Origin of the sequence: Halosegnis sp., assembly GCF_042216475.1 — an archaeon.
In the GTDB taxonomy this organism is placed as follows: domain Archaea; phylum Halobacteriota; class Halobacteria; order Halobacteriales; family Haloarculaceae; genus Halosegnis.
The window spans coordinates 1-112685 of the sequence record NZ_JBDGTV010000004.1 but is presented as its reverse complement, the minus strand read 5'-3'; the positions used below and the strand labels follow the sequence as shown (position 1 = coordinate 112685).

The window sequence follows — 112685 nt, the reverse complement described above, 5'->3', positions numbered from 1 at the left end:
GATACTGCCGAGCGTGCAGCGCTCCGAGAGACGCTCGCAGACCTGTTCGCCGAGCGCTCAGCGACCGAGTGGGAACGGCTGTGCGGTGACACCGGGATGCTTGCGCGGGTCCAGACGCCCCGCGAGGCGGTAAGCGACGAGACGTTCCGTGAGCGGGGCGTCGTCCACGACGGCCGCGTCGGCTTCCCGGCCCAGGTCAACGGCTCAGTGCCAAGCGGCGGCGAAGCCGTCCCCGCCCGTGGCGAGCACACCGAGGAACTCCTTCAAGAGGTCAACTTCGACCCGGACCGGCTTTAGAACCGCTCGCGGAGGTACGGTGTGGTTTCGGGGAATAGTCTATCGAGCATCCGGACAGTTTCGGAGTCGGCCGCGAGTGCGTCCGTCTGCGCGAGCGTTGGGGCCGCCCGGACGCCGACTGCCAGCTGTGCGAGCGCACCGACGCCCAGTTGTGCGTCCGCGCCTGCTGGGTCGTCTCCCCGTCGCTCGACCGTCGCCGCCCCGTTGGCGACCGACAGTTCGTATCGGCCAGTGACGGAATCGAGTAGCGGGTCGTCGACGCCGAGCACAAGGGTCGCCTCGGCGTCGATCGGGAACGTGAGTGGCTCGAGAGCACCCGCGACATCAACGACGCGGGCCAATGGTCCGACCGAGAGTTCAGAGGTTAGTTCGTCGGGATTCTCGACGAGTGCGTGCAGCGGGCTGTCGACGGCGGTGTCGAACGTCGCCTCCGTCACCTGCGAATCGTGGTTGGCGAGGAAGCCCAGAACATGACGGAACGCGTCAAGATCACGCGCGGCGTGGTCTGCCACGCGCAGCCGTTGGCCATCGTCGGCTGTCTCCACGGTATAGCACACGTACGCGCCGGAATCACCATCGTCGTCTGTCCACAGAGAGACGTATGGGTCGGTCTCCCAGCCGCGGAGGGTACGCTCACGCCACCACGCCTCGGTGCGGTCGAGTGCGAGTGGTCGGCCTTCGGTTGCGGCCTCGTAGACGGCGTCAAGCCGGCGCCACGCGTCGGCGTTGACACGCTCCCAGTCCCCATCGAAGGCGGCTGCGGAACGGAGCGTCGATGGCGCCGCGGTCCACGAAAGACGGCGGCTACAGGTCGCCCAGCCGAACGCCGCGTAGAAGGTGTGTTTGAACGCCCACAACGCCGCCATCGGGGTGTCAGTCGCCCGGTAGTTGCGGCAAAGTTCTCGTAACATCGTCTCGACGTGGCCTCGCCGCCGATGCTCGGGCGGCGTCGCGACAGCCGAGACACCACCGATAGGGAGCGTCGTCCCGCGAAGATGCGCCTGGAGGTCGTAAGATGCACAGACACTGACCGGCTCGGGGTCGTTGCCGTAGAGCCCATACGCCTGTGCGGGCGGGTCGGGGCGGTCCTCGTCGAGGGTGACCTCGGGGCCATCCTCGGGGGAGAAGGCGTACTCGACGTAGCGGGCGAACAGCTCTTCGCCCGCCTCATCGTCGGGGATTGGGCGGAGGTCCATACGGTCGGCGTCGGCGGCGGGGGGTAAATCCGCACCGGCTGCGTGTGAGCCGGTGGCAAACGGCGGATTCACGTGGGGCGACCGCATAGCGCGGGTATGGAAACGACCGAGCTCCCGGGGTGGGCGAAGGCGCTGGCAGTCATCGCGACGGGGGTCGTGCTTGCGGGCGTGAGCGACTTCCTGCTGTCGCAGGCCGGCTACACCGGCCTGGGAGCGCTCGTGTGGGCAGCCGGCTATGGTGGGGCCGTCCTCGTCGTGTGGGCCGTCTGGTTCCGTGGCCAGGAGTTCGACCCCGAGTGAAAACGCTCTTTCCGGCCGGCGGCGTGTATCGACCGTGCAGTCAGACGATCCGAGCGTCGTCCGTCGGCTCGTCGTCCACGCCGACGATGTGGTGACGGCGCTGGAGGCGAACGCTCGCCGCGACGCGGGGGCGGTCCTGCGTGTTACCCCGCCGTTCGCCGGGCGGATGCGGGCGCGCCTCCACCTCGCTGGCCGTGAAGCCGACTACGGTGACCCACGGCCGCTCCACGTTGACCCTGCGGCGCTGGTCGCCGATCCGCCGGCGTTCCCGACGCCAGACGACACCGCGGAACGGCTCGCCGACGACGTCTCTGTCGAGGAGCACCACGCTGCCCACGAGCAGGCTGTCGAGGAGTGGCGCGAGCAGGTCCGCGAGCACATCCGTGAGCAGGCGACCATCGAGACGCCAGCCGGCGACCACGAGGTTGAGATTGCACAGTTGGGCTGAGTTCAGGTCAATTCGGCCCGAATCGCGTCGCGTTTCACCAGCAGAAACCCAACGAGAATGACGAGAAAGCCGGCGACGGCAGCGAGATCGACCACCTCTCCGAGCAGGAGAAAGCCGACAACGGCTGCGACCGGTGGCGCGGCATATGAGACGAGGTTTATCTCGACAGGGCCGAGCCGCGCCAACAGGTCGAAGTAGACGAGAAACCCGAGCGCGGAGGCGACGACGGCGAGGTACGCGAGCGCCGCGAGCGAGCGAGGTGTCAGCTCGACGGCGCTGACGGGCTCGCCGACAGCGATGCTCGCAGCGTGCATCACAAGCGCACCAACCAGCATCGCCCACGCCTCCAGCGTCTCTATCGGCATGTCGGCGTCGATGCGGCGGTTGAGCACCGAGCCGCCGGCGAACGATAGCGTCGCGAGGAAAACGAGCACGATCCCCGGTGCGACGGAGATTCCGGACGGGGACGGCTCCGCTAGCAGGACGACGCCCGCGAACCCCAAGAGGAGTCCGAAGACACCGAGCGGCGCCAGCCGTTCGCTCGGCAGCCATAGGCGCGAGAACCCCGCCGTCAGCACAGGCGACAACGAGACAACGACCGCGGCGGCGGCACTCGACACCGCGGGGTCCGTCTCACCGACGAACAGGAAGGCGTGATAGGCCGCGATCATGAACACGGCCGCAACGAGCGTGCTCGCCCACTCTGTCCGCCCCGACGGCACGGGGTGGTTGGTTGCGTACGCCGCGTAGGCGAGCATCAGCACACCGGCAATATCGTAGCGGAGTGCGGCGAACAGAATCGGTGTCTCGAAGAAGCCCGCCGGAGCAGCAGGTGTCCCAAGCCCTGCCTTGATGGCGACGAACGCTGACCCCCACGCCAGCGAGAGGGCAAGAAACAGCAGGAGATTCCGGTGTCGCACGCCGGGAGTCGGACGCTTCCCCGGGTGAACCTTTCGGAACCGGCCGCGACGGACGAGACCACCACAGAGTTGAAGCCGCGAGGGAGCAAATGGGTTGTATGGCCGCATACGGCCGGCCGGCGCTGAGAGAGTTGTTCGACGACAGCCCAACGCCGCACATCGCGCATCCGCCGCGCACTCACCATCGCGACTTCTACGTGGCAACCGATGGCTCCTTCCACGACCGAGGAGGTGGTGGGCTGGGCGTTGTCATCGAGACGCGCGACGGCGAGACGGTCAGTCGGCTGTCAGTCCCCGACTCGCCGCCTGACAACAACGTGGCGGAGTATCGCGCGCTCCACCTCGGGCTGGACGTGCTCGCAGCGCGGGTGCCCGATTCTGCCCGTGTCGGGGTCATCGTTGACCATGACGACCTCGCGGCAAACGTCAACCGGGCCGCACTCGCGCTATCGGCCCCAGAGGCACGACCCCCGCACCCGTTCCAGGTCCCCGCCGCGTCGGGCCACCACTGGCGCGGCATCCGCGCGCGTATCGGCGGCTTTGACGAACTCCGGGCCGCCCGGCTGGACTCACGCGAGAACCCCGCCCACCCGCTCGCCAACGACCCGGCGAGCTACGCTCATCTGAACGGCGAACCGGATCGGTGTGTGCGCCCGCCCGGCGCCGAGCGCGGCGACGAGCAGATTCCACCGCCAAGCCGGGCCAACCGACCCGGTGACTGAGCTCATTTGTGTATCCCGCTGACATGCTATGCACGCCTGATTAGAGTCAAAGGGGCGCGCGTGCGCCACCGATAGCCTGCAGGTGCGTCTCGAGCACGCAGATATTTGCTCAATGTGTACAAGGATGAAGCGCCCGCAGACCGAGATGAAACGGAAGCGTCAGACTCCGCGGCCCTGGAGCTTCTCTTCCTCTGGCATTGTTTCGTTGGCGGTGCCTTCCATCCCTTTGCCGGGTTCTTTGGCGATTTCCTTGAGCCGCTCGGGATCGTCGTAGTTGTTGACGGCAGCGACGATGGATTCACCCATCGCCTGTGGGTTCTCTGCGCCGAAGATGCCGCTACCGACGAAGATGCCGTCGCAGCCGAGTTGCATCATCAGCGCAGCGTCGGCAGGTGTCGCGATACCACCCGCAGCGAAGTTGACGACCGGGAGGCGGCCCATATCGGCCGTCTCGTGGACCAGTTCGCGGGGCGCCTCGTGCTCGCGGGCCCACTCATCGCGTTCCTCGTAGGTCATCCCTTTCAGCTTTCGAATCGCCCGCTGGATGTTGCGCTGGTGGGTTACCGCCTGGTTCACGTCACCGGTGCCCGCCTCCCCCTTCGTCCGAATCATCGCCGCGCCCTCGTCGATACGCCGGAGCGCCTCCCCGAGGTTGCGCGCACCACAGACGAACGGCGCGGTGAACTCCCGCTTGTCAATGTGGTACCGCTCGTCGGCCTGTGTCAGCACTTCCGACTCGTCGATCATGTCCGCGCCCGTTGCCTCAAGAATCTGCGCCTCGGCTGTGTGGCCGATGCGGGCCTTTCCCATAACGGGCACCGACACCTCGTCGATGATTTCCTCAAGCATCCCCGGGTCGGCCATCCGGGCGACACCCCCACGCTTGCGGATGTCGGCGGGGACCGCCTCCAGCGACATCACCGCAACGGCGCCGGCGTCCTCCGCAATGCGGGCCTGCTCGCGCGTGACGACGTCCATGATGACGCCGCCCTTCTGCATCTTGGCGAAGCCCCGCTTCACGAGGTCGGTCCCGCGTCGGAGCTGTTCAAGATTCGTCTCTGACATACTCTCCGGTTGGGCTGGGACACACTTAACGCGTGTCCTTCCGGGGGGTCCGGGGCGCTTTTGAACCCCCAACACCTCCCGACGAGCATGCTTGAGTGGCTCGGCCGCCGGCTGAACGCACTCGCGCGACATATTCCCGGTGGTGACGCGTCACTCCCCGCCGCCGAGCCACTTCCCGCGTACCTTGCTCCGTTGCCTGACTGGCTCGAAGAGTTCGCTCTCCGACTGGTGTGGCCTATCGTGGCGGTTAACCTCGCCGGGACGGCATTCGGCGTCTGGTACTACCGGTTCCAACTCGCGAATACGCCGGTCGTCGCTTGGCCGCTCGTCCCCGACTCACCGCTGGCCACTCTCTTTATTGCTGCATCGCTCGCAGCCTGGCGGCTCAACTACGAGACTCCATGGCTCCACGCGCTGGCGTTCTTCGGTTGTATTAAACTCGGCGCGTGGACGCCGTTCGTCCAGGTGGTCGTGAACGGCCAAGGAACGACGCCGACGTGGCTCTACCAGTTTCTTATCTGGAGTCACGCCGCGATGGTGGTACAGGCGTTCGTCGTTCAGCGGTACGCTGACTTCCCCGTGTGGGCGGTAGCTGTCGCTGTCGTGTGGTATGGACTCAACGACCTTGTTGACTATTTCGTCGCAGTCGCGGGCGGGCCACATCACACCCTGCTGCGCGCGGAGTTCGTCGACGGCACGGCCAATCACGCACTCGCGGCCCATGACCTCGCAGCGGGAGCGGCGGTGTCGCTCACGCTGGTGTGCACGTTCCTCGCGCTGTCGACGCGCGTCTGGAAACTTCGGACGACTACCGGACGATGACGACGGCGTTGTCCGTCTCGACGAAGTCGCCTTCTCCCGCGTAGGTGCGCGTCTCCTCAAGCTCGAACTCCTCAGGCTCGAGTACCTCGTTAGCGACGTGCAGCCGGCCGTCGGAGACGGCGAACTCGCCGGCGGCGATAGCCGCCTCGATGTCGCCGACAGCCTCGCCATACTTGGGGCCGACCGTCGCGTAGTCGAGGTCCACGCCGGTCACCTCCGTCGACAGCACAGGCGCTTCCTCGAGTCGCTCAAGCCGCTCGACATGCATCGCCCCCGCGATGGCGTCCTCGAAGCCGTCGATGTCGCCGTAGACGGCCACCTCCTCGAGTGGCTCGTTGAGCGCGAGTCCATTGTCCGTCTTATAGCCGCGCAGTGCCCCGACCACCTCAAGCGCCGTCTCGCCAGCCGCGCGGTCGGCTTCGTAGCCGGCGGGCGTGGGCCAGTCAGTCCGGTGAATCGAGTCATCGCTGTAGAGCCGGCGGTGAATCTCCTCGGTGATGTGTGGGAGGAACGGCGCGAACAGCCGCAGGAACCGCTTGTGGGCCACCCGAAGCGCGTACGGCGTTGAGGTCGCGTCGGACTGCTTCGCGATTTCGAGGTAATCGTCACAGAACGTGTGCCAAAAGAACGCCCGCAGTTCGTCGCGTGCCTTGGCGAACTCGTAGGCCTCGAAGTGATCGGTCACCTGTTGGGTGAGATCGTCCAACCGGGCCAACAGCCACTCGTCGATCGCCGCGAACTCGTCGGGCTCTGTGGGGGAGGCGGGAGCCAGCGAGTCGACCAGCTTGGAGGCGTTCCAGAGCTTCTGGAGTAACTTCTCGCCCTGCTTCATCGCGTTATGCTTGAACGGGAAGTCGTCGCCGACCGACGAGGAGGCTGCCCAGTAACGGAGCGCGTCGATGGGGTACTCGTCCATCACCGCCGACGGCTCCACGACGTTCCCCTTCGACTTCGACATCTTCTCGCGGTTCTCGTCGAGGACGTGGCCGTTGATTAGCACCGAATCGAACGGCACCTCCCCTGTGTGCTCGTAGCACTTGACAACAGTGTGGAACAGCCAGAAGGAGATGATATCGTGGCCCTGTGGCCGGAGGTCGAACTGGTAGAGTTCAGGGCGGTCGAAGGTGTACTCGCCGGTCGACTCGTCCCAGTCCCAGCCGGCGTTGATAAGCGGCGTAATGCTGGAGGTGGCCCACGTGTCGAAGACGTCCTCCTCCGGTTCGAACTCATCGTGGCCACAGGTGGGACAGGTCGCAATGGGTGGGTCGTCCGAGAGCGGGTCGACTGGCAGGTCCGCCTTCTCCGCCAACACCGTCTCTCCGCAGTCGCCGCAATACCACACCGGGAACGGGATACCCGAGTCACGCTGCCGGGAGATACACCAGTCCCACTCGAGTCCCTCGACCCAGTGCTCGTAGCGGGTGAACATCTTCTCTGGGTACCAGTCCATCTCCCGCCCGGCCGCGAGGTACTCGTCGGTCTTGTCGAGCAGTTCGACGTACCACTGCTCGGTGACGCGAAACTCGATGTCCGTCTCGCAGCGCTCGTGGACCTGTACATCGTGGCTGAGCGGCTCGCGAGCCTCGACGTGACCCGCCTCCGCAAGATCCGCGACGATGGCCTCGCGGGCCTCGTGAGTCGACAGGCCGGCGTAGTCGCCGGCTTCGTCGGTCAGTGTCCCCGACTCGTCGATGGCGACCCGGAGCGGCAGGTCGTGGGCCTGGTACCACTCGATGTCAGTCTGATCGCCGAACGTACAGCACATGACGACGCCGGTCCCCTTCTCCATGTCGACCCGTTCGTCCTCGTAGACAGGCACCTCGTGGCCGAACAGAGGGACGCGGGCGGTCGACCCCGGAAGGTCGTCCGTTCGTTCGTCATCGGGGTGGACGAACATTGCAACACACGCCGGCAGCAGTTCCGGACGCGTGGTGGAGATAGTGACCGACTCGCGTGGCCCCTCGGCGAGGTCGAAGCGGATGTCAACGAACTCTGTATCTCGCTCGGCATCTTCGGTCTCGACCTGCGAGATGGCCGTCTTGCAGTCAGGACACCAGATGGCCGGCGCCCGCTCGCGGTACTCCCGGCCCTGCTCGTAGAGGTCGATAAACGACAGCTGGGAGAGCCGCTGGACTCGCGGCTCGATGGTCTTGTACGTGTTCGACCAGTCGACGGAGACGCCGAGCGAGCGCATCTCCTCCGTGAAGTCGGCTTCGTACTCGCGGCACACCTCGCGACACAGCTCTTGGAATTCCCGGCGTTCGTAGTCACCGTGGCGAATCCCCAGCTCGCGTTCGGTGAGTCGCTCGCTGGCGATACCGTTGTCGTCGTAGCCAAACGGAAAGAACGCCTCGCCGTCGGCCATCCGATGGTAACGGGCCGCGAAGTCTTGGAGCGTATGGCCGTACAGGTGGCCCATGTGGAGGCTCCCGCTCACCGTCGGCGGCGGTGTATCGATACTGTAGACAGTATTTGGGTCGGCCTGCTCGCCCCGGTAGGCGTACGTCTCCTCGTCAAGCCAGCGCTGTTGCCACTTTGGCTCGACGGCCTCCGGGTCGTAGCTCCCCTCGATACCCCTGTCGGCTCGGTCGTGGTCGTCCTCTGGCTCCTGTGTGCTCATACTGGTGGCAATCTCGTCGGTCGTTTATACTGTTCGTTGTCGGCGGCGAGGAACGGCGTAGATGATGTGTGGGGCCCCTACTGGGGGCCTACACGATGTACACGACGACGAACCGCGGCCACGGGACGATTGCGACGACCCAGTCCGGCGTGTGAACGCATCACCAGACAGTGGACGAGCAGGCCGTTTAGGCGTTTCGTCGCACCCTCTCGAACGACTCATTACGCCGCCGACCGAGGCCCGCGTATGGCAAAGCAGCCGCACCTGCTCGTCGAGGAGGGTGACGTGACCGACATCGCGCTTGTGCCAGGTGACCCCGGCCGGGTCGATCGCATCGCTGCCCACTGCGAGGCCGTCGAGGAGGTAGCAGCCAACCGCGAGTACAAAGTCGTGAACGCCCGCTACGCGGGGCGCGAACTGACGATCTGCTCGACAGGGATCGGCTGTCCGTCGGCGGCTATCGCCGTCGAGGAGCTCGCGCGGGTCGGTGTCGAGACGTTTCTCCGCGTCGGTACCACCGGCGCGCTCCAGCGAGATGTCGAGATTGGCGACACAGTCGTCGCGACGGGCGCGGCCAAAGAGGAGGGGACCTCCAAGCGGTACGAGTCGGCCGTTTACCCCGCCGTGCCCGACTACGAGGTGCTGTCGACGCTCGTCGACGCCGCCGAGGCCCGCGAGGCGCCCGTCCACGTCGGTCCGATTGTCTCCGACGACGCCTTCTACAACGAGTCGGAGGCATACGTCGACGACTGGAACGAGGCGGGATTGCTTGCCGTCGAGATGGAGGCGGCGACGCTGTTTGCGCTGGCGCGCCGGCGCGGGCTCGCGGCGGGCGCGCTCTGTACCGTCGACGGCAACCTCGTGAAGGGAACCCAGAAGGGGGCCGACTCAGACTCCGAACTGCCCCCGAAGGCCCGAGACAACGTCGAGCGGACCATCGAGATTGCCCTCGAGGCGGTCCAGGACTTGTAGCTGTCAGTCGGCGTGCATCGCGGCGAGCACGTCAACCCGCTCGATGGTTGGTTCGTCCGCGAGCAGGTCGTCCTCGTCGGCTAGCAGCGCCTGTGCAATCTCACCCTCGAGGTGAGCCTGCCGGCCGGTCTGGTCGGGGAATGTGTCGAAAATACCGAACGACGACTCGTCGAACCGGAGCGCGAACCACGTTGTCATCCCAGGCTCCTCCCGGGCCGCCTCCAGTGAGGCCGTCAGGAAGTCTGCGAGCGCCGCTTCCTCGCCAGCGGCCGCTTCGAATCGTGCCAACAGCGCGTACTCGGATTTGGATTCGCTCATCCGCATCCACCAACGGGCGACCAGAGTATCAATCCCGGCCGCCTGTGTGTCTCCCGCGGGACGGCCCGGTTGCGGACGCCGCTGGCGGTGTCGGTCTAAAGAAATGGGCGGAGCTGCGAAGGCAGCTACTGGAACCCGATTTTTCCGGAGTCAGTACGGCGGTCGAGCCCTGAAGAGCCGCTCTTGAACTGCTCCTCGACGCCCTCGTAGTACTCGCGGATGTCGTCGGTGATGGTGGGTCGGACGCTCTCGAGGGCCGACCGGAAGTGGCGCATCTCGGCTACCTCTGCGTCGTCATCCTCGCGGAGTGCCTCGATGGCCGCCTCGCGGGCGATGGTCTCGAGGTCCGAGCCGACGTAGCCGTCGGTTATCTCGGCAACCTCTCGCAGGCTCACGTCCGGGGACAGCGGCATATCCTCCGTGTGAATGCGGAGAATCTGCTCACGGCCCTCAAGCCCAGGCTCACCGATCATCACGAGCCGGTCGAACCGGCCCGAGCGGATGAGCGCGGGGTCGATCATGTCTGGGCGGTTAGTCGCGCCAATGACCATGACGTCCCCCATCTCCTCGAGACCATCGAGTTCGGTCAGCAGCTGGTTGACGACTCGCTCGCTCACGTTAGAGCCAACCTCGCCGCCTCGGCCAGGCGCCAGCGAGTCGAGCTCGTCGAAGAAGATGACAGTCGGCGACACCTGCCGCGCCTTGCGGAATGTCTGTCGGATGGCCTTCTCCGACTCGCCGACCCACTTCGAAAGCAGTTGTGGCCCTCGCACGGAGATGAAGTTCGCGTTCGTCTCGTTGGCGACGGCTTTCGCCATCAGCGTCTTGCCGGTGCCGGGTGGGCCGTACAGCAGGACACCCGCGGGCGGGTCGATGCCGAACCGCTCGAACTTCTCGGGCGAAGAGAGCGGCCACTCGACGGCTTCCTGGACCTGGCCCTTCGCCTCGGGAAGCCCGCCGACATCGTCCCAGGAGGTTTTCGGCAACTCGACGAGGACCTCCCGCATCGCTGAGGGAGATACCTCATTGAGCGCCCCTTTGAAGTCCTCCCGCTTGATTATCATCCGGTCGATGAGGCTCGGCGGAATGTCCTCCTCATCAAGGTCAATCTCCGGGAGGTAGCGCCGGAGCGCCTTCATCGCGGCCTCCTTGGTCAGGCTCTCGATGTCAGCACCGACAAACCCGTGGGTCTCGTCGGCCATCTTGTTGAGCGAGACATCGTCCGACAGCGGCATCCCCCGGGTGTGGATCTGCATGATCTCCTTGCGGCCGGACTCGTCGGGGACGCCGATCTCGATCTCGCGGTCGAACCGGCCTGGCCGTCGGAGCGCGGGATCAACGCTGTCGACGCGGTTAGTTGCGCCGATGACGATGACCTGTCCTCGCGACTCCAACCCGTCCATCATCGTCAACAGTTGGGCGACGACCCGCCGCTCCACCTCACCGGTGACGTCCTCGCGTTTGGGCGCGATGGAGTCGAGTTCGTCGATGAAAATGATGGACGGCGACTCCTCGGTGGCGTCCTCGAATATCTCACGGAGCTGCTGTTCGGACTCGCCGTAGTATTTCGAGATGATTTCCGGCCCCGCGATGGAGAAGAAACTCGCGGATGTCTCGTTGGCGACGGCCTTCGCCAGCAGCGTCTTGCCGGTGCCGGGTGGGCCGTGCAGAAGGACACCCTGCGGCGGCTCGATGCCTAGCTTCTTGAATATCTGCGGGTGTTTCATCGGGAGTTCGACCATCTCCCGGACCCGCTGTATCTCGTCGCTTAGGCCGCCGATATCCTCGTAAGTGATGCCGCCACCAGTCTTCTCGAAGCCGGAGATAGGCTCCTCGCGCAGCTCCACCTCTGTGTCCTCGGTGATGAGCGCGACGCCATCCGGCTCTGTCTCAACGGCAATGAGCGGGATGGCCTGGCCTGGCGACCGCATGAACGGGTGGTTCGTCGAGGACATCACGGGGACGATGTCGCGTTCGACGACCGGTCGCTTCAGTATTTGCCGCTTCACCATTCCCGCAGCATCCGAGCCAAACTGAACGGACGCCTCCTCCGGCGGCGCGAGCACCAGCCGGTCGGCCTTCGTTGCCTCGGCCTTGCGGATAGTCACCCGCTCGCCGATACCGATATCGGCGTTCTGTCTGGTGAAACCGTCGATGCGAACCGTGTCCGTGTTCCAGTCCTGCCGGTCAGCGCGCCACACCTTCGCCGCGGTGGTGTCAGCGCCCTCAATTTCGATGATGTCGCCCGGAGAGAGCTTCAGATGCAGCAGCGTGTCCGGGTCGAGACGCGCGATACCGCGTCCCGAGTCGTTCGGGTACGCCTTCGCCACCTCCAGTTGAACCTCGTTCATGAGCGTGGTATCCAATCACATTCTGGCCGCGCCGGAGATATGTCTTATGCTCGGACGGGTTGTGCTACCGGCAACGCGCCGCCGCGACCGGCGGGGGTTTTAGGCGGGGGCTGTCACCCGCAGGTATGCCAGGACTCTTCGACGAACTCACCCTGCGCGAGGAGACGCTCCGCAACCGGGTGGCCGTCTCCCCAATGTGTCAGTACTCCTGTGAAGCGCGCGACGGACTAGCGACCGATTGGCACCACGTCCACCTCGGCTCGCGAGCCGTCGGCGGCGCCGGCATCGTCATCTCCGAGGCCGCCGCGGTCGAGCCGCGGGGGCGCATCTCTCCCCAAGACCTCGGTATTTGGTCCCGCGAGCACGCAGACGCCCTCACGGACACGGTCGCCTTCATGAAAGACCACGGCGCGACGACGGCCGTCCAACTTGCGCACGCCGGCCGGAAGGCCTCAACCCGGCGCCCAAGCGACGGTGGCGACCCCATCCACGGCGACGGGGGCTGGACGCCCGTCGGCCCAACGGAGACGCCGTACCCCCACGAGGAGCCGCTGGACGTCGAGCGACTCGACAAGGTGGGCATCGCGGACGTGAAGCGGTCGTTCCGGGAGGCCGCTGAACACGCGCTGGCGGCCGGTTTCGACGTTGCCGAGGTCCACGGCGCACACGGCTACTTGCTCCATGAGTTCTACTCGCCGGTCGCCAACGACCGAACCGACGAGTACGGCGGCGACTTCGAGGGCCGGACCCGGCTCATCCGAGAGGTGACCCACGAGGTGCGAGACGTGTGGCCCGACGACAAGCCTGTCTTCGTCCGTGTGTCTGCAACCGACTGGATGGGCGAGGACGCCTGGACCGTCGCGGACACCGCGCGGCTCGCACCGCTGCTCGCTGAGGCGGGCGCAGACCTCATCGACGTCTCCGCGGGCGGAATCCACCGCGACCAGGAGGTGCCGCACACCGGCCCCCATTACCAGACGCCGTACGCGGAGCGGGTGCGTGAGGCGCTCTCCGAGCACGACTGTGCGGTTGGCGCCGTCGGCGGCATCACCACCCCTGAGGGGGCAGAGGAGGTGGTGCGTAACGGACGCGCGGACCTCGCCATCCTCGCGCGCGAGCATCTGCGCGACCCGTACTTCGCACTTCACGCCGCCGACGCGCTCGGGGAGGAACCGCCGGTTCCCCGCCAGTACACGCGGGGGTTCTAACCGGACGCGTCGGCCTCGACACCGCGTCGCTCGGCCGCGGCCGCCAGCGCCGAGGCAGCCCGCTCATCGTCCAGGTCCTCGAGCAGGCAGGTCAGGAACCCGGACAGCAGGTTCGGTTGCACTCGGAGGTCGACGTATTCGACCCGACCGTCGAGCACGACGGCGTCGACCTCCCATTCGCCAGCCTCGGGGTCGGTCATCCGCACGTCAATCCACTCGTCGCTCGGGTCATCGGGGTCAATGAAGCTGTCGGTCATACCGGTTCTGCTACGTGGAGCGACCGTATAAACCCGTAACGAGCCGTGCTATCGACCGTCAGAGTAGCGACAGCTCGCCGGTCACCCGGTCGACGAGATTCTCAGAGGCAGGACCGACAGCGACCGCGGTGACGGTACCCGGCTCCAGTTGGGTGTGGCCGGCGTCGCTGATGACCGCGTGGGGAAGCCCCTCGCGGCGCGCCTGGTCGGCGAGGTCGTGTATCTGCGCCTCCCCCGAAGCCTGGAGGACGACCTTCTTCTGGCCGTCAGCCTTCCACTCGCGCTGGCTGTCGGGGCCGGCCTGCTCGTAGGCCTGTAGCGAGGCGTGGGCGACCTGTGCGGCGAGCTTGCCGTCGCCCATCCCAAGATCGGTCCGCGCGACGATGGCCTGCTTGCTGGTCACACGCTCAGTCGGACGGGCGCAGAGAAAAGCCCGCCGCTCGGACGAGGCGAGGGTCGGTAACCGGGAGATTTACCGCGCGGCGGGCGCGTGACCCGGTATGATACTCTCGGATGCGGACATCCTGCGGCGGCTAGAGGCAGGCGACCTCGTCGTGGAGCCGCTTGACGACCCGGAAATACAGATACAGCCGGCGAGCGTCGACCTGCGGCTCGGCGAGGAGTTCCTCGAGTTCCAGCACGCCAATATCTCGTGTATCCACCCCGACAGCGAGGAGGAGGTGGCCAAGTATATCGAGGAAACGACCGTCCCAAACGGTGACGACTACGTGCTCCACCCCGGCGACTTCGTGCTCGGGACAACCGTCGAACGCGTCGAGATACCGCCAGATCTTATCGCCCACGTCGAGGGCCGCTCGTCGCTGGGGCGACTCGCGATCGTGGTCCACGCCACAGCCGGGCTGTGTGATCCTGGCTACGAGGGGCAAATAACCCTCGAGCTCTCCAACCTGGGGCGCGCGCCGGTGGCACTTACCCCAGGGATGCGCATCTCGCAACTCACGTTTACAGAGCTGAAATCCCCGGCCGACCGCCCGTACGGCAGCGAGCGCGGCTCGAAGTACCAGGGCCAGTCGGGGCCGCAGGCCTCGCGGATACAGGGAGATCGCGAGTTCGGTGGCGAGCAATGAGGTTCATCGAGGAGGTAGTCGTCGACGAGTTCCTGCCGACGTTCCGGGCGCTCCTGGCGGCGGACCTGCGCGACCGTGGGCTGACACAGAGCGAGGTGGCCGACCTGCTGGGTATCTCACAGAGCGCCGTCTCGAAGTACGTCCACGGCGAGGTGGCGACGAACGACCGGCTGGCCAGCGATGACCGGGTGGCCGAGCTAGTCGCGCGGCTCGGGGAGGGGCTGTCAGCCGGCGACGTCACGCCAGTACAGGCGCTTGTGGAAACGGAGGTGCTTATCCGTCAGCTAGAGCGGGGAGACCTGCTCGCGCGGCTCCATGAGGAGGCGTTTCCGCCGCTTTCGGAGTACGACGGCGACTTCGCGGTCCACGACGCCGACTCCCCGGTGCGGACCGCAGAGCGGGTGCTCGCGTCCGTCCGCCGCGGGCTCAGCCGGCTGGAGAACACCAGCGGCTTCGCCGGGCTTATCCCCGCCGTCGGCTCGAACCTCGTTGAGGCGCTGCCTGACGCCGACGGCATCGACGATGTGGCCGCCGTACCGGGCCGCATTCTCGATGTGAAGGGACGGGCGACGGTGCCTGGCGAGCCCGAGTTCGGCGTCTCCGAGCACGTCGCAAGCCTGCTGCTTGCGGCCCGGGCGGGTGGCAGCGACGCCCGCGCCGCCCTCAACGTCTGGTGTGACGAGTCGATGGTCGAGGCGTTCACCGACGTTGGCCTGACGGCCGTCGAGTTCGACGCCGAGGCGTCCGTGACGACCGCCGTCCGCACGGCTATCGAGGAGCAGCCCGACGCAGATGTGGTGTACCAGACAGGCGGGTTCGGCATCGAGCCGGCCGCGTACCTGCTCGCAGCCGACGCGGTGGCTGCCGTCGAGACGGCTCGACAGCTCGTCTGACACGGCAGTTTCATGGCTCGCAGAAGCGATAGTTTCTCATTAACGGCCGTGATAACAAAGCAGTAGTGACCGAGGGGTGGGACGCGGAGACGGTGTTCGACCTGTTTGGGGAGCCGACGACGCGCCGGGTACTCGCGCTCGCCAGCGACGGCCCCGTCGACGCCGACGGCATCGTTGAGTCGCTCAACGTCTCCCGGCCGACAGTGTATCGGGACCTCGACGAACTCGTCGAGTACGACTTACTGGCGGAACGAGAACACGTCGACGAGGTCGGTAACCGCTACCAGACGTATGTGGCGACGCTCCAGTCGGTGACATTCAGCGTTGACGACGGCCAGATTCACGTCGATCTGGAACTCGCCCGCGAGCCGGGCAACGGGGCGGGCTGAACCCGGCGTCGACGGGGCCAGCTTCACGCCGGGCAGATTCCCATCCGCCTTTTCACCCACGCGCCCCAACAATACGATGTCGTCGGCCGACGGCAGCCGACGGCCAGCGTCCCCCCACCCCGTCATATCCCTGCTGCCGTCCGTCTACCCCCGCGGACGGCCACCGTTCTGGTCCTCTAACCTCCCTGCTGGTCGGTCTTCTGGACAGCCATCCCTGGGTCGGCGATTTGTCCGTGCTCGCGGGTCGCTCCCGCCCGTCGGCCAGGACGGCCGTTCGGCAGTCGCCCCAATCAGTCGTCTGCGGGCGTCGGGCCGGTCACATCGACCGCAGGGGCACTGACGCCGAGTTCCTCGATTGCAGCCTGCGCGACTCGCTTGCCGGAGACGAGCATCGCGCCGAACGTCGGCCCCATTCGCGGGAGACCGTGGACCGTCGCGGCGGCCATCCCCGATGCGAGCAGGCCGTCGTGCACCTTTCCGGTGTGCTCGACGACGGCGTCCTCGCTCTCGGCGACCCACATCGAGTCGTGACCCGGCGAATCGTGGCCAGGCGCGCCGTAGCTCCCCTCGTCGGTGGTATCCATTCCGGTGTTGTGCTCCTCGGCGTGGGCGATACCCTCCGCCTCGAGGACGCCCCGCTCCTGGAGCTTCGAGGCGACTACCGCCTCGTGGCCCGTTGCATCGATGACCAGCTCCGACTCGACAGCCACTGGGTCGACGCAGGTCAGCTCGCGGGGCAGCGAGTGGACCGGTGTCCAGTTCATCACGATCCCGCCGACTCGGTGGCCGTCTCGCACCACCACGTCGGTGAATTCCGTCATATTCTGGATACGAGCGCCAGCGTCACACGCGGCCTTGATGAGGCCCGAACACGCCTCGGGCCCGCTGGCGACGTAGAGCCCGTCGGCCTCGTCGGTCGGCTCGTACTCGACATCCAGTTCGTCGAGTACCCCTTGTGCCGGCTCGCGGACTGTCACCTTGTTCATCAGGAAGCCGCCGAGCCAGAAGCCGCCACCGAGATAGTTGTTCTTCTCGACGACAGTGACATCGACGCCGCGGTCGGCCAGTTCCTTGGCCGCCGTCAGCCCGGACGGCCCGCCGCCGACGACGATAACGTCCGTCTCCGTCGCGCCGATGAACTCCTCACTCCAGTCGGTCGCAATCGCGCGTGTCACCTCTGCCTCGTCTACGGGCGCGAACCCCTCGAACTCCTGTGCATCGGACATACAACTCGGTAATATCGTCTCGTGGTGATAAAGGGCGGGGAAGCTTCAAGCCGGCGGCGCCGGACGCGATGGTGTGCACCCGACCGACCGCGTCCGCGCCTGCGACCGCTCCAGTATCCGCGTGCTCTTCGACCTCGCGGAGGAGGTTGGCGGCGACCTTGTGCGACTGGAGGTGGGGGAACCGGACTTCGAGACGCCCGCACACGTCACCGAAGCCGCCGTCGCGGCCGCCGAACGGGGCGACACCGGCTATACCTCCAACGCCGGCCTCCCGACGCTACGGGCGGCCGTCGCCGACACGCTCACTGGCGAGTATGAGGACGACGACATACTCGTGACGACCGGCGGGATGGAGGCGCTTCACCTCGCAGCGCTGTGCGTCCTCGCGCCCGGAGACGAATTACTGGTGCCGACGCCCACCTGGCCCAACTACCGAACGCAGGCCCGACTCGCAGACGCCGAGCCAGTCGAGGTTCCGATGCCGTACCCCTATGATCTTGAGGCCGACCGGCTCATCGAACGGATGGGCCCCGATACCGGCGCCGTCGTGCTCTGTACACCATCGAATCCAACGGGACGTGTCTTCGATGAGACAGCCGTCCGGGCCGTCGTCGAGGCGGCCCGTGACCACGACGCATATGTTATCGCCGACGAGGTGTATGCCTCGCTCACATACGACCACGACCACACAGCGACTGCGGCGCTCGTCGATGAGAGCGAGCACGTGCTCACTGTCGGGTCCTGCTCGAAGACGTACGCAATGACCGGGTGGCGGGTCGGCTGGCTCGCCGGCGAGTCCACTGTCGTCGACGAGGCAACCAAGGTGCGAGAGTCGACGACGGCGTGTGCGCCGACGCTTGCCCAGCACGCCGCTATCGCCGCGCTGACGGGACCCCAGGAGCCGGCCGAAAAGATGCAGGCGGCATTCCGTGAGCGGCGCGACTACGTCGCCGATCGACTCGAGCAGATGGACGGTGTCACCGCCCCATGCCCCGAGGGAGCCTTCTATGCCTTCCTGGATCCCGCAGGCTACGAGGATAGCATGCAGTTGGCAAAACGGCTCGTCCGTGAAGCTGGCGTCGTGCTGGCGCCCGGGAGTGGCTTCGGCGCCGCCGGCGAGGGGAAGCTGCGGCTCTCGTTTGCTAACTCGCGTGATCGCATCGAAGCAGGCCTCGACCGGCTGGAACGAGCGTTGTGACTCACTCAGCAGAGTCGCCGGGGCGCTCGCGGTCGACGGTCGCACCCTCCCAGTCGCGGTCGGTGTGGTACCCCTCGCGGCGCTGTGCGCTCGGGGCAACGCGGATGAACTCCGCCCGCTTGCGCGCCTCCGAGATGGTGTGACCGCCACAGTAGGAGAGCCCAGAGGCAACGCCGGCGGCAAACTCTTCGACGACATCCGCTACCGGCCCTTTGTACGGCGTCAGCGCTTCGACTCCCTCGTCGGCCCGTACCTCTCTCTGCTTGTCCTCACGGGCCTCGCCCGCAGCCGTAGTTGCCATCCCCCGCGACCGCTTGTACCGGGTGCCGTCCACCTCGACGATAGGGCCCGGCGCCTCTGCAGTGCCTGCCAGCAGACTACCGCACATTACCGTGTCTGCGCCCGCCATCAGCGCCTTCACCGCGTCGCCGGACGAGCGGATACCCCCGTCCGCACAGACGGTCACCCCGTGGGCGGCCGCGGCGTCCGCGCAGTCGTCGACAGCCGTCAACTGTGGGACGCCCGCCCCCGCAACTTTCCGAGTCGTGCAGTGCGAGCCAGGGCCCAAACCCACCTTCACGCAGTCGGCCCCCGCGCTCGCGAGGTCGGCCACCCCCTCGGGGGTCGCGACATTGCCCGCGACCAGCGGCATGTCCGGGAACTCGTCGGCCATGTCCGCGACGGCCGCCAGCACCCGCTCGAGGTGGCCGTGGGCGACGTCGACCACGAGCGCGGTTGCCCCTGCCTCGACGAGCCGCTCACACCGGTCGAGATACGCCTCGTCGACGCCGACGGCCGCAGCGACCCGCTCACCGTCCGCGCGGACAGCCGCGACCTGCTCGGCTTGATTCGCGGGCGCAAGGAATCGGTGAATGACGCCGAGACCGCCCGCCTCAGAGAGCGCGCGCGCCAGTTCTGCCTCCGTTACCGTATCCATCGCCGCGGAGACGAGCGGCGTCGACAGATCGACCTCCGGCGTCAGCGACGTCGTGAGGTCGACATCACGCCGACTGTCGACGGGTGACCGTTTGGGGACCAGTAGTGCGTCGCCATAGCTCAGTCCGGTACGCAGGTCGTCCATGCCCCGAGTGAGTTGCCGTCTCAGCCGCATAATCCCAACGGCGAAACGCCGGCACGCGACCGTCAGGGGAGGGACCGCCGCATGACAGTCGCGCTCGACGGACAGATATCGGCGAACTGCCGCGTCTCGCGGACTGAGGCGGGCACCGTCTCGCGGTTGACGGTCTCGAATCCCCGTCGCGCGAAGAACGCGTTTGCGGTTGTCGTTAGCAGATAGCAGGTCTCGAACCGGTCGGCCGCCTGGTCGAGTAGACCGGTCACCATCGCCGTCCCGTAACCGTTGCCGCGCTCGGGAGCGGGGACGGCGACGGATCGGAGCAGACACGCCTCGCCGCAGGGCTCCAATCCGCCGACTGCGACGACCCGGTCGTCCGCCCGGCCAAGATAGAACGTCACCGAGCCGCCCGCCTCAACGTCGGCTGTCGGCAAATCGGCCCTGTCTAGCAGTCGGGCGACTATCTCGATGTCGGCCGGGGTGGCCTGCTTGAGGGTGAGACTCACCGCATCAGTTCGCCGCCGTTGACGTTGAGCGTCTCGCCGGTGACGAAGCCGGCGTCCCGCAGGTACGCCACAGCGTCGGCGATATCCTCTGGTCGACCGTAGCGGCCCCGCGGAATGGCCGCCAGTTCCTCGCGCTTCTCGGCCTCGCTCCGGTCGCTCGTCATGTCCGTCTCGACGTGGCCCGGCGCGACCGCGTTTACCCGGATCTCCGGCGCGAAGTCGCGGGCGTGGCTCTTCGTCAGTGACAGCAGTGCCCCCTTCGAGGCCGCATAGTGACACTCGACAGCCGCGCCGGTGTACGCGAGGATGGAGGAGACGTTCGTCACCGACGGGGCCGCACCCGCCTCTGCTGCCGCGTGGAGGTGCGGGAGCGCGGCTTTCGTGCATGCGAACGCCGAGTTGACGTTCACGTCTGTCACCCGGTCGAAGTCCGCCGGCGACAGGTCGGCGGTGTAGACGTGCTGGTCGATACCGGCGTTGTTGACGAGGTGGGCGACCCCACCCAGTTCGTCGGCCGCCCGCTCGAGCAGGTGGGCCGCCGCGTCGGGGTCGGAAACATCCGCACCGACGACGACTGCCTCGACGCCCTCTTCGCGGGCGGCGTCGGCCACTTCGTGGGCGGCTGACTCACTCGTGTGGTAGTTCACCGCGACATCGTAGCCGTCGCGGGCAAAGCGGAGCGCAACCGCGCGGCCGATGCCGCGCGAAGAACCGGTGATGACTGCACTCGACATACCCGGCCGTGGGCGGCAACTGTCTTCTAACGTCCGGTCCGGATGGCCTCCTCGGCGGCTGCCAACGCCGCCTCGGAATCGAACGATTCGACGACCGTCCGCAGAGTCGTCTCGTCGCTCCCCTGCAGGTCGCGGGCGTGGGCAGTGACGTTCGGCACCGCCCGGATGATGTTGTCGATGATAGGAATCGCGGCGGTCTGTGCCGACCGTGACAGCGGGTTCAGATCGACGACGATCTCTGTCTTCCCCATATCGGCAAGCGCCTCAGCACGGTCACCGTCCTCCAGCGGCACGAGTACGACATCAGCACGCTCGATACCGTCGGCATCGACCGTCGCGCGGGCGTGGTCGAGGCCGGGGATCTCGCCGTCGGCCGCGAGTCCCTTCACCGACTCGGCGCCATGCTCGCGGAAGTGGGCGGCGATGCGTTCCATCCGCTCGCGGGTCCGGTTGAACAGGTTCACCTCGATGTCGGCGCCGACGACCGCCGCGAGTTCGACCACCTCGCCGGGCACCAGTGCCGCAACATTGCCGTTCACCGAGACGACGGGATGGTCCGCGAGGAGGAACTGTGCTGCGGCGGCGCGGGCGGCCTCGTCGGCGCTTGGGAGCGTCCGCTCGCCGAGCAGGTAGTCGTATGCCTCGCCGCGCCCCTGGGCGATGAGCCCCTGGCGGGAGGTGATACCCTTCTCGAGGCCGGCCTCGATGCGGTGGCGTGTCAGCAGCGACTCGTAGCGCGGGTGCGACTCCGGAATCTCCGTCTCGTCGTCCGGGTCCGCGGGCACCTGCGGCTCCTCGCTCATACCGGCTCTCGGAGACGGGTCTACATAACGGCCGGGTTACGTCGACACGTCAATCAGCCGCGCGCCCGTGGCAGCGATCTCACAGACAGACGGGTCGTAGCCCGCCGCCGAGAGCCCCGTCCCGAGACAGAACGCCGTCTCGCCGAGCATCGCCATCGAGGCGGTTCCGCCGGCCTCGTCGACGGCCGTCAGCACTGACCGCAAGTCGTCGGTGAGCAGGTCAACCGACTCCGCAAACTGCCGTGAGGCGGCCACGAATGCCGCCGGTGTCGGTGTCTCTCTGACGGTCGACAGTGCCCGGTCGCCCGCCGTCGCCAGCGCGTCCGTTTCGCCGGCGAGCGTGTCGGCCGTCGATAGTTCGCCTAGCGAGAGGTACTCCACACGCGACCGGGCGGGGATTCCGTCAAGCGACCCGTGGCCGGGTGCGCCCGCATCGGTCCGGAGTGGGAGGCCTCCCCGCGCCTGCGCGACCACGTCACCCAGCCCCGTCCCCGACTCCACCTCCGCGCGGTGGGCGAGGCCTACGAGGTCGTTCTCCGAGCGCTCGAGGCCGAAGGCGGCCGTCGCTGCCAGCGCCGTCCCCAGCGTTACGGCGCCACTGACGCCGAACCCGGCCCCGAGCGGGAGGGGTGTTTCACAGGAGATGCGCGCCTCGACGCCCAGCGCTGTGAGCACGCGCTCGACCGGCTCGATACGCGTCGGGGCGCCGCCAAGCGTAAGCCCACTGCCCGGCTCGACGGTGACGGTGACGCCGTCCGAGAGGGCAACACCGCCGCCCCGCGAGCCGGCCCTCGCGGGGTCTTCGTCCGGTGCCGGCGCAAAGAAGCCGGTGACGTGGCCGGGGACGAACGCCGTCGCCGCGGGCATCTAAGGGCTGAGCCGCTGACGGTCCCGAGGGAACAGCACCGCCTCGCGGATGTTGTCCAGCTCGAGCATCGTCATCACGAGCCGCTCGCCGCCGAGTCCCCAGCCGGCGTGGGGCGGCATCCCGTAGCGGAACATCTTGGTGTAGTACTCGAACTGCTCGGGGTCGAGCCCCTGCTGTTCGAAGCCCTCAATGAGCTGGTCGTGACGGTGTTCGCGCTGGCCACCCGACACGAGCTCCATCCGCGGGTGCATCATGTCGAACCCCGTCGAGAGGGTCTCGTCGTCGTCGTGGTCCTTGATATAGAACGGCTTGATATCGGCCGGCCAGTCTGTGATGAAATAGTGCCGACCGACGTCCTGCCCGAGGGCGTGTTCCCCTTCTGTCGGCAGGTCGTCGCCCCACACCAACTGCTCGTCGAGCGCGCCGGTGGCGTTGATCCGTTCGATGGCCTCCTCGTAACTGAGACGGGGGAACGAGCCCTCTGGGACCGTGAAGGAGTCGGCAAGCCCGAGCGTCTCCAGCTGGTCGGTGCAGTTGTCGGCGACCGCTTCGTAGGCTGCGGTGACGACCCGCTCACAGGCGTCCATCGCCTCGTGGTGGTCGTAGAACGCCGACTCGAAGTCGATGGACGTCGCCTCGTTGAGGTGGCGCGGCGTGTTGTGTTCTTCGGCGCGGAAGATGGGACCGACCTCGAACACCCGTTCCAGCCCGGAGCCGACCATCAGCTGCTTGAATAGCTGTGGCGACTGGTTCATGAACGCCTCCTCGCCGAAGTAGGTGATTGGGAACAGCTCCGTCCCGCCCTCGGTGCCGGTGGCGACAATCTTCGGTGTGTTAATCTCCGTAGCCTCCAGCGCGCGGAAGGCATCGCGCACCCCACGAAGCACCTCTGCGCGAATCTCGAAGATAGCCTGTGCCTCCTCGCGTCGCAGGTCAAGCGTGCGGTTGTCGAGCCGCGTTGGGAGCTCCGCGCCCACCTTCCCGGAGGGGTCCAGTGGCAGCTGTGTGTCCGCAGAGGCCACCACCTCAACAGAAGATGGGACGACCTCGACGCCGGTCGGAGCCCGTGGCTCCTCCTTCACCTCGCCGTCGACACGGACCACCGACTCACGGTTAGCGTCGAGTGCCGTCTCCACCATCTCGGCGTCCATCTCATCTTTCTCAAGTTTCACCTGTATCTTGCCGGCCGTGTCCCGAACAATGAGGAAGGCGATGCCGCCGAGATCGCGCAGCTCGTGGACCCAGCCTGCGACCGTGACGGTCGTCCCCGGCTCCGCGTCGCTCGTGTACGTGCGGTTTTCCATACGACTGCTTCTCGCGTAGCCGACTTAAGCCCGGTCTTTCCCCGATGGCAGCGAACAGAAGTGCGAACGCCGCATCGGAACACTCGGTGTCCAACCGGCGCCAGCCAGCGGTCTCTTGACGAGCTACGCCCCGGGAACGCCGAACGCCTGGATACCAAGCTGGAACACAGCATTCAGTACAAACAGCATGATGAGCGCGGATAGCCAGGCGCCCGCACCGACGACGAGAGCCCGCAGCCAGCCGCCAGGGTATCGCCAGTTGATCACCCCGACCCAGACGACTAGCGCGACGATCGACCCGACGAGCGGAATCCACGACACGAGCGCCCACGCGATGGCGCCAAGCAGGGCAGTGACGACCGCACGGGAGTAGTCGTCCACGCCGGCGATGAGACTGGCACTGGCGTGAATTGCGAGCCCGCCAACGAGCAGCGCGACGAGAAAGGTGACTATCGATTCGACGAACGGGACAGGCACGTGTACCCTTCCAAGTTCGACGACGTAAGACTGCTGGCTCGGCAAGCGCGCCGGTGGGTCACTCCTGCTCGTCGGACCGCGATGCGGCGTTCTGTGTGCGACGCGCGTCCTTCGCGCCCCTGACTGTCTCGCGGACGGCGTCAGCGCCGGCGTCGTGAATCAGGTCGCCGACGATGACCGTGTCGGCATGCCGGCCCATCTCGTAGGCGGCATCGTAGTCGCCGACGCCGCCGCCATAGAAAACAGCCGTCTCTTCGACCGCGTCACTCGCGGCTGCAACCACCGCTGGATCGCCCAGCATCCCAGAGTACTCGATGTAGAGAATCCGCTGACCGAACATCCGCTCTGCCACCTCTGCGTAGGCGGCGACATCGCTCGCATCGAGCGCGCAGTCAGCCTCCGTGTACTCCGCGACCGAAGAGTCCGGGTTGAGAACGACGTACGCTTCGGTGAACGTCCGCGACCAGTCGATGTCGGCGTCTTCCTTCACCCAGTGGCGGTGAGCACCCGTCGTCCAGAATGGGTCTCTGGCATTCAGCACGATGGGCACCAGATACCCGTCTAACCCGTCGGCATGGACCACCGCGCCGGCGTGGGACGGCTCGATGTAGCAGTCGACCCCGTGGTCGGCACACGCCTCCAGACACGGCTCGACAAACCGCTCCATCTTCGCTTCCGTCATCCCCGTCGTCCCGCCGATTTCGACCGCGTCCGTGCCAGTCGCGCAGACATCGTCGAACGTCTCGTCCCCGTACAGATCCTTGTCGGGGTCGAGTTTGACAATGTGGTCCCAGTCTGCCCACGGTGCCGTCATACCTGCGGGAACCGCACGCGCCGGCAAAACCCCTTCGGATGGACCGACCGACGGCGGCCGAACCATCACGGCTTTCATGACGGCGCGTGAGCCCTCATCTATGGGCGACGAGCCAACGGTCCCGGTCCGCTGTGAGGAATGTGGGACGGAGACGCGCGTCCCGCTCACCGACGTCGCCGACGCCATCGAGCGTCACAACACTAATCGCCATGACGGTGAACAGGTTGCGGGTGTCGATGAGGCGGTCCGCGAGCACATTGCCGACCTTGCGGCCAATGATCTCGGATTGACCGACTGAGCCCCCCACAATTTTCGCCGCGGACCCGTAGGTTCAGTATGGCCACGCGTCGTCATGGCGACGACCCCCTGGCACGGACCCGCGAACGGATGCCCGTTGTTGAGTCGCTCCGGGCGGAGTTCGCGGAGACAGAGCCGCTCTCCGGACTAATGGTCGGTGTCGCCTCCCACCTCGAACCGAAAACCGGCGTCTACCTCGAGGCGGTCCGGGACGCTGGCGCACGCGTTCTCTTTACAGCCTCGAACCACGAGAGTACCCATGCAGATGTCGTCGACCATCTCGCTGCCCAGTCTGGCTTGGAGCCGTTCGTCGAGGCTGAGATGGACCAGACCGAACTCGACGCGGCCCGGCGGGATCTGTTGGCTCGCGAACCTGAGCTGCTGCTCACGGACGGAGCGCAGCTGCTCGCGCTAGCGTACGCAAGCGACGTCCCGACCGACCAACTGCGGGGCGTCGCCGAGCAGACCACCTCCGGCGTCCATCGCATCGAGGCGATGGCAGACGACGGGACACTCACTGTCCCCGCGCTCGCAGTGAACCATACCCCTGTCAAACACCGGTTCGACAACGTCCACGGCACCGGCGAGAGCGCACTCGCGAATCTGATGGTGACGACAAACCGTGTGACAGCTGGCAGTACCATCGTCGTCGCGGGTTACGGTTACGTCGGCCGAGGCATCGCCCGCAAGGCTCGAGCGCTGGGCGCCGAGACGCTCGTGACGGAGGTGGAACCACGGGCGGCGCTCCGGGCCCACATGGACGGCCACGACGTTGTCCCGATGGCTGAGGCCGCCCCTCGCGGTGACGTGTTCATCACCGCGACGGGGAGCTGTCGCGTCCTCACTCCAGATCACTACCGCGCGATGGCCGACCGCGCACTCGTCTGTAACGCTGGCCACCGCGCGGTCGAACTCGGTGTCGACAAGCTGCGCGAGTTGGCAGTCGCGACTGAGGCCGTTGGGGAGGGCATCACCCGGTTTGAACTTCCGGACGGTGACCATGTCGACCTGTTTGCGGACGGCGAGCTCGCGAATCTCGCCGGCCCGTACGCGCAGGGGCACCCTGCGGCAGTGATGGACACCACCTTCGGAGCGCTACTGCTCGCGGCCCGCAGTCTCGTCGAGACGGATCGGACGCCCGGCGTCTACGAGCTACCCGACGAACTCGATCGTGAGGTGGCCGAGCGGAAGCTGGCAGCCCACGGCGTCGACATCGACGAACGGACGTCGCTCCAGTCAGCCTACGAGAACGCGTGGCGCCGCGAGCGACTGCTCGCCAACCACGAGGAGTGAGAGTGAAGCCGTCGGGGGCCGAGGGCTGACCGTGCGCAGCCTCACGACCGATTATGACCCACTCGACCGCCTCCTCGCGGCTACCGACGCTGACGCGTTTATCCACGTCGGTGACCGATCTGATCCTATCCAACTGTATTTGACACGCTTCCACGGGCCCGACCGACCGTACGCGTTCGTCTACGACGGAACTGCGCGGCTGTGTGCTCCGGCGCTGTTCGCCGAGCAGGCGCGCCGCGAGTTCGACGGCCAGGTCGTCTCTGCCAGCACGCAGACCGAGCGCGACCCCGCACTCCGGGCGGCGACACTCTGCCCGGCGGAAGCGACCATCGCCGTCCTGCCGTCGCTTGCCGTCGAACACATCAAGCGACTCGAGGATGCCGGAGGTGTCGTCGAGACGGTCGATCCGGCGCCGCTAGCCGCTGCCCGCCGGCGGAAGCGACCGGCCGAGCGGGAGCGACTCCGGCGCGTCCAGCGGGCGACGCAGGCTGGGATGGCCCGCGCTGAGCGGGTGCTCGCGGCTGCAACACCCGACGGCGACGACCTTCGCTGGGAGGGCGCACCGCTCACGACCGAGCGCCTCCGTCGGCAGGTGAACGCGGCACTCGCTGAGCGAGGGGTGACTGATGCCGTCAATACCGTCATCGGCGCGGGACCGACCTGCGCCGACCTTCACTTCGTCGGTGAGGATGCCATCCACCCAGGCGAGACGGTGCTACTCGATGTCAGCCCTCGCGGCCCGGATGGCTACCACGGCGACTTCAGCCGGACGTTCGTCGCCGGCGATCCTGGCGAGTGGGAGCAGGCGGCACACACGGCCGTCGATGCCGCACTCAAGGCGGCACTCGAGGCGCTCAGCGACGGCGCTGGCACCGAGGGCGCGGCAGTCCGGGCGGCCGTCGACGAAGCGCTGGCTCTCCATGATATCGACGAGGCAGAGATGACCCACGGGCCGGGCCACGGCGTCGGCCTTGCGCTACACGAATCGCCGGGCTACGACGGTCGGTTTCACGAAGGCGACATCATCACCGTCGAGCCCGGTCTCTACGACCCAGCGCGCGGTGGCGTCCGCCTTGAGGAGTTGGTCATCGTCCGGGCAGACGACATTGAGCGGGTCGGCGACTACCCGAGGACGCTCGCGCCGCGGCCAGACGCAGCCGATTGACATCCTCCTCCGCGTGAACGCGGAGGAATCCCGACCGCAGTTGGGATAATAAGCGCTGAGTGACAGGCCGTCGTCAGTCGGCGAACTTCCCGGGGGCCTGCGTCCAGTCCCACGACTGGTAGCGCACCGACGGGTCGGCACCCTCGGGGATGATTCCGTAACGGGCCAGTAGTCCGACCGGGTCGGCGAAGTCACCATGATACCAGAGGAACAGCCGGGGGAGCCGAACCTCACCGGCATCTGGGTCGTAGTCGACGGTCGACGCCAGGTACGTCTCGCTGGCGCGGTCCAACTGTGCGTCTACCTCGTCGGGGTCGTAGTAACGGACCGCCGGACAGGAGGCGGCCCCGCAGTTGAGCGCGAAGTGGACCCGTGGGTCCAACGCGAGCCGATAGCGGTCGATGAACGGTCCGTCAGCGAGTCGGGGCAGGTACCCAAGGCCGTACTTCGAGCGGGAGCCGCGCAGGATGCCGTGCTCGATATCGTCAAGGCTGAGGGGAGTGCCAGCGACGGTAATGGCTTCGGCTCGGAAGAACCGTACCATCCGGAGTGGACTCTCGTAGAGGCCAGGACGCTCAGCGAGTAGTCGCTGTGTAGCCGCGTTGTAGCAGTTGAGCCAGAAGGCGAGTGCCGCCGGTCGTTCCTCGCGGACTGGCTGGAGTGTCGCCTCCTCAAGAGTTGCGACAGCTGCAAACGCTTCCTCAACGCCCTCATCTTGACGGACAGCGTCGAGCAGTCGCCGCGAGTGGGCGACCGGATTGATCGGACGCTCACCGGCCGCCACTTCGGTCATACTGTCGATGGGAAGCCGCGAGACAAAGCCGTTGTGCGTCTGGGCGGGTCGGTCGCAAGCGTGTGTCCTCTGTGTCCAACCCCCACAGAACTAATTTACACTCGTCCTTGAACCGACCATGAGCGGCGACGCGCTGGCGACGACGACGAGCCTCTGTCCGACCTGCTTGGAGCGGTGCCCAGGCCACTACGAGCGCCGATCGGGGAGCGTCTACCTCACGCGGGAGTGTCCCGACCACGGCACGGCCAGTCGGAAGGTGTGGGGGTCGGTCGAGCACTGGAACTGGGCAGGGGAGCTCGGTCCGGAGTTCACCTCCGAGATTGGCGCCGACGAACCACTCTCGGTCGACAACGACCATGCCTGTCTCGCCGTCGTCGAGGTGACGACAGACTGTAACCTCTCGTGTTCATTCTGTTTCGCCTCGTCGGGGCCGGGTGGCGACCACCTCCCGCGCGAGGCGGTCCGTGATCGACTGAGGACTGTGAAAGCTGGCGGCGGGCCCCGACCGGTCCAGTTCTCCGGCGGTGAGCCGACCGTCCGCGATGACCTGCCAGAACTTGTTGCGGATGCCCGCGAGATGGGGTTCGACCACGTGCAGGTGAACACGAACGGAATTCGGCTCGCCGAGGAGGATGACTACGCACAGACGCTCGCCGACGCAGGGGTCACGGCCATCTACCTCCAGTTCGACGGGCTCAGTGCCGACACCCACGAGGCCATCCGCGAGGTAGACCTCACGGGGACGAAGACAGCTGCGCTGGAAGCCTGCCGGGACGCCGGGTTGTCGGTCGTGCTCGTCCCGACAGTGGTGCCGGACGTGAACGACGACGAGATGGATGAAATCGTCGAGTTCGCGCTCGAACACGTCGATGTCATCGAATCTGTCAACTTCCAGCCGGTCGCCCACATGGGCCGCTACGAGGAACACGACGGCCGGTACGCGCTCGACGACGCTGCTCGCGCGCTCGCGTCGCAGGTGGACGCGCTTGCGCCCCGTGATCTTCTGCCCATCCCCTGCTGTTCGTCCTACTGCCAGATGGCGACGGTTCTTCAACCGGCTGACGGGGACGACAGCGACCCGCTTCCACTCACAGGCCTCATCGACGACGAGGCGTTTGCGTCGCTGTCGGGCGTCGTCGATGAGGCTGACTGGATGGAACTGCTGGCGAACACGAAGACGGGCGGCTCGCGGGCCTGCTCGGCCGCAGGCTGCTGTGGGCTCGACCTGCCGGACGGCAGTGAGGCGCTGCTTGACTCTGTGCTTCCGATCTCGCTCACCGGGTTCATGGACGCCGACGCAGCCGACGTCGAACGGCTCGACAATTGCTGTATCTCCGTCCCGACGGCCGACGGCGATCTCGTCCCGTTCTGCGCGTACAACATGACGACCGACGACGGCGACTACGCGCTCAGAAACCGCAACGACTGGGGCGGGCGAACCGCCGTCGACGCACCGCTGCCGGAGCCGCCGGATGCAAGCGAGCAGGCGAGGGAACCTCCAGCGGAGACGGACGGCGGCCGCGAAGGCAGTGCGAGCGAGTGTGGCCCAGACTGTTGTGGGGGAGAGGGTCGGTGAACCTGCTCGGAGCCGCCATCGAAAACCCATGGGCGACGCTCCAGCGGCTGCTCGACGGCCCGCTCCACCCGGGGGGCCGCGAGGCGACCGGGCGGCTGCTCGACCGCGCGGGCGTCGACCCCGGGACACAACTCCTCGACGTTGGGTGTGGTGCCGGCGACGCGGTCAACCTCGCCCGTGAGCGGGGTGCCGCAGCTGTCGGCCTCGACGCCGACCCGACCAGCGCGCCAACCGACGCTGTCGTCCGTGGCGACCTCGGCCGACTTCCGGTCCGGACGGAGAGCGTCGACGTCGTCCTCGCGGAGTGTGTGCTCTGTCTGGCTGCCGACCTCGACGGAGCGCTCGCAGAGGCCAAGCGGGTGCTTGTCCCGGGGGGTCGGCTGGCACTGTCGGACATCGTCGTTCGTGGCACCCCACCGAACCTCCCAGATGCCCTCGCCGAGCCACTGTGTCTGACCGGCGACCGCCACCCTGACCAGCTTGTCGAGTCCGTCGAGCAAGCTGGACTGTCCATCGTTGACAGTCGCGACCACCCAGAGGACCTGCTCGCGATGCGCGATCGCGTGCGCTCGCGGGTCGATTACGAGCGGCTATTAGGGGCAATGGGCGAGCGCGGACAACGGATGCTGGAGGGCATCGAGCGGCTGGAGGCAGCCGTCGAGTCGGAGCAGGTGGGCTATATTTCTGTTGTTGCCGAGCGTTAACCCTTCCGGCCACGAGCGATGACAATGCTGCCGGCATTGTGCGTCTCAACAGTGCTGTCGGCGAACGTCTCTCGGACAGTTGCAGCCAGATCAACTTCTGGGACCCAGTCGGTGAGCCGCCGTGAGACGGGAATAGCGACGGCATTGAGCGCTCGCGCGGGCCACCGCTGGAACGGCTGGGCGTCAAGCAAGACGAACCGACCACCCGATCGGAGGGCATCGTGGGCCGCGCGGACGACAGCCGCCGGCGCAGGGGTCGCGCTCGTTGACATTGCGGCATAGACAGCATCGACAGCCCCGTCTGAGACTGGCAGTCGGCAGGCGTCACCCCGGACAACGTGGACGTTTCCCCACGTGCTCGCCTTTTCTCGTGCAGTCTTAACCATCCCCGCACTGGCGTCAACGCCGACAACGGCGCCCGCGTCGCCAACCCGCTCGCGCAGTGGCGAGAGGCTGTTACCCGGGCCGCAGCCGAGTTCAAGCACCCGCTCGCCAGCCGTCGGCGCCAGCACCGCCAGCGACCGTTCGCGCAGACGCCGCTCGCGGCCGAGAAACGCCGCCGCATACAGGGCGTCGAGCGCCCGTGGATGACGGCTCCACCAGTCGTAGACGGCACTCATCCGTCGTCGGGCGCCATCCCCTTGGCCGCCAGTTCCGCCAGCGCAGCGTCTGTCTTCGCGAGATCGAGCCCCATCCCTTCGAGCACCGCGTCGGTCTTCGAGAACTGGACCTCGGCGTACTCGACGACCTGTATCCGGTTCCCCCAGGGGTCGTGGAAGTCGAGTCCATTCGTCTCCAGTCGCTCGACGCCCGTCTCCTCAAGGCGGCGCTCGACGGCGTCGCGATCGTCGACCACCAACCCAATGTGACGCGTCTCGTCGGCAGCGGTTTCGCCGGCCGCCAGCGCGATGAACTGGTCGCCCATGTCGATGAACGCGGCGTGATCGGTGCGGCCACGCAGGTCGACTGCGAACAGCGAGCCGTAGAAGTCGACGGCCTGCTCGACATCTTCCACCGGAAGCGCAACATGGTTGATGCCGACAGCCCGAGGGAGCTCCTCGTCGGTGTTGCTCATGCCGACCGTGGTGCCGCCACTGTGGAATGGCTGTCGGCTCAGGCCGGCCTGATGCGAACAAGGACATCGTCACGGGCCAGCGGAAACCGGCCGTTAGCACGGCCATCCCGGTTTGATGTAACTGCGTACAGCGCGCCATCGGGCCCCTGCTCAAGATGGCGGACCCGTCCAAGCGCGTCCGGCAGCAGGTCGTGGCTCGTCACGGTGTAGGTGTCGTCGAGCCAGTCAGCGTCGTGGCGGCTGCCCGTCTCGCCCAGCGGCGGGAGGTCACCGCCGGCTGGTGTCAGGGTGAATGCCTTGACGCGCTGGCTGGCGAGACAGCCAACGAGCAGTCGCCCTGAGAGGGATTCGACCGACCCCGTGTAGAAGACGCTCCCGGACGGCGCCCATGTCGTCGACTCGATAAGCGAACTCGCGGCCGGTCGGCGATACTCTGTCTCTGCATACTCGGCCGGCTTGCGGGCAGCCGGCCAGCCGTAGTTGCCGCCCGCGACGAGCCGGTTCACCTCATCCGGGCCGGGCCCGTGTTCGTCGATGACGGGTGTCGCATCGGGGAGCCACCCGATGCCCTGCGGATTCCGGTGGCCCATCGTGTACACCTCCGGCGCAGCGAAGCCGGGGTTGTCAGGCGCCGGCTCGCCTTCGGGTGTTACCCGTAGCACTTTCCCCGCCAGCGACCCCGGGTCTGCCGCCAACTGTTTCTCGCCGGTGTCGCCCGTCGTCACCCACAGGTAATTCGCGGGGCCAAACGTGATGCGCCCGCCATTGTGGATGTTGCTGGCAGGCATCTCCAGCAGCGTCTTCGTCGCTGCGCCGGGGTCGGCGGCGCTCGCGTCGAAGTACGCCAGTCGGTTGCGCCGCTCGCCATCAACGACGACAGTGTAGTAGACGTAGACGAGTGGTGGCTCTGGATACGACGGATGGACGGCCACGCCGAGCGTGCCGCCCTCGCCGCCTTTCACGAACCACGACCGCTCATCGCTACCCGGCGGGACGGACCCGGCATCGATGGCGCCACGCGGCTCCGTCGCGTCGACCACCTCACCGGCCTGCAGCCGGAGCACCCGTCCGGTCCGCTCGGTGAGAAACGTCTCGCCGTTGCCGGCGAAGGAGATGTCCCACGGTATCTCAAGATTCTCTACGAGCACGTCCACCTCGTAGTCGCCCTCTGGGCTGGTCGCGGGCGCAGTCCAGTCTGGATTGTAGCCGTCCCATGCCGTCGGGTCGTGTGGGAGGCTCGTGTCGTAATCAGGGGTCGTCGCTGTCGACGTCGCGGTGTCGGTCGCGGCCGATGTCTCGCGTGCCGATGTCGAAGCCGAGTCTTCAGTACCGCTGCACCCTGCCAGCCCCGCCGCCGCGAGCGCCAGCGCTGCCCGCTGCGTCAGCCGTGTCATTAGCCGCTTCTGGAGTGGACGCGATAAGTCTCTTCGGCTCAGGAATCGCGAGATGTCGCCCGACGACCGGTCGCCTCCTCGATGGTCAGCTCGTAGCCGGTTACCGGGAGCCGGCGGTCGCCCATCTCCGAGAGGTCGGGCGTCCAGGCGTTGTCGCTGATGGACGCGCCCACCTTGTCCCATGACTCAGGGGGAACCTCGGTCAGCGGACCGGCAGCGAGGACACTCCGCCAATCAGTGCGGCCAGCCACCTCGTAGACGACCAAGCAGGCGCGGTCGGTCGCGGCCGCGTACGACTCCTTGCGACTCGTCTCGCCAAACATGTAGAAACCAAACAGCGCGCGACCGGTCTCGTAGCCGAACGAGACGGGGACGGCGTAGGCGTCGTCGCCGTCAGCGAGCGACAGCACGCCGGTCCCCTGCTCGCGGAGAAAGCGGTCAATCTCGGCGTCGCTCATCGGCGTGGCCGCGCGCTCATCGGACATGTTCGGGGTTACACCGGCCAGCCGAATAAGCGCGGCTGTACCACCCCCGGGGCTTTTCGCCGGGCGGCCCGGACCATCATGTATGCTCACGGTCAGCGAGGACATCGAGATTGAGGCACCGGTCGCCGAGGTGTTCGACTATATGGACAACCCCCACAACCAAACGGAGATTAGCCCCTCGGTCACGGACATCCGCGATGTCGAGCAGGACGAGTCGGGAAAGTCGCTCGCGTTCACCTACGAGATGGCAGGGGTTCCGCTGAACGGTCGGCTGGAGACCCGCGTCTACGAGCCCGAAGAGCGCATCGTCTTCGACATGGAGGGGGCATTGTCAGGCACGATCACGTGGGAGTTCGAGCCGAGCGACGCAGGGACCCGCGTCACCTACGGCGCAGAGTATGATCTTCCCTCATCAGTGTTGGAGCGGGTCGTCCGCCCGTTCGCCGAGCGCTATAACGAGCGAGAACTCCGCACAACCTTAGAGAACCTGAAGACCCGCGTCGAGACGGCCGGCTGACCGGCGGTCGAAAGCGAAACGACGGAGTAGGATGACGACAAAGGGGGGGTATGGCAGAGCGCGCCGGCCCACGCACGGAGGGCCCCGAGGAGTGGCTCGCGACCCTCGACGAACTGCTCGACGAGGGGGTCGAGCGCGAGGAGCATCTCCACGTCAGCGCCGAGGACCTCTCGGTGGAAGTGCCGGTCGCCTTTGGCGAAGAGACGCCGCGTGCGGAGTGGCGCTTCGACGGCGATCTCACCGTCCAGATAGACGGTGTCCGCGGCTCGCTTGCCGAATGGTTCCGGCTATACGGAGAGACGCCGCCGCGAGACGCGACGACCGACGAGTAACTCCGGACCGACTATATATGTCTTTCACAGGTACCGATAGCTCGCCGTGCAGATCGAGTGACGCGGCCGGCACCAGTCCTCTGTAATCCCGTATCGGCCGACAGCGCGCTCGAAACGACCACTGCGTCGGGATCCTGTCTGTCTATATAGCTATACCCGTGTGAACAGTTTACTGGCCGAGACCGCTGAGCGACCAATAGTGCTATTACAAATCTCTTTATTCGGAACCGGGGAGATACGCGTGATGGCAGACAACGAGAGCGGTGGGACGTCACGGCGCAGTTTCCTCACGACCGCGGGCGCACTTGGCGCGGCTGGACTGGCCGGCTGTACGGCTCAGAACGGTGGAAACAGCGGCGGCGGAAACAGCGGTGGCAGCTCAAATACCCTGTCGGGGTCTATCAGCATCACCGGCTCTTCGACGGTGTTCCCGCTCGCGACGGCGATGGCCGAGGAGTTCCGCAAGGAGCACCCCGAAGTAGAGATTGATCTCAAGTCGACCGGCTCGGGTGGCGGGTTCGAGAACTTCTTCTGTCCCGGCGAATCGGACCTCAACAACGCCTCCCGCCCGATGAAGGAGTCGGAGATGGAGAAATGTGCCGAGAACGGCATCGAAGCACACGAAATCAAGGTGGCGACAGACGCACTGACGGTCGTCATCAACAACGAGAATGACTGGGCGACGGAACTCACCGTCGACCAGCTCGCGCAAATCTGGGGGCCCGAGGCCGAAGCTGGCCAGACGTGGGCCGACATCGACTCGTCATGGCCTGACGAGGAAATCGAGCGGTTCGGCGCCGCCGAGACGTCCGGCACGTTCGACTACTTCACCGAGGTTATCAACGGCGAGGAGGGCGCCCACACCTCTGACTACGAGGCGACGGAGAACGACCGCTCTATCGTCCAAGGCGTAAAGGGGAGCAAGTACGCCATCGGCTACTTCGGCTTCGCCTACTACTTCCAGAACCCCGACCAGGTGACCGCCGTCGCGGTCGACGACGGCGACGGGCCAGTGAAGCCCTCGCTGGAAGCAGCCGCATCTGGAGAGTACACCCCACTCTCGCGGCCACTCTTTACCTACCCGAAGAAATCCGCGCTCGCCGAGGAGCACATCGCGGCATTCTGTCGGTTCTTTGTTGAGTCGTCCACCAGCGAGGAGATTGTCGCCCAGCGTGTCGGCTACGTCCCGAACACGGAGGAGACGGCCCAGACGGAACTCGAGGAATTGAATGCCGCCATCGAGGAGGCGTCCGGGTGAGTCGTCGGTCGCGCGGCGCGTCCGTCCGGTTTAAGACCACCCCGACGTAGACGCCAAACAGATGAGCAACGACAGACGCGGCGTCGACCTCCGCGGAGATCGGGGGTCACAAGACCTCCGGGAGCGGGTGTACCACGCCGTCTTCTTCGCCTGTGCGGCTGTCTCCGTGCTCACGACGGTCGGGATCATCCTCTCGCTTGCGGTGCCCGCTGCCGGCTTCTTCGCGGAGGTATCGCCCGCCGAATTCCTCCTCGGTACGCAGTTCAGCCCCAAGATCGACGGCGTGTTCGGCGTGCTTCCGCTGGTGTTCGGAACGCTACTCATCACGGTCGGTGCCGCGGCCGTTGCGCTTCCGTTCGGACTGCTGACGGCCATCTACCTCAGCGAGTACGCCCTGACGCGCCGACGGGCCGTGCTGAAACCCCTGCTCGAGGTGCTTGCGGGTGTCCCAACGGTCGTATACGGCTACTTCGCACTCGTCTACCTGACGCCGATTCTCGACGCGATTCCCGGGCTCGAGTTGGGAACGTTCAACGCGCTGTCGGCCTCCATCATCATGGGTATCATGATCATCCCGATGGTCTCATCGATCAGCGAGGATGCCATGAGCGCGGTGCCTGACTCGCTGCGAGAAGCCTCCTACGGGCTTGGATCGACGAAGTTCGACGTGTCGACGAGTGTCGTCGTTCCGTCGGCTGCGTCCGGCATTGCATCCTCGTTCATCCTCGCCATCTCGCGGGCGGTCGGCGAGACGATGATTGTCGTCGTCGCCGCGGGCCAGACCCCACGGCTCCCGGACTCGCTGCCAGACCTACTGACAGCCTTCTTCCAGTCCACACAGACGATGACGAGCGCCATCGTCCAGCTCGGACTCAGTGACCTCTCGGGAGGGACGACCGGCTACCGGGCGCTGTTCGCCATCGGGCTCACACTGTTCGTACTCACACTCGGGTTGAACGTATTGAGTGACGTAATCGTGCGGCGGTTCGAGGAGGACTACGACTGATGGCAACGGGAACTGAGACTGACGACAGTCCGGTCTTCGGCCGCGTCAGTCGCGCGCGGGGCGTCGTCTTCGAGTATGTCACCTTCGTCGCCTCAGTGTTTGGCATCGCGTCGCTGGCGGTCTTGCTCGGCTACGTCGTCTGGGATGCGTTCGGACTCGAGAACGCGGCGCCGGCGTGGTACGGTATCTTCCTGCTTGTCGTCGTCGGACCTGTTGTCGGCTTCCTCCTGTACGCACGCCGTGACCCGCTCGCCAGCGAGGTGGCACTTGAGGTGACCGCTACCGCACTGGGCGGGCTGCTCGCGGGCACCGCGCTCGTCATTGTGCTCGACATCATCGCCGGCCCGGGAGTATGGTTCGCCTATTTCCTGACGGTTATCCTTCCGGTCGCCGGTCTCGGGCTTTATGCCCGTCAGAGCGAGGCCGGCTGGGTCGGACTGGCGATACTCGCGGCACTTGTCGTCGGCCCCGTGGTCGGCACGCTCGCACTTGGCCCGCTCTCGGGACTGGCATTCATGCTTGGCCCACCCGGTGTCTACTTTCTCTCGCTGGTCGTTCCTGGTGCGCTTGCGGTCCGGTACGTCGTCGATGAGTGGTTCACAGTCGGCAACGGGACCTACGCCGCCGGGGCGATGCTCGTGGTTGCCGTCGCAGCGGTGCCGGCCGTCGACACTGTGGCAGCCGTCAGCCGGTCGGTGTGGCTCATCCTCCTCACGACGCTGGTCGCGCCGCTGACCGCCGTTGTGGGGCGGAACGCCGCACTTCCTGAGCGCCGGGCGGGCCTCGCCGGACCGCTCGCGTTCGTCGTCGGCGTTGGCCTGCTCGCGATTGTCCCCGACCTGCTCGGCATCGCCGGGCCGACACCGTGGTTCGACTACCAGTACGTCACCTCGGCACCTTCGCAGACAGCCGAGCAGGCGGGACTCTACCCGGCTATCGTCGGCTCCGTGTTTATTATCGTCCTAGTAGCGCTGCTGACGCTACTGCTCGGGGTCGGGGCCGCACTCTACCTCGAGGAGTATGCCCCCTCCGGCGGCCGCCTTGGGACGGTGACCCGGCTCATCCGCATCAATATCTCGAACCTCGCGGGCGTCCCCTCTGTCGTCTACGGCCTCCTCGGGCTGGCGGTATTCGCCAACACGCTTCAGTTCGGCTTCGGGACCGTCGTCACGGCGGCATTCACCCTCTCCCTGCTTATTCTCCCAATCGTCATCATCTCGGCGCGGGAGGCGATTCGGTCGGTCCCCGACTCGCTGCGGGATGCCTCCTACGGGATGGGAGCGACCCGCTGGCAGACGGTCAAGAAGGTCATTCTGCCGCGAGCGGTGCCAGGCATCCTCACCGGTACCATCCTCGCGCTGGGACGAGCCATCGGCGAGACGGCCCCGCTCATCATGATTGGCGTCGCGACGACGAAGTTTACGCCGCCGAGCGGTCCCTTCGACAGCACGACAGCGATGCCGATGCAGGTGTTCGTCTGGTCGTCGTACCCAGGAGAGGCGTTCCAGCACGGTGTCGTCGCGGCAGGGGTGGTGACCCTCCTCATCGTCCTGTTGAGTATGAACTCCATCGCGATCCTGCTGCGCAACAAGTTCGAGCGAGGTGACATCTAATGGCAAAAAACGATGAAACGACGGCCACGACCGGCCACGACGACACGGACGAACAGCTCATAACCACCGACGTCACTGACGGTCTCAATGAGACGGACCGGGCAACCGGACGCACAGAGACGATGATCGAGGCGCGCCACATCGATGTCCACTACGGGGACGTGCAGGCGCTCGACGACGTCTCGCTGGAGATTCCCGAGGGACAGGTAACTGCAATGATTGGGCCGTCGGGCTGCGGGAAGTCGACGTTCCTCCGGTGTATCAACCGGATGAACGACCTCGTTGATTCGGCTCGCGTCGACGGCGAACTCCTCTTGCGCGGAAAAAACGTCTACGACGATGATGTCGACCCCGTTGCACTTCGGCGGCGCGTCGGCATGGTATTCCAAGAGCCGAACCCGTTCCCCAAGAGCATCTATGACAACGTCGCCTACGGGCGGCGCATCCAGGGGATGGAAGGAGATATGGACGAAGCCGTCGAGCAGGCACTTCGACGGGCGGCCCTGTGGGACGAGGTGAACGACCAGCTCGACAAGTCCGGCCTCGACCTGTCGGGCGGCCAGCAACAACGGCTCTGTATTGCCCGTGCTATCGCGGTCAATCCGGACGTCCTGCTGATGGACGAACCGGCTTCTGCGCTGGACCCCATCGCCACCTCGAAAATCGAGGACCTCATCGACGAGCTCGCAGAGGAGTATACCGTCGTCATCGTCACCCACAATATGCAGCAGGCGGCCCGCATCTCTGACAAGACGGCAGTGTTCCTCACTGGCGGGAAGCTCGTCGAATATGACGATACGGAGAAGATCTTCGAGAATCCCGAGAGCGACCGCGTCGAGGACTACATTACGGGGAAGTTCGGCTGAGAACGTCCCGCGCCAGCGTTCGGGGCCAGTGTGGACTACATACTCTACTCGCCCACCGCTTGGGCGGTTCGCTCCTTGCGGGTAGCTTCGGGGAGTGAGGGCAGCAGGTCTGTCACCGTAGTCTGCTCACCACGAAGGCTGAGTCGACCAACACGCGTCGCTGGGCGGGCGAAAAATGGAAGAATGGAAGAACAGCAGCGCCAGGCTAGCGCGTTACCGCGGGAGAACGTCGTACGGGAGCCGAACAACGCCGTAGCGACCGAACCGCTCCTTGATAAACGACTCAAGCCGACCGAACGTCGGCCGGGCAAGCATCGCGGGCAGGTAGAACTCCGTCGTGTCGTGTGTCGACTGTGTCTCGCTCATAGCAATTAAAATGAGGAGAGTCGGGAGCATGACGCTCTCGGTGTACATGTACACCCATTCATATACCGATTGTCTGTGTTACACACTAACACCCGATTGTTTTTGACAAATTTTAGAATTAGCGTACTATATCACACGTTCGGTATGTTAACATACATCTGACTGCGGCGCCGCCTCGCAAACGGGAAAACGGCTACCGACGTGCACTCGGTATATTCGTTGTTGCGTATCACACAGTATTCTTTTATACGAACGGCTGCCAGAAAGCTATCGTTGAACCGACGTACGCGGTTTGTCTCAGGATATGTGTGCTACACGTGTTCATCAGAGCCGTGATGGGTCAAGCAGCGGTTTCGCCAGAACGGACGACCGACGAACCGACGGGCGGCAGCCAGCCGGCAACGGGCCAGCGTGCCGGTGGCAACAATGAGTGCCAAGGACACCGTCTCGCTGCAGGTCCGCAACATCGGGGGTATCGACGAGACGCATGTCGAGTTCTCCGAAGGAGTAACGCTGCTCTCAGGAGCGAACGCGTCGAATAAATCCTCGTTGCTCCGGGCGTTAACGGGCGTGCTCGGCGGGCCGACGCCGCCGCTGAAGAGCGACGCCGACAGTGGGAGCGTTACTCTGCAGATCGGCGATGAGGAGTATCAGCTCCAGGTGGAGCGCGAGGATGACGACCCGGTTGTCACCGAACGGACGCCGTATCTTGACGATTCGGACCTCATCGAGTTGTTCGTGGCGCTTACCGAGACGAACCCGATTCGGCGGGCCGTGCTCGCGGGCGAAGATCTCTATCCTCACCTGATGGAGCCGGTCGACACGGCCGAAATCGAGGCTGATATCAAGCGACTACAGGCGGAACAGCGATCTATCGCCGACCAACTCGATGAGATAAACGACGCCGAGCGCCGACTGGCTGAGCTTCGAGATCGGCGAGCAACCGTCGCCGATGACCTTGCGGCCACTGAAGAGCAACTCGCCGACCTCCGTGCCGACATCGATGAGCTTGAGGCGGCGGTGGCGGCGGACGATGAGGAGAGCGACGCCCTCAGCGAGAAGCGTGCGAGACGGAGCGACCTGACCGCGCGCATCTGCACCCAAGAAGCCGCGCTTGAGGAGCTGACTGCCGAGCGGGAGTCGGTCAGAGAGCGACTCGCAAGCTTCGACGTGGACGCCGACACAGATATCGAGCAACTCGACGAGCGACTGGACACGCTCCATCGGCGCAAGCAGGCTGTGGCTGACACGCTCAACACGCTGTCATCGGTCATCGAGTTGAACACACAGCTGCTCGAACGGCCGTCCGAACTCCCCGATTCGCTGACCGACGAGAATGTCGTTGGCGAACTGCACCCGGGCACAGGGTCGGTTACCTGCTGGACCTGCGGGAGTACCGTCGAGCGGGCAGCCGTCGCCGACCAGATGGAAGCCATCGAGGAACTACTGCGCGAGAAGCGCAACGAGCGTGACGAATTGACCGAGCGTATCCAGGGGCTGACGGAGCGAAAACAGCAGGTGGCGGAACGTCAGTCGGAGTTGGCCGAACTCCGACGCCGTGAGACGGAGCTAGATGAGGAGATACGCGGACGTGAGCGAACGCTCGAGCAGCTCCGGAGTGATCGACGGGCGGTCGAGCGCGATATCGAGGAACTGCGCTCAGCAGCTGATGAGCCCAGCGACGAGCAGCAGGCACTCGCCGAAAAGTACGCGACTGTGGGTGACTTGGAGTACGAGCGGGGAGCGCTTGCTGGCGAACTCGAAGAGCTCGACGAAGAGATGGCACAGCTTGAGACGAAGGTGGCCGACCGGCCGGCGCTTGAGGAACGACAGGAAACGGTCGAGAAACGGCTGACAGAGCGGCGGCAAGCCGTCGAGCGTCGCGAGGCGGCGCTCGTCGAGACGTTCAATGAAGAGATGACACGGACGCTGGCGGCCCTCGCGTATGACCGCATCGAGCGGATCTGGCTTGAGCGGGTGGAAAGCAGCGATGGTCGGTCGTTCCGGCTCAATGTCGTCCGGGCGACCGAGGACGACACCGCATACGCCGACACCGTCGACAGCTTATCGAAGAGCGAACGGGAGATAGTCGGGCTGGTGGTCGCGCTGACTGGCTATCTCGTCCACGAGGTTCACGAGCGGGTACCGTTCATTATCATCGACGCCATCGAGATGTTCGACGCCGACCGCATCGATGGGCTCGTCGAGACGTTCGGCGAGCACGCGACCAATCTCCTCGTGGCGCTCCTGCCGGAACAGGGCATGGAGGTTGACGGCTACGAAACTGTCTCACCGGCAGAGAGACAACAGGGGCAGCGACCGCCAGGTCAGCGGTGACACGAACAGCCACCCCGGTCGAGCAGCCGCGAGAAGCTGTACGCGTCGTTGCACTCAGCGCAGTTCACCCGGAGACTCACCGTGACCGATGGCGTAGTCACCGCGATATCGCCGCGGCGTGACAGCCGCTCAAGCGTCGACTCGGCCACTGTTGCCAGCCGGGAGCGAAGCTTCATCACCGACTCGCGGGCGTCGACGGCGTCGGTGAGCTGTGTGTCCGTTGTCATGCCGAGACAGTCGGTAAGGTGATTCTGGACGGTCACGTGACTGACGAAGTCATCGGTGACTGCGGCAGGGTCGACGCCGTTGCGCGACAATCGCGCCTCTGCGTCAACACGAGCACCCGCAGTCACGTCCTCGTCCGTCAGGAGCCGATGGAGGTTCTCGACTTCCCCATCCAGCGGCTCCATCTCGGCCCCCTCCATCGCCGCGCGCAACACTGACTGGTTATAGAACGTGGCCAGCGCCCGGAGACTAGCACCATCGCGTCGGCGCGTGCGGAGCCGGTCGTCGATGTTCGCGAGCGAGCGTCGCTCGGCGACGCGGTCAATTTTGCAGCCGTCTGTTCGCTCCGAAACCATCCTGACGGCACAGTAGACGAGAGAGCCTCAAGAGCCCATCCCCCTCGCGGCCTCAGGGCCACCATTATAACTGTCCATCCCCTATTTGGGGGACAGGCGACCCACCCGTGACAGCCGCTCGCGGATGTGTGTCGACGAAGTCGGGCAGCCCATGTCAATCACCGTCAAGCTCCACGTTACCCACGACAAACTCGCCTTAGTGCCGACGCTATGCGCGCTAGACAGCGTCCACATTAGAGTCATTACCCACGGCAACACCGACCCGGACGCCAGTGTCTTTCCATTCCTCATCGAACATGACGACCAGTCGGCGTTAGAGTCGGCACTCGACGCGGACCCCACTGTCGAGGCGTATGAGTGTGTAGACTGGACGAGCGAGGGAGGTGTCTACTACATTGCGCACACGCCAGAGACGAAGCTTATCAGTCCTGTCGTGACAGCGGTCAACGGCTTCATGATGAAGACCGAAACGCAGGGACAGGGGTGGCTCATTCGGATGCTGTTGCCCGACCGGGAGGCGCTCAATACCATCTGGGAGTTCGCAAATGACAACGACATCTCCCTCGAAATCATCGAAATTTATGGCAAAAGCGAAAGCGTCGGTGAACGCTCCTACGGGCTAACGGACGAACAGCGGCAGGCACTCGCAATGGCGTACGAACATGGCTACTTCAACGAGCCGCGAGATGTCTCACTCAGCGAGGTGGCCGCAAAGATGGATCTCTCGTCGACGGCGATGAGCGGACGACTCCGCCGTGGTGTGGAGAACCTCATCGCGGCGACCATCAACGGCACAGACGAGGACAACTGAGTATGCCGACGGCTCGTCGCGGATGAGCCGACCTCTGTGAATGCACCTCACCGACGGTTCGACTGCCCTGCGTGGCCGTTCAGTCCTCGTCGCCCGACTGCGGAACCGGGCGGAGCGCTGCAGTCCCCCTGTCGTAGCCCAGCCAGACGCTCAACACGGCCGCGACGATGAGCATGTAGACGGGAAACAGCGCCACGACCGTATAGCCGACCGCCAGCAAGGAAAGCGAGCCACCCCAGTAGAGGACTGCGATGACTCCAAGTCCGATGACAGCCGCGGCAATCGTACCGGTCCGAAAGGCGATGGCTGCTGCGTGGCCGGGTGGAGTCCGGACGGTCGGCATACGTCTAACTAGTAGGGCGGGAGGCTTGAATCGTCTCCCGAACGAGGCCGCATGCGCCCAGAGATACGGTTCCCGATTTAAATTCCTGTGGCACGCAACGTCATACTTTATCATTAGATGCCGATTCGGTTTGCTCGAATGTCGAACGAGGAATCTCACCCGAACCACCCAAGTGTGGACCAGTCGGATCGAATCGTCCCCCGGAATCTGCGTCAGACCGGCGACCCTAACATCGAGATGTTGGTGTCGACCCGTGTGCGGAAGTCCCCATTCTTCCACAAGTCGTTCAACGAGAACGGTGCCTGGCGCTGTACCGTCTACAACCGCATCTACCACCCGCGTGGCCTCGTCGAGCCTGAGGACGGCGGTGCGATGGCCGAGTATGAGGCGCTGACGAACTCGGTCACCCTCTGGGATGTCGCCGTCGAGCGGCAGATTCGCGTCAAAGGCCCGGATGCCGAGGCGCTCACCAACTACGTCGTCACCCGAGATATCACCGGAATGGACGCGATGGATGGTAAGTACGTCATCCTCTGTAACGAGGACGGCGGCGTGCTGAACGATCCCGTGCTCCTGCGGCCGGACGAAGACGAGTTCTGGTTCTCCATTTCGGACTCGACGCTGATGCAGTGGCTGCAGGGTGTCAACGTCGACAACGATTTCGACGTCGAAATCGACGAAATCGACGTTGCGCCGATGCAGATTCAGGGGCCACTCTCCGAAGATGTCATGATTGACGTCGTCGGGGATGAGGTCAGCGACATTCCATACTACGGTCTGATGGAGGCCGAAATCGACGGCGTCGATGTGCTCATTAGCCAGACTGGCTTCTCCGGCGAGAAGGGCTTCGAAATCTATGTGAAGGACGCCTCGAAGTACGCTGAGCGTGTCTGGGATCCCGTTCACGACAGCGTCGTCGAACACGGCGGGATGCAGATTGCGCCAGGCCATCACCGCCGCATCGCGGCCGGTATCATGTCGTGGGGACAAGACCTCGACCACGAGACGTCGCCCTTCCAGGTGAATCTCGGCTATCACGTCCCTGATGACAAGGACGCCGACTACATCGGAAAGGAGGTGCTCGAGGAACAGAAAGAGCAGATCGAGAACGGCGACTATCCGTTCACCCACAAGCTCATCGGACTGAAAATGGCCGGCGAGCCGATTCGCGACTACGCGCCAGACTTCTGGCTTATTTCGGACCCCGAAACTGGCGAGGAGTGCGGCTACCTGACGTCGCCGTGGTGGAACCCAGACCTCGAGACCAACATCGGTATGGGCTTCGTCCCGGCAGAGAAGATTCAGGAAGTGACGGACACGCCGCTCAATGACGACATCTACGACGAGGAACTTGACTTGGAGTTCCAAGTCCACCTCCCTGACGAGTACTCCGAGGAGCCAGGTGAGCCGACGTTCGCGACGGCAGCGAAGGTGCCGTTCAAAGAGTCGGTCAACCCGAGTGCTCGCGAGCAGGCGAAGCTGAACGCGCGCAAGGAAGCAGAGCAGAACGACTGAATGCCGATACGGGAGCCGGCAGCTCCGAGCGGCTCCCGATTTAACGGGCGAATCGTCATCTCCTGCCGTCGACTCTGCTATCTATGGAGAGCGAAAATCAAACGCTAAATGACCTCCTGGCCGGCATCGCAGCCACGGGCACGGGCTCAGCCGGTGGCACGGCGATTGCTGTCGTCGGTGCCGTCGCCGCATCGCTATGCGAGATGGCGTGTCGTCACACCGAACCGCCCGCGCCGCCGGAGGATTCACCAACCACGCGATTGGCGACCCAGCGGATGCGGTTGCTCGCGCTCGCAGACGCGGACGCGGCGGTCGTTGACGCGCTGTTCGGCACAGACGCGGAAGACAACGAGCGGACGCGACGCCGTGCGGTTGGCATCCCCCTCGCGGTCGGGGAATCGTGTGTGACTATTGTCGAGACCGGGAAAGGGATTGTTGCCACCCGCGACGGGCCCGCAATCGACGACGCAGTAACAGGGGTACTGCTCGCTGAAGGCGCCGGGCGGGCGGCCACACACACCGTGCGGACGAACCTCGACATGCTCTCAGACCCGACGTTCGCCGCACGCGTTGAAGCGCGCGTCACTGACATCGAAGCGGTCGTCGGAGACGGGCGAGGGGCGTGGACCAGCGAGGAGTGACCGGCAGATTAGTCGTATAGTCTGAACTCGTCGGTGAGGGTGTCGACCCGGTCGGTAACTGACGCGATAACGTGCTCGTCGTCGGGAGCCTCGACCACGTCGGCGATGAGGTCCGCAACCTCACGACAGGCTGCTTCGCCAAAGCCGCGGGTAGTGAGGGCGGGGGTTCCGGCACGGATGCCCGAGGGGTTGAACGGCGAGCGGGTCTCGCCGGGCACCGTGTTCGCGTTCAGGACGAGACCGGCCTCCTCGAGTGCAGCCTCTACCTCCTTGCCGGTCGTGTCCGGGTGCGAGGGCCGAAGATCGACCAATACGAGGTGGTTGTCGGTCCCGCCGGAGACCAGCGAGAGGCCACGCTCTCGCAGCCCGTCGGCCAACGCCTGTGCGTTCGCAACTGTTTGCTCAGCGTACGTCTCGAATGTAGGGTCAAGCGCCTCGCCGAAGCCGACTGCCTTGCCTGCGACGTTGTGCATCGCTGGACCGCCCTGCGCGCCCGGGAAGACGGCGCTGTCAACAGCATCAGCGTGTTCCTCGTCACACATGATGATACCGCCGCGACCTGCGCGGATGGTCTTGTGTGTCGATCCGGTGACGAAGTCGGCGACGCCAACGGGCGACTCGTGGACGCCCGCCGCGACGAGTCCCGTGATGTGGGCGATGTCCGCAAGGTGGTACGCGTCAACCGCCTCCGCGGCTTCCTGAATCCGTTCCCACTCTACCTCCCGAGGATACGCCGAGTAGCCCGACACGATAATGTCCGGGTCGAACGACTCGGCCGTCTCGCGGAGCCCCTGGTAATCGATGTAACCGGTCTCCGGGTCGACCTCGTACTGTTCGACCTCGTATGTCTGGCCAGTGAAGTTCGCCGGGTGACCGTGTGACAGGTGGCCCCCGTGTGTCAAGTCTAATGACAGGATACGGTCTCCCGGCTCAAGGACAGCAAGGTAAACGCCCATGTTCGCCTGGGTGCCCGAGTGGGGCTGGACGTTGACGTGTTCTGCACCCCACAGCTCCTTGGCCCGCTCGATGGCAACGGACTCAACCTCGTCGGCGTAGACGCAGCCGCCGTAGTAGCGCTCGCCGGGGTACCCTTCGGCGTAGTTGTTCGTCAACTCCGAGCCCTGCGCCTCAAGCACGGCCTCCGAGACGTGGTTCTCGCTGGCGATCATCGCGAGCGTCTCGTTCTGGCGGCGACGTTCGCCGGCGAGCGCATCGGCGATAGTCGGGTCCGTCTCACGGACGGTCTCGTACGACATGCTATGTTAGTACGAGCGACCGGATAATAATCTAGTCGGTGCGGTGAGAGAAACAGGAAGTATCTGGCTTCCGTCTGCTATCCACAAAAGGTAACTATACTGTTATTTTGGGATAGGAATTAGCTTAGCCGGCGACGTCGCCACTGTTCGGTGTCAGGGGTCTGATTGAACGTGTACACGTGGATACCACGGAGTCCGTACTCCGGGTCATCTGCGTACGGCGCGAGTCCGTCGACCAGGTCGTCCGGTTCGTAGGTGCCACGGGAGCCGACGAGTTGTTTCACGAAACCGAGGACGCCTGTTGTCTTGCGAAGGAACTCGATGGAGTCACCAACTCCCACTTTCTGTGAAATCTCCATCAACCGCTTGTAGTTCATCACGCCGGGGATACCAACCTCGACCGGTAAATCGACACCACGGGCGCGAATCGCTTCGATCCACGCGATGACCGCCTCGGGGTCGTAGCACAGTTGTGTAACAATATAGGTGGCGTACGGTGCTTTGCGATCCATCGCTGCTGCGAGGGTTTCGTCGTCGAGGAAGTCGTGTCCTTCCGGGTAACCGGTGATTCCAATCTCCTCGAACTCGTAGTCGGTCTCCTCGAGCGCGACCAGCAGTTCGTACGCGGATTCGAACGTCCCGGCGGGCTCCTCACGATCACCACCGGGGACGAAGATGTCGGTTACACCCGCCGCAACCAGCCGGTCAGCGATGTCGATGAGCTGTGCGCGGTCCTCAACGTACCGCGCTGCAATGTGCGGGACTACATCGTACCCCGCGGCCGCTGCCTGCTCTGTCTTCTCGACGGTACGTTCGATACCGAGTTGGGGCGAGGTTGTGATTGCGACCGTCGCTCCATCAGGGAGGTGGTCAATCTCCTCATCGAAGCTCTCGAACGGCATCAGCTCGAACCGCGCGCTCGTGAGAAGCGCCTCCACCCCCGCTTTGTCCACCGATTGTGTTCGCAAGGCCATCCGTTACCAACCACTCGGGCGGCGGCGACTTCTAAATGTGGGTGGCCAGCCGAACCCGTTTAAATACCCGACTCGTCGGCACAGCGCTCCTGAATGCGTTCGATGACCGCCTCGCGTGAGCGGCCGCGATGGTCGTCAGTCAGCCGGTGCATGACCTGTTCAAGGAGACCGAGCTCCGCCAGCAGTTCTCGCGTGCGGTTCTGGCCGACCCCGAGCGCGCGGGTGACCTCGTAAACGGTCGTCGCGTCAACCACCGCGTCAACGATATCGCTCACCGAGACACCTGTTGGAAGGTCGACGACGTCGGCGACAGCCGACTCATCAGGAAGTTCGGGCACGGATGCATCGGCCTGCTCGCCCGTGTCTCCCTCTGTGTCATCCGTGGTCGTCTCGTAGGAATCCGGCGTGTGGATCCCGGCATCAACCATGTAGCGACGGACCGTCTCGGCGACGACATCCATCTCGATGTGGCGGCTCATCTCCTCGAAGGTGGCACACGACTCGTACAGTGCCGCGAGATACTCCGTGTCTTTGTAGGGCGGCACCGACTCGTCGCGGATGGCTGTGAACTCGGGGGACGGAGCCGACGATGGCGACGAGGCAGTGATAGCTCCGCCGTCCGCGACGGCTTCCACGGTCGAGTGATCACGTTCATCTGCAGAGTGACCGCGCTGGTTGTCGTCTGTGGCTTTCGGCTCCGGTTCGGGGCGGAAGGTGAGTTCATGAGAGCAGCGGAGCCGGCCTTCGTCTGTCGCAGCGACATCGGTCACCTGTTCGGCGGTGACCGGCGTACCGTCCGGCAGCAACGACGTCAGCGAGGGAGGCGTGAACTCAACCTCAAGATGGCCGCTTTCCGCGACGCCAGCGGCTTCAACCGCAAACAATCCGTCGTCAGCACACCGTGGCGTGTGGTCAACGACGAGTTCGACGGTCACCTCCGGACTTCCCATCGCCACCTCGACGGACTGTACCGAACTGTCGTGTGACTCGCAGGCGTCCATGACATCGGAGAGCGCGTCGAACGTCGGTCGTTGAACCATGTTTCTACCCTCCTATGATATGTTATGGACTATCACGCTACGTGCGGAATAGCCAACATCTTCAAGTCAGGGTGGTCAATTGAGGGGTCGTCAAGAGGGCACGCCCAGTGCAGCCACCCGCTCGCCCGCGATAACCGTCCCACGTGCCAGTGAGTACACCACTCCCGCCTCGTCGGTCGTCGGCGTCGCCAGCAGCTCGAAAGAAGCGGGGTCGTAAATCCTGCCAAGCTGCGTCTCGGCTGTAAGTGACTCCCCCACGGCGACGTCCGGGGCTGGTTCGAACAGGCCTGAATCGGCCGCAGTGACCGGCGATAGCGACGCGCGCAACTCCATCTGGTCGGCCGGCGCGACCGATCCAGAGAGTACTCCCAGCGACTGGAGCGCTCGCTCAACGCCGTCAGCACCGGTCGTGGCCGCCTGTGGCGCGACCGTCCGGCTGTTCGACAGTTCGGCGGTGATGGCAGGAATCCCAGCCTGGACCGCTGCAATCCGGAACTTCCCGGTCGTGGTGTCGCTGGCGTCCGGCTCGGACTCATCGACAAGCCGGTAATCGGTCCCGAAGACGGTCGCTAACCGTTGTGAGGCATCGTCGCCCGCGTATCGGACGTGCGAAAGCATGTCCGGTGTCCCAGTGTGAAGATCGATAGCGGCGTCGGCATCAACGACAAGCGGCCACAGCCGACTCACGAGTCGTTCACCGAAACTTCCGGACTCGTCGCCCGGCCAGTCACGGTTCATGTTGAGACTCCGCGCGTCGTAAGCCACGGGAGACGTGTACGACCGGTGGTCGAACGCCGGCGGGTTCGCCACGGGAACCACACGAACTTCCCCAGCGAGTCGGCTGTCAACCAGTCGGTCGTGGAGACGGCGGAGCGCGGCCGGCCCGTTGAGTTCAATGCCATGTTGGGCAGCCTGGACATACACGGTCGGGCCGTCTCCGCCGACGTACCGATGGACGGTGACCGTGAGGTCCTGACCGGACGGAAGCGTTCCGAGCCGCCGGGGCTCTGTCCTGTGGGTCACGCGGTCGGAGGTCACGTCGGTGTCTGCAACGGCGAGCGACAAAAGCACTTGTCGGGGCTACAGGTCTATTTACATTACTAGATGTGTAAAGACCGAACCAATTCCTCTTTTTGTCCTGATAGGTAGAGGGACGTCCCGGGCGTGGCGATAGCTATATGCGGCCGCCAGCGCCACGTTTACACCGAATTCATGGACCCTACCGAGAGCCTCCCGTCGGAAGCCGACACGGTCATCGTCGGTGCGGGAATCGTCGGGTGCAACATCGCCTATCAGCTGACGAAGCTCGGGCGCGAGGATGTCGTCGTGGTCGACCAGGGACCAATGCCGACCACCGGCGGCTCCTCCACGCATGCGCCCGGTATCATGTTCCAGACGGCAGAGCCGAAGACGCTCAGCCAGTTCGCGAACTATAGCCGGTCGCTCTACTCCGAACTGGAAGGGGCAGACGGGAAGCAAGCGTACAACGAGACCGGCGGTATCGAGGTGGCTCGTTCAGAGGAACGGATGGCGTTCCTCCAGCGGCGCGTCGAACACGCAAAGGCGTGGGGCATCCCAGAGCCACAACTGCTCTCGCCGTCGGAAGTCACCGACCATCTGCCGCTCGTGGACGAAGAGCAGATCCTCGGCGGCTACTACTCGCCGACGGACGGCCAGGTATCGGGCGTCATCGCCTGTGACGCACTCGCCCGCGAGGCCATCGATCGGGGTGCGAGATTTGTCCCCCACACGCGAACCGAGGACGTGAAGACCAACGGTGGGTCGGTGACGGCGGTCGAAACAGAACGGGGCACTATCCAGTGTGATGAGGTGGTCGTTGCGACGAACATCTGGGCCCGCCAGCTCGGCGAGAAGTTGGGTGTCCACCTGCCGGTCACACCGGTCGAACACCAGTATACGATGACGGAGTCGCTCGACGAGCTTGCCGAGAGCGCCGTCGACGTGACGAACCACCCCCTGTTCGAGAACTACGAGAACGTCTCTGGTGAGAAGGCAAAGCGGCTGCTTGTCGGCCCAGACCGGCCGATTCTCCGCGACCAAGATAATGCGATGTACTTCCGCACCCACGGCGACTCCTACGGAATCGGCTCGTACAACCACGAGCCGATTGTCCCGGACCCGATGGAGCTGGGTGGGAACGACCCGGACGGCGAGCAGGGGTCAGTCCACGAGTTCACCGACCATCACATGAACACCGCGACGCATCCGGACCGCCCGCACAAGCCCCCACGCCAGGCCAGCGACGAACTGCTGCCGGCCACGGCCGGGGCAGATCTCGAGTTTAAATACAACGGAATGTTCGCGGAGTCGCCCAACGGCCTGCCCGTGATGGGGCCTGTCCAGGAGTACGACGGGCTGTGGACGGCGGCCGCCATCTGGGTCACGCACGCCGGCGGGGCAGGCAAGGCACTCGCGGAGTGGATGGAGACAGGTGTCCCGAAGTTAGACGACGGACCGATCGATCTCGCACACTGTGACGTCAACCGGTTCGACGACCACGAAGGGAGCTGGGATTTCGCCCGCGATATCGGCGCAGAGGAGTATCGCATCGTCTACAATGTGATGCACCCGAAGTGGGTGTGGACAGAGACTCAGCGGGACATCCGCCGAACGCCGATGTACCACACCCACAAGGAGATGGGCGCAGAGCTGTGGGCCGAGGCCGGCTGGGAGGAGCCACAGTGGTTCGAGTCGAACGCCGACCTTGTCGAGAAGTACGAAGACGAGATACCCGACCGCAACGGCTGGGAAGGGAAGTACTGGTCCCCGATTGAGGGCGCAGAAGCGTTGCACGTCCGCAACCACGTCGGACTCCACGACATGACCTCCTTTAACAAGATGGAGGTGGTCGGGCGCGACGCCAGCGCGTTCATCCAGCGGCTCTGCACCAACGATATGGCCATCGACGTGGGCGAGGTGAAATACACGCTGATGTGCAACGAAGGCGGCGGCGTCCGCGCCGATATTACCGTCACCCGCGTCGATGAGGATCGCTATCTGCTCCTGACGACGGGCCGAGAGGTCGGAAACAACCATGTCGCGTGGGTGCGCGAGCAGTCACCGGAGGACGTCGTCGTAAACGATGTCACCTCGAGTCTCGCCGCGATGGTGTGTACTGGCCCCGACGCGCGAAAGGTGCTCTCGAAGGTAACCGACGTTGACCTCTCGGACGAGGCGTTCCCGTTCTTCACCAGCCAGCAGTTCTTCGTGAAGAACGTCCCAGTCACCGCGCTGCGGGTCTCCTACGCCGGCGAACTCGGCTGGGAACTGTATACCCCCTCCGAGTACGGCGAGCGGCTCTGGGAGCACATCCTCGAGGCGGGGGCGGAGTACGACATCCGGCCATACGGCAACGGCGCGCTCGACTCGCTTCGCATCGAGAAGGGCTTCCGGCTGTGGGGGAAGGATCTCCACACGGAGCACACGCCCTACGAGGCCGGCCTCGGCTGGGCGGTCGACACAGACACCGACTTCATCGGAAAGGACGCGCTCACAGAGCCGACCGCGGCCGCCGCAGACGGCGGCGAGCCGCGCCACGAAGTGGCATGTCTTACCCTCGATGATCCTGAGGCGACCATCTTGGACAACCGACCCGTCTTCGCACCCGGCGAGGACGAGTCGCTCGGCTACGTCCACAGCGCCGAATACGGCTACACTGCTGGCGCCTGCGTCGCCTACACGTACCTGCCGCCGGCGTATGCTGAGCCGGGCACCGACCTCGAGGTTCTGTTCGAGGGCGACCGCTACGACGCGACTGTCCGCGAGGAACCGCTAGTCTAAGTCGGCTCCACGTCGTATCCGCTGACCGTCACGTTGTGGCAGCACAACCCGCCCGCGCCACACTAGACCGCCGTTCGGCTATTCGGTGGCTACAGGCCTTGATACGTCCGTTTTTGGAGCCTCACAGTCAAGGCCACCGGTGTATTTATCCCGGCGAGCACCGACGCCATTAAGAGAGCAATGAGCGCGGGACAACTCCCTACAGAGGCCGAGACAGTGATTATCGGCGCCGGAGCCGTCGGGTGCAGTGTCGCCTACCATCTGACGGAACGCGGCGCCGAGGATGTCGTCGTGGTTGATCAGGGGCCACTCCCGGTTACTGGCGGCTCGTCCGTCCACGCACCGGGCATCATGTTCCAGACATCACCGTCGAAGATACAGACAAAGGCAGCCCACTACACCAGCCGACTGCTGTCGGACGCAGGCGTCTACGACGAGGTAGGCGGTATCGAAGTGGCCCGCTCGGAAGAGCGGATGGACTTCCTCCAGCGGCGCGTCGAGTGGGCGACAGCCTACGGGCTCCCCGATCCACAGTTGCTGTCACCCGACGAGGTGAGCGAGCATCTCCCGCTGGTTGATGCCGACGAGATTCTCGGCGGCTACTACTCACCGACGGACGGCCGCGTCGACGGGATCGGCGCACTCCAGTGGTATATGGAGCAGTCGAGCGCGGCATTCTTCGGTGATACCGAGGTGATGGACATTGACGTCGCCGGCGGCGGCGTACAAGCCGTCGAGACGGATTGTGGCCGAATCGACTGTGAGCGGTGTGTGATTGCGACGAACAACTGGGGCTACCAGACCGGACAGTTGGCCGGTCTCGATCTGCCTATCGCGCCTGTCGAACACCAGTATGTCGTCACCGAACCGATGGACGAACTTGCCGAATTCGACACCGCCGTCGGGGACAACACGACCGGCTTGGAGGTGCCGGGGGACCGCTCGATTGCCGAGTATATGAGCGAGGGGCCAACCCTGCCAGTCGGCCGCGACCAAGACCACTCCTTGTACTTCCGGAACCACGGCGACGCACTCGGGATGGGGTCGTACAACCACGAAACGCTCTCGGTCGACCCCAAGGCGATGGGGAAGAACAGCGAGGAGCGACAGGCATCTGTACGCGGCTTCACCCGCGAGCACTGGGAGACGCCAACCCACCGCGGGCGGGATAAGTCGGCCAAGCAGGCGTTCGACGAACTGCTGCCCGCGACAGCCGACCTCAAGTACGAGGCCACTGAAAACGGCATCTTCGTGTTTACCCCGGACGGGATGCCAGCGGTCGGCCCGACGAAGGTCGACGGGCTGTGGAGTGGACTTGCTATCTGGTGGACCCACTCGGCGGGCTATGGACATATCCTCGCCGAGTGGATGGAGACGGGGGTTCCGCGGCTCCCATCAGGACCCGTCGACACCGGTGGCATCCACGTGCGCCGGTTCGAACCACACGCCGGCGAGCCGGACTACTTCGTCGACCGAGGTGCCAAGCGGTACGAGCAGGTGTATAGCATCGTCGAGCCGCGCTGGCAGCCCGACGACCACCGTGGGCTCCGAACAAGCCCGTTCCACAGCCAGCAGGCGGCGTTGGGGGCGGAGTTCTACCAGTCAGGCGGCTGGGAGACACCGCAGTACTACGAGTCGAACGCCGACCTCGTCGACCGGTACGACGATCAGATTCCCGAACAGGACGGCTGGCAGGCAATCAACCGGTCGCCCATCGAGGCCGCCGAACATCTCCACACGCGTGAGCACGCCTCGATGTTCGACATGACTTCCTTCGCGTCGATTACCGTGGAGGGGCCCGACGCCGAGTCGTTCCTTCAGCGAGTCTGCTCGAACGATGTCGAAATGGACGTCGGCCAGGTGCGCTACTCACTACTATTGAACGAAGGCGGGGGTATCCTCGCAGATGTGACTGTCGTCAAGCTCGATGACAACGAGTACATGGTGACGACCGGCGGCGGCAACTCGCCGGGCATCCACGGCGGCTGGCTCGAGGACCATGCGCCGGACACCGTCGCGGTCGACGTTGAGGAGGGCGCAAAATCGACCATCGGGCTGTGGGGGCCGAAGTCGCGGCTCCTGCTCCAGCGAGTTACCGATACTGACGTGACCAACGAGGGCTTCCCGTACTTTGGGGCCAAGCAGATGTACGTTGGCGAGGTGCCCGTTATCGCCCTACGCGTGTCCTACGTCGGTGAACTCGGCTGGGAGCTGTGGGCACCCGTCGAGTACGCAAGCCGGCTGTGGGATGTCCTCTGGGAGGCTGGCCAAGATCTCGATGTCCGCCCGATGGGCGCTGGTGCGCTGAGTTCGATGCGGCTGGAGAAGGGATACCGCCTGTGGGGAACCGATATCGACACGGACGCGAATCCCTACGAGGCAGGCCTCCCGTTCGCCGTCGACACGGACACCGACTTCATCGGGAAGGACGCGCTTGAGGAGGCGAAGGCTGCCGGCATCGACAACCGTGCCACACCGCTTACGCTTGATGACTCGACGGATATCATGCTAAGCGGCCGACCGATCCTGAAGGATGGTGAGGCGATCGGCTACGTACAGGCTGGTGACTTCGGCTACACGATCGGGGAATCCATCGTTTACACCTACCTCCCGAGCGAGCACGCCGAGGCTGGTACCTCGGTGCAGGTGCAGTGCGAGGGCAAGACGTACGACGCGACGGTCCGCGACGAGCCGCTGTTCGACCCAGGCCGTGAGAGGCTCACCAGATGACTGCCTCCGAATCTGACGCCGCTGCGACGGAGCCGGAAATCACGTACGCTGACGTCGAGCGTGCCCGCGAGCGACTTGACGATGACCAGGTGGTCAAACAGACGCCAGTCGAGCGGAGCACCTCGCTGGGCAAGTTCGTCGGCGGGGATGTCTACCTGAAGATGGAGCATCTCCAGTGGACCGGCTCGTTCAAGACACGGGGCGCGTACAACAAGATTAGCCAGGATACCGCCGACGGCGTCGAGGAGTTCGTCGCCGCGAGCGCGGGGAACCACGCACAGGGGGTGGCGCTTGCGGCGACCAGATGTGGGGCCGACGCGACCATCTGTATGCCGAAGGGGGCCCCGCAAGCGAAAGTCGACGCGACCCGCGGCTACGGCGCGACCGTCGAGCTTGTTGGTACGGACTTCCAGGAGACGATGGCACACGCCAAACAGCTCGTCACGGAAAGCGACGCCGAGTTCGTCCACGCGTACGATGATCCCGATATCATCGCCGGTCAGGGGACGCTCGGCATCGAGATGTACCACGACTGTCCGGCCGTGGACACGGTGGTCGTCCCGATCGGTGGTGGCGGACTCATCAGCGGCGTGTCGACGGCCGTCAAGCACCTGTCACCGGAGACGCGCGTCGTCGGCGTGCAGGCGACGGGCGCGGAGACGGTCCACGAGAGTCTCGACAAGGGGATGCCCGTCACGCTCGACTCTGTCGATACCATCGCGGATGGTATCGCGACCGGCGGTATCTCCGAGCGGACGCTCGACATCATCCAGCGAAACGTCGACGAGGTGGTCACCGTCACGGACGCGGAGATTGCACAGGCGATTCTGCTGCTGCTAGAGCGAGCGAAGCAGGTGGTCGAGGGAGCCGGCGCCGCGTCAGTCGCAGCCGTGTTGAGCGACGATCTCGACGTTCAGGGAGAGGCGGTGATGCCGGTGCTGTGTGGTGGCAACCTCGACATGACGATGATGCGAACGCTGCTGGTTCACGCGCTGACCGACCGCCAGCAGATCATCCAACTGCGCGTGCGCATCGACGACGAGCCGGGGACGATGGCCGAACTCTCCGGCATCATCGGTGCACACGGCGCGAACATCCACGACGTTCGCCACGACCGGTCTGTCGGCCATCTCACCGTCGGGGAGGCGTACCTCGTGTTCAATATCGAGACGACTGGAGCGAAGCAGGCTGCGTCTATCATAGACGATATCGAGACGGCCGGCTATCCCGTCGAAGATATCGCCAACCCGTCGTGACCGGGTCCGGAGGAAAATTTCTTCACCACGGTCGGGGATGTGGTATGTGGGTCTGACATATGTACGAGACGATTCTGATACCGTACGACGGGAGTGACGAGGCGAAGAAAGGCGCGCGACACGGCGTAGAACTGGCGGCGGCGCTTGGGGCCGAGGTCCACGCGCTGTACGTCGTCAGTCCACCGGGGGCGCCGCGGGCGCTCGCCCTACGTGACGACGAAGAGGAGGTGCGCGAGCGCTATCGGGAGTACGGTCAAGAGGCGCTGGACAAAATCTCGGACATTGCGGCAGAACACGGGGTCGACTGCACGACAGTAATCCGCAGCGGCTCCGTGAGCGACGAAATCGTTGATTACGCCAGCGAGGAAGGGATGGGCGCTATCGTGATGGGATCGGCCTACCGCGGCAAGCTCGGCAACATCCTGGGCGGTACCGCCGACAAGGTCGTCCGAAGCGCGACGGTCCCGGTCATTACCCAGCGGATGCGTGTCGACGAGGTCTAAGCGTCGAGCAAATACGATTCGCGGAGGTAGATGGTGAGGCTGGCACACAGGAAGCTGAAGCCGGCCAGCCGGAGGTTGCCGTTTGCCATCCCGAACAGCGCGGCGCCGATCAGCACAACTGCGAGTGCGGCCGCCCCAGTCGCCGGTACGTTGGCCATGTCTCGCGTAGCCGTGTGGCGGCACAAAGTGTGTTCCCCCCGCGTCCGTCCAACATGGCGGGAAACACAACATGACATCTTCCGTTCATGAGCGGAGAATAGGCGGTGATGAACTGGTCGCCACCCAATTATTTCTACTTTCAGAAAAGAAATAAAGACAAATCGGCCGTCAGCGTCCGTATAGAGGCCGAAATATTTGGGTTGACACTAGGGTGCGGATAACATTTATCAGTGAATCGGCCAAGCATGGTGATGACGTTGTGTACCATTGGCACGCGTTAGGCACACAGTCGGCACCATCGGCGGTGTCGCTGCATAGCACGGCGTATAACAGACGGACGGATGAATAAACAATGCATATGAAACACCACAGTATGGGGGAATAACGAATGTCAGACGCTGACGAGACCACGGGCGAGATGTCCGACGGACTGCAAGTAGAGCTGTTCCACCCGGAATCGGACCGTGAACCGGGGGACACGAACATACAGAAATTCGGCTTCGATATTCACCCGGTCGTCTTCCCTGTAGCGCTGGTAATCATCGCGGCGTTCATCGCGCTCACCATCGGGCTCGGGGATCAGGCCTCAAGTGCCTACACCGCGGTGTTCAATTTCATTAATAGCACCTTCGGCTGGTTCTACATCCTCGCGGTGAACCTCTTCATCGGCACTATCCTTTACTTCGCGTTCAGCAAGTACGGGAACATCCGTATCGGCGGTGTTGAGGCTGAGAAGGAGTTCAGCGACTTCTCGTGGATGGCGATGCTGTTCAGTGCCGGTATGGGAATCGGCCTTATGTTCTTCAGCGTCGCCGAGCCGATGTGGCACTTCGGCAGTAGCGCCTCCGACTTCATGGTCGTCCCACCGGCATTCGATGCCGCGGGCGGGACGGGAGCAGCCGCGAATGCCGCCATGGCACAGACGTTCTTCCACTGGGGCTTCCACCCGTGGGCAATCTACGGACTGGTCGGCCTTGGGCTGGCGTTCTTCTCGTTCAACCGCGGACTTCCGCTCACCTTCCGGTCGATCTTCTGGCCGCTGCTCGGCGAGCGTATCTACAGCTGGCCCGGCCATCTGATTGACCTCGTGACGGTGTTCGCCACGCTGTTCGGCCTGGCAACCTCGCTTGGCCTCGGCGTTGCACAGGTGAACACGGGGCTGTCGTTCGTGCTCGGTGATACGCTTGGACTGGTAAGTATCCCGACTGGGACGATTCCACAGGTGCTGCTCATCGCTGGAATCACCGCTATCGCGACGGCATCCGTCGCGGCCGGTCTTGACGGCGGTGTCAAGCGGCTCAGCACCATCAACCTCTACCTGATGTTCGCCCTCCTAGCGTTCCTGCTCATCGTCGGACCGACGGTGTACATCTTCGGCACCCTCGCCGACGGGCTGGGAACGTACCTGGGCAACTTCATGAACCTCGCCTTCTTCACCGGTACCGTCGGCGGTGCGGCTGCGTTGGGCGGCTACACGGTGAAAGGGTGGATGGGAAGTTGGACCGTCTTCTACTGGGGCTGGTGGATTGCGTGGTCGCCGTTCGTCGGCATGTTCATTGCGCGCATCTCGAAGGGACGGACCGTCCGTGAGTTCGTTCTCGGCGTGCTGTTCCTGCCGGCCCTGTTCTCGTTCCTGTGGCTGTCGACCTTCGGCGGGTCGGCGCTGTGGGTCGAACTCCAGGGCGGCGGCGGGATTGCGTCGGCTGTCATCAACCAAGGACAGACGATCGCGATGTTCTCCATGCTGTCGAAGTTCCCGCTCGGTGCGGTGTCGGGACTGCTCGCCACGCTGCTGGTCATCACGTTCTTCGTCACCTCGTCCGACTCGGGGTCGCTGGTCATTGACCACCTGACCTCGGGCGGCAAGCACGATGTGCCGAAGGTCCAGCGTATCTTCTGGGCGGTCACCGAGGGCGCCGTCGCAGCTGTCCTGCTGATTGGTGGCGGTCTGACCGCACTCCAGACGGCAGCCATCACGACCGGACTGCCGTTCGCAGTCGTTCTGTGTCTGATGTGTTACACCGTGTATCTCGGGCTCGACAACGAGTACGAGATCCTCGAATCCGAGGCATTCGCGGAACGCATTCAGGACATGACTGCAGAGGGCGATGTCGACGTGGTCACCGCGGGCGATGAGATGGTGACCGATGTCCGGGACGACGACGCAACCAGCAGCGACTGACGGTTGTAGTCAGTCTCGGTTTTTTATTTCGACCTGAATAGCGCCGCAGCTGGCCTTAGTAGTAGTCCCACTCCTCGTCGTCCTCGCCCCGGCGCGGTTCGTCGCCTCCCTCGCGCTCATCCGGCCACTCAACACCATCTCCACGAAGGTTCCGATACGCGAATGCCCCCAGCGCGACGAGCATCAACAGTAAGACCAGCGTCGCGAGCGTGACGGCCACCTGCGCGAACGACCCCACCAGCCCGTCACCGACCGCCTGGAGCGGCACCATACCGACGGCACGTGCCGCCACAAAAAGAACGTTACCCGTTCATTTGTACCGCGCAGGACAGTCAGCGCCGCGCTTCTGACTCGACTGTCCGGGCGCCGTGAATCCAGTGTCGGGTCGGGCTACCGAGGCCGACAGCGGCGACAAGGAGCCAAACACCGACGGCGAACGGCGTCGACAGCAGTAGCCATGGCACAGCGCTGAGCGCCGCGCCGACGACCGCGCCATGGAAGACGCGTCGTTCCCCCTCGATCTCCGTGAGGTACGCGCCGACGACGAGATAACCGTAGCCCGCAAGCGCTAGCACGGCGGCGCCAACCACGAGCGTCCCGCCAAGCCGCCCGGCCTCACCGCCGACTCGGGATACCTGTGTGACAAGGTAGCCACCGAGGAAGACGACTAGCGCAAACGCCATCACCCCGTAGACGACGGCAGCCGGTGAGCCGTCGAGTGTCCGGTCGATAGCGCGGTCGACAGTCGGACCACGTTGGCTCGCAAGTAGCGCTCCGACGGCCAAGACGAATACGAACGACAGCGCGGCCTGAGTGGGACCGGACAGTGCGACGAGTGCGCCGGGACCATCGAGCTGCGCGACCGGTAAAGACACAGGCGGAGAGTCCACGCATAGACCTGTATGTATCGGCGTGAAAAGCTGTCGACCGTCCGGAGCGAACGGTTGACTGGGTGTAGCTGGCGGGGCACTTATTGCCTTGAGGGTCGTATTTCCACACAGTGACAGATGCGTTACAGACCCTGTTTCGCGGGGTCAAGGGAGCCGGCAAGCGAATCATCGCACCGCTCCAGCGGGGCGACGGTCCCAACAAGTTCCGGCTGTCGGCAGTAGATACAGCGACCACGACCCATGACGGCGACAACGGCTGGGCAAAGCGACCGCCTGCGACCCTCGAGTGTCCTCGGTGTGAGGCAGATATCCTCCAGCACAACGCACGAGACAATATCGACTGTCCGCGATGCGTTGCAGAGTTCAGCCACGAGGAGTTCCCCGACCTTGAACTGAAGAGTCTCACCTGCCCGGTGTGCCGCAGTGAGATGACCCACGGCCAGCGTCATCCAGAATCACTCGACATCGTCGAGTGGGCAACCTGTGATGGCTGTCGGTATCACTGGGAGTTCAAACACTCATACTCAGATTAACCTCCGTCTGGGGCTGAAGCCAAGGCTCTTCGCCTCTATCCGTTCTGAGAATCGAACGCGGTTGCCTCTACGGTCCGCACGGCGGCGGCATTTTCTGCGACATCGTGGACACGAACGACGTCTGCGCCCTGCTCGGCGGCCAGCGCCGTGGCAGCGAGCGTCGGTGGCAGCCGTTCGTCTGATGTCTCAGCAATGTTCGCAAACATCGACTTACGCGAATGGCCAACCAACACGGGGCAGCCGAGTGCGCGGAACTCGCCGACGCGACCGAGCAGTTCGAAGCTCTCGCGGGCGGTCTTCCCGAACCCGATTCCCGGGTCTACGATAATCTGCGAGCGGTCGAGCCCGGCCCGCTCAGCCGCAAGAAGACGCTCCGAGAGGTTCTCGCGGATATCATCCACGGGATCGTCGTACTCGGGGTCGTTCGACGGATCAACCGGTGTGTCGATGGAGTGCATAAGAACGAGTGTAGCATCGTACTCAGCCACGACGAACGGCATCTCCGGATCCTCAAGTCCGGAGACATCGTTGATGATGTCTGCGCCTGCCTCCAGTGCTGCCCGTGCGACCGCTGCCTTTCGCGTGTCGACCGAGATTTGCACGTCCAGCGACGTGAGTGCCTCGACAACCGGCCGGACACGGTCGATTTCCTCCTCGATAGGGACGGGATCGGCGCCAGGCCGGGTCGACTCCCCACCGACGTCGACGATATCAGCGCCCTCGGCGACCAACTCCTTCGCGCGGGCCACCGCCGCCTCCCGGTTGTCGTACTCACCACCGTCGTGGAAACTGTCCGGCGTCACGTTCAGAATCCCCATCACCGCAGTCGAGTCCACAGGCAGGGGACCAGCACGGTCTGGTGGGGAGAGAGCCGTCTCGATCTGCGTTGCAAGCCGCCGCAGGCCTCTGTCATCGGTGTCGAGGGCGCTCGCCAGTGCGTGGAGGTCGCGACGGCTCCCAGCGAGGACCGTCTCGACGTGCTTCGGCGGCGTGCCGATGGTCGATTGTCGACACTCGACGCCGACGGCTGTCGCCTGCTCTGCGACGACCGTGGCCTGGCCGCGTCGGAGCCGAACCCGTAGGACGCGGGGGTCGACGGCGTCAGCGGCGTCAGCCTCGTACGTCGCCCCAGCAAGCGAGGCAGCGACCTTTGAGCCATCGCCCGAGACTGGGACAACGGTCCGTGTCCAGCGCTCGCGCGCCTCCGCAACGACGTATAGCGAGCCGGTCACCAATACCAGGTCTGACTCGTCTGCAGCGGCAAGCGCCCGCTCTGTCGCCTCCGGTACGCAGCTTACCTTCTGGACGCGAGCCGCCCGTCCGTCGAAGGCATCCGCAAGCCGGATCACCTCCTCCGCGCGGTCGACGGAAGGTCGGGTGACGAACGCGGCCTCAGCCGCCGGCAACTGCTCCACCATCCGCCCGTACTCTTTGTCTGCCATCGCGCCGAAAACCACGTAGAGATTCTCGTAGGTACACCGGTCGAGGAGGCGCCGGACCGTCTCGACGGCCGCTGGATTGTGCGCGCCGTCAAGCACGACCCGCGGGTCGGTGTCGACGGTCTCAAATCGGCCGGGTTGGTGTGCCTTCCGGAGCCCCGTCGCGAGCGTCGACGGTGCAATGTCGGCGACTTGCCGGGCCAGCATCGCAGCGACACCGGCGTTGGTCGCTTGGTGCTGGCCGAGCAGTCCGAGTCGAGTCTCGAGCGCCCAATCTGGCCCAGTGATCGACACCTCGCTCTCGACATCGGAGGCCATCCCGTGCTCGATGGCCCGGACATCAGCCTCTTCGCCGCCAATAGTAACGACATCGGTCACCTCGCGGATGGCTGCAAGGGCCTCTCCCGTCGCTGCGGTGACGAGCGGCTGGTCGCTCGGCGCGACCTGGGCCTTGTCGCGGGCGATTTCGGCGACAGTGTCACCCAGTAGATCGGTGTGTTCGAGGCTGACGCTCGTGACGGCGCTCGCAACGGGATCGACGGCGCTTGTGGCATCGTACCGCCCGCCAATCCCCACCTCAAGGATGGCCACGTCGACATCGGCCTCGGCAAACTGCGCCAGCGCAACAGCAGTGAGGGCCTCGAAGTGCGTCGGCTCGTCGTCGTCCGCACGAAGCCGGTCGAGACACGGCGCTAGCGCGTCGACGCGCTCAACGACAGCCGCCTTCGACATCGGGCGACCGTTGACACACACCTGCTCGCGAAAGCCGTTCAGTCCGGGGGAAGTGAACGTCCCGATATCGAGGCCGGCCTCGCGGAGCGCCCGCTCGAGCAGCTGTGCGGTCGACCCCTTTCCATTCGAACCGGCCACCTGCACGCAAGCGAGCTGCTCGTGTGGATTCCCGAGATGCGCGAGCATTCGCTCGGTCGTCTCGATGCCGAGTTTCGGCCGGCGCTGCTGGAGCGAGAGAAGCCGGTCGGCCGCCTCGTGGTACTGCATACGTTCACCCGCGTATGTCGGTCAAAGAAGCTGTCGCCACCGCCGGACGGCGGCCGGTTGAGGCGGCCACTCCCGGCCGAGAACCTCGTTGTCTCGGTGAGCTGGTATATCGAGGCTCGACGGCGCTCAAGGCCGCTCGCAAACACATCCAGTCGCCGTAGTATCAACTATACGAAGGTTATTATCATGGCGTAGGGAAGGTCAGGTAATGTCTTCACAGGACGGCACTCCCGAGCCGATACCGACGGACTACGAAATCGCACAGTCAACAGAGATGGAGCCCATCTGGGAACTGGTCGAGCCATGGGGGCTCGGCCTGGATGATCTCCAGTACTTCGGCGAGTACACGGCAAAAGTAAAACACCACGCCATCGAGCGGCTTCGCGAGCAGGCCGAAGAGAAGGCGAATAATCTCGTGCTCGTCACCGGGATGACACCGACGCCGAAGGGAGAAGGCAAGACGGTGACGACAGTGGGGCTCGGCCAGACACTCAACCACATCGGCGAGGAGGCAACCATCGCCATCCGCGAGCCGTCGCTGGGGCCAGTGTTCGGCGTGAAGGGAGGCGCCGCTGGTGGCGGCCGGTCGCAGGTACTCCCGATGGAGGATATCAATCTCCACTTCACGGGCGACCTGCACGCGCTCACGTCAGCACACAACCTCATCGCGGCGATGGCCGACGCCCGGCTCTCACAGGGGAACGACCTCGATATCGACGTGAACGACGTTGCCTGGCCACGGGCGCTCGACATGAACGACCGGGCACTCCGGGAGACCGTCGTTGGGCTCGGCGGCAAGTCGGGCGGGACTCCTCGGGAGGACAACTTCATTCTGACCGCCGCTTCGGAACTGATGGCCGTTCTCTGTCTCGCGGATGACTTAGGCGACCTGAAGGAGCGGGTCGCACAGATGATTGTCGCCTACGACACGGACGGGAATCCGGTCACGGTCGACGACATCGAGGCGACGGGCCCGGCGACGATGCTGCTACGTGACGCAATCAAGCCGAACATCGTCCAGACAATCGAGGGAACACCTGCGTTCGTGCATGGTGGCCCGTTCGCCAACATCGCCCACGGCACCAACTCCCTGATGGCCGACAAGGCTGCGTTTGGGCTGGCTGACTATCTCGTCACGGAGGCTGGCTTCGGGTCGGACCTCGGCGCTGAGAAGTTCATGAACGTCGTCTGCCGGATGGGTGATATGACGCCGAACGCGGTCGTGCTGGTGTCGTCCGTCCGCGCGCTCAAATACCACGGACTCGATATGTGGCCGGCCGACTTCGACGAAATCGACGCGGCGGGCGTTGACGCCGTCGAGGCTGGGTTCGAGAACCTCGACCGCCATATCTCGAATCTGCAGAAGTTCGGGATGCCGGTCGTCGTCGCGGTCAACCGCTTCCCAGATGATACCGACGAGGAGGTCCAGGCAGTGCTCGACCACTGTGCGGAGTTGGGCGTACGCGCCGCCGAAAGTGAAGTGTTCGAACACGGGAGTGAGGGTGGTGAAGCGCTCGGCGAGCACGTTGTCGACGCCGTCGAGACGAGCGACGAGGACGACTTCGAGTATCTCTACCCGGACGACGCACCGATTCAGGAGAAAATAGAGACGGTTGCAACCGAGATTTACGGGGCCGATGGCGTGAAGTTCACCGGAAGCGCGCTCGACGACATCGACCGGATGGACGATCTTGGCTTCGGTGACGTGCCGGTCGTCATGTCGAAGACGTTCCACTCGCTGAGCGACGACGCGAGCAAGAAGGGCGCTCCATCCGGCTGGGAACTCGAGATCAGCGAGGTGTATCCGTCGGCCGGGGCTGGCTTCCTCGTGGCGCTCACGGCCGACGCGCTCACGATGCCCGGGCTCCCGCAGCGGCCCGCAGCGGCCGACATGGACATCGACGACGACGGTAACATCTCCGGACTGTTCTGAGCTAATCGCGTCTCCCGAACTGGGGGTAAACGCTTTTTTGGCGGCTGCCGCCACCACAAACGATGGTCAAGTGGCCGTGGCGCCGCGCCGCCGGTGAGAGCGAGACAACAGAGAGTACCGACGACCAACACGCCGAGGCAGTCGTCGTCTGTCGGGTCCAGGACGCAACCCTCGCCGTCTACGAGGACCGAATCGTCATCGAGCGGGCGCGTCGCTCGCGGTTCGACGACGTGACAGTACCGCTCACGGAGGTGGTCGGCGTTGACTACGACGAAGGGCTCACCATCGGCTACCTCCAACTGGAGCGGACCGGCGTCACACCCGATGCAGGCGGGCTGCTGAGTGATCCGGTCAACCCGCAGACGGTCCATTTCGGCCGCGGCGACCGGGACTGTGCCCGCCGCGCACGCGACGCGATTCTGGAGCGGGCAACCGGATGAGCGAGGTCAGTCGTCGCTGGCGACCCGGCGGTCGGTGTCGAGCCGGGTGAGTGCATCGGCATCGGCATTCTCGCCAAGCGGCTCCAGCCGGACGCTCGACACCTTGTACTCGGGGATTCCCGCCTGTGGATCGAACGTCTCGCCGGTGAGCTTGTTGACCGCCCCCGCGGCGAAGTGCATCGGAATGAAGAGCGTTCCCTCGCCGACCCGGTCAGTCACTTGGGCGCGGACGACGATGTCGCCGCGTCGGGACTCGACACGAACGTAGTCGCCATCCGCGACGCCGAGCCGGTCGGCTGTCGTCGGGTGTATCTCGACGAAGCTCTCGGGGGAGTGACTCATCAGCCCCTCAACACGGCGGGTGATCTGGCCGGTGTGCCAATGGTAGAGCACGCGGCCCGAGGTAAGCGTGAGCGGGAACTCTTCGTCGGCAATCTCGCCAGGATGACCGCCGTCGGCGGGAACGAACCGCGCCTTGCCGTCCTCGAAGCCGAACTCACCGTCCTCGTAGTCGTAGAGATACGGCGTGCCTGGGTCGTCGAGGTCCTCGCACGGCCACTGAAGACCGTGTTCCTCACCGGCTTCAAGTCGGTCGTAGGTGACACCACCGTAGATGGGGACGAGGTCGTTGATTTCGGCCATCACCTCTCGCGGATGGTCGTAGTCCCAGTCGTAGCCGAGACGGCGAGCCAGCTCTTGGGTGATCTCCCAGTCCTGTCGGGCATCACCCGGCGGCTCGGTGGTGGGACGGACCCGCTGGATGCGCCGCTCCGTGTTCGTGAACGTGCCGTGTTTCTCTGGCGAGGTCGCGGCGGGTAGTATCACGTCGGCGTGCTCTGCCGTCTCGGTCATGAAGATGTCCTGTACGACGAGGAAGTCCATGTCGGCGAGCGCGTCGGCGGCGTGCTGGATATCTGGCTCGGAGAGCGCGGGATTCTCCCCGACGACGTACATACCGCGGAGGTTCCCCTCGTGGGCCTCCGCAAGCATCTCGGGGACCTTCAGGCCGGGTTCCTCGGGCGGGCGCTCGCCCCACGCGTCGGCGAACTTCGCGCCAACATCGTCGTCCGCGGGGTCCTGATAGCCCGGCAGAGAGCCGGGGAGTGTCCCCATGTCGCCACCGCCGCCCTGGACGTTGTTCTGGCCGCGGAACGGCGACAGTCCGGCGCCAGGTTTGCCAAGCTGGCCCAACACGAGCGCGAGATCCGCCATCGCGAGCAGGTTCTCTGTGCCGTGGCTCTGCTGGGTCAGCCCCATTGCCCAGCCGAAGACGACCGAGTCGGCGGCAGCGAGTGTCTCGGCTGCCGACGCAAGGTCCTCTGGCGAGACGCCCGCCAACTCTTCGACCGTCTCCGGCGTGAACGCCTGCACCTTCTCTTCGAGCGCGTCGAAATTCCGCGTGTTTCGCTCGATGAACGCCTCGTCGTGGAGGTCATGTTCGATGATGTAGCGGATTAGTCCGTTGAGCCACGCCACGTCGTAGCCCGGATTCGTCCGGGTGTACTGGTCGGCGTGCTCCGCAATCTGGACCTTCCGCGGGTCGAAGACCACCAAGTCAGCACCGTCGCGGACGTTCCGCTTGATTCGCGTCGCGAGCACGGGATGCGACTCGGTGGTGTTCGATCCCGAGATGAGGTAGGCGTCGGCCTCACCGATATCCTCGTTGATGCGGTTGGTCATCGCGCCAAAGCCGAGCGTCTGCTGGAGCGCCGCAACCGTCGAAGAGTGACAGAGCCGTGCGCAGTTGTCGATGTTCTTCGTCCCGAGCACCTGTCGGGCGAACTTCTGGACGAGATACGCCTCCTCGTTCGACCCTTTCGAGGAAGCCAGACAGCCAAGCGCATCGACGCCGTGTTCGTCCTGAATCTCGGTGAGTCGGTCGGCGACGTAATCCAGCGCTGTCTCCCAGTCAGTGGGTTCGAGTTCGCCGTCGTCGGTGCGGACGAGCGGCTCGGTCAGTCGCTGTTTGCTGTTGGCGAACTCGTGGCCGAACTTCCCCTTCACGCAGGTGGAGAAGTTGTTCGCGGGCGCGTCGCTGGGGTCGTCGACAGGGACGACACCGAGCGACTCGTCGTCTTTGCCCCACATCTCGAAGCGACAGCCGACCGCACAGAAGCCACAGGTCGTCTCCTGTTTGTCGATCTTGCCGAGTCGGTAGTCGCTGACGACGTTCGCGATATCGAACAACCGGCCCTCGGGAAGCGTGTTCGCCGCGATGGATTCGGCAGTGTGTTCGCCCACGAGGAACGCCTTGTGGCCAACTTGCTTGGCGAGGTCACCCGCCCGGTGTTTCGTCTCGGCCATGAACCGGGCGACGCCGCTCCGGTCGTCGGTCGAATCGGCCCGGGGACGGTTCGGGGCGGGCGTGTCGTCTAACGTCTCGACGGCCTCGTGTTCGATGACCTTGCCGATGGAGTTGCGCTGGGTGAACCCTGGCAGCGGGAGGGTCGCCGCGCCACCGATGCCTTTCTCGGTGAGGGCGCCGGTCGGGCAGACCGTCGCGCAGTGACCGCAGGAGACACACTCGGAGTCGGCCATCGTCTCGGCGTCCGACTGGAATCCGATGCGCGTGTCCTCGCCGTGGCCCTCGATCCGGAGCACCCCTTCCACCTGTACATCGTTGCACGCGTCGACACACCGGTTACATAGAATGCACTTGTTGCGGTCAATCTGAATGAACGAGGACGTATCATCCAGCGGTTCGTACTCCTCGCGATCATCGAAGACGCCGTACCGGGGGTGGTCGACGCCTTCTGAGATGGCAGCGTCCTGTAGTTCACACCGGCCGTTGCCGTTACACGTCGTACACCGGAGATTATGGTTCGACAGGACGAGATCGAGGTTTACCGAGCGTGCCTCCTCGGCAGCTGGGGCGTCCGTCCGCACGGTCAGGCCGTCCTCGGCAGGGTATGAACACGACGGAACCAGTCCGTGGGCATCCGTCTCGACCATACATGTCCGGCATTCGCTGCGGGGGCCGACCGCGTCGCTACAGTCCCCCTCACGGTCGTAGTAGCAGAGCGCCGGCACGTCAGCGTCCTCGACGCCCTCGGCGCCGGGGTCGACTGACACCACGTCGTCGTCCAGTTGCTCGAGTGCGTCCACGAGTGTCGCTCCGGATCCGACGGTGACCTCGTGGCCGTCGACGGTGAGCGTCGCCGGGACATCGCTACCGACGTCCGGGTCGTCGGCGGTGCCGGTCTCGAACTCGGCGGTGACAGGCGTCTCCGGACGCGGGTCCTCAAGGTTCGGCACGCCCGGCAGTGGGTCGTCGGCACTCACGCAGAATCACCACACGCGCCGGCAGTACACCGGCCATCAGCGTGAGCGCGAAACTCCGGCTCGAACTCGGCAAGCGCTGTCCGGACCGGGCGAGGGGCGTGTGCCCCGACCTGACAGTTGCTGGAGCGGGCCATCACCCGCCCGAGTTCGTGTATCTCCTCGGTCGGGAGCCGGCCGTCGTACACCTCGCGCAACAGTTCGACCAGTTGGACGGTCCCTTCTCGGCCCGGAACGCACCGGCCGCTGTTCGCCTCGGCGGCAAAGCGGGCGCGCTCGCCGACGGCTGCGACGACACACCGCCGCTCGTTCAGAAGTTCGAGGACAGCGTCGGTACCGAGGCCAGCCGCTCGGCGCGACTGGGCGGTCGGCGCCACGTCTAGATCGCGCGTGATACCCCCGAGGACGCCCCCGACGCAGGCCAGTTTGAACGGCCCCTCGAGGTCGACGGCCGCGCGAGCCGACTCGAGACTCCCGTCGGCCGCCAGCTCGACCGTCGCGGGCGCAGCGACATCGCCAGTGACGGTGAGCACCCGCGTGCCGGGGTCAGCGGTCTCGGGGTCGAATGCCGACGGGTCGTGGAGTCCGCGGCGGACCTGTGCGAACGTCCGAGGAGTGTGGAGCGCTGTCGGCCGACCATACAGCCCGTGTGTAGCCGGGCCTGGCGGCTGGAGCCGCGGCTCGACTCTGTCGGCCCCTTCCAGAGCCTCGAGAGCGGCTGTCGGCTCACCGGCCCGATACTCGTCGGGCCCAGCAACGACCTGCACCTCGACGGGGAGTGCGTCGGCCCGGTCGGCTGCAGCACGGACGCGCCGCCCAAGCGCGCGGTCTGACTCGTTCAGGTGGACGACGACATCTGTCGCGTCGATGCCGCGGGCGACAGCAGCAGCGCCATCCAGCACCGCCAGCGGCGCCGCCGCGAGCAGCGTCCGGTCGGCCTGTTGGCGCTCGCTCGACTCGTTGGCGTTGACGACGACAACGGGGTCGCCGGCCGTGTCGCGGATTGTCTCCCACGTCTCGCCGACGGGCTCGTCGGCAGCCGCGTCGCCGCGGCCGCGGCCGCGCAGGTGGTCGACCGCCGACAGACGCAGGTCTGCCGTCGAGACGAATGGCACGTCGGCGGGCGCAAGCGGGTCGATCCAGCCACAGGGGCCCAGGAGCGCCCGCCGACCAACCGCGAGCGGTCCCGAGTCGGGGACGGGGAGTGTCGACGTTTCGGGGTCGTGGTCGACGACGGCGGCGGCCCCATCGGTCGGGAGCTGGTCGGCGAGTGTCCCGGCAACGCGCTCAACCGTCGTGGCGTCAGGCGCGGGAAACAGGGCCGTCTGTCCGGCCCGTGTGGCTGCGACAAGCGGCTCCCACGCATCGACGCCGGTTGGGCCCGTCGCAACGACTGGGACATCCCCCGCCTCACGTGCGGTTGCGAGTGTCGTCTCGCCGCGGCCGGGCGGGGTTGCCACCCTGAGAAGCGGGGACCGCCCGAGCGTCGACTCGCTGTGCGTCATCTGTTCGCACGACCTCGTTGCATTGTGCGAACGTGGGGATACGTGGACAAAAATCCCCGACAAGCGCCGGGGTTGGCGCACGCTGGCACGACCTTACAGGCAGGCGATACATCGTGTGGCTACAGACGGAAGGGCTTAGCCGACGGGGGACCGCGGATGCGCATGGCGAATCCACAGTTTGAGCAGGTCCGGACGGAGGCGGCCGACGCTATCGTCGACGGCGATCTCAGATCCGTGTACACGGGGCTCGTCCGTGAGGACGGCCGCCACGAGTACTACTTCGGCAACGATACTGGCGACGCCGAGGAGCTGCGGGAGGCGGCAGCAATCCAGCTCGGCATGCTGCTCCGGGTGCTTGCGGCCCGGTCCGAGCAGTCGCTCGAGGAAGTGGCCGACTTGGCCGTCGATCGAGCCGAAGAGATGGAGCTACGGTAACTACTCGACGGCTCCGATAGCCTCGATTTCGAGCGCAGCGCCCTTCGGCACGTTCCCCACCTCGACGGCACTGCGAGCCGGCGGGTCAGCCTCGAAGTAGTCGCCGTACGTCGCGTTCATCTCGTCAAAGTCGTCGATATCGTCGAGGAATACCGTCACTTTCAGCGCCGCGTCGAGACTCGACCCGGCAGCCTCGAGCACCGCCGCGACATTGTCGAGACATTGCTCGGTCTGGACGGTGACCGATTCGTCGTCTAACAGGTCGCCATCGGTCGTCAGCGGCAGCTGCCCGGCGGTGAATACCAGGTCGCCGTTGGTCGTCGCCTGACTGTACGCGCCGACAGCCGCGGGGGCGTCGTCGGTACTGATGGTCCGTTTCACGGCCGGCCGTTCCACTCCGGAGGTGTTGAAACCCGCGCACCACCGGGCAAGACCACGACCTATCGTACAGCTGTCACCTCGTGTCAGGCGTTGATGACGACGATTGCTACGAGTGCAAGGCCGATGCCTGCCACCTTCGAGAGCGTGACTGGTTCCCCGAGGACAGCGACGCTGATGACTGCTGCGGTAACGAAATACATGCCGCCAATCGTGGAGACGATTGCCGTCGACCCGACCGTGACGCCGATAAATGTGGAGACGACGCCGACAGCGGCCGCCACGCCTGCGGCGGCCGCGTACACGAGTCCGCGGCTCGAGACCGCCAGCGACGCATCTGAGACCGCAACATACAGCCCTGTGACGACAGCAGCGGTCAGATACGAGACGAACGCGGCCATCTTCGGGTCGATGGCGTTAGAGGCTACGTCGCCAAGAACAATCCAAAATCCCCACGCGAGCATCGTACCGACACCAAAGAGCACCGCTGTGTTCACGCCAACCACCTGATCGACTCGACCGAAGACGAGTGCATGACCGGTGGTTCACATGGGGGTATATTGGATGGTGGGGGCGACGACTTATTATCCCGCACGACGAGGAAGTGTGGTAGTGACCGACACGCAGGAGGGGGTAGACGACACGACGCTACAGGAGGTGTTCTATCCCGACAGTCGTATCCCGCTCGTAGAGTGGCGGGAATTCTCCGGTGGAAAACCGACGGTGCTCCTGACGGGCATTGCGACCATGCTCGCGTTCATTGCTGGGCTGTCGAACCTCAGTCAGACGGTCATCCCGCTCGATGGACCGCTGGCATCGGTGCTCCCGGAAGCAGCAGCATTCGCACGGTTCGGCGGCGTGCTGTTCGCGTTCGCGCTCGGGCCCGTGGTGGTCGGCCTACGCCGGCGGAAACGGCTGGCCTGGCAGGCGGCGGTCGTCCTCGTGCCGGCGTTGGCACTGCTCCCACTGACAACGTTTGCGGCGACGGACGTGCCACTGCTCGCGGCCGTCGTTGCGACCACGCCGCTGCTTGTGTACAACAGAACCGCCTTCGATCAACCAATCGATCTGTCACCGCTCCAAATCGCAGCACTGTCTGCGATCGTCGGGGTTGTCCTCTACGGAACGATGGGTGCCTACGGGCTCCGCACCCAGTTTCTCGGGCTCAATACGTGGGGCGACGCGGTCTACTACGTCATTGTGACCGTCGCGACGGTCGGCTACGGCGACATTACGCCAACGACGCCGGTCGCACGGTGGTTCTCGCTGTCGATAATCTTGTTTGGGACAGGCGCATTCACCGTCTCCGTTGGCGCCCTCATCGGCCCAGCAATTGAATCGCGGATGGCCGCCGCATTCGGAAACATGACTGCCTCAGAACTCACCTTGCTCGAGGACCACGTCGCGGTGCTCGGCTACGATGACCTGACGGAACCGCTACTCGACCAACTTGATGACGACACAGAGCGGGTGGTCGTCACGTCGGACTCCGACACGGCGGCAGCCCTCGAGTCGGAAGGAATCAACGTCTTGACCGGCGACCCCACCAACGAGTCGGTGTTGCGGGACGCACGCGTCGGAACGGCACGCGGCGTTGCTGTCGGCAGTGGCGACGACGCACAGGACATACTGACCGTGCTCGCAGTGCGCAACGTCGCACCCGACGTTCGAGTCGTTGCGGCCGCGACCGACCTCCAGCACGTCGAGAAGTTCCGCGAGGTCGGGGCTGACGAGGTAATCAACCTACGGGCGGTCGGCGGTCGCCTCCTCGGTGAGTCGGTGCTCGCCGACGAGACACCTGACGAGTCGCCTCCCGAAGAGGACCCGACACCCGATGAAGGAGGCGAGTGACACGGAGCGAGCGGACGCCCACTTCTTCAGCGGTGGGAGGATGTCAACCATCGTACGGTAGGCCTTTGAGTATCCGGGACGCTAACAAGACACGTGGCGACAGACGTTGACCGCACAGGGTCGTCTGCAACAGACCTGCTTGTTCCGCTGTGTGCGCTATCAGGAGCCATCGTGCTCGCGGGCTTCTTTTTCCCAGAGTTCGTCGGCCGTGCGGTGTCCGGGAGCGGCTGGCTCGCGGTCGCGCTGGTGTTTTTCGCGTCGGGCTTGGGGTATCTGGCGCTGTTGCCGTACGCGGAGGATGAGCGGACGACGACAGCAGCCGCGTATCTGCTCCGGGTGCGCCGCGCCGACATCAAGACGCTCGCACGGACGTTCTTTACACGGTTCGATCCGGTCGTCACGGCGGGGCCAGTCTGCGTCTTCGGGCTGTACTTTCTGGCCCAACTGGTCGCGCCGGCGGCGGCAACCACCGGCGTCAACAGCGTCGCACAGGTGCTGTTGCGTCAAGGCGGGCCAGTGTTCCTCGCAGTCACGCTGATCGCCGTCGCGTACTGTCTGTTCCTGCTCGTTGGGCCGTGGGGCGATATTCGGCTGGGCAGTCCCGATGCGGAACCCAGTTACACCTATCCAACCTACTTTACACTCATCTTCACCGCCGGCATCGCCGCGGGCGTGGTCTTCTGGGGGCCGGCGGAGGCGTTGTTTCACTACCGTGATGCGACGCCGTACTTTGCCGCGGCGCCACAGTCGAGCGCAGCCGTCACGGGAGCGCTCACCTACACGCTGTTCCACTGGGGCGTCTCGGCCTGGAGCGCGTACACGGTCCTCGGTGTCCCGATCGCCTACTACGTGTTTCAGCGGGGCGCGCCGCTGCGTGTGTCGTCGATTTTGGCGCCATTCCTCGGGGTAGACGGACTCGACTCACTGTGGAGTCGACTGGTAGACACGCTGGCCGTGTTCGCGACTATCGGTGGTATCGCAACCTCGGTCGCGCTGGTCAGCGAGCAGTTCCTCGCGGGTATCGCCTTCGAATGGGGTGTCACGACCGGCGGCCTGGGGCCGGTACTGTTCGTCGCAGGACTGGCGCTCATTTTCGTTGTGTCGGCTGCAACGGGTGTCCACCGCGGTATTCGTCGCATCGCAGGTGTCAATGTCGTCCTGTTCTGCCTGTTCGGTGGACTACTCGCGGTCGTCGGGCCGCTTGGGTTCGTGCTTACCGAGGGGAGCGCCGCTGTCGGCGCCTATATCGGCAACTTCGTTCCGCTGAGTCTCTACACGGGAGGTGAGTGGGTCACGAACTGGACCGTCTGGAACTGGTCGTGGTGGTTCTCGTGGGCCCCATTCGCTGGGCTGTTCATCGCCGCGTTGTCACGTGGCCGTCGTATCCGGACCGTTGTGTTCACGAGCGTCGTTGCAACGGCGGCCGCGACGACGCTGTGGTTCCTGCTGTTCGGCGGCACTGCCCTGTGGGTCCAGCGCGTTGGACAGACAGACGTGCTCGCTGCAGTCGCCTCGCGCGGTGGTAGCGAGGCAGTCGCCGGCTTCCCGGTACTTGCTGCACTCCCGCTGGGACAACTGCTCGTCTTCCTATTTCTGGCACTCATCATCGTGTTCATGGTCACCTCCGCAGACACCTCGACGCTGGTTGTGTCCGTGCTGGCAACGCGCCGGAGCGTCGCACCGTCAACGAGTGACATCGCGTTCTGGGGACTGGTACAGGGTATCGTAGCCACCGCCGTGATCGTCATTGGAGGCGGCGAGACGCTCCAGGCATTGGCCGTCCTCACTGGCGGGCCATTCGCCGTGCTATCGCTCGTCGCACTCGCCGGGTTGACAATGACGTGTCGACGCCGCGAGCGCGGCCACACCTCGCTGGTCGCCCGAGTCACCACGCGACTCCCGACGATCCACACACACCACGATATCGACCCGTCGGACGAGGAGTAGCCGCCACAGTGCCCACCGCTGGAACGTCACCTCCACAATACGTCAACGCAGACGCCGACCGCTGCGGAGGTGCGTACGCCGACTCGCGCGGCCCACACTGTCTGGACGAACGAGTCGGGAGGTGTCGTGTGTCGACTGCTCTGTGAGCTTCTGAGCATGATATCGCCGCGTTCGCTGTCGTTGTATCGATATAGTTGATAGACGTTTGCACAAGCGTCGGTGGCCGAGGGTGTCGATGTGCGTCAGGTGGATAGATGATTTCACCACAGTCCACGTATGCGGGGACTTCAACGGACGGAGTATTCCTCCTGAGTAGCTATACTGGTGGTGTGCGACCGGGTGGCAAGCGCGGGTCGGATCGGCATAGCGGGACCGGCAACGGAGCGGCTGCAGGGCTTGGTCCGGATGTCGACGGCTCGTCCACAGAGACGCACGATGACAACGATAATCGATGGGAACGCGGTAGCAGACAGTATCGAAGATGGCGTCGCTACATGCGCGAGCACACTCGCAGATGCGGGTGTGACGCCGAGTCTCGCGACCGTCCTAATGAGCGACGATGGAGCCAGCGAGACGTACGTCTCGATGAAACAGCAGACCTGCGAGACGCTTGGCATCGACGGGCGTCACGTCGAGATTCCCCCGGACGCGCCCGCGGAGCGACTCTTCGACTGCATTGACGAACTCAACGCTGACCCCGAGGTCCACGGTATCCTCGTTCAGATGCCCGTGCCAGACCACATCGACAAGGCGGCGGTGTTGGAACGTATCGATCCGATGAAAGACGTTGATGGATTCCACCCGGAGAACGTCGGCCGGTTGGTGGCGGGCAATCCGCGATTTAAACCCTGCACCCCCCACGGCGTCCAGAAACTCCTTGCCGCCTACGACGTGGAGACGGAGGGAGCCGAGGCGGTGGTGGTCGGCCGCTCGGATATCGTCGGCAAGCCGATGGCGAACCTGCTCATCCAGTACGGAGATGGTGGCAACGCCACCACAACGGTGTGTCACTCCCGAACAAGAGATCTCGCGGCAAAGACCCGGGCGGCGGACATTGTCGTTGCCGCCGCCGGGGTTCCAAAAATGATAGACGCAGAGATGATCGACCAAGGGACGACGGTCATCGACGTTGGCATCAACCGGGTCGACGCAGACACGGAGAAGGGGTACGAGCTCGTCGGTGATGTCGACTTCGAGAATGTCAAATCGAAGGCTGACATCATCACGCCTGTCCCGGGCGGTGTCGGCCCGCTTACCATTGCGATGCTGATGTACAACACGGTGAAGGCTACCAGTCTGCAGTCAGACGTCCCGATCGACCTACCATGACGGCAGCCACTGGGCGCGGGCGATGTGCGTCGGTGTCTGGGCGGAACGGCGAGTGGTGACGGATGGCCGAACGGGCTACGATGAGCCGTCGGCGCTGGCTCGCGGCGCTTGGCAGTACAACCGTGCCGTTGACGGCTGGATGCATTCGGTCGGATACCGAAGCCACCGCCCCGCCGTGTGCGGATGCCTTCCAGGTGACCGAAGAGCGGGCACAACTCGGCAAGGGAGTTGTACCAGTCGTCGAGTTACAGCTTGCGAACGTCGGATCTACCCCCATTGGGTATGACCTGCTGGTGGTGTTCCAGCAAGGCACTTCACTCGGAATCGATGCCCGGACCGGGCGTGCCCAGTTTGCCGGCGCGCTCGGCCCAGATGAGACACGGAAGGTGACGGCTACCGACGACGGCAAGGATGCCAAGAACACGCAAATGTACGAACTCGAGGTGGAGCTGCGGTGTAGAACGAGTGCGACACCGGAGTGAGTTAGCCGGTGTTCTTCATGCCGGCGGCAATCCCTTTCACCGTGAGCCGAAGGGTGCGGTCTTCGGCCTCGGTACGGTCATCGGTCGCGAGCAGGCGGACCTGAAGCTTGTTGAGCGGGTCAACGTAGGGATTCCGGCGAGCGAGGTTCTCTGCGAACCAGTCACGCTGTAGCAGCCCATCCCGGCCCGTGATAGTGGTCACGAGGTCAACCGCGCGGGCGTGTTCGGCCTCGATGCGGGGGAAGAACCGCTCGCGGAGCGCCGGTTCCGCGGCGGCGGCATACTCGCTGGCCACGTCGAGTTCTGTCCGGGCCAGCGCCGTCGCCGCATTGTCGAGCAGCGTCCGGAAGAACGGCCACCCCTCGTACATCGCACGCAGCGTCTCGAGATCACCGCCAGCGTCGAGATACGCGTCCAACCCAGTGGCCAGCGAGTACCACCCCGGCAGAATGCACCGCGCCTGTGTCCACGAGAACACCCACGGAATCGCTCGCAGATCCTCGACGGACCGCTCGCCGCTCCGCGAGGCGGGCCGCGACCCGAGGTTGAGATTCTCGATGACGGTGATTGGCGTTGCCTGCTCGAAGTAGGCGACGAACCCGTCGGTCTCGAGGAGGTCGCGGTATGCATCGCGGGCCGCGTCAGCGGCCGTCTCCATCGCGTCGTCCCACTCGTCGGGAATCGGCTCGTCGTCGCCGGCCACGGCATCGTACCGGGCGCGTATCTGGGCATCGAGCATCTGCTCGAGATTCCGCTGTGCGATGCGTGGGTTGGCGTATTTTTCCGCGATAGCCTCGCCCTGCTCGGTGAACTTCACCTCGCCGGTGACCGTCTCGCGGGGCAGTGCTAACAGCGCGTCGTTCATCGGCCCGCCACCCCGCGAGATGGAGCCACCACGGCCGTGGAACAGCCGCAGGGTGACGCCGTACTCCTCGCAGATGCGGGTGAGCCGCTTCTGGTTGCGGTGGAGCGACCACCGAGCCGCGAGGTAGCCGTTCTCTTTGTTGGAATCCGAGTAGCCGAGCATCACTTCCTGGAGCGGGGCACCGTCGCTGCGCGCCTCGATGGCGGCCGCGTACGCGGGGTTGTCGAACAGCGTCCCCATGATGCGGCGGGCACCCGACAGCGCCGACTTCGTCTCCAACAGCGGGACCACATCCAGCCCGCAGTGGCCCGGCAGGTCCGCGACGCCGGCTTGGTCGGCGAGGAACAGCACCTCGAGCACGTGGGACGGCTCCTCGCACATCGAGATGCAGTAGGTGTCGATGGCGTCGGCGCCGTACTCTCGCTGCCAGTCGGCCGTCGCGTCGAACAGCGTGAGCACGCGCGCAGCCGTCTCCGAGAGCCCCGTCGTGTCGTCGGTATCAACGACCGGCTCGTCGGCGAGAATCGCCTCGGTCAGCAGATCGACCCGCTCGTCTTCATCGCGACTCCGGTAGTCGATGCCCGCTCGGTCGAGCGCCTCCGTGACGGCCTGGGTGTGATTTTCGCGGTGGTCGCGCAGATCGAGACTGGCCAGCGAGAACCCGAAGGTGGCGACCTGCCGGCGAAGCGGGTCGACGTGGGTTTCGGCGATGTTCGCGGCGCGGTTGGCCCGGAGATCTGCGGCCAGCGCGTCGATATCCGCGAGCAGGGCCTCGTGATTGGCGTAACCGCCCGGCCGGACACCACCCACCCGATCGATACGCTCACGCATCAGCCGCAGCAACTGTCGGTACGGCTCGTCTGGGTAGCGGTCGGCCGCCTCCTCGGCCGCATCACCCAATTCCGCGCGGTGGGTTGCCAGCCGGTCGCGCACCGTCTCCCCAACGGTGACTCGGTCGGTATGCTGGCTCAACACACCAGAGAGCCGCTTCAGCGCCGTCCGGTACTTCGAGAGGACGACCGATCGCTGGCGCTCCAGCGTCTCCGCGGTTACCGCCGGGGTGACGTGGGGGTTGCCGTCGCGATCGCTGCCGGCCCACGAGCGGAACTCGAACAGCTTCGGCACCTCAACGTCCGCGTCGTACGTCTCCGCGAGCCGTTCCTCAAGGGCTGCGTACACATCACCGACGACATCGAACAGCGTATTTTCGAGATACCACAGGACGTTCAGTGCCTCGTCGGTGACCTCGGGGCGGCGGTCGCGGAGCTGTGGCGTTTGCCAGAGACTGGTTACTTCTGTCTCGACATCCCGCTCGATAGCCGCCTGCTCGCCGTCGGTGAGCCGGCGCTCGTCGAGCCGTTCGAGGTCCTCGGCGACGGACCGGAGCTTCGCCTTCACCGTCTTCCGGCGCGCCTCGGTTGGATGGGCGGTGAACGTCGGCTCGATGAGCACGTCCTCAAGCACAGACTCGACGGTGGCGGCGTCGGCGCCGTCGGCCGCAAGCGCATCGACGGCCGCGGCGACAGAGTCCTCGAGAGTGCCCGACTGCTGGCCGCGTCGCACCGCCCGCACCCGTTCGCGCTCCTCCGCGAGGTTGACCAGCTCGAAGTAAGAGGTGAACGCCCGCGCGATGGCCTCATCGTGAGCCCCTGCGGCGGCAGCGAGCGCGTCGTCCAGCCCCGCCCACGAGTCAGCCTCGCCCCGCCGATAAGCAATCGCCGCCTGTCGCACCTGTTCGACCGCTTCGTACGCCTCGTCAGAGGACTGCTCGGCGATGACATCGCCGAGGAGTTCGCCGAGTTCGCGGACATCCTGCTCGACGTCCCGCGCGTGGAGATTCCCGTCGCTCATACACGCTTAGCGCCCGCAGCCCCCTAAAGAGTTTTTACTACAATTCGTATGAACAATCACACGAGAGGTCGTGTTCGACCGCCGCCACGAACAGTCGTGTCGATGATATGTACTGTGGACGGACGCCCATACCCAGCCAAGATCAGGGCCAGATTCACGTGTCACTCGCTCGAACGTGAGGTATGTCACCGGACGATACAGAGGAGGCGGCACCGACCCCGCCCGCGCTGGTTCGCGAATTCACCGCCGACCTGATGGCTGGCGACGAGGTGTCCTATACGCTCGAAGACGCCCATGTCGACGTTCCCTCGCGGTTCGACCGGCCATCGCCGACGGCAACCTGGCGGTTCGACGGGACGGTGACGGTCCGGGTCGAACGAACCGGCGAGTAAGTTATAACGAACGGGGCGTCCGTTCGCTAGGCACCCGCCCCCGGTCATCGTAGCCGACGCGGCCGACGAAACTGGGGCCGAGGAACTCCATCGTCTCCTCGTAGAGCCCGGTCGCACAGTCGAACTCGCGTTCCGGACACCGCGCAAGTACCTCCGCAAGCATCCGGTCGTCGCCGCCGGGAGCCGTCAGCCGGCGGTCGCCGACGCGCCGGATGGCCTGCTCGCGTGTCGTTGGGAATGTCAATTCCGACAGAAACAGGTCGTACACCTCGCCGGGTCGCATATACAACAGTAGGCGCGCGACGGTGACGGAAACCATCCCGAACAGGTTCGGACCGGAGCGGCCATATCGATGGCGTGTCTCTTCCCGCCGTGGACGACCACCCCGGCTTCCGACGCACGTTCGGCGGTAACGGACTGAGCGTCGGCGTCAGCTTCCCGCTGACCGACAGCCGCGAGTCGCCCCCTGATGTCGACCGCGAGATGGCGCTCGTGGCCCGCGCTGAGTCGCTCGGTTACGACGCTGTCTGGGCGCGAGACGTGCCGCTGTATTGGCCGCGGTTCGGCGACGCCGGCCAAACATTCGACCCGTGGACGTGGCTGGGACATGCCGCCGCTCATACGGAGCGTATCGCGCTCGGCACCGCGAGCGTCGTCCTTCCGCTCCGGCACCCATTGCACGTTGCCAAGCAGGCCGCCTCGCTCGACCGGCTCTCCGGCGAGCGCCTCGTCATGGGCGTCGGCGCCGGCGACCGCGAGCCAGAGTTCGCCGCCTTCAACGTCAACCACGACACGCGGGGCGCCCGCTTCCGTGAAGCCGTCACGACGCTCCGGACAGTCTGGGGCGAGTCGTTCCCCGACTATGAGGGGCCATGGGGGCGGCTCGATGGTGACCTCGATGTCGTGCCGACGCCGGCGAACGGGACGGTACCGCTAGTTCCCACCGGGCGGGCGCGCCAGTCGCTCGACTGGCTCGGCGAGTACGGGGACGGCTGGCTGTTCTACCACCTGCCGGAATCGACGCTCGCGTCGTACCTCGAGGACTGGCGAGCAGTCGCCGATAAGAAGCCATTCGCGATGGCGCTACGGGTCGCGCTGGCTGAGGAGTCCGGGGCCGACCCGGAGCCTATTCACCAGGGCTATCGGATCGGGACGGAGCAACTTGAGGCGTACCTCGGCCGGCTCGAGGAACTGGGCGTCGACCATCTTCTTGTCTCTCTCGCGAGCGAGACGCCGGAGCGTGCGCTCGAGCAGGTTGCGGCCGTCCGTGACCGGGTATAGGTCATCCCTCGCCGTCAGTAGCGACAGGCGGCCGGCCGCCGGCGGCGTCGGCGGGGGCCGCCGCTGCGAGGACGCGCCCTTTCGCCGCCTCCGCGTGGACGGCGTCGGTCACCCGCGGATGAGTGCCCAGTGGGTCTGCGTACTCGATGCCGCCCCGTGACAGTTCGAGCTGTTCGGGGATGCGCTCGTCGGTGGCCGGCGAAGGGGCGACGAACAGCGGCACCGCGACGGACCGCGGGTTCGAAACCTCGTAGCGCACGCACTCGACGGTAGGGTTCTGGAGCAGATAGCAGGTGACGACCTGCCCGTACCCAGCCGTCTCGCGCAGCCGGCCAGCGTGGTACTCCGCGGCTCGCCGCTGGTGGGGAGTCGACGAACTCCCAAAGCCCACGAGCACGAGCGAGGCGTCCTCGCCTTCGTCGACGAGTCCGCGGGCGCGCTCGGCGAGTACCTCCGTCACCGCCGGGTTGCGACCCACTGGGTCACAGTAGTGGACCTCACCCGGGAGATACGAGAGCGCGCGCGGTACCGCGTCGACGGTGTCGTGGGTGTGCGCAAGACACATCGGCACCGCGTGGACGCGGTCGGCCTCGTGGGTCGCGAACCGCTCGCGCAGCTCGCGCACCGGCTCCTCCTCATAGGTCGCCACCTCGACGGCGTCGAAGCTCGTCCGGTCGGCCAGCCGACGGCGATGAGTCTCGAACACTTCGGGGCCGTCCCCGGCGGCGCGACCGACGAGCAGCAGTGTGTCCCGTGGCATGGTGGTGGTTGGCCCAACACAACTTTAGTTGTGTTAGGGAAAGTTGGCTTGGTTCAGGGTACGGACGGGACGGTATATAGCTAACGGTGGTCGGAATGCCGCCGGACGACCAGCACTGACAGGTCCGAGAAGGGGGACTCCTCCGGGCCATTCCCGCCCGCGTGGTCGGCCAGTTCATCCAGTCGCGTCCGCGTCACCGATTCGTCGTCGTGGGTGAGCCGCTCGCAGACAAGCGTCTCGAGGGCCGGATCGGCGCCGGCCTCAAGCAGGTGGGCGGCGATATCGCCAGGCATCCAGTCATACGGGCGGGGCAACACGAGCAGATGACGGTCCCCGACGCCCTCGCGGAGCCGCCGTAGATCATCAGTCAGGTCGCCGCTCTTGTGGAGCGTGACGAACGACGTCGCTTCCATGGGCGTCCGCGCACGGCTCGCCGCGACCTGCAGCGAGGAGATACCCGGCACGACCCGGACGGGCGCGTCCACCGCCCGCTCAACCTTGCCGAGGAATTGATAGCCGGAGTGGTTAGGATCGCCCATCAGCACGGCCGTCCCTCGGTCGCCGGCGGCAACGCGGTCTGCAAAGGCCGCAAGCGTCTCTTCTTCGTCGCGGTACCCGCAGGTGAGCAGGTCCGCGTCGGTTAGATCGGCGACGAACTCGACGACAGTACCGAACCCGACCACGACATCTGCCTCGCGAACAGCCCGCTTGCCGCGCGGCGTCAGGAACTCGAGATTGCCTGGACCAACACCGATGGCGTGGACCGGCGCTGAAGCGTCGGCCGGCTCCGGCGTCGCTGCGGCGATGGTCGCCGGGTCCGGCCCCGAATCGAGGTCGTACGTGTCGCTCACAGCTCCACCTCACCACCGCGGACATCGCTGGCGACGTGGACGAGTTCGTTTGTGAGCCCGGCTGCCAGCCCGCTACCGCCACGCCGACCGACGTTCGTCACCGCAGGGATATCGTGTTCGCGCGCAACTGCCCGGAGCCGCTCACGGCTGTCGGCGGCCTTTACGAAGCCGACAGGGGTGGCAACGACAACGGCCGGCCGCGTCCCCTGTTCGATGCAGTCTGCGAGCGCAAGTGCCGCCGTCGGCGCGTTGCCGACGACCGCAATCGCGTCGTCATAGACGCCCTCGCGGTCGAGTTCGAGCACGGACGCCGCCGTGCGCGTCATCCCCGTCTCGGCGGCCAGCTCCGCCCCGTTGCCGATAGCCTTCTGCACCGGACAGTCGTGACCGCGGCCGGTGATGCCCGATTTCACCATCGTGATATCAGTCACGACGGGCCGCTCGTCGAGGACGGCTCGCCCGCCGGCACGTACCGGGTCACCGGTGATCCGGACGAGGTGCTGGAACTCCGGATCACCCGTCGCGTGAACAGCCTTTGCACGCAGTCGGTCCGCAAGCGTCTCCTGCGGGACCAACTCGTGGACCCGATCCATACTCGTTTCTGCGATATCCATCGCCTCCGAGGTTGTCGCCCCGAGGTCGGCGTACGCCTCGAACCCGCCGTCCTCCTCGGCGTCACTCATCGTCGCCCTCCGTATCCGCGCGGGCATCAAACAACTCGAGCGCAACCGTCACTTCGGCGTGGTCGGCGTCGGTCGCGGCTGCCTGCAGGCTCGCGGTCGGGGGCGCCAGCAGCCTGTCGACAAGTCGGTCGGCGAACCGCTCGATGACGGCCCGCTGGCCGTCAGTGAGCCCGCCAGCCGCCTCCAGCGCGGCAAGCGCCTGTCCGACCTGGCGGTGCTGCACCTCAGCACCCGTCTCGCGGATGGCTGCAGCCGCCCGCTCTGGCCGAGCGTCGCGACCGACCTCGGCGTGCTCCTCACGGGCATCAGTCGTCATCGCTGGTCACCTCCGTCGGACCGCCGGCCTGGGCCTCGATGTCGCCGTCGACGGTGAGGTTGACGTCACGAAGCCGGTCTGCCGTCGCATCGTCGGCATCCCACAGCCCTCGATCGATGGCCTCCAGCAGGGTGTCCGTGATGGACTCAAGCGCCCACGGGTTCACATCCCGGAGCCACTCCTGTCGGTCGGCATCGAGCGCGTACCGATCGGCAACGGACGCCCACAGCGTGTCGCTCACCACGCCTGTCGTGGCGTCCCAGCCGAGCACGACATCGACTGTCGAGGAAAGGTCACCCGCGCCTTTGTAGCCGTGCTCCTCCATGGAGTCGAGCCACTCGGGGTTGAGGACCCGCGCTCGCATCGCCTTGCGCACCTTCTCTTCGTTCGTGTAGACGTCAACATTGTCTGGGTCCGAGGAGTCGCCGACGTAGGAGGCGGGCTCCTCACCCGCAGTCTCCGCGACGGCCGTGATGAAGCCGCCGTGGAACGCGTACCAGTCCGAGGAGTCGAACTCGTCCTGTTCGGCGGTGTCCTCGATTTTGACTGTCGCCTCCACGTTGCCCAGCCGCCGTTCGAAGGATGCGTGCGCCTCGGTTGTTGTCCCTCGGGAACCGAGCGCGTACCCGCCCCACTGGACGTAAACCTCCGCGAGGTCGCTGCGGTCCTCCCAGTTCCCCTCGTCGACCGCCTTGTTCGTCCCTGCACCGTAGCCGCCGGGCTTGGTGGTGAACACGCGGTGTTTGGCCGCCTTCGTCGGCTTGTCCACACCGTCGGCCTCGAGGTCCGCGGCATCCTCCTCGACGTGTTTCTTGACGTAGTTCTGCTCGTAAGACTCGTCAAGGGCGACGACGGCGTCGACGGCGTCATGGATGACGCTCGCCGCCTGCGGGAATGCATCCCGGAATAGCCCCGAAACCCGAGTCGTCACGTCGATGCGCGGCCGCCCGAGTTCGTCGAGCGGGATCGGCTCGACATCGTCGATGCGACCGGCGTCGGTCCACTGCGGCTCGACACCCATCAACGCGAGCACCTGCGCGATTGTCTCCCCACGCGTCCGCACTGTTGGTGTCCCCCACGCGACGACACCGATCTCTTCGGGGTAATCGCCGGTCTCGTCGGCGTGCCGCTCGGCAACGCCGGCAGCCACCTCGCTGCCGACTGCCCACGCACTCTTCGCCGGCACTTTCCGTGGGTCCAGTGTGTAGAAGTTCCGGCCCGTCGGCAGCAGGTCGACGCCGCCGCGGGTTGGCGCGCCGCTACCACCGGGCGGGACGTACTCGCCGGCGAGCGCATCGGCCGTCCGCGGAATCTCAGCCTCGGCGCCCGCTACTCGCGGGGCGGCCTCCTCACAGATGTACGCGAGCGCCGCGCGCAGGTCCTCGTGTGCACCACTCGAGACGCGGGCGTCACCGAGCGGCTCGATATCGACAACCATGAGCTTCAGGTTCACCTCGTCGTCTGGGCCAGCTGCTCGCTCGTCGGCGGGCACGTCGAATCCCTCGGCCGCGAGCGTCGCAACTAACTCGAGGCTCGTCTCGTAGACACGGTCGGCCGCCTCGGCGTAGGTCATCCCGAGGTCGTGGTCGTACTCGCCAGGGGCGTCCAACATCGTCTGGTAGTCGACACCGAGCACGCCCGCGACACTCTCGCGCAGACTCGGCGCCCCCGGGTTCTCGAGGCGGGTCAGCGCAACCAGATACTCGACGAGGCGGTCGTCTGCGGGCGGCTCACCCATCGTGTGAAGCCCCATCCGTATCTGGGTCGTCTTCACGTCGGTGAGATACTCGTGGACACGCTCGACCAGCTCATCGACATCTACCTCGTCGCCCGCTACCTCACCCTCCGCAAGCGTCGTCCCCGCCTCCTCGGGACCGCGCACGTCCACCTTCTCGTCGACGTCGCCGGCGAGGCCGAGCTCGGCCGCGAGGTCAAGCTCGTCGACCGTCTCGCGCAGCAGCTGCTCGAGGTGGTCGCCGTCGTCGCTCCGGGCGTCCTCCATACCGGCCTCGCGATAGCGGTCCGCCAGCTCTTCAAGCTCCGCGAGGTCGTCGTAGGTGCCGGCGTTCGACATCACGGGCGTGAGGTGGTCGACGACGGCCGCGTACGACCGCCGCTTCGCCTGAGTCCCCTCGCCGGGATTGTTGATGATATACGGGTAGATGTTCGGGAGATCGTCGACGAGCCCGTCGGGAGCGCTCGCACCGTTCAGCCCGACGGTCTTGCCCGGCAGCCACTCGAGACTGCCGTGGGTGCCGAGGTGGACGACCGCGTCGGCCTCGAACGCGTTGCGGAGCCACGCGTAGAACGCGACGTAGTCGTGTGGCGGTTGCAGATCCGAGTCGTGGTACACCTTCGAGGGATCCATCCCGAAGCCGCGGGGCGGCTGGACCGTCACGAGCACGTTCCCGAACTCGACGCCAGGAATCGCGAACGGGCGGTCCGGTGGCTCGCCCCACTCCTCGCGAACCGCGGTCTGAAGCCGGTCGTCGGCCTCGTGGAACCACGACCGATAGCGATCAGGCCCGACAGTATCAACGCTCAGCGCGCGGACGTCCTCGGGCGCGACCCACCGGTCGTCCAGCGTGAGCTGGTCGGTGAGCTGCTCCATCAGGTCCGCGCCGTCTGGTGGTGTTTGACCGTTGAGGTCGTAGCCGCGGGCCCGGAGTTCCGACAACAGGTTGACAGTGCTCTCGGGGGTGTCGAGGCCGAAGGCGGTCCCGATACCGTCGTCGCTCGGTGGGTAATTGTGGAGGACGACCGCGACCCGCTTGTCAGGGTTCGGAACGTGTCGGAGCCGTGCCCAGTTGACCGCGAGTCGCGCGGCATGGTCGACGCGGTCTTCGATGGGGAAGTGCTGTTTCGGTGCGCTCCCGATATCGGCCGTGTCGTCGGTTCGTTCCTTGCCACTGATCGGATGGGTGATGACGTTGCCGTCGAACTCAGGGAGCGCGACCGACAGCGCGAGTTCGAACCCCATCACGCCCGTCTCGCTGCCCTCGTAGCGCGACCGCGAGCGCATCGTGGTGACGGTCTGGATAACCGGGATACCGAGCCGGTCAAGGAACACCTCGTTGGCACCCTCGTCGGCCGCGCTGCGGCCGCGTTCTTCCATCGATAGCGAGAACATGAACGACGAGCAGACGGCGTCGACGACCGGCTCTCCGTCCGCGAGCAGCCACTCATCGGTGACACGCTCGGCGTCCCAACCCTCGCCGTCCTCGGTCGCTGGGTTACAGAAGATGGGGAGTGCGTTCGCACCCTGGGCCTCGATGGCCCGCACCTGTGCGTCGACATAGCGGGTATTCTCGTGGGTCCAGTGAGACTCGTAAAACCAGACGGCAATCGTCGGCTTGTCGGGGTCGAATGTCGCTGTGAGTTCGTCGTAGCCCGCCCCCGGGTAATCTGGGTGGTAGACCCCCTCGGTCGGCAGTTCGACGGGATCGTCATGGGGCCGCGGCTCGGCGAAGCTATCGACCAGATACCGGATGCAGTTGGCAAGGTTCGCCGTACCGCCCCGCTCCAAGTACTCGTAGACCCGGTCGCGTGTGTCTGTGTCGACGCTTGTGTCCTCGAACGCGTAAGCGTCACCCGTAGATTTGACCACGAGCGGGATACCCGCCTCGCGGAGCCGGTCGACTGCGTGCTCGTAGCCGGGCATGCTCCCCTCGCCGCCGTGGAGCCAGAAGACGACCGCCGTCGCGTCGCCGAGCTCATCGAGGAACGCGTCGACGTCCTCGAGGCCGTCGAGATCGCTCTCCGAGCGGGCCACCAGCTCCGCGTCCACCTGCTCGGCCGCCTGCCCCGCCGCCCCGAGCTCGTTTTCCGTCGCCGTGTATAGTCCGATGGTTGGCATAACGTTGTTAAACCTCCGTTTCGCTAATACAAGTATGATTGAACAGAGCACAAGTGAAAAGGATTCCGGCGCGACCTTCGCCGATGTCGTCGGCCAGACGGAACTGAAGGAGGCGCTGCTTGCCGTCGCGACCGACGACGACCTCGACGGGCTGCTCGTCGAAGGAGAGAAGGGCACCGCTAAGTCGACCGCTGTGCGGGCGCTCGGCAATCTCCTTCCCAGCCAACGGGTCGTCGCCGACTGTCCGTACGCCTGTCACCCGACGGACCCAGACCGGCAGTGTGGTGACTGTCGTGCCCGGCCCGACCCGCCGGTCGACCGGCGGCGTGTGCCGGTAGTGACACTGCCACTGGGGGCGACCCGCGATCGCGTCGTTGGCACGCTCTCAGTCGCGGACGCGATGGCTGGTGACGCTGAGTTCGACCCGGGTCTGCTGGCGCGTGCCAACCGCGGTGTGCTCTACGTCGACGAGGTGAATCTGCTGGATGATCACCTCGTGGACACATTGCTCGATGCGGCTGCAAGCGGGCGCAACCGCGTCGAACGAGACGGCGTCAGCGTTGACCACCCTGCGGAGTTCACCCTTGTCGGGACGATGAACCCAGAAGAGGGCGACCTCCGGCCGCAGCTCAGAGACCGGTTCGCGCTCCATACAACCGTCACCGGCCTCGACGATATCGACGACCGGATTGCTATCATCGAGGGTGCGCTCCGTCCCGAACAGGCGGACGACAGACCCGACGAACGGGTCGAGACGGGCGGCGACGACTCGGCTGAACCTGCCGCTCAGCTGGCACGGGCTCGCGAACTGCTCGCTGACGTGGAGCTCCCCGATGAGTTCGCAGCCGACATCGCGGAGCTGTGTCGAGATGCCGGCATCGATGGCCACCGTGGCGACATTGCGACGGCCCGGGCGGCGCGAGCGCTGGCAGCGCTCGACGGCCGGACGCGCGTACTCGAGTCTGACGTGCGACGCGCCGCCGAACTTGCCCTGTCACACCGGCTCCAATCGACCCCGTTCGAGGACGCGCCGGACCCCGAGGAGGTGGTCGACGACCACTTCGACGACGCGGAGGACGGTGAGCCGGACGACGGGACGGACGCTGGCGGCGAAACCGAGTCCGAGTCCGACGGCGAGGCGAATGGCGATGGGGACGAGGAGACGGACGCCGGAAGCGACGGCGAAGACGGCGAAGAGGGTGAAGCGCCCGACGGAGAGCCGAATAGTGGACGCGGCGACGAGAGTGGCGACCCAGAGGCCGACGAGAGCGACGACAAAGCGTCGTCCGACGATGGCGACCCGGAGGAGTCTCGCTCTGATGAAGGAGGTAACCCAGAGCCTGTGTCGGCAGAGGGAGACAACGGTGGAGACGCTGATGGCGAGGGATCAGACAGCCCGGCAGAGGAAGAGCAGGAGGCGACGCCACTCGTCCCGGGGGCCGAACGGGCAGGTATCGGCGAGGCTGCTGCACCAGAACTGGGGGTACCGGACGCGGCTGACGTCGGGTCGGCTGGCGAGGGGCGCGGCGAGGCGGCCGCGACAACTGCGGGGAGCGGGTCACTGGTGCGTACCGAGCGGGCGTCGGATGACGACCCCATCGACGCCGCGGCGTCTATCCGCGCGGCTGCGGCTCGCGGCGACGACAGTGTCGAGTCGCGTGATCTCCGGCGGTCCGTCCGGGCGAGTGACGCCGAGACGCTCGTGCTCTTTGTCGTGGACGCCAGCGCGTCGATGCGGCCGGCGATGCGGGCGGCCAAGGGGACAGTCCTTGAGCTCCTGCAGGACGCCTACGAGGCGCGTGACGCCGTCGGCTTCGTCGCGTTCGCCGGCGAGGACGGCGAGGTGCTGTTGCCGCCGACGGACAGCGTCACGCTTGCGGCCCGTCACCTGAAGGAACTGCCGACGGGTGACCGGACCCCGCTGCCCGCCGGGCTCCGGACCGCGGGTAGCGTGCTGGACCGCGCAGACCCCGACGCGAGCGTGGTCGTGCTTGTGACGGACGGGCGGGCGAACGTCGGCGAGAGCCCCGTCGCGGAGACGCGGGCCGCGGCGGCAGCACTCGCCGAGCGGGACCCGTCGGTGGTCGTCGTGGACGCCGGTGACGAAGACGACAGAGGGGCACTCGTCGACACGCTCGTAGAGGTGACCGACGGTCGACGGGTGCCGCTGGACGCGCTCTCGGCGGCTCGGGTTGACGCCGCGGCCAGGCGAAACTGAACTTTCGTCGGACCCGGAAGTTTTACAAGTGCGCTTGTCTTTGGTCAACTCGAGTTTCACATGGCGACAGCGACTGACACGGTGACTGGACGGATCGACGGCGCGCGGACGGAGCTGACGGCGACACAGGCGCTCGCGGGGCTGTTACTCGTGGGCGTGCTCGGCGGCGCGCTGCTGTTCGCACAGGAGCCCGCGCTCCACGACGCGATGCACAACTTCCGGCACGCAGCCGGCATCACCTGCCACTGAGATGCTCGCCGGGTACGCGACCCGTGGGCTGAAGGCGGGAGCCGCCGCAGGGGCGGCCTTCGGCGCGTACGTCGCGCTCGTCGGTAACCCCCTGGTCCGCCACGCCGAGGCCGTCACAACCGGCCACGCCCACGTCGGCGAGGCAGGTACCCTGCTGGGGTCGGCGACCAGCGTCGCCGCTGGCAGCCTGTGGGGACTGCTCGCCGGCCTCTGTTTTGGGGTCGCGTACTACCTCGCAGAGCCAGCCCTACCCGGCGGCGCGGAGGCGCGCAGCTATCTGCTCGCCGCGGCTGGCTTCGTGACCCTCGCGGGCGCCCCATGGCTCGTGCTCCCGCCGCAGCCGGCCGGCGTCGAGCCGATCCTCGGCGCGGACACGCGGCTGGCCTGGTATGGGGGGATGATTGTCGCCGGCGGCCTCGCCTGCGGGCTCGCGCTTGCCGCATACAAGCGGACCCGCGGCACCCGCCGGGCGAGCCGGCTCGCAGCCGCGGCCGCCCCATTTGCGCTCCCGCTCGGGCTGGCTGCCGTTGCTCCGGCGACCGCGAGTGCCGGCGACCCGGCGCTCGCGGCTGTCTACCGCGGCGTCGTCGGCCTCGGACAGGTGCTCCTGTGGGGAACGCTCGCGGCCACCCATGCGTGGCTCTGTCGGCGCTCGCCGCTCGCCCCGACCGTTCAAGAAGGCCCAGCGGGGGCCGACTAATGGACGATCGGACGCCGGAGGTTGCCGCGAGCGGCTTCACCGACCACGTGCTCGTCTGCACGACCGACCGCGACGAGCACGCCTGCTGTGGCGACGCGGGCGCCGAGGCGGTGCTCACGGCCGTCAAGCAGTGGCTCCGCGAGCGGGATGTCTTCTGGTCGAACGTCCACGTCGCGGAGACGAGCTGTCTCGGCCTCTGTAGCGAGACTGGCACGGGCGTTGTCCTCCAGCCGCGGGGCCGCTGGTACGCGGGCGTCACGCCCGAGGAAGTGCCCGACCTACTGGCCGAGGAGTTCGGCCCCGAGGTCGACCGGCTCGGTGCCGGCGTCGCGGTGGAGTAGCTACGCTTATTCACCCGGCCGACAACGCGATGATATGCTCCTCGCGGGCGGTATCGCCGGCGCGCTTGCGACGGGTGCCGTCGTCGGCGCAGGCCACGCGCTCGAGGCTGACCACGTTGCTGCGGTGGCCACGCTCGTCGACGACGAGACGGCACGCCCCGCCCGCGTCGGCGCGTCGTGGGGTATCGGCCACGCCATCCCCGTTGTTCTCCTCGGAATCGGACTCGTCGCTGTCGGCGTCCAGCTCCCAGCCACGGTGACGGCCGGCGTCGAGACGCTGATCGGGCTCCTGCTGATTGCGCTGGGCGCACGAACGCTGTGGCGGCGGCGACACCACGCCGGTGCCGCCGACCACTCACACCTGCAGGTCGGCCAGCTCTCTGTCGGCGCAGCACACACCCATGGGTTCGACGGCGAGTCGCTCGCCGTCGGCGCGCTCCATGGCATTGCTGGCAGCGGTGCGCTCGTCGTCCTGCTTGTCTCGACGGCCGCCACCGTCGGGACAGCACTCGCCTTCCTCGCCGGCTTCACGCTGCTGTCAATCGGAACGATGGCAGCCGTCTCGCTCGCGTGGAGGAACGCCGTCGCGACGGGTCGCGGGCTCGAGACGCTGGCTGGGTTGGCGAGTATCGCCGTCGGCGGGCTCCTGCTGGCCGAGCAGACTGGGATAGTTCTGGTGGCCTGACTCAGGGCTCGACCCGCTGATTCTCGCCGTCCGGGCCGCGAATCCACCGGGCCACCTCGCCGCCGCAGCTCTCGCAGACGGTTCGGACAGCCTCCGTATCGTCGAGCGCGTCGAAGGTAACCGTCTGCCGCCCGCCGCAGTGTGGACAGTCAGCGTACTTCGGCTGGTCGCCGTAAGCCAGCGGCGCACCCAGTGCCAGCGCGCGCACCCGCTCGTCGCCGCGGTTCCAGCCGCGCTGGAACTCGTCGGTGCCGAACCGGATCGCCTCGCCCGGGCCCACCTCGACGGAGCCGTCGGCCGTCTCCCACGTCGCGGTGCCGGCGAGGACCACGAACACCTCCTCCTGTACCTCGTGGGCGTGACAGGCGAACGCGAATGAGTCACCGGGGGCGAGTTCGTAGTAGTTGACCGCGAGATCGGTACAGCTTAGCGGCTCGGTCAGTTGTCGCATCACGGCCGCCGGCTGGAGGGCATTGTCGACGTCGTCGATTCGGACGCGTTCCATACCTGCCCGGGAAGGAATGGCCGCAGAAATGTTCCCCGTCCCGGGCCGGACTCAGAGCCGGTAGCGGTGGAGTCGGTAGGCCCCGAGCCGGCCGTCGCCGTCGTGGTAGGCGACCGGCTCCTCGACGGCGACGGCGGTGTCGTCGGCCAGCGCGGCAGCCGTCACTACACCCTCGGCCGGGAGCGTCTCCCCGTCCCCGGTCGCGGCGTTAAACGTCCGGAGGCCGTGGGCCGCGGGATCGCGCTCGCGGAAATGCTGTGCGCCGGGAACTGCAACCCGGCCGCCGTCGGCGCCGACGCCGCCGGCGAAGCCGCCAACCGGCCCGCGCCAGCGACGCGTTCCGTCTATCGTGTAGCCGAAGGCGGTGTGCTCGTCGGGGTGGAGTCCGTCCGTCTCGCGGGCGTCGACGGCGTACGTGTTGCCCGTGACGAAGACGACGCCCGTGTCGGCCGCGTGGACGTGGTTCGGATAGGCGTAGAGCCGCTCGTCGCCGCGGTCGACCGGCGTCGCGAGGTCGGCCCGCCACTGCTCTCTGCCACCGGGCCCGAGCCGATAGCCTCGGTAGTCGCCATGGCTCGCGGCGACGACCCCCGCCTCGCACAGCGAGACATCACCTACCCGCCGGTCGCCGTCGGTGCCAGGGTCCCACTTCCACCGGGCCGCCCCCGTCGCCGCGTCGAGCACGACCAGCCCGTGCTGGTGGGTGCCGGGACAGCGGTTGTACGCGACGGCGACCCGCTCGCCGTCGGCGTCTACGGCGATAGGCGAGGCGTCCGCGCGGTAGGTCCACGCGAGCGTGCCGTCCGGCTCGAACGCGTAGATGCGACTCCGGAACTGCCGATCGCCATCGACCCGTTCGTAACGGCGTGCGGCCGCGTAGAGTCGGCCGTCTCCAGCCGCCAGCGACGCGACGAACGGAAGCTGGAACCGCGTCTCGTCGACGGGCTCGCCCACGTCGTCGGCGCTCCGGTAGCGCCAGCGGACGGCACCGGTCGCCGCGTCGTGGATGCGGACGATCCCGTCGGGGCCACGTTCGCCGACGGCGATACCGCCCGCGACCGGTGTCGCCGCGACGATGGCGGCATCACCGACATCGCAGCGCCACCGCTCGGTCAGTGTCTCGCGGTCGAAGGCCCGGACGGCCCCGTCGGCAGTCCCGACGACGACCCGGTCGTCTGTGAGCGCGACGGCCGATCGTCGGCCAGCGTGACGCGACCGGGCGGGCGTGACCTCGCCGAGCCCGACCGTCTCGTGGGCCGACGACCGCGGCGGCGAGCGGGCGTCACTCATCCTCGACGGGGAACGCCTCGTGGAGCACCTCGTGGGCCTCGCCAAGCCCGTCAAGGACGCTCCCGCCCTGGTCGGTGAGCCGGGCGACGGCACGCTCGGCGTCGCGGACGGCGACGAGTCGTCCGCGAAGGTAGTCGTAGTTGGGGTCATCGGCATCCGCCCGCGCAATCTCCTCCTCAAGGTCGACGAGCGCCGCGTCGAGGTGTCGTTCGACCTCTGAGAGCGTCGTCGCATCCGCGAGCGCGCCGATGGGGCCCTCGAGGTGACCCTCGAGTTCCCGCTCGGCGTGGTCGCGTGCGCTGCGGTCCTCGGTGCCGAGGACGTTCATCAGTCCGAGTCGTAGGGCTTCGAGTTCGTGACAGGTCATAGAGTTTGGTCGACCAGCTCCGAGACGATGCGCTCGCGGTCGAGATGCGAGGAGACAATGCGGTCTGCGTCGTCGGGTTCGACACCGCCGTACCAGACCCCGTCGGGGTAGACAGCAACCATCGGCCCCTCACCACAGCGACCGAGACACGAGGTCCGGGTGACCCGCGCGTCACAGGCATCGGAGTCGCGCACCGACTGACGGAGCCGCTCGAGGACCGCGGGGGCGCCGTCGGCCGCACACGTCTGGTTCGTGCAAACGGCGACGTGGTCGGCTGGCGCATCATGGACGTGCGGGTCGTCGTCGACGTTCTCGCGGTCGGCGTGGGTCTCTTGATGGGTGAGCGCGCGCAACATCGCACGGGCGCCGCCGACGTCCTCCTCGTAGCCGTCTAGTTCCACCTTGTACTTGCAGGTGTCACAGGACATGTTCACGCTCCCGGTGCGGGCCTCCTGCCAGCGGTCGCCGAGCACGTCCAGCAGGCGGGCGTCAGTGCCGAGCGGGTCGCCTGCGGCTGCGTCGACGTACGGGTACTCCGCGTCGAACTCGGCTGCACCCTCACGGATACGACCGGTGAGCACGCCGTCACCCAGCATGTACGGCAGGACGACTACCGCATCCGGTCGGGATTTCGCGACCGTGTGGAGCGTCTCCTCGAGAGTGGGCTCCGTCACGCCGATGAACGTCGCCTCTGCCCGGGAGAACGCGCGGCCCTCGTAGAGCAGCCGCGCCAGTTTGTGGGCGTCGGCGTTCGCGTCCGGGTCCGACGAGCCGCGGGCACAGACGACCGCGGCCACATCGTCCGTCTCGCGGTCGACGCCCAGGTCGGCCTCAACGGCCGCGGCCCGCTCGTCTAGCAGGTCGACCAGCGCCGGGTGGACGCCGAGGTGGCCACCCGCGTTGATCGTGAGGTCGTGACTCGCGCGAGCCTGTTCGACCGCCAACGGGACGTCGTTCTTGACGTGACTGGCGGCGAACAGCGACAGCTGGACGACAGTCAGTTCGGCGACAGCCGGTGCTAACCCAGCGATCGCATCAGGGATCGCCGGCTCCGCGAGCTCGAGAAAGCCGGCGTCAACGGGGACACCCAGCCGTTCCTCGAGGGCGGCCGCCAGCGTCCGCACCTGCTCGTTGGACTTCTCGCGGCGCGAACCGTGGCCGACGAGCAGGACGGCCTCGTCGTTGAGCCCGACCGGCGTCGACTCAGCGGTAGTCACAGCGTCCCCACCTCGCGGCCGGTCGCACGCTCGACGCTCCGGCGGAGCTTCCGACGACGGTCGGCGGCATACAGTCCGGTGGCGTCGCTGTCCGCGTAGACCCACTCGGCGAAGGCCGCCGCGTCTGCACCGTCGGCGAGCCCGAACCAGTGGCCGCCCGAGGATGTCTCCGAGAGCTCGTCCGTCGGCGCATCGACGGGCGCGGCCCGCAGTTGCGTGCGGACGGTCTCGAGCAACCGGGCGTCGTCGTGGACGAACGAGACGCCCACCTCGCCGGCCGACTCCCGGAAGCAGACCGTCCCACAGGACTCGAGCAGGCCGCGTACGAGCTGTGGCCGGTGGTCTGCGAAGGCATCGAGCCGATAGCCACCGGGCTGGCCGTCGACCGGCAGGCCCAGCGCCGCACCCGCCCGCCGCGCCAGCGCGCCGAACACTTGCAACTCGTGTTCGTCCTCGTAGCGGACGACAGAAGCGTCGTGGGCCGACTCGCGGGCCTGGACGTCGTGGTTGCGGCTGTCGGCACCCGCCACCGCGGCGAGTGCGTCGGCGGCCCGCTCGTCGCCGGCTCGCACGGTCACACACTCAGTCGAGAGGTCGCCGTCGCCGGCGACCCGCCCCCAGAAGTACGCCGTCGCCGGCGTCGCCGCCAGCAGGTCGTCGGCAGGCGCCGGGCGGGCGTCCGATTCACTCACCGTCGACCACCTCCACGTCGATTGCGTCGAGCGGACACGCGGCGGCAGCGTCCTCGGCAGCGGCGAGCCGGTCGTCGTCGAACGTCGCGACAGCGGTCGGGCTGTCGGCCGCTCCCGTTTCGTCCGCGAGCGCCGCGATGCCGTCTGCCGCCTCGACGAACCGGTCGTCGCGGACGAGACACGCGAAGATGCCGTCGCAGGCCTCCCGGTCCAGCCGCACGGTGTACTCAGTAGTCATACTTGGTCTCGTAGCCCCGCGGTGTCACCATCCGATCATCCCAGACGTAGGTGTCCTCGTTGCCGACGAGGATGGTCGTCGTCATGTCGATGAGGTCGGTCTCGCCGAGTGCCTCCAGTTCGCCCAGCTCGACGATCTCCGTCTGCTCGTCCTCGCGGCCCGCACCGTGGACAACGCCGACCGGCGTCTCGGGCGGACGGTGTTCCAGCAGGATCTCACAGCACTTCTCGAAGTTCTCCCGGCGCTTCCGGCTCCACGGGTTGTAGATGCTGATGGTGAACCCCTCCTTGGCGACGGCGTGGAGCCGCGACTCGATGGTGGGCATGTCCGTCAGGTGGTCCGAGAGCGAGACGCTCACGGTGTCGTTAACGAGCGGCGCGCCCACGCGAGCAGCACACGACTGGGCCGCTGGCACCCCAGGGACGACATCGAAGTCCAGCGCCGAGGCGGTCGCCCCCTTTGATTCGATGATTTCGAGCGCAAGCCCCGCCAGCGCGTAGACGTTCGGGTCGCCGCTGCCGATGATGGCGACATCGTTGCCCGCCAGTGCGCGGTCGATGGCCTCCTCCGTCCGAGACACCTCGCCGCACATCGGCGTATCGTATATTTCCTCGGCGTCGTCGGTGATCTCGTCGGGCAGCAGCTCCACGTAGGTGGTGTAGCCGACGATATGGTCGACGTCCGCGAGCGCCCGCTTCGCGCGGGCTGTCATTCCCTCCGGCTGGCCGGGGCCGAGCCCGACCGCGACGAGCTGGCCGGGGTCGGCCTCGAAGTCGTCAACGGTGGCGCCGACCTCCTCCTCGTCATCGTCCGACGAGGCGCCACAGCCCGAGGAACTCGAGGAGGTAGCGCCGCCACAGGCACTCTCCGTCGTGGTGTCGGTCGTCGCGCCGCCACAGGCGCTGTCGGTCGTCGTTTCCGCGGCGGCGCCGCCGTCCGTCGCCGTACTCGCGCCGCAGCTGCTCTCGGTCGATGCATCATCCGTCGTGGTGGTGTCGTCAGTACTCATGGTCAGAAATCCTCCACGTCGCGCCCGCCGCGGGGCGTGACGAGATACTCCTCGTGGTCGTTCTCCCAGACCTCCGTCTCTGCGGTGCCGACGACGATGGACGTCCCCATGCCGCCGACCTTCTCGTCGTGCTCGGTCGCGGCGCCAAGCGTCGTCACCGTGTGCGTCTCGTCCTCGAGGTTGCGGCCCGCGTCGCCGCGCCCCGCATCGTTGAAGATGCCGACCGGCACGTCGTCGGCCCGCTCCTCGCGAAGCACGTCGATAGCCCGCTCGTAATCGCGCCAGCAGTTGTACAGCACGACGACGAACCCGGAGATGGCCGCAGCTCGGAGCTTCTCCTCGATTTCCTTCCAGCCGCGCCACTTGTCGGATAGCGAGACGGTACAGAAGTCGTTCGACAACGGCGCACCGAGATTGGCCGCACCGCCCAGCGCCGCGGTCACGCCCGGCACGATCTCGATAGGGATGTCGTAGGCCTCCTCTTCTTCCGCCATCAGGAACAGCAGGTCGCTTTTTCCGTACACGTTGGGGTCTCCCCCGGAGACGTGGGCGACATCCTGGCCGTCACGGACCCGCTCGAACGCCTCCACCGCGAGTTCGACCTGCTGACCCATCGACGACCGGACGATCTCCTGTTCGGTGCCGTTCGGCCGCGCGGCGACCCCGCCGTCCGTCACGGCCTCCTCGGGCGGGAGCGTCCCATCGCGTCGCAGGAACTCTTGGTAGAGGTTGGAGGCGATGACACAGTCCGCAGACGTGATGACGTCCTTCGCGCGCTGGGTCATCGCGTGGGGAAGCCCGGGGCCGATACCGACGACGTACAGCGTCCCCATGTCGGCCGAGTCGCTCGCCGACATACTACCGCCCCACCGCTACGGTAACGGCGTCGTCGAACCGTTCCTTCTCGCGGGCGAGTTCGTGCTCGCGGCCGCCGGCGATGGCCGAGGCCTCGGCGATGCCCGGCCAGCCGATGAGTTCCTTCGAGCGCGAGGGCGAAGGGCCTTCGAACCCCTCGAGAGTCTCCTTCTCGAAGAGAACGACACCAGCGTCGATGCGCTGGGCAGCCTCGTAGAGCCCCTCCTCGCCCTCCTTGCGGGTTCCGGTGGCGACGAACTCCACGTCCTCGAACCCTAAATCGAGGTCGGCGAGCGCCCGCTCCCAGGCGTCGAGCACCTGCTCCGCGTCGACGCCCGAGACGGTTCCCGTACCGAGGACGACCCCGTCGGTGTTCCGCTTGAGGACGGTGACGTCGTCGCCCACGAGGACGGCCCGCGGCCCGTCAAGCCGGGCGACCGGCCCGAGTTCGTCGTCGAGGACGGCGAGGTTCGTCGCCACCGTCGAGTCGCCGTTGACGACGTGCGTATCCAGCGCCTTCGCCTTGCTCTCGACGCCCTGCTTGCCCGCCGCCTCCGAGGCGGTGGTCATCGCCGGGACGGCGCCCATCCCCGCGAGATCGTTCGCCACCTGATTGGCGCCGTGGTGACCGCCAGTAATGGGGATGGCCCACGTGAGTTCCTCGTCGACGACAACGATAGCGGGATCGTCCCACTTGTCGTCGAGTAGCGGCGCCGTCTTGCGCATCGCGATGCCCGAAGCCATCAGGCCGACGAAACAGTCGTACTCGCCCCAGTGGTCGGCGAACACGTCGCCGTGATACTCGATGATGTCGACCGTCTCGTAGCCGTCACCGATGCCCGCCTCGATGTCGTGGGCGGTGTCCATCTTCCGCCCGAAGCTGATGATTGCGATCTCCTCGGCCACCTCGCCGTCCGAATCCGGCGTCGAACAGTGACCGCTCGATTCCTCGCCGTCCGTGTCCGTATTGATGTCTGTGTCAGTGCTCATCAGTCGTCAGCCTCGCTTTCCGTCTCGTCTGCGCCGCGGTTCGCCCAGCCGTCGTACAGGTACGACCGCTCGTAGCCCACCTTCCGGGCCGCGTCGCCCAGGAGGACTAACGCAGAGGCGCGGTACCCCGCCGACTCCACCTTCGGGCCGATGGTGCTGATCGTCCCCTCGATGATGTCCTCGTCCGGCCACGAGGCATGATAGACGACTGCGACAGGCGTGTCGGGGTCGTGCCCGGCCTCTACGAGCCGGTCCATCGTCTCCGCGACGGCGTGGGTACCCAGGTAGATACAGGTCGTTACGTCGCCCATCTCGAGGAACTCGCCGATGTGGTCTTCTTCCGGCGAGAGGGTCTTCCCCTGCGGCCGGGTGAAGGCGACATGATTGGCGACGCCGTTGAGCGTCAGTTGCGTGCGGAGCGTGGCGCTCGCCGCGAACGCCGCCGTCACGCCGGGGACGATGTAGGTGGGGACGCCCTCGTGTTCGAGCGCATCCATCTGCTCAAGTGCGGCCCCATAGACCGCGGGGTCACCGCTGTGGAGCCGGACGACCGTCCGCCCGGCCTCGTAGGCGTCCCGCATCAACGGTACCAACTCCTCGAGATCCTTGCCGATGCTCGTCACCTGTTCGGCGTCGGCGGCGTACTCGTCCAGCAGTTCGCTGTTGACCAGCGAGCCGGCGTGAACGACCAGGTCGGCCTCCTCGACGAGGGTACGCCCCGTCACCGTCAATAGCCCGGGATCACCGGGACCCGCGCCGATGAACGGGATACCCTCGCCGTCGCCGGCGGTATAGTCACCGACGCGACTGTCCCGCTCTTGGGCCGTCTCGGCGTCGATGGCCGTCTGCGGGTCCGTCATCGTCCCCCCTCCGGCAGGGCATCCCCACAGGACTCAGCGGTCGCCCGCTCCTCCACGACGATGCCACCGTCAGACTCAACGCGTCCACCGTCGATGGCGTCGAAGGCGGCCGTCGCTGGCTCGTCGCCGAGATCGCCTCGCTCGGCGTACGCCAGCGTGTAGTAGTCTCGGTCGGCGAGTTCCTCGGGGTCGTCGGTGACTACCGTCTCGCCGTCCTCCATATAGAGTCGACGGCCGAACCAGACATCGTATCCGGCCTCTGTCAGCCCCGCGTGGGTAGCCGGGGCGTCTGTCACCTTGAACAGCACCAGCCGGTCGGGGCCAGTCGGGGCCGCGCCGTTGGCGGCCTCGTGGAGCGTCAGGCTCGAGCCCGCGGTTATCTCGACGCCGAGCGCGGTCGTGAACGCCGTGACCGCACTGACGCCCGGCACCGTCTCGACAGCTACGTCCGGATGGAACGCCGCGAGCGTCCGGCGCAGGTGGCCAAACGTCGAGTAGACGTTCGGGTCGCCGAGCGTGACGAACGCTGCGGTGCCCTCGCGGGCTTGGGGAGCAATTTCAGCGGCGGCGGCCTTCCAGGCCCGCCGCAACTTCGCCTCGTCGCGGGTCATCGGGAAGTCGAGGTCGCCGATGCGCGACTCGGGAACATGGGTAGTCGCGACAGCCCGCGAGAGCCGGCCGGGGGTATACACCACGTCCGCGTCAGCGAGTACGTCACGGCCACGGACAGTGAGCAGGTCCGGGTCGCCTGGGCCAAGACCGACACCGTACAGCGTCACGGCACACCTCCGTCGGCCGCGACATCGGGCGTAGCGCTGCCGATCAGCATGTACACCGGATTCTCCGAGTCAAAGCTCGTCGCGCCCGCGAGTTCGTACCCGTGGCTCACTTGGAACTGCACCACTTCATCGAGGAGATCCCGCTCACGGAACGCCTCGGTAGCGGCACCGGCAACCTCTAGCCGGGAGACGTTCATTACAACCCGGTCGACACCCTCGTCGACCGCGTACTCGAGGACGGCCTCGTAGTTACGCGAGCCGCCGAGGAAGACGGCGTCGGGATTCTCGGGGAGCCCCTCGGGCGCCTCCGCCGCCCGGAGGTCGATCTTGGCGTCGTGGTCGTTCGCCGCGAGGTTCCGTTCGGTGACGGAAAGCCGCTCGGGCTTGCGCTCGAGCGCGGTGACCTGCCCGGCGCGTCGGGCCGCCTCCACCGTGACCGCACCGGTGCAGGAGCCGACCTCGACGAAGTGATCCGTCGGGCCGAGGCCGAGTTTGCCGAGCAGCACCGACCGCACCTCCGGCTTCGTCGGCCCCGCCTTGGCGTCGTGTGGGAGCGCTACGCGTGCCATACGAACCACAAGCCCCGTTGGACGTAAAACAATTGTGCTTGTATTAGGACAACTGTCGTTGTGAGCCGGGCACAGAGCGGCGGTAGCGCGCCGGTCGACCGGCTGTGAACACAAAGCTACTTGAATTACGCGCCACAACGACCGCTATGTCCGAGGAGTCGCGGGAGGACATCGGCGTCCTCCGGAGCAAGCGCAACGCGACCCGCTACCAGATACTCGTCGAGGTGGCGGACCGACAGCCGGCCGTCAGCCAGCAGGAGATCGCCGACGCCATCGGCGTCACCGCTCAGGCGGTCAGCGAGTATCTCCGCGAACTCGTCGAACAGGGGTACGTCGAGAAACACGGCCGAGGCCGCTACGAGGTGACCAAGGAGGGGGTCGACTGGCTCATCACACAGACAGACGCACTGCGCGGGCTCATCGACCACGTCTCGGAGGATATCGTCGGACAGGTCGATATCGACACGGCGCTTGCGACGACCGACATCGCCGAGGGGGATGCAGTCACGCTCACCATGCAGGACGGCATCCTTCGGGCACGAGCCGGTAAGACGGGAGAGGCCACCGCCGTCGCCGTCACAGACGCCGCCGCCGGCGAGGACGTCGGCGTCACCAACTTCGAAGGCGTGCTCGACTACGAATTAGGGACGGTGACTGTCGTCTCCGTGCCGCGGGTGCGCGACGGTGGCAGCCGCGCCGTCGACCGCGACCGAATACAGGAGCTGCTCACCGATCACGATCTGCTCGCGACGGCCGGCACAGAGGCGTACGCCGCTGCGAGCGACCTCGACCGTACGCCAGAGATTCGGTTTGGCACCCGGAATGCGGTGCGCGAGGCCGCCACCAAGGGACTGGACGTGCTGCTGCTCGCGGTCGCCTCGGAGCTGTCAGCACACACCGACGAGCTCCGGGAGAACAACATCAGCTACGAGGTACTCGACGCCGGCTGACTACTGCCGGGCCTCGAGAAACTCGTGAATCTCGGCCATCACTTTCCGCTCGGCCCGATTGAGATGTTCCCACGCCGTCGTCCGCGAGACGCCGACCGCCTCGCCGACGTCTTCTATCGACGTGTCTCGGTTCGATTCATAGTAACCCATCTCGACGGCAGTGGTGAGCACCTCCGTCTGGCGGGCCGTCAGCTCCCGGGCTAAGCTCGTCAGATCCAGCTGGTCCGGGGCGTGGATGTCACTCAGCTCCACGTCCCGTCGTAGCTCCGTCTCGTTGCCCCCTTCTTCGAGGTGGTCGACCACCGCAGCGAGGTCGTCATCGGCGTCCAGATACAGCGTCCACCGCTCCCAGCCCCGCTTGATGACGGTGCCGCTGCGGTACAACACCCCAAGCTCGGAGAGTCGCTCGGCGATGCTGTCCCACTGGGTCGCGTCGAAGGTAAGCGCCGCGAACACCCGGTCGCGGTCAAGCGGACTGAGTGGCTCTACCTTATGTACCGGGTCAGCGGCGCTGAACTCCTCGATGAACCCCGTGATCTCCTCGGGCGGCCCCGACAGCTCGATAATTCGCTTGCGGCTCGCCGCACGGCCGGTCAGCGACGAGCGCGAGCGCAGTGTCACCTCCGGATACGCCGCGCTGATGTCGCTCTCCGGCTCGCCGTGATGGCGGACGAGCAGCACTACTTCGCGCATGTGCGCAAGATGTGCGTGCCACACCAAATATATTCGGTGGAAACGTTAGGGGCGTTGCTATACGTTCACAGGGTATGTCTGGCGAAGACGCGGACGCCGAACTGACACCCGAGGCACTGAGCGGTCCGGTCATCGACCGCCGCACCACGCTGACGCTGCTGAGCGGCACCGCGATGGCCGGTCTCGCCGGCTGTTCCGGCGGTACCTCCGGGGGCGACGAAACGGCCGCGGACGACGGCGGTGACAGCGACGACGGCGACGACGCCACCGAGACGTCGAGTGGGCCGTCGACCGGCGGCCGGCTGACGGCCGGCTGGTTCACCGGCTCCATCGACACGCTCGACCCGCCGTACATCAGCGTCGGCCAGTACTTCCAGGTCACCGCCAACGTGTTCAACGGCCTGGTGACGCTGAAGGAGGACCTCACGGTGCGGGGTGACCTCGCCAAGGACTGGGAGGTGACCAACGAGGGAGCGACCATCGAGTTCGACCTCCGCGAGGGTGTCACGTTCCACAACGGCGCCGAGTTCACCGCCGAAGACGTCGAGTACACCATCCGGCGCACTATCGAGGAGGAGACGCCTGCGGCGTCGAAGCTGGGATCGCTGAAGCCCCTCGACGAGGATGGTCTCGTCGTCAACGGCGACTACTCGGTGACACTCAACTTCGAAGAGCCACTGGCACCGGCACTCATCTACCTCACTCGCGGTCCGGGCCGTGCAGCCACCATCGTCTCGAAACAGGCCATCGAAGAGATGGGCCAAGAGCAGTACGCCATCGAACCGGTCGGCACTGGTCCGTTCGAGGTGGCCAGCCACGAGGTCGGCTCCGAGCTGAAGCTGGACGCCTACGACGACTACTTCGCCACCGACGAAAACGGCAACCAGTTGCCGTATCTCGACGGCGTCGACATCCAGCCGATTCCGGAGGCGTCGACGCTCGTCAGCGCACTCCGCGGCGGTGACATCGACTTCGCGAACCTCGTTCCACTCCAGAGTCTGAGCCAAATCGAACAGGCCGATGGCGTCTCGCTCGACCAGGCGCCTGGTGTCAACTGGTACGGGCTCGCGATGAACGAGCAGAACGATATCTTCTCCTCCCGTGAGGCCCGGCTCGGTATCGCCAAGAGCATCGACAACGAGGCGTTCGTCGAGACAGCCTACTTCGGCAATGCCCTGCCGGACACCGGACCAATCAACAAAGCGACCAACTGGGTCTGGCGCGAGGACAAGCCGACTGCACAGGACTACGCCCCCGAGGAGGGCAAGCAGCTCATCGAGGAGGCAGGCATCGACGGTGCCAGCTTCTCCATCCTCGTCGCGCAGGGGAACACCCGTGCGGCGAAAGCGATGCGTCAGCAGCTCAACGCCGCCGGCTTCGATGTCGACCTCGAGCAGGTCACCTCCTCCACCTACTGGGACCGCTACGCGAAGCTGGACTACGATGTCACCATCTCCGGCTCTGTCGGTGACCCGGACCCGGACCAGTCGCTGTGGAACTTCTACCGCAAGCCCGACGAGGGCGGCGTCTGGAACTGGGTCGACTTCAGCGACGACGAGGTCCACAACCTGCTGGCTGAGCAGCGTCGCCAGCTCGACCGCGAGCAGCGCAAAGAGACCCTCCAGGCGCTCGAAGACCGGCTCATCGAACAGGTCCCCCACGCGTATCTCGTCCACCAGAACGACATCGCGGCCGTCGCCGACAACGTGAGCGGGTTCACCCACATCCCGTTCATGCGGGACTTCTCCACGATGTCCATCGACGGGTAGGCGAGGATGCGTCGCTACATCGCGAAGCGCGTCGCACACGCCGTGTTCATCATGTGGCTCGTCGCCACGACGGTCTTCTTTGGGCTGCGCGCCATCCCAGGTGGCCCTGTGCGGACGATGCTCGGCCAAGAAGCGACGCCCGAAGCGCGGCAGGCGCTGCGCGAACAGCTCGGGCTCAACCAGCCGCTGTACGTCCAGTACGCCGAGTGGATGGTCGACTTGGTGACGCTCGATCTGGGTCGGTCGATCACGACCAGCGAGACGGTCGGGAGTGCCGTCGGTGCAGCTGCCCCCCGGACGCTCTCGATCGCGCTGGTAGCCGTCGTCGTCGGGCTCGGCATCGCGATTCCTGCAGGCGTCATTTCGGCGACGAACAAGCGCGAGCCCATCGACTACGTCGCCACCGTCGCAGCCTTCCTCGGGCTGTCGATGCCGGCGTTCTTCGTCGGTATCCTGCTGGCGCTGGTGTTTGGCGTCTGGTTCAACATACTGCCCGTCTTCGGCTACACGCCGCTCGCGGAGGGGACCATTCCGTGGCTGAAGAGTATCATCCTCCCAGGAATCGCCGTCGGCCTGCCGTACAGCGCCGTCGTGATGCGGATGATGCGCTCGTCGCTGCTGGAGGTGCTCGATGAGCCGTACATGAAGACGGCGCTTGCGAAAGGCGTCGGCTCGCGGGTCCGACTCTACAAACACGCCCTTCAGAACGCACTCATTCCCGTTGTGACCGTCGCTGGCATCCAGCTCGCGCTGGTGCTGGTCGGCAGCGTCACGGTCGAAATCGTCTTCGGCATCCAGGGGTTAGGTCGACTCCTCGTGGATTCGATGCTCGACCGCAACTACCCGGTGACCCAGGTGGTCATCCTCGTCGTGGCTGCCGTCCTCGTGTTCACGAACCTCATCGTGGACCTCGCGTACACAGCTATCGACCCGCGTATCCGCTACGGAGGTGACGAGGGATGAGCACGGACTTCGGGGAGCGACGCGGCGAGTTCGGCCCCGGCGAGATGCCCGAAGAGTACCGCGAGCCGGAGGTCGACGAGGAGTACCGTGGGCTGCGCGGTCGGCTTGTCGACGGCATCCTCGGCGATAAACTGGCGCTCGTGGGCGCACTGGTCGTCGTGCTGTTCGTGGTAACGGCGGCGTTCGCGCCTATCATCGCCCCGCACGGCCAAGAGGAGAAGTTCGGCTTCATGAAAGAGCCCGGGCAGTCGTCAGTCGGTGACTTTGACGGCGACGGCGAGACCGAACGGGTGTTCCACCCACTCGGGACCGACTCGTTCGGCCACGACATCCTTTCACGGCTCATCTACGGCGCCCGCGTGTCGCTGCTCGTGGCGCTAGCGACGCTGGCCGTCTCGCTGAGCATCGGGACCGCTATCGGTGTGCTTGCGGGCTACTACGGCGGGCTCATCGATAGCCTGTTGATGCGGTACGTCGACTTCCAGTGGGCATTCCCGGAGCTTATCCTCGGCGTCGGTATCATCGCCATCTCCGGGGGCTTGGGGGTGACGAACGTCGTCATTGCCATCGGAATCGCCTATATCGATGACTTCGCACGGCTCGTGCGCGGAGAAATTCTCTCTATCCGCGAAGAGGAGTACATCACCGCTGCGCGTGCCATCGGGATGAACGACGCCCGCATCATGGGCCGAGAGATGCTCCCGAACGCCGTCGCGCCCATCATCGTGCAGGCGACGCTGATGATTCCGCTGGCCATCCTCGCAGAGGCTGGCCTGTCGTTCCTCGGGCTGGGTGTGAAGCCGACCACACCGACCTGGGGGCTCCTGCTCTCGCAGGGACGGGACTTCATCAGCCGGGCGTGGTGGATCAGCGTCATGCCCGGACTCGCGATCATGGTGACCGTCCTCGCGTTCAATATGTTCGGCGACGGGCTCCGAGACGCATTCGACATCAGCGAAGGGGAGGTGGACGAACGGTGACGCTACTCGAGGTCGAGGGACTCCGCACGGAGTTTCCCACGTCTCGCGGTGTCGTCACCGCCGTTGATGACGTCGACCTGTCCATCGAGTCTGGCGAGATTGTAGGCCTGGTCGGCGAATCCGGCTCCGGCAAGAGCGTGTTCGCGGAGTCAGTGATGGGCATCGTCGAGTCGCCCGGCCGTATCACCGACGGCGACATCCGGCTCCACGGCGAGTCGCTACTCGACGAGGGGCGCCGTGAGGCGGTCCGAGGCAGCGAGCTGTCGATGATCTTCCAGGACCCGATGAACAGCCTGAATCCGACGCTGCCGGTCGGCGAACAGATCGCCGAAACCATCCGGCTCCACCAAGACGTCGGCGAATCGATCTCGCTGTCGGCCGAACTCAAGCGGAAACTGTTCGGCGCCGCCAAGAACAGCGAGGCGTGGCGCCGTGCCGTCGAGATGCTCGAGGCCGTCGAAATCCCCGACCCCGCGGGACGGGCGACTGACTATCCCCACGAGTTCTCCGGCGGGATGCGCCAGCGGGCGATGATTGCGATGGCGCTGTCCTGTGAGCCGGACCTGCTCATCGCCGACGAGCCGACCACCGCACTGGACGTGACGGTGCAGGCCCAGATTCTCGACGAACTGGCAGGCCTAAAGGAGGCGTTCGACACCTCCATTCTGCTCATCACGCACGATCTCGCGGTCGTCGCGGAGACCTGCGACCGGGTGAACGTGATGTACGCCGGCGAAATCATCGAGCGGGGGCCTGTCGAAGAGTTGTTCGCCAACCCGCAGCACCCGTACACGCAGGGGCTGCTGGCCAGCACACCCCGGCTCGACGCCGACGCGGACGTGCGTCCCATCGAGGGGAGCGTGCCCGACCTCATCGACATCCCGTACGCGTGTCACTTCGCGCCGCGGTGTCCCGAGTCCGACCGTGAGTGTTTCGAGGTGGCTCCCGATTTCCGGTCGGTTGGCGCAGGAGACCACGAAGCGGCGTGTCTGAAGCGCGGAGAGAACCCCGAACTATCGACGGGGCCCGCGGAGGTGTCGGATGACTGACGCACTACTGGAGGCGGAGGGGCTGAAAAAGCACTTCGACCTCTCGAGTGGCGTCCTCGACCGGGTGCTCGGCGACGCCGGCGTCGTCCGGGCCGTCGACGGCGTCGACCTGCGCGTGGAGGCCGGCGAGACGCTGGCCGTCGTCGGTGAATCCGGCTGCGGAAAGTCGACGCTCGGCCGCACGCTGATGAAGCTCGACGAGCCGACGGCCGGCACTGTGCGGTTCGACGGCGAGGACATCACCGACCTGTCGGATCGCGAGATGCGGGCGTATCGCCGGCGACTCCAGATGGTGTTCCAGGACCCGCTCGCCTCACTCAATCCCCGCCAGACGGTCGGCAGCATCGTCACCGCGCCAATGGAGGTCCACGGCATCGGCGATGACAAGGCAGACCGCCGCGCACGGGCCGAGGAGCTGCTCGAGCGGGTCGGCCTCGAGGCGGGCCACATGGACCGTCACCCCGGCCAGTTCTCCGGTGGTCAGCAACAGCGGGTCGCGCTCGCGCGGGCACTGTCGCTGGAGCCGGACCTGCTCGTGGCCGACGAACCGGTGAGTGCGCTGGACGTGAGCGTGCAGGCCCAGATTCTGGACCTGCTGGATGAACTCCAGGCAGAGTTCGGCCTCTCGCTGCTGCTCGTCTCACACGACCTGAGTGTCGTCCGGCAGATTGCCGACCGCGTGGCGGTGATGTATCTCGGCGAGATTGTCGAGACGGCACCCGTCGAGGAACTGTTCCGCGACCCACAACATCCGTACACGCAGTCGCTGCTATCGGCGGTGCCGCGAATCGACCCCGCGGCCCGAACCGACCGGGTCGTCCTCGAGGGGACAGTCCCATCCCCGAGCGACCCACCCGACGGCTGTCGGTTCCATACCCGGTGTCCGGCAATCATCCCGCCCGACGACTGGCAGGGGACCCAGCCGGCGTTCCGGCGAGCGTTCACCTTCCGGAGCCGCATCATCAACGAGGAGGTCGACCCCGAGGCAGTCGCAGCGCGGCTAGAGGCCGAGGGAGAGCCGACCGACGACGAGCGAGTCGCCGAGCGGCTCGCCGAGGACGCCCTCCCGGACGGGCCGGCGCTCCCGGCGGCGGCCCGCGAGACGGTTGAGGAGGCAGCCGCCCGCTTCGCGAGCGGCAACCACGAGTCGGCAGCCGCGCTCGTCAGAGAGGCCTTCCCGTCGCCGTGTGTCGACGAGACGCCGGCGCTGACAGAGACGGGCGACCGGACGGCCGCCTGTCACCGTGTCACGCCCGACCGCGAGCACGAGGCGCCGTCGGTGGGCGGCGGCATTGCTGGCGACGACTGACTACGGGACTGCGTTTCGAGTGGAAGGCGAGGGGGTCAGAGCCCGAACACGGGAACGAACCGGAAAGTGAGATAGGCGCCGACGGTGGCGATTGCGGGCACGACGTTCTGCATCACGACGACCCGAGCGGTGGTGGCTGGGTTGAACAGGTCCGCCGCACGCGGGATATCCTCGGGATCCTCCTCACCGATTGGGGGGAGCTGTTCGCCCTCCTCGTCGGCCGCCAGCGCGTCAACGCTGACCGGCGGCGACTCTGCGGAGCCGACGGCCTCGGGGATGGTCACCGGCCGGGTGGCACGGCCCCACCCCAGTCCGACGATGGACATCGTCGCGATGATGACGAAGCTGGCGGGGATACCCAGCGCCGACAGGAAGACGACGAGCGTGGAACTCACAGAGGCGACGACGATAGCCGCCGTCAGCGGTAGTTCGGTGATGTCGCTGCCCATCGTCTCCAGCGTCCGGCGGGCGATAGTGAACGCTCCGATGGTGACAGCGATACCGCCGAAGATGATGGCTGGGTTCATCGCCAGTTCGCCGCTACCCACGAGCGGCGCGACGGCGTTGGCGATGTTGGAGGTGCCGGAACTGAACGCCATCAGACAGCCGATAGCGACGACGGTGATCGTTCCCGCCAGTTCCCGGCGGTTGGTGGTCTCGTGGACCCGAACAGACGGGATGAGTCCCGAACGATCCACGTCGAGTAGCGGGCCCGTCGAGCGCTCCATCGCGACCAGCCGATTGAGTCGCGCATAAAAGTAGCGACCGATGACCAGCGACACCCAGAAGCCGATGATAGGCGAGACGACCCACCAGGTGGCGATTTCGCCCATGACGGCGAGGTCGAGGACGCCACCAGCCAGCCCCAGGCCGGCAATAGCACCGACAGCGGTCATCGACGTCGAGGCGGGGACGCCGAAGACGTTGCCCAACAGGAGCGCAACGCCGATGAAGAACAGCACGGCGATGGACGTCTCGAGGGTAAACACGCCGGTGTCAACGACGAGTTCCGTCCCGAGCTTCGTCACGACGTTCCGCCCGATAGTCCACGCGCCAGCAAAGAAGAACACCCCCATCAGCGCCGCTGCGCCTGTCTTCGAGATGGCACCCGCGCCGACGGCCGGGCCGAAGGCCGGCCCCGTCGTCGAGCCACCGATATTGTACGCGACGAACATCGCAACGAGCACGCCGACGACCAACAGCAGTTCGACCATCAGGCCGCCTCCTGCGCGTCCTCGTCTGTGTCCTCGTCGTCGGCCCGCTCGGCCTCTTGCTCCTCGAGTTTCTCCTCAACTGTCTCATCGACCGTCTCCTCCACCGTTTCGGAGACCTTCTCCTCAACTGTCTCGTCGACTGTCTCTTCAACCGTCTCTGAGACTTTCTCTTCCACCGTCTCGTCGACCGTCTGCTCGACAGTCTCCTCGACCGTCTCGCTGACCGTCTCTTCGACTGTCTCCTCGACTGTTTCTTCGACTGTCTCCTCGACCGTCTCTTCGACTGTCTCCTCGACTGTTTCTTCGACTGTCTCCTCGACCGTCTGTTCGACTGTCTGTTCCACGGTCTCGCCGACAGTCTTGTCGACCGTTTCCTCGACTGTCTCGCTGACCGTCTCGTCGACTGTCTCGTCGACCGTCTTGCCGACTGTCTGTTCGACCGTTTCTTCGACTGTCTCCTCGACGGACTCGGTTACCTTCTGTTCGACCGTCTCGTCGACTGTTTCCTCCACCGTCTCTCGGACAGCGGTGGTCATCCAGTCGGGATCGAAGCGGGCCATCTTCCAGACGACGTGGATAACGTACGAGATGAGGACCCCAAAGCCGAACGCGAGACCGATGGCGTTGCCGGCGACGAGAATGAGTCCGACGGCGACGGCTATCAGAAGCCCATACGTCAGGTCGACGATAGAGTCGACCTGGCTCGGATTCACGGTCCACCCGGCCGGCCGGTTCGGGGCGGCCGGTGCTGGCTGCGGCATGTCAGAGAAAGCATCTACTAGGAGAGAAGCGATGTCTGGTGAAGTACCTTGGCAAACGCGGTCCGCGTCGGTGATCGAGCCGTTCTAACAACCTACGAGGGCGAGTTCCCCGACCCACTGGGGTCGGGGGTGAAGCCCGACACTCGGCCTAGTGTTCAGTCTTCTCGATATACCGTTCAACCACTTCCTCCGATACTGCCCCTGTAGTCCCCACGTAGTACCCGATCTTCCAGAATCCGCCGCCCCAGAAATACGACTCCCGAATCTCGGGGTACTGTTCCAGCAAGTGCTTACCCGAGTACGACTTGAATTGCCGAGCGATGTTCGCTGGACTGTGCTTCGGGTCTGTTTGCACGAACAGGTGTACGTGGTCGTCTGCAATCTCCAACGCCAGAATCTCGTGCCCGAAGTGGTCAGCAGTCTCACTAAACAACTCCCGCACATCGTCTTCAACCACGTTGAGAACCGGGTGGCGGTACTTGGGGCACCAGACGAAGTGATACTTGCAGGAACTAACCGAATGTGCATGACTGCGGTACCCCTCCATCCCTAATCCCTACATTTATGACAGTCTGGAACGGCTGTCAAAGTATGGGTGAAGAAGTCACGAAAACCATTCAGACCCGACTTCACATAGCGTCTGGTGAACGGTCGTGGCTTCACGACGCCCGCCTCACATCACGCGAGATATTCAACGACACCATCCGCCTCAAACAGCAAGGGTACACTCGCACCAAGATACAGAACGAGGTTGACCGCGACGACTTCTTACGGAACAACAAGTGCGCGGTCGTCGGCAAAGCCCTCCAAACATGGGACTCGTACCAGTCACTCAAAGAGTGGTGGGAGAATCAAGACGACCCTGATGGCGGCAAGCCGACGCCGCCGAGTACGGACAAATCTGGTGCGTACCCGCTCGTGATGGCGCACACGGAAGGCTACCGCCTCACCGTGGACGACGACACAGACCGCGTCCAGTTCCGCATCAGCCCAAAACCCTACAAGAAGGTAACAGGCCACTTGCGTGGTAAACCAGATGCGATGGACGAACTTCGAGACGCCATCACGTCGGATGAGGTGGATGTGGGGCAGGCCGAACTCCTGTACCGCGATGGCGTGTACTACCTACACGTCACGGTCACACGCGAGTTCGACGTGCCCGACCCCGACACCAGCGACACGCTCGTCGGTGTGGACATCAACGAGCGCAACATCGCTCTCACCGCCCTCGACCGCGAGACGATGTGGACGAAGGGCACACTCGTCCTCGACTACGGACGAGTCAAACAGGAACGCCAACGCTACCACACCATCACCACGCGCTGTCAGGAACACGGTAAGACAAGCATCCACCGGAAACTCGATGACAAAGAGGAACGATTCACCGAGTGGGTGTTG

Annotated in this window: 112 protein-coding genes and 1 pseudogene (1 of these 113 running past the window's edge); 53 read left to right on the top strand and 60 right to left on the bottom strand. The window is 65.7% G+C overall.

Annotated features, from left to right (window positions below; translation table 11 throughout):
• A protein-coding gene (locus tag ABEJ63_RS02120) for a CaiB/BaiF CoA transferase family protein (RefSeq protein ID WP_375794695.1) crosses the window boundary here: on the top strand, positions 1–297 show its final stretch. Its footprint begins 819 nt before the window's first position; 297 of the gene's 1116 nt are visible here — the last part of the coding sequence; its start codon lies off the left edge, out of view; its stop codon occupies positions 295–297.
• Here the strand turns inward: ABEJ63_RS02120 and ABEJ63_RS02115 are convergent.
• On the bottom strand, positions 294–1493 hold the full coding sequence (locus ABEJ63_RS02115; RefSeq protein WP_375794694.1) for an enhanced intracellular survival protein Eis: 1200 nt from the start codon (positions 1491–1493) through the stop codon (positions 294–296). The genes ABEJ63_RS02120 and ABEJ63_RS02115 overlap by 4 nt on opposite strands.
• 96 nt (positions 1494–1589) lie before the next feature.
• On the opposite strand from ABEJ63_RS02115, the gene ABEJ63_RS02110 reads away from it, so the two are divergent.
• Together ABEJ63_RS02110 and ABEJ63_RS02105 are read left to right on the top strand one after the other, a co-directional pair.
• The gene (locus ABEJ63_RS02110) at positions 1590–1793 is read left to right on the top strand and encodes a hypothetical protein (RefSeq protein ID WP_375794693.1); all 204 of its coding nucleotides are present in this window, start codon (positions 1590–1592) and stop codon (positions 1791–1793) included.
• A gap of 34 nt (positions 1794–1827) precedes the next feature.
• Positions 1828–2241, top strand: a complete 414-nt coding sequence (locus ABEJ63_RS02105; protein ID WP_375794692.1) for a hypothetical protein — start codon at positions 1828–1830, stop codon at positions 2239–2241.
• Positions 2242–2243: 2 nt separating this feature from the next.
• Here the strand turns inward: ABEJ63_RS02105 and ABEJ63_RS02100 are convergent, their stop codons facing one another.
• Positions 2244–3161 (bottom strand): DMT family transporter, encoded by a 918-nt coding sequence (locus tag ABEJ63_RS02100; RefSeq protein WP_375794691.1) that lies wholly within the window; start codon positions 3159–3161, stop codon positions 2244–2246.
• Between the two features lie 98 nt (positions 3162–3259).
• Here ABEJ63_RS02100 and ABEJ63_RS02095 point away from each other — a divergent pair, with 98 nt between their 5' ends.
• A complete protein-coding gene (locus ABEJ63_RS02095) occupies positions 3260–3883 on the top strand; it encodes a ribonuclease HI (protein ID WP_375794690.1) in 624 nt (207 codons plus the stop codon).
• A 159-nt stretch (positions 3884–4042) separates the two neighbouring features.
• Here the strand turns inward: ABEJ63_RS02095 and pdxS are convergent, their stop codons facing one another.
• The gene (gene pdxS, locus ABEJ63_RS02090) at positions 4043–4948 is read right to left on the bottom strand and encodes a pyridoxal 5'-phosphate synthase lyase subunit PdxS (protein ID WP_375794689.1); all 906 of its coding nucleotides are present in this window, start codon (positions 4946–4948) and stop codon (positions 4043–4045) included.
• A gap of 87 nt (positions 4949–5035) precedes the next feature.
• On the opposite strand from pdxS, the gene ABEJ63_RS02085 reads away from it, so the two are divergent.
• Positions 5036–5770 (top strand): DUF1405 domain-containing protein, encoded by a 735-nt coding sequence (locus ABEJ63_RS02085; RefSeq protein ID WP_375794688.1) that lies wholly within the window; start codon positions 5036–5038, stop codon positions 5768–5770.
• On the opposite strand, the gene ABEJ63_RS02080 is transcribed toward ABEJ63_RS02085, so the two are convergent.
• Positions 5757–8390: a valine--tRNA ligase gene (locus tag ABEJ63_RS02080; RefSeq protein ID WP_375794687.1), complete on the bottom strand. Its 2634-nt coding sequence runs from the start codon at positions 8388–8390 to the stop codon at positions 5757–5759. The two genes, ABEJ63_RS02085 and ABEJ63_RS02080, sit on opposite strands and share 14 nt — an antisense overlap.
• Positions 8391–8636: 246 nt before the next feature.
• On the opposite strand from ABEJ63_RS02080, the gene ABEJ63_RS02075 reads away from it, so the two are divergent.
• Positions 8637–9362: a nucleoside phosphorylase gene (locus ABEJ63_RS02075; RefSeq protein WP_375794686.1), complete on the top strand. Its 726-nt coding sequence runs from the start codon at positions 8637–8639 to the stop codon at positions 9360–9362.
• A gap of 3 nt (positions 9363–9365) precedes the next feature.
• Here the strand turns inward: ABEJ63_RS02075 and ABEJ63_RS02070 are convergent, their stop codons facing one another.
• Both ABEJ63_RS02070 and ABEJ63_RS02065 read right to left on the bottom strand, forming a co-directional pair.
• Positions 9366–9680 (bottom strand): putative quinol monooxygenase, encoded by a 315-nt coding sequence (locus ABEJ63_RS02070; RefSeq protein ID WP_375794685.1) that lies wholly within the window; start codon positions 9678–9680, stop codon positions 9366–9368.
• 125 nt (positions 9681–9805) lie between these two features.
• Positions 9806–12031: a CDC48 family AAA ATPase gene (locus ABEJ63_RS02065; RefSeq protein WP_375794684.1), complete on the bottom strand. Its 2226-nt coding sequence runs from the start codon at positions 12029–12031 to the stop codon at positions 9806–9808.
• A 125-nt stretch (positions 12032–12156) separates the two neighbouring features.
• Here ABEJ63_RS02065 and ABEJ63_RS02060 point away from each other — a divergent pair, with 125 nt between their 5' ends.
• A complete protein-coding gene (locus ABEJ63_RS02060) occupies positions 12157–13239 on the top strand; it encodes an NADH:flavin oxidoreductase/NADH oxidase (RefSeq protein ID WP_375794683.1) in 1083 nt (360 codons plus the stop codon).
• On the opposite strand, the gene ABEJ63_RS02055 is transcribed toward ABEJ63_RS02060, so the two are convergent.
• Together ABEJ63_RS02055 and pth2 are read right to left on the bottom strand one after the other, a co-directional pair.
• Complete coding sequence (locus tag ABEJ63_RS02055; protein WP_375794682.1) at positions 13236–13496, bottom strand: hypothetical protein; 261 nt, start codon at positions 13494–13496, stop codon at positions 13236–13238. The genes ABEJ63_RS02060 and ABEJ63_RS02055 overlap by 4 nt on opposite strands.
• A 58-nt stretch (positions 13497–13554) precedes the next feature.
• Entirely contained in the window at positions 13555–13899 is a 345-nt protein-coding gene (gene pth2 / locus ABEJ63_RS02050; protein WP_375794681.1) for a peptidyl-tRNA hydrolase Pth2, read from the bottom strand.
• 97 nt (positions 13900–13996) lie between these two features.
• Between pth2 and dcd the strand changes: the two genes are divergently transcribed.
• The 3 genes from dcd (at position 13997) to ABEJ63_RS02035 (ending at position 15866) form a co-directional block, all read left to right on the top strand.
• Positions 13997–14584, top strand: a complete 588-nt coding sequence (gene dcd, locus ABEJ63_RS02045; RefSeq protein ID WP_375794680.1) for a dCTP deaminase — start codon at positions 13997–13999, stop codon at positions 14582–14584.
• Positions 14581–15477 (top strand): thiamine-phosphate synthase family protein, encoded by an 897-nt coding sequence (locus tag ABEJ63_RS02040; RefSeq protein WP_375794679.1) that lies wholly within the window; start codon positions 14581–14583, stop codon positions 15475–15477. The genes dcd and ABEJ63_RS02040 overlap by 4 nt, the downstream gene beginning before the upstream one ends.
• A 65-nt stretch (positions 15478–15542) precedes the next feature.
• Positions 15543–15866 carry a hypothetical protein gene (locus tag ABEJ63_RS02035; RefSeq protein ID WP_375794678.1) on the top strand — a complete coding sequence of 108 codons (324 nt, stop codon included), beginning with the start codon at positions 15543–15545 and terminating at the stop codon, positions 15864–15866.
• Between the two features lie 290 nt (positions 15867–16156).
• Here ABEJ63_RS02035 and ABEJ63_RS02030 read toward each other — a convergent pair whose 3' ends face one another.
• Positions 16157–17092 (bottom strand): sulfide-dependent adenosine diphosphate thiazole synthase, encoded by a 936-nt coding sequence (locus ABEJ63_RS02030; protein WP_375794677.1) that lies wholly within the window; start codon positions 17090–17092, stop codon positions 16157–16159.
• A gap of 73 nt (positions 17093–17165) precedes the next feature.
• On the opposite strand from ABEJ63_RS02030, the gene ABEJ63_RS02025 reads away from it, so the two are divergent.
• A complete protein-coding gene (locus tag ABEJ63_RS02025) occupies positions 17166–18290 on the top strand; it encodes a pyridoxal phosphate-dependent aminotransferase (protein WP_375794676.1) in 1125 nt (374 codons plus the stop codon).
• 1 nt (position 18291) lies between these two features.
• Here ABEJ63_RS02025 and ABEJ63_RS02020 read toward each other — a convergent pair whose 3' ends face one another.
• From ABEJ63_RS02020 to ABEJ63_RS01985, 8 genes are all read right to left on the bottom strand, one after another.
• Positions 18292–19371, bottom strand: coding sequence for a guanosine monophosphate reductase (locus ABEJ63_RS02020; protein ID WP_375794675.1), 1080 nt, complete (start codon positions 19369–19371; stop codon positions 18292–18294).
• A 62-nt stretch (positions 19372–19433) separates the two neighbouring features.
• Positions 19434–19871, bottom strand: coding sequence for an arsenic resistance N-acetyltransferase ArsN2 (arsN2, locus tag ABEJ63_RS02015; protein ID WP_375794674.1), 438 nt, complete (start codon positions 19869–19871; stop codon positions 19434–19436).
• Entirely contained in the window at positions 19868–20605 is a 738-nt protein-coding gene (locus ABEJ63_RS02010; RefSeq protein WP_375794673.1) for an SDR family oxidoreductase, read from the bottom strand. The genes arsN2 and ABEJ63_RS02010 overlap by 4 nt, the downstream gene beginning before the upstream one ends.
• 26 nt (positions 20606–20631) lie before the next feature.
• Complete coding sequence (locus ABEJ63_RS02005) at positions 20632–21408, bottom strand: 4-phosphopantoate--beta-alanine ligase (RefSeq protein WP_375794672.1); 777 nt, start codon at positions 21406–21408, stop codon at positions 20632–20634.
• A 36-nt stretch (positions 21409–21444) separates the two neighbouring features.
• Positions 21445–22275, bottom strand: a complete 831-nt coding sequence (locus ABEJ63_RS02000) for a pantoate kinase (RefSeq protein WP_375794671.1) — start codon at positions 22273–22275, stop codon at positions 21445–21447.
• Complete coding sequence (aspS, locus tag ABEJ63_RS01995; protein ID WP_375794670.1) at positions 22276–23580, bottom strand: aspartate--tRNA(Asn) ligase; 1305 nt, start codon at positions 23578–23580, stop codon at positions 22276–22278.
• 123 nt (positions 23581–23703) lie between these two features.
• Entirely contained in the window at positions 23704–24057 is a 354-nt protein-coding gene (locus ABEJ63_RS01990) for a hypothetical protein (protein WP_375794669.1), read from the bottom strand.
• A gap of 58 nt (positions 24058–24115) precedes the next feature.
• The gene (locus ABEJ63_RS01985; RefSeq protein ID WP_375794668.1) at positions 24116–24871 is read right to left on the bottom strand and encodes a phosphoglycerol geranylgeranyltransferase; all 756 of its coding nucleotides are present in this window, start codon (positions 24869–24871) and stop codon (positions 24116–24118) included.
• Positions 24872–24971: 100 nt separating this feature from the next.
• On the opposite strand from ABEJ63_RS01985, the gene ABEJ63_RS01980 reads away from it, so the two are divergent.
• The 3 genes from ABEJ63_RS01980 to ABEJ63_RS01970 are packed head-to-tail and all read left to right on the top strand — an operon-like array spanning position 24972 to position 27626.
• On the top strand, positions 24972–25169 hold the full coding sequence (locus ABEJ63_RS01980) for a hypothetical protein (protein ID WP_375794667.1): 198 nt from the start codon (positions 24972–24974) through the stop codon (positions 25167–25169).
• 38 nt (positions 25170–25207) lie between these two features.
• Positions 25208–26461, top strand: coding sequence for an adenosylhomocysteinase (locus ABEJ63_RS01975; protein WP_375794666.1), 1254 nt, complete (start codon positions 25208–25210; stop codon positions 26459–26461).
• A 31-nt stretch (positions 26462–26492) separates the two neighbouring features.
• The gene (locus ABEJ63_RS01970; protein WP_375794665.1) at positions 26493–27626 is read left to right on the top strand and encodes a M24 family metallopeptidase; all 1134 of its coding nucleotides are present in this window, start codon (positions 26493–26495) and stop codon (positions 27624–27626) included.
• 73 nt (positions 27627–27699) lie between these two features.
• Here ABEJ63_RS01970 and ABEJ63_RS01965 read toward each other — a convergent pair whose 3' ends face one another.
• Complete coding sequence (locus tag ABEJ63_RS01965) at positions 27700–28419, bottom strand: DUF547 domain-containing protein (RefSeq protein ID WP_375794664.1); 720 nt, start codon at positions 28417–28419, stop codon at positions 27700–27702.
• Between the two features lie 118 nt (positions 28420–28537).
• Between ABEJ63_RS01965 and ABEJ63_RS01960 the strand changes: the two genes are divergently transcribed.
• Positions 28538–29995, top strand: coding sequence for a radical SAM protein (locus ABEJ63_RS01960; RefSeq protein ID WP_375794663.1), 1458 nt, complete (start codon positions 28538–28540; stop codon positions 29993–29995).
• On the top strand, positions 29992–30699 hold the full coding sequence (locus ABEJ63_RS01955; protein ID WP_375794662.1) for a class I SAM-dependent methyltransferase: 708 nt from the start codon (positions 29992–29994) through the stop codon (positions 30697–30699). Before ABEJ63_RS01960 ends, ABEJ63_RS01955 begins: the two co-directional genes overlap by 4 nt.
• On the opposite strand, the gene ABEJ63_RS01950 is transcribed toward ABEJ63_RS01955, so the two are convergent.
• Genes ABEJ63_RS01950 through ABEJ63_RS01935 form a run of 4 tightly spaced genes read right to left on the bottom strand, consistent with a single transcriptional unit; the run spans position 30696 to position 33653 of the window.
• Entirely contained in the window at positions 30696–31319 is a 624-nt protein-coding gene (locus ABEJ63_RS01950; RefSeq protein WP_375794661.1) for a class I SAM-dependent methyltransferase, read from the bottom strand. The two genes, ABEJ63_RS01955 and ABEJ63_RS01950, sit on opposite strands and share 4 nt — an antisense overlap.
• Positions 31316–31774, bottom strand: a complete 459-nt coding sequence (locus ABEJ63_RS01945) for a VOC family protein (RefSeq protein ID WP_375794660.1) — start codon at positions 31772–31774, stop codon at positions 31316–31318. Before ABEJ63_RS01945 ends, ABEJ63_RS01950 begins: the two co-directional genes overlap by 4 nt.
• Before the next feature lie 38 nt (positions 31775–31812).
• The gene (locus tag ABEJ63_RS01940) at positions 31813–33168 is read right to left on the bottom strand and encodes a PQQ-dependent sugar dehydrogenase (protein WP_375794659.1); all 1356 of its coding nucleotides are present in this window, start codon (positions 33166–33168) and stop codon (positions 31813–31815) included.
• Positions 33169–33206: 38 nt separating this feature from the next.
• A complete protein-coding gene (locus tag ABEJ63_RS01935; protein WP_375794658.1) occupies positions 33207–33653 on the bottom strand; it encodes a pyridoxamine 5'-phosphate oxidase family protein in 447 nt (148 codons plus the stop codon).
• Between the two features lie 82 nt (positions 33654–33735).
• Between ABEJ63_RS01935 and ABEJ63_RS01930 the strand changes: the two genes are divergently transcribed.
• The 6 genes from ABEJ63_RS01930 (at position 33736) to pstB (ending at position 39245) form a co-directional block, all read left to right on the top strand.
• Positions 33736–34170 carry an SRPBCC family protein gene (locus tag ABEJ63_RS01930; protein WP_375794657.1) on the top strand — a complete coding sequence of 145 codons (435 nt, stop codon included), beginning with the start codon at positions 33736–33738 and terminating at the stop codon, positions 34168–34170.
• 50 nt (positions 34171–34220) lie between these two features.
• The gene (locus ABEJ63_RS01925) at positions 34221–34502 is read left to right on the top strand and encodes a hypothetical protein (protein ID WP_375794656.1); all 282 of its coding nucleotides are present in this window, start codon (positions 34221–34223) and stop codon (positions 34500–34502) included.
• Positions 34503–34746: 244 nt separating this feature from the next.
• Positions 34747–35760 carry a PstS family phosphate ABC transporter substrate-binding protein gene (locus ABEJ63_RS01920; RefSeq protein ID WP_375794655.1) on the top strand — a complete coding sequence of 338 codons (1014 nt, stop codon included), beginning with the start codon at positions 34747–34749 and terminating at the stop codon, positions 35758–35760.
• 61 nt (positions 35761–35821) lie between these two features.
• Entirely contained in the window at positions 35822–36766 is a 945-nt protein-coding gene (gene pstC / locus ABEJ63_RS01915; RefSeq protein ID WP_375794654.1) for a phosphate ABC transporter permease subunit PstC, read from the top strand.
• Positions 36766–38379: a phosphate ABC transporter permease PstA gene (pstA, locus tag ABEJ63_RS01910; protein WP_375794653.1), complete on the top strand. Its 1614-nt coding sequence runs from the start codon at positions 36766–36768 to the stop codon at positions 38377–38379. The genes pstC and pstA overlap by 1 nt, the downstream gene beginning before the upstream one ends.
• Entirely contained in the window at positions 38379–39245 is an 867-nt protein-coding gene (pstB, locus tag ABEJ63_RS01905; RefSeq protein WP_375794652.1) for a phosphate ABC transporter ATP-binding protein PstB, read from the top strand. Before pstA ends, pstB begins: the two co-directional genes overlap by 1 nt.
• Before the next feature lie 213 nt (positions 39246–39458).
• Here pstB and ABEJ63_RS01900 read toward each other — a convergent pair whose 3' ends face one another.
• Positions 39459–39611 carry a hypothetical protein gene (locus ABEJ63_RS01900; RefSeq protein ID WP_375794651.1) on the bottom strand — a complete coding sequence of 51 codons (153 nt, stop codon included), beginning with the start codon at positions 39609–39611 and terminating at the stop codon, positions 39459–39461.
• 426 nt (positions 39612–40037) lie between these two features.
• Here ABEJ63_RS01900 and ABEJ63_RS01895 point away from each other — a divergent pair, with 426 nt between their 5' ends.
• Positions 40038–41948: an archaea-specific SMC-related protein gene (locus ABEJ63_RS01895; RefSeq protein WP_375794650.1), complete on the top strand. Its 1911-nt coding sequence runs from the start codon at positions 40038–40040 to the stop codon at positions 41946–41948.
• Here the strand turns inward: ABEJ63_RS01895 and rdfA are convergent.
• Positions 41939–42529, bottom strand: a complete 591-nt coding sequence (gene rdfA, locus ABEJ63_RS01890) for a rod-determining factor RdfA (protein WP_375794649.1) — start codon at positions 42527–42529, stop codon at positions 41939–41941. The genes ABEJ63_RS01895 and rdfA overlap by 10 nt on opposite strands.
• Before the next feature lie 151 nt (positions 42530–42680).
• Here rdfA and ABEJ63_RS01885 point away from each other — a divergent pair, with 151 nt between their 5' ends.
• Positions 42681–43340: a helix-turn-helix domain-containing protein gene (locus ABEJ63_RS01885; protein WP_375794648.1), complete on the top strand. Its 660-nt coding sequence runs from the start codon at positions 42681–42683 to the stop codon at positions 43338–43340.
• A gap of 79 nt (positions 43341–43419) precedes the next feature.
• On the opposite strand, the gene ABEJ63_RS01880 is transcribed toward ABEJ63_RS01885, so the two are convergent.
• Positions 43420–43683 (bottom strand): hypothetical protein, encoded by a 264-nt coding sequence (locus ABEJ63_RS01880; protein WP_375794647.1) that lies wholly within the window; start codon positions 43681–43683, stop codon positions 43420–43422.
• 138 nt (positions 43684–43821) lie between these two features.
• On the opposite strand from ABEJ63_RS01880, the gene ABEJ63_RS01875 reads away from it, so the two are divergent.
• Together ABEJ63_RS01875 and ABEJ63_RS01870 are read left to right on the top strand one after the other, a co-directional pair.
• Positions 43822–45198: an aminomethyl transferase family protein gene (locus ABEJ63_RS01875; RefSeq protein ID WP_375794646.1), complete on the top strand. Its 1377-nt coding sequence runs from the start codon at positions 43822–43824 to the stop codon at positions 45196–45198.
• Between the two features lie 83 nt (positions 45199–45281).
• A complete protein-coding gene (locus ABEJ63_RS01870; RefSeq protein ID WP_375794645.1) occupies positions 45282–45839 on the top strand; it encodes a cyclodeaminase/cyclohydrolase family protein in 558 nt (185 codons plus the stop codon).
• Positions 45840–45847: 8 nt separating this feature from the next.
• Here ABEJ63_RS01870 and glyA read toward each other — a convergent pair whose 3' ends face one another.
• The 4 genes from glyA to ABEJ63_RS01850 form a co-directional block, all read right to left on the bottom strand.
• Positions 45848–47095 carry a serine hydroxymethyltransferase gene (gene glyA / locus ABEJ63_RS01865; RefSeq protein ID WP_375794644.1) on the bottom strand — a complete coding sequence of 416 codons (1248 nt, stop codon included), beginning with the start codon at positions 47093–47095 and terminating at the stop codon, positions 45848–45850.
• A gap of 119 nt (positions 47096–47214) precedes the next feature.
• Positions 47215–48069 carry a methylenetetrahydrofolate reductase gene (locus ABEJ63_RS01860; protein ID WP_375794643.1) on the bottom strand — a complete coding sequence of 285 codons (855 nt, stop codon included), beginning with the start codon at positions 48067–48069 and terminating at the stop codon, positions 47215–47217.
• Between the two features lie 59 nt (positions 48070–48128).
• Positions 48129–49109: a hypothetical protein gene (locus tag ABEJ63_RS01855; protein ID WP_375794642.1), complete on the bottom strand. Its 981-nt coding sequence runs from the start codon at positions 49107–49109 to the stop codon at positions 48129–48131.
• A gap of 90 nt (positions 49110–49199) precedes the next feature.
• Complete coding sequence (locus tag ABEJ63_RS01850; protein ID WP_375794641.1) at positions 49200–50147, bottom strand: succinylglutamate desuccinylase/aspartoacylase family protein; 948 nt, start codon at positions 50145–50147, stop codon at positions 49200–49202.
• A 174-nt stretch (positions 50148–50321) separates the two neighbouring features.
• Between ABEJ63_RS01850 and ABEJ63_RS01845 the strand changes: the two genes are divergently transcribed.
• The 4 genes from ABEJ63_RS01845 to ABEJ63_RS01830 all read left to right on the top strand — a co-directional run bounded on the left by ABEJ63_RS01845 (position 50322) and on the right by ABEJ63_RS01830 (position 57399).
• Positions 50322–52910, top strand: a complete 2589-nt coding sequence (locus ABEJ63_RS01845) for an FAD-dependent oxidoreductase (protein ID WP_375794640.1) — start codon at positions 50322–50324, stop codon at positions 52908–52910.
• Positions 52911–53090: 180 nt separating this feature from the next.
• Positions 53091–55640 carry an FAD-dependent oxidoreductase gene (locus tag ABEJ63_RS01840; RefSeq protein ID WP_375794639.1) on the top strand — a complete coding sequence of 850 codons (2550 nt, stop codon included), beginning with the start codon at positions 53091–53093 and terminating at the stop codon, positions 55638–55640.
• The gene (gene ilvA, locus ABEJ63_RS01835; RefSeq protein ID WP_375794638.1) at positions 55637–56896 is read left to right on the top strand and encodes a threonine ammonia-lyase; all 1260 of its coding nucleotides are present in this window, start codon (positions 55637–55639) and stop codon (positions 56894–56896) included. Before ABEJ63_RS01840 ends, ilvA begins: the two co-directional genes overlap by 4 nt.
• Before the next feature lie 59 nt (positions 56897–56955).
• A complete protein-coding gene (locus ABEJ63_RS01830) occupies positions 56956–57399 on the top strand; it encodes a universal stress protein (protein WP_375794637.1) in 444 nt (147 codons plus the stop codon).
• Here the strand turns inward: ABEJ63_RS01830 and ABEJ63_RS01825 are convergent.
• Entirely contained in the window at positions 57396–57557 is a 162-nt protein-coding gene (locus ABEJ63_RS01825; RefSeq protein WP_375794636.1) for a hypothetical protein, read from the bottom strand. The genes ABEJ63_RS01830 and ABEJ63_RS01825 overlap by 4 nt on opposite strands.
• Before the next feature lie 389 nt (positions 57558–57946).
• Here ABEJ63_RS01825 and ABEJ63_RS01820 point away from each other — a divergent pair, with 389 nt between their 5' ends.
• Complete coding sequence (locus ABEJ63_RS01820; protein ID WP_375794635.1) at positions 57947–59740, top strand: BCCT family transporter; 1794 nt, start codon at positions 57947–57949, stop codon at positions 59738–59740.
• A gap of 55 nt (positions 59741–59795) precedes the next feature.
• On the opposite strand, the gene ABEJ63_RS01815 is transcribed toward ABEJ63_RS01820, so the two are convergent.
• A complete protein-coding gene (locus tag ABEJ63_RS01815; protein WP_375794634.1) occupies positions 59796–60011 on the bottom strand; it encodes a hypothetical protein in 216 nt (71 codons plus the stop codon).
• 61 nt (positions 60012–60072) lie between these two features.
• Positions 60073–60630, bottom strand: coding sequence for a hypothetical protein (locus ABEJ63_RS01810; protein ID WP_375794633.1), 558 nt, complete (start codon positions 60628–60630; stop codon positions 60073–60075).
• Between the two features lie 110 nt (positions 60631–60740).
• On the opposite strand from ABEJ63_RS01810, the gene ABEJ63_RS01805 reads away from it, so the two are divergent.
• Entirely contained in the window at positions 60741–61163 is a 423-nt protein-coding gene (locus ABEJ63_RS01805; RefSeq protein WP_375794632.1) for a hypothetical protein, read from the top strand.
• 35 nt (positions 61164–61198) lie between these two features.
• On the opposite strand, the gene folP is transcribed toward ABEJ63_RS01805, so the two are convergent.
• The gene (gene folP, locus ABEJ63_RS01800; protein ID WP_375794631.1) at positions 61199–63601 is read right to left on the bottom strand and encodes a dihydropteroate synthase; all 2403 of its coding nucleotides are present in this window, start codon (positions 63599–63601) and stop codon (positions 61199–61201) included.
• Between the two features lie 208 nt (positions 63602–63809).
• Between folP and ABEJ63_RS01795 the strand changes: the two genes are divergently transcribed.
• Together ABEJ63_RS01795 and ABEJ63_RS01790 are read left to right on the top strand one after the other, a co-directional pair.
• On the top strand, positions 63810–65534 hold the full coding sequence (locus tag ABEJ63_RS01795; protein ID WP_375794630.1) for a formate--tetrahydrofolate ligase: 1725 nt from the start codon (positions 63810–63812) through the stop codon (positions 65532–65534).
• Positions 65535–65596: 62 nt separating this feature from the next.
• Positions 65597–65974 (top strand): hypothetical protein, encoded by a 378-nt coding sequence (locus ABEJ63_RS01790; RefSeq protein WP_375794629.1) that lies wholly within the window; start codon positions 65597–65599, stop codon positions 65972–65974.
• Positions 65975–65980: 6 nt separating this feature from the next.
• On the opposite strand, the gene fdhF is transcribed toward ABEJ63_RS01790, so the two are convergent.
• Both fdhF and ABEJ63_RS01780 read right to left on the bottom strand, forming a co-directional pair.
• Positions 65981–69256: a formate dehydrogenase subunit alpha gene (gene fdhF, locus ABEJ63_RS01785; RefSeq protein WP_375794628.1), complete on the bottom strand. Its 3276-nt coding sequence runs from the start codon at positions 69254–69256 to the stop codon at positions 65981–65983.
• Positions 69253–70758, bottom strand: coding sequence for an NADH-ubiquinone oxidoreductase-F iron-sulfur binding region domain-containing protein (locus tag ABEJ63_RS01780; RefSeq protein ID WP_375794627.1), 1506 nt, complete (start codon positions 70756–70758; stop codon positions 69253–69255). The genes fdhF and ABEJ63_RS01780 overlap by 4 nt, the downstream gene beginning before the upstream one ends.
• A 162-nt stretch (positions 70759–70920) precedes the next feature.
• Between ABEJ63_RS01780 and ABEJ63_RS01775 the strand changes: the two genes are divergently transcribed.
• Positions 70921–71193, top strand: a complete 273-nt coding sequence (locus ABEJ63_RS01775) for a hypothetical protein (RefSeq protein WP_375794626.1) — start codon at positions 70921–70923, stop codon at positions 71191–71193.
• On the opposite strand, the gene ABEJ63_RS01770 is transcribed toward ABEJ63_RS01775, so the two are convergent.
• Positions 71194–71574 carry a Rid family detoxifying hydrolase gene (locus ABEJ63_RS01770; RefSeq protein ID WP_375794625.1) on the bottom strand — a complete coding sequence of 127 codons (381 nt, stop codon included), beginning with the start codon at positions 71572–71574 and terminating at the stop codon, positions 71194–71196.
• 83 nt (positions 71575–71657) lie between these two features.
• The gene (locus ABEJ63_RS01765) at positions 71658–72068 is read right to left on the bottom strand and encodes an EamA family transporter (RefSeq protein ID WP_375794727.1); all 411 of its coding nucleotides are present in this window, start codon (positions 72066–72068) and stop codon (positions 71658–71660) included.
• Positions 72069–72183: 115 nt separating this feature from the next.
• On the opposite strand from ABEJ63_RS01765, the gene ABEJ63_RS01760 reads away from it, so the two are divergent.
• The 4 genes from ABEJ63_RS01760 (at position 72184) to ABEJ63_RS01745 (ending at position 77180) form a co-directional block, all read left to right on the top strand.
• Positions 72184–73422, top strand: coding sequence for an NAD-binding protein (locus tag ABEJ63_RS01760; protein WP_375794624.1), 1239 nt, complete (start codon positions 72184–72186; stop codon positions 73420–73422).
• Positions 73423–73515: 93 nt separating this feature from the next.
• Positions 73516–75369, top strand: coding sequence for a BCCT family transporter (locus ABEJ63_RS01755; protein WP_375794623.1), 1854 nt, complete (start codon positions 73516–73518; stop codon positions 75367–75369).
• A gap of 435 nt (positions 75370–75804) precedes the next feature.
• Positions 75805–76698, top strand: coding sequence for a bifunctional methylenetetrahydrofolate dehydrogenase/methenyltetrahydrofolate cyclohydrolase (locus tag ABEJ63_RS01750; RefSeq protein ID WP_375794622.1), 894 nt, complete (start codon positions 75805–75807; stop codon positions 76696–76698).
• 80 nt (positions 76699–76778) lie between these two features.
• On the top strand, positions 76779–77180 hold the full coding sequence (locus ABEJ63_RS01745) for a hypothetical protein (RefSeq protein ID WP_375794621.1): 402 nt from the start codon (positions 76779–76781) through the stop codon (positions 77178–77180).
• A gap of 1 nt (position 77181) precedes the next feature.
• Here the strand turns inward: ABEJ63_RS01745 and ppc are convergent, their stop codons facing one another.
• Positions 77182–79896, bottom strand: coding sequence for a phosphoenolpyruvate carboxylase (gene ppc / locus ABEJ63_RS01740; RefSeq protein WP_375794620.1), 2715 nt, complete (start codon positions 79894–79896; stop codon positions 77182–77184).
• A gap of 182 nt (positions 79897–80078) precedes the next feature.
• Between ppc and ABEJ63_RS01735 the strand changes: the two genes are divergently transcribed.
• Positions 80079–80288: a hypothetical protein gene (locus ABEJ63_RS01735; RefSeq protein ID WP_375794619.1), complete on the top strand. Its 210-nt coding sequence runs from the start codon at positions 80079–80081 to the stop codon at positions 80286–80288.
• Position 80289: 1 nt separating this feature from the next.
• Here ABEJ63_RS01735 and ABEJ63_RS01730 read toward each other — a convergent pair whose 3' ends face one another.
• Positions 80290–80571: a hypothetical protein gene (locus tag ABEJ63_RS01730; protein WP_375794618.1), complete on the bottom strand. Its 282-nt coding sequence runs from the start codon at positions 80569–80571 to the stop codon at positions 80290–80292.
• An 89-nt stretch (positions 80572–80660) separates the two neighbouring features.
• Here ABEJ63_RS01730 and ABEJ63_RS01725 point away from each other — a divergent pair, with 89 nt between their 5' ends.
• A complete protein-coding gene (locus ABEJ63_RS01725) occupies positions 80661–81569 on the top strand; it encodes a TIGR03571 family LLM class oxidoreductase (protein ID WP_375794617.1) in 909 nt (302 codons plus the stop codon).
• A gap of 1 nt (position 81570) precedes the next feature.
• Here the strand turns inward: ABEJ63_RS01725 and ABEJ63_RS01720 are convergent, their stop codons facing one another.
• The 5 genes from ABEJ63_RS01720 to cobN form a co-directional block, all read right to left on the bottom strand.
• Positions 81571–82329 (bottom strand): CbiX/SirB N-terminal domain-containing protein, encoded by a 759-nt coding sequence (locus ABEJ63_RS01720; protein ID WP_375794616.1) that lies wholly within the window; start codon positions 82327–82329, stop codon positions 81571–81573.
• A gap of 80 nt (positions 82330–82409) precedes the next feature.
• The gene (locus ABEJ63_RS01715) at positions 82410–83180 is read right to left on the bottom strand and encodes a cobalt-precorrin-7 (C(5))-methyltransferase (RefSeq protein ID WP_375794615.1); all 771 of its coding nucleotides are present in this window, start codon (positions 83178–83180) and stop codon (positions 82410–82412) included.
• Entirely contained in the window at positions 83177–83863 is a 687-nt protein-coding gene (locus ABEJ63_RS01710) for a precorrin-8X methylmutase (protein WP_375794614.1), read from the bottom strand. Before ABEJ63_RS01710 ends, ABEJ63_RS01715 begins: the two co-directional genes overlap by 4 nt.
• Positions 83856–84179, bottom strand: a complete 324-nt coding sequence (locus tag ABEJ63_RS01705; protein WP_375794613.1) for a hypothetical protein — start codon at positions 84177–84179, stop codon at positions 83856–83858. Before ABEJ63_RS01705 ends, ABEJ63_RS01710 begins: the two co-directional genes overlap by 8 nt.
• The gene (cobN, locus tag ABEJ63_RS01700; RefSeq protein WP_375794612.1) at positions 84169–88035 is read right to left on the bottom strand and encodes a cobaltochelatase subunit CobN; all 3867 of its coding nucleotides are present in this window, start codon (positions 88033–88035) and stop codon (positions 84169–84171) included. The genes ABEJ63_RS01705 and cobN overlap by 11 nt, the downstream gene beginning before the upstream one ends.
• Before the next feature lie 34 nt (positions 88036–88069).
• On the opposite strand from cobN, the gene ABEJ63_RS01695 reads away from it, so the two are divergent.
• Genes ABEJ63_RS01695 through ABEJ63_RS01675 form a run of 5 tightly spaced genes read left to right on the top strand, consistent with a single transcriptional unit; the run spans position 88070 to position 92228 of the window.
• The gene (locus tag ABEJ63_RS01695; RefSeq protein WP_375794611.1) at positions 88070–90253 is read left to right on the top strand and encodes a VWA domain-containing protein; all 2184 of its coding nucleotides are present in this window, start codon (positions 88070–88072) and stop codon (positions 90251–90253) included.
• A gap of 60 nt (positions 90254–90313) precedes the next feature.
• The gene (locus tag ABEJ63_RS01690; RefSeq protein ID WP_375794610.1) at positions 90314–90502 is read left to right on the top strand and encodes a CbtB domain-containing protein; all 189 of its coding nucleotides are present in this window, start codon (positions 90314–90316) and stop codon (positions 90500–90502) included.
• A 1-nt stretch (position 90503) separates the two neighbouring features.
• Complete coding sequence (locus ABEJ63_RS01685; protein ID WP_375794609.1) at positions 90504–91202, top strand: CbtA family protein; 699 nt, start codon at positions 90504–90506, stop codon at positions 91200–91202.
• Positions 91202–91543 (top strand): ferredoxin, encoded by a 342-nt coding sequence (locus ABEJ63_RS01680; protein WP_375794608.1) that lies wholly within the window; start codon positions 91202–91204, stop codon positions 91541–91543. Before ABEJ63_RS01685 ends, ABEJ63_RS01680 begins: the two co-directional genes overlap by 1 nt.
• 34 nt (positions 91544–91577) lie before the next feature.
• The gene (locus ABEJ63_RS01675; RefSeq protein ID WP_375794607.1) at positions 91578–92228 is read left to right on the top strand and encodes a high-affinity nickel-transporter protein; all 651 of its coding nucleotides are present in this window, start codon (positions 91578–91580) and stop codon (positions 92226–92228) included.
• A gap of 1 nt (position 92229) precedes the next feature.
• Here the strand turns inward: ABEJ63_RS01675 and ABEJ63_RS01670 are convergent, their stop codons facing one another.
• Genes ABEJ63_RS01670 through cbiT form a run of 12 tightly spaced genes read right to left on the bottom strand, consistent with a single transcriptional unit; the run spans position 92230 to position 101599 of the window.
• Entirely contained in the window at positions 92230–92733 is a 504-nt protein-coding gene (locus tag ABEJ63_RS01670) for a cupin domain-containing protein (protein WP_375794606.1), read from the bottom strand.
• A 51-nt stretch (positions 92734–92784) separates the two neighbouring features.
• Entirely contained in the window at positions 92785–94023 is a 1239-nt protein-coding gene (locus tag ABEJ63_RS01665) for a PQQ-binding-like beta-propeller repeat protein (protein ID WP_375794605.1), read from the bottom strand.
• The gene (locus ABEJ63_RS01660; RefSeq protein ID WP_375794604.1) at positions 94016–94390 is read right to left on the bottom strand and encodes a DUF3209 family protein; all 375 of its coding nucleotides are present in this window, start codon (positions 94388–94390) and stop codon (positions 94016–94018) included. Before ABEJ63_RS01660 ends, ABEJ63_RS01665 begins: the two co-directional genes overlap by 8 nt.
• Positions 94387–95607 carry a CbiX/SirB N-terminal domain-containing protein gene (locus ABEJ63_RS01655; protein WP_375794603.1) on the bottom strand — a complete coding sequence of 407 codons (1221 nt, stop codon included), beginning with the start codon at positions 95605–95607 and terminating at the stop codon, positions 94387–94389. The genes ABEJ63_RS01660 and ABEJ63_RS01655 overlap by 4 nt, the downstream gene beginning before the upstream one ends.
• Positions 95604–96299: a cobalamin biosynthesis protein gene (locus tag ABEJ63_RS01650; protein ID WP_375794602.1), complete on the bottom strand. Its 696-nt coding sequence runs from the start codon at positions 96297–96299 to the stop codon at positions 95604–95606. The genes ABEJ63_RS01655 and ABEJ63_RS01650 overlap by 4 nt, the downstream gene beginning before the upstream one ends.
• Positions 96292–96537, bottom strand: a complete 246-nt coding sequence (locus tag ABEJ63_RS01645) for a ferredoxin (protein WP_375794601.1) — start codon at positions 96535–96537, stop codon at positions 96292–96294. The genes ABEJ63_RS01650 and ABEJ63_RS01645 overlap by 8 nt, the downstream gene beginning before the upstream one ends.
• On the bottom strand, positions 96527–97546 hold the full coding sequence (gene cobJ, locus ABEJ63_RS01640) for a precorrin-3B C(17)-methyltransferase (RefSeq protein ID WP_375794600.1): 1020 nt from the start codon (positions 97544–97546) through the stop codon (positions 96527–96529). Before cobJ ends, ABEJ63_RS01645 begins: the two co-directional genes overlap by 11 nt.
• A 2-nt stretch (positions 97547–97548) precedes the next feature.
• Positions 97549–98403: a precorrin-3B C(17)-methyltransferase gene (locus ABEJ63_RS01635; RefSeq protein WP_375794599.1), complete on the bottom strand. Its 855-nt coding sequence runs from the start codon at positions 98401–98403 to the stop codon at positions 97549–97551.
• Between the two features lies 1 nt (position 98404).
• Positions 98405–99391: a cobalt-precorrin 5A hydrolase gene (gene cbiG / locus ABEJ63_RS01630; protein ID WP_375794598.1), complete on the bottom strand. Its 987-nt coding sequence runs from the start codon at positions 99389–99391 to the stop codon at positions 98405–98407.
• Positions 99391–100251, bottom strand: coding sequence for a cobalt-precorrin-4/precorrin-4 C(11)-methyltransferase (locus ABEJ63_RS01625; RefSeq protein ID WP_375794597.1), 861 nt, complete (start codon positions 100249–100251; stop codon positions 99391–99393). The genes cbiG and ABEJ63_RS01625 overlap by 1 nt, the downstream gene beginning before the upstream one ends.
• The gene (locus ABEJ63_RS01620) at positions 100248–101030 is read right to left on the bottom strand and encodes a cobalt-factor II C(20)-methyltransferase (protein WP_375794596.1); all 783 of its coding nucleotides are present in this window, start codon (positions 101028–101030) and stop codon (positions 100248–100250) included. Before ABEJ63_RS01620 ends, ABEJ63_RS01625 begins: the two co-directional genes overlap by 4 nt.
• Positions 101027–101599: a precorrin-6Y C5,15-methyltransferase (decarboxylating) subunit CbiT gene (cbiT, locus tag ABEJ63_RS01615; protein WP_375794595.1), complete on the bottom strand. Its 573-nt coding sequence runs from the start codon at positions 101597–101599 to the stop codon at positions 101027–101029. The genes ABEJ63_RS01620 and cbiT overlap by 4 nt, the downstream gene beginning before the upstream one ends.
• Before the next feature lie 146 nt (positions 101600–101745).
• On the opposite strand from cbiT, the gene ABEJ63_RS01610 reads away from it, so the two are divergent.
• Complete coding sequence (locus ABEJ63_RS01610) at positions 101746–102549, top strand: MarR family transcriptional regulator (protein WP_375794594.1); 804 nt, start codon at positions 101746–101748, stop codon at positions 102547–102549.
• Here ABEJ63_RS01610 and ABEJ63_RS01605 read toward each other — a convergent pair whose 3' ends face one another.
• The gene (locus ABEJ63_RS01605; protein ID WP_375794593.1) at positions 102550–103242 is read right to left on the bottom strand and encodes a helix-turn-helix domain-containing protein; all 693 of its coding nucleotides are present in this window, start codon (positions 103240–103242) and stop codon (positions 102550–102552) included.
• Between the two features lie 74 nt (positions 103243–103316).
• Here ABEJ63_RS01605 and ABEJ63_RS01600 point away from each other — a divergent pair, with 74 nt between their 5' ends.
• From ABEJ63_RS01600 to ABEJ63_RS01580, 5 genes are read left to right on the top strand one after another with little or no spacing between them, the layout of a single operon-like run.
• A complete protein-coding gene (locus tag ABEJ63_RS01600; protein WP_375794592.1) occupies positions 103317–105011 on the top strand; it encodes an ABC transporter substrate-binding protein in 1695 nt (564 codons plus the stop codon).
• Positions 105012–105017: 6 nt separating this feature from the next.
• Complete coding sequence (locus ABEJ63_RS01595; protein ID WP_375794591.1) at positions 105018–105974, top strand: ABC transporter permease; 957 nt, start codon at positions 105018–105020, stop codon at positions 105972–105974.
• Entirely contained in the window at positions 105971–106954 is a 984-nt protein-coding gene (locus tag ABEJ63_RS01590; RefSeq protein ID WP_375794590.1) for an ABC transporter permease, read from the top strand. The genes ABEJ63_RS01595 and ABEJ63_RS01590 overlap by 4 nt, the downstream gene beginning before the upstream one ends.
• Complete coding sequence (locus ABEJ63_RS01585) at positions 106951–108003, top strand: ABC transporter ATP-binding protein (protein ID WP_375794589.1); 1053 nt, start codon at positions 106951–106953, stop codon at positions 108001–108003. Before ABEJ63_RS01590 ends, ABEJ63_RS01585 begins: the two co-directional genes overlap by 4 nt.
• Positions 107996–109312 carry an ABC transporter ATP-binding protein gene (locus tag ABEJ63_RS01580; protein WP_375794588.1) on the top strand — a complete coding sequence of 439 codons (1317 nt, stop codon included), beginning with the start codon at positions 107996–107998 and terminating at the stop codon, positions 109310–109312. Before ABEJ63_RS01585 ends, ABEJ63_RS01580 begins: the two co-directional genes overlap by 8 nt.
• Before the next feature lie 35 nt (positions 109313–109347).
• On the opposite strand, the gene ABEJ63_RS01575 is transcribed toward ABEJ63_RS01580, so the two are convergent.
• From ABEJ63_RS01575 to tnpA, 3 genes are all read right to left on the bottom strand, one after another.
• Complete coding sequence (locus ABEJ63_RS01575; RefSeq protein WP_375794587.1) at positions 109348–110526, bottom strand: anion permease; 1179 nt, start codon at positions 110524–110526, stop codon at positions 109348–109350.
• A complete protein-coding gene (locus ABEJ63_RS01570) occupies positions 110526–111239 on the bottom strand; it encodes a hypothetical protein (RefSeq protein WP_375794586.1) in 714 nt (237 codons plus the stop codon). The genes ABEJ63_RS01575 and ABEJ63_RS01570 overlap by 1 nt, the downstream gene beginning before the upstream one ends.
• Positions 111240–111435: 196 nt before the next feature.
• Positions 111436–111834 (bottom strand): IS200/IS605 family transposase, encoded by a 399-nt coding sequence (gene tnpA / locus ABEJ63_RS01565; protein ID WP_375794585.1) that lies wholly within the window; start codon positions 111832–111834, stop codon positions 111436–111438.
• Between the two features lie 44 nt (positions 111835–111878).
• On the opposite strand from tnpA, the pseudogene ABEJ63_RS01560 reads away from it, so the two are divergent.
• Positions 111879–112685: pseudogene (locus tag ABEJ63_RS01560) on the top strand (RNA-guided endonuclease TnpB family protein); the annotation flags it as partial.

Bases quoted from the DNA above. Each gene is read 5' to 3' on its own strand.
- ABEJ63_RS01875 (WP_375794646.1), top strand. From the start codon at position 43,822: ATGTCGAACGAGGAATCTCACCCGAACCACCCAAGTGTGGACCAGTCG.
- ABEJ63_RS01625 (WP_375794597.1), bottom strand. From the start codon at position 100,251: ATGACGGACCCGCAGACGGCCATCGACGCCGAGACGGCCCAAGAGCGG.
- ABEJ63_RS01580 (WP_375794588.1), top strand. From the start codon at position 107,996: ATGACTGACGCACTACTGGAGGCGGAGGGGCTGAAAAAGCACTTCGAC.
- ABEJ63_RS01965 (WP_375794664.1), bottom strand. From the start codon at position 28,419: ATGACCGAAGTGGCGGCCGGTGAGCGTCCGATCAATCCGGTCGCCCAC.
- ABEJ63_RS01825 (WP_375794636.1), bottom strand. From the start codon at position 57,557: ATGGCCAACGTACCGGCGACTGGGGCGGCCGCACTCGCAGTTGTGCTG.
- ABEJ63_RS01750 (WP_375794622.1), top strand. From the start codon at position 75,805: ATGACAACGATAATCGATGGGAACGCGGTAGCAGACAGTATCGAAGAT.
- ABEJ63_RS01675 (WP_375794607.1), top strand. From the start codon at position 91,578: ATGCTCCTCGCGGGCGGTATCGCCGGCGCGCTTGCGACGGGTGCCGTC.
- ABEJ63_RS01895 (WP_375794650.1), top strand. From the start codon at position 40,038: ATGAGTGCCAAGGACACCGTCTCGCTGCAGGTCCGCAACATCGGGGGT.
- pdxS (WP_375794689.1), bottom strand. From the start codon at position 4,948: ATGTCAGAGACGAATCTTGAACAGCTCCGACGCGGGACCGACCTCGTG.
- ABEJ63_RS01830 (WP_375794637.1), top strand. From the start codon at position 56,956: ATGTACGAGACGATTCTGATACCGTACGACGGGAGTGACGAGGCGAAG.
- ABEJ63_RS01930 (WP_375794657.1), top strand. From the start codon at position 33,736: ATGCTCACGGTCAGCGAGGACATCGAGATTGAGGCACCGGTCGCCGAG.
- ABEJ63_RS01860 (WP_375794643.1), bottom strand. From the start codon at position 48,069: ATGGCCTTGCGAACACAATCGGTGGACAAAGCGGGGGTGGAGGCGCTT.
- ABEJ63_RS01695 (WP_375794611.1), top strand. From the start codon at position 88,070: ATGATTGAACAGAGCACAAGTGAAAAGGATTCCGGCGCGACCTTCGCC.
- ABEJ63_RS01980 (WP_375794667.1), top strand. From the start codon at position 24,972: ATGGGCGACGAGCCAACGGTCCCGGTCCGCTGTGAGGAATGTGGGACG.
- ABEJ63_RS01730 (WP_375794618.1), bottom strand. From the start codon at position 80,571: ATGCGACCCGGCGAGGTGTACGACCTGTTTCTGTCGGAATTGACATTC.
- ABEJ63_RS01720 (WP_375794616.1), bottom strand. From the start codon at position 82,329: ATGCCACGGGACACACTGCTGCTCGTCGGTCGCGCCGCCGGGGACGGC.
- pstB (WP_375794652.1), top strand. From the start codon at position 38,379: ATGGCAAAAAACGATGAAACGACGGCCACGACCGGCCACGACGACACG.
- aspS (WP_375794670.1), bottom strand. From the start codon at position 23,580: ATGGAAAACCGCACGTACACGAGCGACGCGGAGCCGGGGACGACCGTC.
- ABEJ63_RS01885 (WP_375794648.1), top strand. From the start codon at position 42,681: ATGTCAATCACCGTCAAGCTCCACGTTACCCACGACAAACTCGCCTTA.
- ABEJ63_RS02020 (WP_375794675.1), bottom strand. From the start codon at position 19,371: ATGGACGACCTGCGTACCGGACTGAGCTATGGCGACGCACTACTGGTC.
- ABEJ63_RS01795 (WP_375794630.1), top strand. From the start codon at position 63,810: ATGTCTTCACAGGACGGCACTCCCGAGCCGATACCGACGGACTACGAA.
- ilvA (WP_375794638.1), top strand. From the start codon at position 55,637: ATGACTGCCTCCGAATCTGACGCCGCTGCGACGGAGCCGGAAATCACG.
- ABEJ63_RS02095 (WP_375794690.1), top strand. From the start codon at position 3,260: ATGGCCGCATACGGCCGGCCGGCGCTGAGAGAGTTGTTCGACGACAGC.
- ABEJ63_RS01900 (WP_375794651.1), bottom strand. From the start codon at position 39,611: ATGAGCGAGACACAGTCGACACACGACACGACGGAGTTCTACCTGCCC.
- ABEJ63_RS01920 (WP_375794655.1), top strand. From the start codon at position 34,747: ATGGCAGACAACGAGAGCGGTGGGACGTCACGGCGCAGTTTCCTCACG.
- ABEJ63_RS01595 (WP_375794591.1), top strand. From the start codon at position 105,018: ATGCGTCGCTACATCGCGAAGCGCGTCGCACACGCCGTGTTCATCATG.
- ABEJ63_RS01645 (WP_375794601.1), bottom strand. From the start codon at position 96,537: ATGACTACTGAGTACACCGTGCGGCTGGACCGGGAGGCCTGCGACGGC.
- ABEJ63_RS01680 (WP_375794608.1), top strand. From the start codon at position 91,202: ATGGACGATCGGACGCCGGAGGTTGCCGCGAGCGGCTTCACCGACCAC.
- ABEJ63_RS01605 (WP_375794593.1), bottom strand. From the start codon at position 103,242: ATGCGCGAAGTAGTGCTGCTCGTCCGCCATCACGGCGAGCCGGAGAGC.
- ABEJ63_RS01790 (WP_375794629.1), top strand. From the start codon at position 65,597: ATGGTCAAGTGGCCGTGGCGCCGCGCCGCCGGTGAGAGCGAGACAACA.
- ABEJ63_RS01635 (WP_375794599.1), bottom strand. From the start codon at position 98,403: ATGTCGGCGAGCGACTCGGCCGACATGGGGACGCTGTACGTCGTCGGT.
- ABEJ63_RS01710 (WP_375794614.1), bottom strand. From the start codon at position 83,863: ATGAGTGACGCCGAGGAGGACGGCGGGTTCGAGGCGTACGCCGACCTC.
- ABEJ63_RS01685 (WP_375794609.1), top strand. From the start codon at position 90,504: ATGCTCGCCGGGTACGCGACCCGTGGGCTGAAGGCGGGAGCCGCCGCA.
- ABEJ63_RS02085 (WP_375794688.1), top strand. From the start codon at position 5,036: ATGCTTGAGTGGCTCGGCCGCCGGCTGAACGCACTCGCGCGACATATT.
- pstA (WP_375794653.1), top strand. From the start codon at position 36,766: ATGGCAACGGGAACTGAGACTGACGACAGTCCGGTCTTCGGCCGCGTC.
- ABEJ63_RS01780 (WP_375794627.1), bottom strand. From the start codon at position 70,758: ATGACGCACAGCGAGTCGACGCTCGGGCGGTCCCCGCTTCTCAGGGTG.
- dcd (WP_375794680.1), top strand. From the start codon at position 13,997: ATGATACTCTCGGATGCGGACATCCTGCGGCGGCTAGAGGCAGGCGAC.
- ABEJ63_RS01925 (WP_375794656.1), top strand. From the start codon at position 34,221: ATGGCAGAGCGCGCCGGCCCACGCACGGAGGGCCCCGAGGAGTGGCTC.
- ABEJ63_RS02080 (WP_375794687.1), bottom strand. From the start codon at position 8,390: ATGAGCACACAGGAGCCAGAGGACGACCACGACCGAGCCGACAGGGGT.
- ABEJ63_RS02065 (WP_375794684.1), bottom strand. From the start codon at position 12,031: ATGAACGAGGTTCAACTGGAGGTGGCGAAGGCGTACCCGAACGACTCG.
- cobJ (WP_375794600.1), bottom strand. From the start codon at position 97,546: ATGAGTACTGACGACACCACCACGACGGATGATGCATCGACCGAGAGC.
- pstC (WP_375794654.1), top strand. From the start codon at position 35,822: ATGAGCAACGACAGACGCGGCGTCGACCTCCGCGGAGATCGGGGGTCA.
- cbiT (WP_375794595.1), bottom strand. From the start codon at position 101,599: ATGGCACGCGTAGCGCTCCCACACGACGCCAAGGCGGGGCCGACGAAG.
- ABEJ63_RS01845 (WP_375794640.1), top strand. From the start codon at position 50,322: ATGGACCCTACCGAGAGCCTCCCGTCGGAAGCCGACACGGTCATCGTC.
- cbiG (WP_375794598.1), bottom strand. From the start codon at position 99,391: ATGAGCACTGACACAGACATCAATACGGACACGGACGGCGAGGAATCG.
- ABEJ63_RS01815 (WP_375794634.1), bottom strand. From the start codon at position 60,011: ATGGTGCCGCTCCAGGCGGTCGGTGACGGGCTGGTGGGGTCGTTCGCG.
- ABEJ63_RS02055 (WP_375794682.1), bottom strand. From the start codon at position 13,496: ATGACCGACAGCTTCATTGACCCCGATGACCCGAGCGACGAGTGGATT.
- ABEJ63_RS01775 (WP_375794626.1), top strand. From the start codon at position 70,921: ATGGCGAATCCACAGTTTGAGCAGGTCCGGACGGAGGCGGCCGACGCT.
- ABEJ63_RS02060 (WP_375794683.1), top strand. From the start codon at position 12,157: ATGCCAGGACTCTTCGACGAACTCACCCTGCGCGAGGAGACGCTCCGC.
- ppc (WP_375794620.1), bottom strand. From the start codon at position 79,896: ATGAGCGACGGGAATCTCCACGCGCGGGACGTCGAGCAGGATGTCCGC.
- ABEJ63_RS01705 (WP_375794613.1), bottom strand. From the start codon at position 84,179: ATGACGACTGATGCCCGTGAGGAGCACGCCGAGGTCGGTCGCGACGCT.
- ABEJ63_RS01665 (WP_375794605.1), bottom strand. From the start codon at position 94,023: ATGAGTGACGCCCGCTCGCCGCCGCGGTCGTCGGCCCACGAGACGGTC.
- ABEJ63_RS02005 (WP_375794672.1), bottom strand. From the start codon at position 21,408: ATGAGCGAGGAGCCGCAGGTGCCCGCGGACCCGGACGACGAGACGGAG.
- ABEJ63_RS01670 (WP_375794606.1), bottom strand. From the start codon at position 92,733: ATGGAACGCGTCCGAATCGACGACGTCGACAATGCCCTCCAGCCGGCG.
- ABEJ63_RS02010 (WP_375794673.1), bottom strand. From the start codon at position 20,605: ATGTCGAGTGCAGTCATCACCGGTTCTTCGCGCGGCATCGGCCGCGCG.
- ABEJ63_RS02030 (WP_375794677.1), bottom strand. From the start codon at position 17,092: ATGTCCGATGCACAGGAGTTCGAGGGGTTCGCGCCCGTAGACGAGGCA.
- ABEJ63_RS02040 (WP_375794679.1), top strand. From the start codon at position 14,581: ATGAGGTTCATCGAGGAGGTAGTCGTCGACGAGTTCCTGCCGACGTTC.
- ABEJ63_RS01660 (WP_375794604.1), bottom strand. From the start codon at position 94,390: ATGACCTGTCACGAACTCGAAGCCCTACGACTCGGACTGATGAACGTC.
- ABEJ63_RS01950 (WP_375794661.1), bottom strand. From the start codon at position 31,319: ATGAGTGCCGTCTACGACTGGTGGAGCCGTCATCCACGGGCGCTCGAC.
- ABEJ63_RS01960 (WP_375794663.1), top strand. From the start codon at position 28,538: ATGAGCGGCGACGCGCTGGCGACGACGACGAGCCTCTGTCCGACCTGC.
- ABEJ63_RS01940 (WP_375794659.1), bottom strand. From the start codon at position 33,168: ATGACACGGCTGACGCAGCGGGCAGCGCTGGCGCTCGCGGCGGCGGGG.
- ABEJ63_RS01880 (WP_375794647.1), bottom strand. From the start codon at position 43,683: ATGCCGACCGTCCGGACTCCACCCGGCCACGCAGCAGCCATCGCCTTT.
- folP (WP_375794631.1), bottom strand. From the start codon at position 63,601: ATGCAGTACCACGAGGCGGCCGACCGGCTTCTCTCGCTCCAGCAGCGC.
- ABEJ63_RS01610 (WP_375794594.1), top strand. From the start codon at position 101,746: ATGTCCGAGGAGTCGCGGGAGGACATCGGCGTCCTCCGGAGCAAGCGC.
- ABEJ63_RS01735 (WP_375794619.1), top strand. From the start codon at position 80,079: ATGTCACCGGACGATACAGAGGAGGCGGCACCGACCCCGCCCGCGCTG.
- ABEJ63_RS02110 (WP_375794693.1), top strand. From the start codon at position 1,590: ATGGAAACGACCGAGCTCCCGGGGTGGGCGAAGGCGCTGGCAGTCATC.
- ABEJ63_RS01985 (WP_375794668.1), bottom strand. From the start codon at position 24,871: ATGACGGCACCGTGGGCAGACTGGGACCACATTGTCAAACTCGACCCC.
- ABEJ63_RS01945 (WP_375794660.1), bottom strand. From the start codon at position 31,774: ATGAGCAACACCGACGAGGAGCTCCCTCGGGCTGTCGGCATCAACCAT.
- ABEJ63_RS01820 (WP_375794635.1), top strand. From the start codon at position 57,947: ATGTCAGACGCTGACGAGACCACGGGCGAGATGTCCGACGGACTGCAA.
- ABEJ63_RS02115 (WP_375794694.1), bottom strand. From the start codon at position 1,493: ATGGACCTCCGCCCAATCCCCGACGATGAGGCGGGCGAAGAGCTGTTC.
- glyA (WP_375794644.1), bottom strand. From the start codon at position 47,095: ATGTCGTACGAGACCGTCCGTGAGACGGACCCGACTATCGCCGATGCG.
- ABEJ63_RS01590 (WP_375794590.1), top strand. From the start codon at position 105,971: ATGAGCACGGACTTCGGGGAGCGACGCGGCGAGTTCGGCCCCGGCGAG.
- ABEJ63_RS01975 (WP_375794666.1), top strand. From the start codon at position 25,208: ATGGCCACGCGTCGTCATGGCGACGACCCCCTGGCACGGACCCGCGAA.
- ABEJ63_RS01870 (WP_375794645.1), top strand. From the start codon at position 45,282: ATGGAGAGCGAAAATCAAACGCTAAATGACCTCCTGGCCGGCATCGCA.
- ABEJ63_RS02075 (WP_375794686.1), top strand. From the start codon at position 8,637: ATGGCAAAGCAGCCGCACCTGCTCGTCGAGGAGGGTGACGTGACCGAC.
- ABEJ63_RS01575 (WP_375794587.1), bottom strand. From the start codon at position 110,526: ATGGTCGAACTGCTGTTGGTCGTCGGCGTGCTCGTTGCGATGTTCGTC.
- ABEJ63_RS02000 (WP_375794671.1), bottom strand. From the start codon at position 22,275: ATGCCCGCGGCGACGGCGTTCGTCCCCGGCCACGTCACCGGCTTCTTT.
- ABEJ63_RS01690 (WP_375794610.1), top strand. From the start codon at position 90,314: ATGGCGACAGCGACTGACACGGTGACTGGACGGATCGACGGCGCGCGG.
- tnpA (WP_375794585.1), bottom strand. From the start codon at position 111,834: ATGGAGGGGTACCGCAGTCATGCACATTCGGTTAGTTCCTGCAAGTAT.
- ABEJ63_RS01840 (WP_375794639.1), top strand. From the start codon at position 53,091: ATGAGCGCGGGACAACTCCCTACAGAGGCCGAGACAGTGATTATCGGC.
- ABEJ63_RS01855 (WP_375794642.1), bottom strand. From the start codon at position 49,109: ATGGTTCAACGACCGACGTTCGACGCGCTCTCCGATGTCATGGACGCC.
- ABEJ63_RS01935 (WP_375794658.1), bottom strand. From the start codon at position 33,653: ATGTCCGATGAGCGCGCGGCCACGCCGATGAGCGACGCCGAGATTGAC.
- ABEJ63_RS01600 (WP_375794592.1), top strand. From the start codon at position 103,317: ATGTCTGGCGAAGACGCGGACGCCGAACTGACACCCGAGGCACTGAGC.
- cobN (WP_375794612.1), bottom strand. From the start codon at position 88,035: ATGCCAACCATCGGACTATACACGGCGACGGAAAACGAGCTCGGGGCG.
- ABEJ63_RS01745 (WP_375794621.1), top strand. From the start codon at position 76,779: ATGAGCCGTCGGCGCTGGCTCGCGGCGCTTGGCAGTACAACCGTGCCG.
- ABEJ63_RS02070 (WP_375794685.1), bottom strand. From the start codon at position 9,680: ATGAGCGAATCCAAATCCGAGTACGCGCTGTTGGCACGATTCGAAGCG.
- rdfA (WP_375794649.1), bottom strand. From the start codon at position 42,529: ATGGTTTCGGAGCGAACAGACGGCTGCAAAATTGACCGCGTCGCCGAG.